At 38.8% G+C, this 112,654-nt stretch carries 96 protein-coding genes, 1 other RNA gene, 2 pseudogenes and 1 other annotated feature; of the genes and pseudogenes, 54 read left to right on the top strand and 45 right to left on the bottom strand.

Annotation, left to right across the window (positions count from 1 at the left end; genetic code table 11):
- The 8 genes from L656_RS0105675 to bcsR all read right to left on the bottom strand — a co-directional run.
- Positions 1–2,246, bottom strand: a 2,246-nt coding sequence (locus tag L656_RS0105675) for a metallophosphoesterase (RefSeq protein WP_024598454.1), incomplete at its 3' end; no start/stop codon positions are given.
- Positions 2,247–2,393: 147 nt separating this feature from the next.
- Complete coding sequence (locus L656_RS0105670) at positions 2,394–3,887, bottom strand: peptide MFS transporter (protein WP_024598453.1); 1,494 nt, start codon at positions 3,885–3,887, stop codon at positions 2,394–2,396.
- A 247-nt stretch (positions 3,888–4,134) separates the two neighbouring features.
- Complete coding sequence (locus L656_RS0105665; protein WP_024596014.1) at positions 4,135–7,953, bottom strand: cellulose synthase subunit BcsC-related outer membrane protein; 3,819 nt, start codon at positions 7,951–7,953, stop codon at positions 4,135–4,137.
- Entirely contained in the window at positions 7,944–9,074 is a 1,131-nt protein-coding gene (gene bcsZ / locus L656_RS0105660) for a cellulose synthase complex periplasmic endoglucanase BcsZ (RefSeq protein ID WP_024596015.1), read from the bottom strand. The genes L656_RS0105665 and bcsZ overlap by 10 nt, the downstream gene beginning before the upstream one ends.
- On the bottom strand, positions 9,074–11,320 hold the full coding sequence (gene bcsB / locus L656_RS0105655; protein WP_024598452.1) for a cellulose biosynthesis cyclic di-GMP-binding regulatory protein BcsB: 2,247 nt from the start codon (positions 11,318–11,320) through the stop codon (positions 9,074–9,076). Before bcsB ends, bcsZ begins: the two co-directional genes overlap by 1 nt.
- Positions 11,313–13,982: a UDP-forming cellulose synthase catalytic subunit gene (gene bcsA / locus L656_RS0105650; protein ID WP_024598451.1), complete on the bottom strand. Its 2,670-nt coding sequence runs from the start codon at positions 13,980–13,982 to the stop codon at positions 11,313–11,315. The genes bcsB and bcsA overlap by 8 nt, the downstream gene beginning before the upstream one ends.
- 1 nt (position 13,983) lies before the next feature.
- Positions 13,984–14,700: a cellulose biosynthesis protein BcsQ gene (gene bcsQ, locus L656_RS0105645; RefSeq protein WP_024596635.1), complete on the bottom strand. Its 717-nt coding sequence runs from the start codon at positions 14,698–14,700 to the stop codon at positions 13,984–13,986.
- Positions 14,701–14,732: 32 nt separating this feature from the next.
- Complete coding sequence (gene bcsR / locus L656_RS0105640; protein WP_002958211.1) at positions 14,733–14,912, bottom strand: BcsR/BcsP family cellulose biosynthesis protein; 180 nt, start codon at positions 14,910–14,912, stop codon at positions 14,733–14,735.
- Positions 14,913–15,026: 114 nt separating this feature from the next.
- Between bcsR and bcsE the strand changes: the two genes are divergently transcribed.
- The 3 genes from bcsE to tyrR all read left to right on the top strand — a co-directional run bounded on the left by bcsE (position 15,027) and on the right by tyrR (position 20,144).
- Positions 15,027–16,649 (top strand): cellulose biosynthesis protein BcsE, encoded by a 1,623-nt coding sequence (gene bcsE / locus L656_RS0105635; RefSeq protein WP_024598450.1) that lies wholly within the window; start codon positions 15,027–15,029, stop codon positions 16,647–16,649.
- A 169-nt stretch (positions 16,650–16,818) separates the two neighbouring features.
- A complete protein-coding gene (bcsG, locus tag L656_RS0105625; RefSeq protein ID WP_024596633.1) occupies positions 16,819–18,399 on the top strand; it encodes a cellulose biosynthesis protein BcsG in 1,581 nt (526 codons plus the stop codon).
- Positions 18,400–18,587: 188 nt separating this feature from the next.
- Positions 18,588–20,144 (top strand): transcriptional regulator TyrR, encoded by a 1,557-nt coding sequence (gene tyrR / locus L656_RS0105620; RefSeq protein WP_002958215.1) that lies wholly within the window; start codon positions 18,588–18,590, stop codon positions 20,142–20,144.
- 28 nt (positions 20,145–20,172) lie between these two features.
- Here the strand turns inward: tyrR and L656_RS0105615 are convergent, their stop codons facing one another.
- The gene (locus L656_RS0105615; protein ID WP_024596632.1) at positions 20,173–20,667 is read right to left on the bottom strand and encodes a hypothetical protein; all 495 of its coding nucleotides are present in this window, start codon (positions 20,665–20,667) and stop codon (positions 20,173–20,175) included.
- Positions 20,668–20,773: 106 nt separating this feature from the next.
- Here L656_RS0105615 and L656_RS0105610 point away from each other — a divergent pair, with 106 nt between their 5' ends.
- Positions 20,774–21,313, top strand: coding sequence for a thioesterase family protein (locus L656_RS0105610; RefSeq protein ID WP_024596631.1), 540 nt, complete (start codon positions 20,774–20,776; stop codon positions 21,311–21,313).
- A gap of 82 nt (positions 21,314–21,395) precedes the next feature.
- Here the strand turns inward: L656_RS0105610 and L656_RS0105605 are convergent, their stop codons facing one another.
- Entirely contained in the window at positions 21,396–22,049 is a 654-nt protein-coding gene (locus tag L656_RS0105605; RefSeq protein WP_024596630.1) for an OmpW/AlkL family protein, read from the bottom strand.
- Between the two features lie 412 nt (positions 22,050–22,461).
- Positions 22,462–24,168: a lysophospholipid acyltransferase family protein gene (locus tag L656_RS0105600; protein WP_024596629.1), complete on the bottom strand. Its 1,707-nt coding sequence runs from the start codon at positions 24,166–24,168 to the stop codon at positions 22,462–22,464.
- Between the two features lie 129 nt (positions 24,169–24,297).
- Here L656_RS0105600 and L656_RS0105595 point away from each other — a divergent pair, with 129 nt between their 5' ends.
- Both L656_RS0105595 and L656_RS1000000123245 read left to right on the top strand, forming a co-directional pair.
- Complete coding sequence (locus L656_RS0105595) at positions 24,298–25,218, top strand: 2-hydroxyacid dehydrogenase (protein ID WP_024596628.1); 921 nt, start codon at positions 24,298–24,300, stop codon at positions 25,216–25,218.
- A 96-nt stretch (positions 25,219–25,314) separates the two neighbouring features.
- Positions 25,315–25,461, top strand: coding sequence for a hypothetical protein (locus L656_RS1000000123245; RefSeq protein WP_002958221.1), 147 nt, complete (start codon positions 25,315–25,317; stop codon positions 25,459–25,461).
- Positions 25,462–25,655: 194 nt separating this feature from the next.
- Here L656_RS1000000123245 and L656_RS0105585 read toward each other — a convergent pair whose 3' ends face one another.
- The gene (locus L656_RS0105585; protein WP_002958222.1) at positions 25,656–25,901 is read right to left on the bottom strand and encodes a hypothetical protein; all 246 of its coding nucleotides are present in this window, start codon (positions 25,899–25,901) and stop codon (positions 25,656–25,658) included.
- A gap of 106 nt (positions 25,902–26,007) precedes the next feature.
- Positions 26,008–26,451, bottom strand: a complete 444-nt coding sequence (locus L656_RS0105580) for a hypothetical protein (protein ID WP_024596627.1) — start codon at positions 26,449–26,451, stop codon at positions 26,008–26,010.
- A 113-nt stretch (positions 26,452–26,564) separates the two neighbouring features.
- Here L656_RS0105580 and L656_RS0105575 point away from each other — a divergent pair, with 113 nt between their 5' ends.
- Positions 26,565–26,948 (top strand): response regulator, encoded by a 384-nt coding sequence (locus L656_RS0105575; RefSeq protein WP_002958224.1) that lies wholly within the window; start codon positions 26,565–26,567, stop codon positions 26,946–26,948.
- A 108-nt stretch (positions 26,949–27,056) separates the two neighbouring features.
- On the opposite strand, the gene rpsT is transcribed toward L656_RS0105575, so the two are convergent.
- Positions 27,057–27,317, bottom strand: a complete 261-nt coding sequence (rpsT, locus tag L656_RS0105570; RefSeq protein ID WP_002958225.1) for a 30S ribosomal protein S20 — start codon at positions 27,315–27,317, stop codon at positions 27,057–27,059.
- A 295-nt stretch (positions 27,318–27,612) separates the two neighbouring features.
- On the opposite strand from rpsT, the gene murJ reads away from it, so the two are divergent.
- The 13 genes from murJ to L656_RS0105505 all read left to right on the top strand — a co-directional run bounded on the left by murJ (position 27,613) and on the right by L656_RS0105505 (position 42,492).
- Positions 27,613–29,151 carry a murein biosynthesis integral membrane protein MurJ gene (gene murJ, locus L656_RS0105565; protein ID WP_033013385.1) on the top strand — a complete coding sequence of 513 codons (1,539 nt, stop codon included), beginning with the start codon at positions 27,613–27,615 and terminating at the stop codon, positions 29,149–29,151.
- Between the two features lie 84 nt (positions 29,152–29,235).
- Positions 29,236–30,186 carry a bifunctional riboflavin kinase/FAD synthetase gene (gene ribF / locus L656_RS0105560; protein ID WP_024596625.1) on the top strand — a complete coding sequence of 317 codons (951 nt, stop codon included), beginning with the start codon at positions 29,236–29,238 and terminating at the stop codon, positions 30,184–30,186.
- 5 nt (positions 30,187–30,191) lie between these two features.
- Positions 30,192–33,020: an isoleucine--tRNA ligase gene (gene ileS / locus L656_RS0105555; protein WP_024598449.1), complete on the top strand. Its 2,829-nt coding sequence runs from the start codon at positions 30,192–30,194 to the stop codon at positions 33,018–33,020.
- A gap of 12 nt (positions 33,021–33,032) precedes the next feature.
- Positions 33,033–33,533 carry a signal peptidase II gene (gene lspA, locus L656_RS0105550; RefSeq protein WP_007376920.1) on the top strand — a complete coding sequence of 167 codons (501 nt, stop codon included), beginning with the start codon at positions 33,033–33,035 and terminating at the stop codon, positions 33,531–33,533.
- On the top strand, positions 33,530–33,970 hold the full coding sequence (gene fkpB, locus L656_RS0105545; protein WP_024598448.1) for an FKBP-type peptidyl-prolyl cis-trans isomerase: 441 nt from the start codon (positions 33,530–33,532) through the stop codon (positions 33,968–33,970). Before lspA ends, fkpB begins: the two co-directional genes overlap by 4 nt.
- The gene (gene ispH / locus L656_RS0105540) at positions 33,970–34,899 is read left to right on the top strand and encodes a 4-hydroxy-3-methylbut-2-enyl diphosphate reductase (RefSeq protein WP_024598447.1); all 930 of its coding nucleotides are present in this window, start codon (positions 33,970–33,972) and stop codon (positions 34,897–34,899) included. The genes fkpB and ispH overlap by 1 nt, the downstream gene beginning before the upstream one ends.
- 39 nt (positions 34,900–34,938) lie before the next feature.
- Complete coding sequence (locus L656_RS0105535; protein WP_024598446.1) at positions 34,939–35,973, top strand: sensor histidine kinase; 1,035 nt, start codon at positions 34,939–34,941, stop codon at positions 35,971–35,973.
- Positions 35,970–36,671, top strand: a complete 702-nt coding sequence (locus tag L656_RS0105530; RefSeq protein WP_024598445.1) for a LytR/AlgR family response regulator transcription factor — start codon at positions 35,970–35,972, stop codon at positions 36,669–36,671. Before L656_RS0105535 ends, L656_RS0105530 begins: the two co-directional genes overlap by 4 nt.
- A gap of 183 nt (positions 36,672–36,854) precedes the next feature.
- On the top strand, positions 36,855–37,415 hold the full coding sequence (pilV, locus tag L656_RS0105525) for a type IV pilus modification protein PilV (protein WP_024598444.1): 561 nt from the start codon (positions 36,855–36,857) through the stop codon (positions 37,413–37,415).
- A 1-nt stretch (position 37,416) separates the two neighbouring features.
- Positions 37,417–38,412, top strand: coding sequence for a PilW family protein (locus L656_RS0105520; protein WP_024598443.1), 996 nt, complete (start codon positions 37,417–37,419; stop codon positions 38,410–38,412).
- Positions 38,400–38,903: a hypothetical protein gene (locus L656_RS0105515; protein WP_024589418.1), complete on the top strand. Its 504-nt coding sequence runs from the start codon at positions 38,400–38,402 to the stop codon at positions 38,901–38,903. Before L656_RS0105520 ends, L656_RS0105515 begins: the two co-directional genes overlap by 13 nt.
- Before the next feature lies 1 nt (position 38,904).
- Entirely contained in the window at positions 38,905–42,066 is a 3,162-nt protein-coding gene (locus L656_RS0105510; protein WP_024598442.1) for a pilus assembly protein, read from the top strand.
- A gap of 9 nt (positions 42,067–42,075) precedes the next feature.
- Complete coding sequence (locus tag L656_RS0105505; protein ID WP_024598441.1) at positions 42,076–42,492, top strand: type IV pilin protein; 417 nt, start codon at positions 42,076–42,078, stop codon at positions 42,490–42,492.
- Positions 42,493–42,498: 6 nt separating this feature from the next.
- Here the strand turns inward: L656_RS0105505 and L656_RS0105500 are convergent, their stop codons facing one another.
- Positions 42,499–43,029: a GspH/FimT family pseudopilin gene (locus L656_RS0105500; RefSeq protein WP_024598440.1), complete on the bottom strand. Its 531-nt coding sequence runs from the start codon at positions 43,027–43,029 to the stop codon at positions 42,499–42,501.
- Positions 43,030–43,108: 79 nt separating this feature from the next.
- Positions 43,109–43,660 (bottom strand): GspH/FimT family pseudopilin, encoded by a 552-nt coding sequence (locus L656_RS0105495; protein WP_024598439.1) that lies wholly within the window; start codon positions 43,658–43,660, stop codon positions 43,109–43,111.
- Between the two features lie 160 nt (positions 43,661–43,820).
- Between L656_RS0105495 and glnB the strand changes: the two genes are divergently transcribed.
- Positions 43,821–44,159 carry a nitrogen regulatory protein P-II gene (glnB, locus tag L656_RS0105490; RefSeq protein WP_008166582.1) on the top strand — a complete coding sequence of 113 codons (339 nt, stop codon included), beginning with the start codon at positions 43,821–43,823 and terminating at the stop codon, positions 44,157–44,159.
- Positions 44,160–44,208: 49 nt separating this feature from the next.
- On the opposite strand, the gene L656_RS0105485 is transcribed toward glnB, so the two are convergent.
- Positions 44,209–44,973 carry an outer membrane protein assembly factor BamD gene (locus L656_RS0105485; RefSeq protein WP_024598438.1) on the bottom strand — a complete coding sequence of 255 codons (765 nt, stop codon included), beginning with the start codon at positions 44,971–44,973 and terminating at the stop codon, positions 44,209–44,211.
- 141 nt (positions 44,974–45,114) lie between these two features.
- On the opposite strand from L656_RS0105485, the gene rluD reads away from it, so the two are divergent.
- The 3 genes from rluD to clpB all read left to right on the top strand — a co-directional run bounded on the left by rluD (position 45,115) and on the right by clpB (position 49,496).
- Positions 45,115–46,092, top strand: a complete 978-nt coding sequence (gene rluD / locus L656_RS0105480; protein WP_002962209.1) for a 23S rRNA pseudouridine(1911/1915/1917) synthase RluD — start codon at positions 45,115–45,117, stop codon at positions 46,090–46,092.
- A complete protein-coding gene (pgeF, locus tag L656_RS0105475) occupies positions 46,092–46,823 on the top strand; it encodes a peptidoglycan editing factor PgeF (protein WP_024598437.1) in 732 nt (243 codons plus the stop codon). Before rluD ends, pgeF begins: the two co-directional genes overlap by 1 nt.
- Before the next feature lie 96 nt (positions 46,824–46,919).
- Complete coding sequence (gene clpB / locus L656_RS0105470) at positions 46,920–49,496, top strand: ATP-dependent chaperone ClpB (protein WP_024598436.1); 2,577 nt, start codon at positions 46,920–46,922, stop codon at positions 49,494–49,496.
- 67 nt (positions 49,497–49,563) lie between these two features.
- Here clpB and L656_RS0105465 read toward each other — a convergent pair whose 3' ends face one another.
- On the bottom strand, positions 49,564–51,111 hold the full coding sequence (locus L656_RS0105465) for a methyl-accepting chemotaxis protein (protein WP_024598435.1): 1,548 nt from the start codon (positions 51,109–51,111) through the stop codon (positions 49,564–49,566).
- A gap of 587 nt (positions 51,112–51,698) precedes the next feature.
- On the opposite strand from L656_RS0105465, the gene gshA reads away from it, so the two are divergent.
- Together gshA and L656_RS0105455 are read left to right on the top strand one after the other, a co-directional pair.
- A complete protein-coding gene (gshA, locus tag L656_RS0105460) occupies positions 51,699–53,276 on the top strand; it encodes a glutamate--cysteine ligase (RefSeq protein WP_024598434.1) in 1,578 nt (525 codons plus the stop codon).
- Positions 53,277–53,421: 145 nt separating this feature from the next.
- Positions 53,422–54,033 carry a transglycosylase SLT domain-containing protein gene (locus L656_RS0105455; RefSeq protein ID WP_010554629.1) on the top strand — a complete coding sequence of 204 codons (612 nt, stop codon included), beginning with the start codon at positions 53,422–53,424 and terminating at the stop codon, positions 54,031–54,033.
- Positions 54,034–54,081: 48 nt separating this feature from the next.
- Here L656_RS0105455 and L656_RS0105450 read toward each other — a convergent pair whose 3' ends face one another.
- Both L656_RS0105450 and L656_RS0105445 read right to left on the bottom strand, forming a co-directional pair.
- Positions 54,082–55,350 (bottom strand): HlyC/CorC family transporter, encoded by a 1,269-nt coding sequence (locus L656_RS0105450; protein WP_024593584.1) that lies wholly within the window; start codon positions 55,348–55,350, stop codon positions 54,082–54,084.
- A gap of 61 nt (positions 55,351–55,411) precedes the next feature.
- Positions 55,412–56,218: a cytochrome C assembly family protein gene (locus L656_RS0105445; RefSeq protein ID WP_024593585.1), complete on the bottom strand. Its 807-nt coding sequence runs from the start codon at positions 56,216–56,218 to the stop codon at positions 55,412–55,414.
- 253 nt (positions 56,219–56,471) lie between these two features.
- On the opposite strand from L656_RS0105445, the pseudogene ffh reads away from it, so the two are divergent.
- The 6 genes and pseudogenes from ffh to tyrA all read left to right on the top strand — a co-directional run bounded on the left by ffh (position 56,472) and on the right by tyrA (position 61,454).
- Positions 56,472–57,855: pseudogene (ffh, locus tag L656_RS01000000121960) on the top strand (signal recognition particle protein).
- 260 nt (positions 57,856–58,115) lie between these two features.
- On the top strand, positions 58,116–58,364 hold the full coding sequence (rpsP, locus tag L656_RS0105435; protein WP_002962192.1) for a 30S ribosomal protein S16: 249 nt from the start codon (positions 58,116–58,118) through the stop codon (positions 58,362–58,364).
- 17 nt (positions 58,365–58,381) lie between these two features.
- Positions 58,382–58,918, top strand: coding sequence for a ribosome maturation factor RimM (gene rimM, locus L656_RS0105430; protein ID WP_010554631.1), 537 nt, complete (start codon positions 58,382–58,384; stop codon positions 58,916–58,918).
- Positions 58,918–59,685, top strand: coding sequence for a tRNA (guanosine(37)-N1)-methyltransferase TrmD (gene trmD / locus L656_RS0105425; protein WP_007581405.1), 768 nt, complete (start codon positions 58,918–58,920; stop codon positions 59,683–59,685). Before rimM ends, trmD begins: the two co-directional genes overlap by 1 nt.
- Positions 59,686–59,718: 33 nt before the next feature.
- Positions 59,719–60,078: a 50S ribosomal protein L19 gene (gene rplS / locus L656_RS0105420; protein ID WP_007581406.1), complete on the top strand. Its 360-nt coding sequence runs from the start codon at positions 59,719–59,721 to the stop codon at positions 60,076–60,078.
- 242 nt (positions 60,079–60,320) lie between these two features.
- Complete coding sequence (gene tyrA / locus L656_RS0105415) at positions 60,321–61,454, top strand: bifunctional chorismate mutase/prephenate dehydrogenase (RefSeq protein ID WP_024598433.1); 1,134 nt, start codon at positions 60,321–60,323, stop codon at positions 61,452–61,454.
- Between the two features lie 127 nt (positions 61,455–61,581).
- Here tyrA and L656_RS0105410 read toward each other — a convergent pair whose 3' ends face one another.
- On the bottom strand, positions 61,582–62,739 hold the full coding sequence (locus tag L656_RS0105410) for a chorismate mutase (RefSeq protein WP_024598432.1): 1,158 nt from the start codon (positions 62,737–62,739) through the stop codon (positions 61,582–61,584).
- Positions 62,740–62,783: 44 nt separating this feature from the next.
- Positions 62,784–62,901 (bottom strand) — a sequence feature (Phe leader region).
- A gap of 192 nt (positions 62,902–63,093) precedes the next feature.
- Between L656_RS0105410 and L656_RS0105405 the strand changes: the two genes are divergently transcribed.
- A complete protein-coding gene (locus L656_RS0105405; protein WP_024598431.1) occupies positions 63,094–66,108 on the top strand; it encodes a bifunctional diguanylate cyclase/phosphodiesterase in 3,015 nt (1,004 codons plus the stop codon).
- Between the two features lie 12 nt (positions 66,109–66,120).
- Here L656_RS0105405 and L656_RS0105400 read toward each other — a convergent pair whose 3' ends face one another.
- Positions 66,121–66,450, bottom strand: coding sequence for a translation initiation factor (locus tag L656_RS0105400; RefSeq protein ID WP_007581414.1), 330 nt, complete (start codon positions 66,448–66,450; stop codon positions 66,121–66,123).
- A gap of 135 nt (positions 66,451–66,585) precedes the next feature.
- Between L656_RS0105400 and L656_RS0105395 the strand changes: the two genes are divergently transcribed.
- The 4 genes from L656_RS0105395 (at position 66,586) to L656_RS0105380 (ending at position 70,527) form a co-directional block, all read left to right on the top strand.
- Positions 66,586–66,891: an STAS domain-containing protein gene (locus tag L656_RS0105395; RefSeq protein ID WP_024598430.1), complete on the top strand. Its 306-nt coding sequence runs from the start codon at positions 66,586–66,588 to the stop codon at positions 66,889–66,891.
- Entirely contained in the window at positions 66,891–68,540 is a 1,650-nt protein-coding gene (locus L656_RS0105390) for a SpoIIE family protein phosphatase (protein ID WP_024598429.1), read from the top strand. Before L656_RS0105395 ends, L656_RS0105390 begins: the two co-directional genes overlap by 1 nt.
- 56 nt (positions 68,541–68,596) lie before the next feature.
- Entirely contained in the window at positions 68,597–69,256 is a 660-nt protein-coding gene (locus L656_RS0105385; RefSeq protein ID WP_024598428.1) for a GAF domain-containing protein, read from the top strand.
- An 80-nt stretch (positions 69,257–69,336) separates the two neighbouring features.
- The gene (locus L656_RS0105380; protein ID WP_024598427.1) at positions 69,337–70,527 is read left to right on the top strand and encodes an amino acid aminotransferase; all 1,191 of its coding nucleotides are present in this window, start codon (positions 69,337–69,339) and stop codon (positions 70,525–70,527) included.
- A gap of 72 nt (positions 70,528–70,599) precedes the next feature.
- Here the strand turns inward: L656_RS0105380 and L656_RS0105375 are convergent, their stop codons facing one another.
- Positions 70,600–71,802, bottom strand: a complete 1,203-nt coding sequence (locus tag L656_RS0105375) for an aromatic amino acid transport family protein (protein ID WP_024598426.1) — start codon at positions 71,800–71,802, stop codon at positions 70,600–70,602.
- Positions 71,803–72,031: 229 nt separating this feature from the next.
- Here L656_RS0105375 and L656_RS0105370 point away from each other — a divergent pair, with 229 nt between their 5' ends.
- Positions 72,032–72,925, top strand: coding sequence for a DMT family transporter (locus L656_RS0105370; protein ID WP_024598425.1), 894 nt, complete (start codon positions 72,032–72,034; stop codon positions 72,923–72,925).
- 68 nt (positions 72,926–72,993) lie between these two features.
- On the opposite strand, the gene L656_RS0105365 is transcribed toward L656_RS0105370, so the two are convergent.
- A complete protein-coding gene (locus L656_RS0105365; protein WP_007581990.1) occupies positions 72,994–73,872 on the bottom strand; it encodes a flagellar protein MotY in 879 nt (292 codons plus the stop codon).
- A 202-nt stretch (positions 73,873–74,074) separates the two neighbouring features.
- On the opposite strand from L656_RS0105365, the gene rnt reads away from it, so the two are divergent.
- On the top strand, positions 74,075–74,779 hold the full coding sequence (gene rnt, locus L656_RS0105360; RefSeq protein ID WP_024598424.1) for a ribonuclease T: 705 nt from the start codon (positions 74,075–74,077) through the stop codon (positions 74,777–74,779).
- Here rnt and L656_RS0105355 read toward each other — a convergent pair.
- Positions 74,763–76,343 (bottom strand): DUF342 domain-containing protein, encoded by a 1,581-nt coding sequence (locus L656_RS0105355; RefSeq protein WP_024598423.1) that lies wholly within the window; start codon positions 76,341–76,343, stop codon positions 74,763–74,765. The genes rnt and L656_RS0105355 overlap by 17 nt on opposite strands.
- Positions 76,344–76,606: 263 nt before the next feature.
- Here L656_RS0105355 and ssrA point away from each other — a divergent pair.
- Positions 76,607–76,963: a transfer-messenger RNA gene (ssrA, locus tag L656_RS1000000122735) on the top strand.
- A 104-nt stretch (positions 76,964–77,067) separates the two neighbouring features.
- Here ssrA and L656_RS0105350 read toward each other — a convergent pair.
- The 3 genes from L656_RS0105350 to L656_RS0105340 form a co-directional block, all read right to left on the bottom strand.
- On the bottom strand, positions 77,068–78,174 hold the full coding sequence (locus L656_RS0105350; RefSeq protein WP_241763419.1) for a hypothetical protein: 1,107 nt from the start codon (positions 78,172–78,174) through the stop codon (positions 77,068–77,070).
- Positions 78,175–78,335: 161 nt separating this feature from the next.
- Complete coding sequence (locus tag L656_RS0105345; protein ID WP_024598421.1) at positions 78,336–78,632, bottom strand: hypothetical protein; 297 nt, start codon at positions 78,630–78,632, stop codon at positions 78,336–78,338.
- A 35-nt stretch (positions 78,633–78,667) separates the two neighbouring features.
- A complete protein-coding gene (locus L656_RS0105340) occupies positions 78,668–79,672 on the bottom strand; it encodes a YHYH protein (RefSeq protein ID WP_024598420.1) in 1,005 nt (334 codons plus the stop codon).
- Between the two features lie 186 nt (positions 79,673–79,858).
- Between L656_RS0105340 and L656_RS0105335 the strand changes: the two genes are divergently transcribed.
- Entirely contained in the window at positions 79,859–80,617 is a 759-nt protein-coding gene (locus L656_RS0105335; protein ID WP_024598419.1) for a sulfite exporter TauE/SafE family protein, read from the top strand.
- A 34-nt stretch (positions 80,618–80,651) separates the two neighbouring features.
- Here L656_RS0105335 and L656_RS0105330 read toward each other — a convergent pair whose 3' ends face one another.
- From L656_RS0105330 to mnmC, 3 genes and pseudogenes are all read right to left on the bottom strand, one after another.
- Positions 80,652–81,287, bottom strand: coding sequence for an NAD(P)-binding oxidoreductase (locus L656_RS0105330; protein WP_024598418.1), 636 nt, complete (start codon positions 81,285–81,287; stop codon positions 80,652–80,654).
- 183 nt (positions 81,288–81,470) lie between these two features.
- On the bottom strand, positions 81,471–81,794 hold the full coding sequence (locus L656_RS0105325; RefSeq protein WP_024598417.1) for a hypothetical protein: 324 nt from the start codon (positions 81,792–81,794) through the stop codon (positions 81,471–81,473).
- A gap of 67 nt (positions 81,795–81,861) precedes the next feature.
- Positions 81,862–83,879 (bottom strand): annotated as a pseudogene (gene mnmC, locus L656_RS01000000121955) (bifunctional tRNA (5-methylaminomethyl-2-thiouridine)(34)-methyltransferase MnmD/FAD-dependent 5-carboxymethylaminomethyl-2-thiouridine(34) oxidoreductase MnmC).
- Between the two features lie 178 nt (positions 83,880–84,057).
- Here mnmC and fabB point away from each other — a divergent pair.
- A complete protein-coding gene (gene fabB, locus L656_RS0105315; RefSeq protein ID WP_004335606.1) occupies positions 84,058–85,269 on the top strand; it encodes a beta-ketoacyl-ACP synthase I in 1,212 nt (403 codons plus the stop codon).
- Between the two features lie 104 nt (positions 85,270–85,373).
- Here fabB and L656_RS0105310 read toward each other — a convergent pair whose 3' ends face one another.
- Positions 85,374–85,739, bottom strand: a complete 366-nt coding sequence (locus L656_RS0105310; RefSeq protein WP_024598416.1) for a hypothetical protein — start codon at positions 85,737–85,739, stop codon at positions 85,374–85,376.
- Between the two features lie 51 nt (positions 85,740–85,790).
- Here L656_RS0105310 and L656_RS0105305 point away from each other — a divergent pair, with 51 nt between their 5' ends.
- Both L656_RS0105305 and ggt read left to right on the top strand, forming a co-directional pair.
- On the top strand, positions 85,791–86,333 hold the full coding sequence (locus L656_RS0105305) for a GNAT family N-acetyltransferase (protein WP_024598415.1): 543 nt from the start codon (positions 85,791–85,793) through the stop codon (positions 86,331–86,333).
- Between the two features lie 92 nt (positions 86,334–86,425).
- Positions 86,426–88,099: a gamma-glutamyltransferase gene (gene ggt / locus L656_RS0105300; protein WP_024598414.1), complete on the top strand. Its 1,674-nt coding sequence runs from the start codon at positions 86,426–86,428 to the stop codon at positions 88,097–88,099.
- Positions 88,100–88,161: 62 nt separating this feature from the next.
- Here ggt and L656_RS0105295 read toward each other — a convergent pair whose 3' ends face one another.
- The 8 genes from L656_RS0105295 to L656_RS0105260 all read right to left on the bottom strand — a co-directional run bounded on the left by L656_RS0105295 (position 88,162) and on the right by L656_RS0105260 (position 96,457).
- The gene (locus L656_RS0105295) at positions 88,162–88,914 is read right to left on the bottom strand and encodes a DUF3379 family protein (protein ID WP_024598413.1); all 753 of its coding nucleotides are present in this window, start codon (positions 88,912–88,914) and stop codon (positions 88,162–88,164) included.
- Positions 88,914–89,471 carry a sigma-70 family RNA polymerase sigma factor gene (locus tag L656_RS0105290; protein WP_032827217.1) on the bottom strand — a complete coding sequence of 186 codons (558 nt, stop codon included), beginning with the start codon at positions 89,469–89,471 and terminating at the stop codon, positions 88,914–88,916. The genes L656_RS0105295 and L656_RS0105290 overlap by 1 nt, the downstream gene beginning before the upstream one ends.
- Positions 89,472–89,532: 61 nt before the next feature.
- A complete protein-coding gene (locus L656_RS0105285; RefSeq protein ID WP_024598412.1) occupies positions 89,533–91,191 on the bottom strand; it encodes a BatD family protein in 1,659 nt (552 codons plus the stop codon).
- The gene (locus tag L656_RS0105280; RefSeq protein WP_024598411.1) at positions 91,185–93,137 is read right to left on the bottom strand and encodes a VWA domain-containing protein; all 1,953 of its coding nucleotides are present in this window, start codon (positions 93,135–93,137) and stop codon (positions 91,185–91,187) included. Before L656_RS0105280 ends, L656_RS0105285 begins: the two co-directional genes overlap by 7 nt.
- Positions 93,137–94,123: a vWA domain-containing protein gene (locus tag L656_RS0105275; protein WP_024598410.1), complete on the bottom strand. Its 987-nt coding sequence runs from the start codon at positions 94,121–94,123 to the stop codon at positions 93,137–93,139. The genes L656_RS0105280 and L656_RS0105275 overlap by 1 nt, the downstream gene beginning before the upstream one ends.
- Complete coding sequence (locus tag L656_RS0105270) at positions 94,116–94,550, bottom strand: DUF4381 domain-containing protein (protein ID WP_024598409.1); 435 nt, start codon at positions 94,548–94,550, stop codon at positions 94,116–94,118. Before L656_RS0105270 ends, L656_RS0105275 begins: the two co-directional genes overlap by 8 nt.
- Before the next feature lie 2 nt (positions 94,551–94,552).
- Positions 94,553–95,497, bottom strand: coding sequence for a DUF58 domain-containing protein (locus tag L656_RS0105265; RefSeq protein WP_024598408.1), 945 nt, complete (start codon positions 95,495–95,497; stop codon positions 94,553–94,555).
- A 3-nt stretch (positions 95,498–95,500) separates the two neighbouring features.
- The gene (locus L656_RS0105260) at positions 95,501–96,457 is read right to left on the bottom strand and encodes an AAA family ATPase (protein WP_024598407.1); all 957 of its coding nucleotides are present in this window, start codon (positions 96,455–96,457) and stop codon (positions 95,501–95,503) included.
- Positions 96,458–96,763: 306 nt separating this feature from the next.
- Here L656_RS0105260 and fadI point away from each other — a divergent pair, with 306 nt between their 5' ends.
- From fadI to L656_RS0105245, 3 genes are all read left to right on the top strand, one after another.
- On the top strand, positions 96,764–98,074 hold the full coding sequence (fadI, locus tag L656_RS0105255) for an acetyl-CoA C-acyltransferase FadI (RefSeq protein WP_004335629.1): 1,311 nt from the start codon (positions 96,764–96,766) through the stop codon (positions 98,072–98,074).
- A complete protein-coding gene (gene fadJ / locus L656_RS0105250) occupies positions 98,074–100,281 on the top strand; it encodes a fatty acid oxidation complex subunit alpha FadJ (protein ID WP_024598406.1) in 2,208 nt (735 codons plus the stop codon). Before fadI ends, fadJ begins: the two co-directional genes overlap by 1 nt.
- A gap of 74 nt (positions 100,282–100,355) precedes the next feature.
- A complete protein-coding gene (locus tag L656_RS0105245) occupies positions 100,356–100,865 on the top strand; it encodes a GNAT family N-acetyltransferase (RefSeq protein ID WP_024598405.1) in 510 nt (169 codons plus the stop codon).
- A gap of 36 nt (positions 100,866–100,901) precedes the next feature.
- Here the strand turns inward: L656_RS0105245 and L656_RS0105240 are convergent, their stop codons facing one another.
- Positions 100,902–101,288, bottom strand: a complete 387-nt coding sequence (locus tag L656_RS0105240; RefSeq protein WP_024598404.1) for an MmcQ/YjbR family DNA-binding protein — start codon at positions 101,286–101,288, stop codon at positions 100,902–100,904.
- Between the two features lie 194 nt (positions 101,289–101,482).
- Here L656_RS0105240 and efpL point away from each other — a divergent pair, with 194 nt between their 5' ends.
- Together efpL and L656_RS1000000123430 are read left to right on the top strand one after the other, a co-directional pair.
- Positions 101,483–102,055 (top strand): elongation factor P-like protein EfpL, encoded by a 573-nt coding sequence (gene efpL, locus L656_RS0105235; protein ID WP_007580599.1) that lies wholly within the window; start codon positions 101,483–101,485, stop codon positions 102,053–102,055.
- 569 nt (positions 102,056–102,624) lie between these two features.
- The gene (locus tag L656_RS1000000123430) at positions 102,625–102,819 is read left to right on the top strand and encodes a hypothetical protein (protein ID WP_024598403.1); all 195 of its coding nucleotides are present in this window, start codon (positions 102,625–102,627) and stop codon (positions 102,817–102,819) included.
- Here L656_RS1000000123430 and L656_RS0105225 read toward each other — a convergent pair.
- Together L656_RS0105225 and L656_RS0105220 are read right to left on the bottom strand one after the other, a co-directional pair.
- Entirely contained in the window at positions 102,816–105,068 is a 2,253-nt protein-coding gene (locus L656_RS0105225) for a sensor domain-containing protein (protein WP_024598402.1), read from the bottom strand. The two genes, L656_RS1000000123430 and L656_RS0105225, sit on opposite strands and share 4 nt — an antisense overlap.
- Positions 105,069–105,122: 54 nt before the next feature.
- A complete protein-coding gene (locus tag L656_RS0105220) occupies positions 105,123–107,846 on the bottom strand; it encodes an insulinase family protein (protein WP_024598401.1) in 2,724 nt (907 codons plus the stop codon).
- A gap of 192 nt (positions 107,847–108,038) precedes the next feature.
- Here L656_RS0105220 and sixA point away from each other — a divergent pair, with 192 nt between their 5' ends.
- Genes sixA through L656_RS0105205 form a run of 3 tightly spaced genes read left to right on the top strand, consistent with a single transcriptional unit; the run spans position 108,039 to position 109,633 of the window.
- Positions 108,039–108,509 carry a phosphohistidine phosphatase SixA gene (gene sixA, locus L656_RS0105215; RefSeq protein ID WP_024598400.1) on the top strand — a complete coding sequence of 157 codons (471 nt, stop codon included), beginning with the start codon at positions 108,039–108,041 and terminating at the stop codon, positions 108,507–108,509.
- Between the two features lie 24 nt (positions 108,510–108,533).
- A complete protein-coding gene (locus L656_RS0105210; protein WP_024598399.1) occupies positions 108,534–108,887 on the top strand; it encodes a RidA family protein in 354 nt (117 codons plus the stop codon).
- A gap of 8 nt (positions 108,888–108,895) precedes the next feature.
- Positions 108,896–109,633: an SDR family oxidoreductase gene (locus L656_RS0105205; RefSeq protein WP_024598398.1), complete on the top strand. Its 738-nt coding sequence runs from the start codon at positions 108,896–108,898 to the stop codon at positions 109,631–109,633.
- A 1-nt stretch (position 109,634) separates the two neighbouring features.
- Here the strand turns inward: L656_RS0105205 and L656_RS0105200 are convergent, their stop codons facing one another.
- Both L656_RS0105200 and smrB read right to left on the bottom strand, forming a co-directional pair.
- Positions 109,635–110,564, bottom strand: a complete 930-nt coding sequence (locus L656_RS0105200) for an AEC family transporter (protein WP_024598397.1) — start codon at positions 110,562–110,564, stop codon at positions 109,635–109,637.
- Positions 110,565–110,591: 27 nt separating this feature from the next.
- Positions 110,592–111,149 (bottom strand): endonuclease SmrB, encoded by a 558-nt coding sequence (gene smrB / locus L656_RS0105195; RefSeq protein ID WP_024598396.1) that lies wholly within the window; start codon positions 111,147–111,149, stop codon positions 110,592–110,594.
- Positions 111,150–111,301: 152 nt separating this feature from the next.
- On the opposite strand from smrB, the gene prmB reads away from it, so the two are divergent.
- Together prmB and L656_RS0105185 are read left to right on the top strand one after the other, a co-directional pair.
- Entirely contained in the window at positions 111,302–112,240 is a 939-nt protein-coding gene (gene prmB / locus L656_RS0105190; RefSeq protein WP_024598395.1) for a 50S ribosomal protein L3 N(5)-glutamine methyltransferase, read from the top strand.
- Between the two features lie 64 nt (positions 112,241–112,304).
- On the top strand, positions 112,305–112,654 hold a 350-nt coding region (locus L656_RS0105185), incomplete at its 3' end, for a chorismate synthase (RefSeq protein WP_029750632.1).

Genomic DNA, 112,654 nt, shown 5'->3' with positions numbered 1-112,654 from the left:
TTGGCTTGCATAATTGCACGGTAAATATCTTTACCTTCTGCGGGCCAGTATAAATCCATAACCAAGGTGTAGTCAGACACCATTCCTTCATTTGCAAAGTCACCATTTGCAGGTGTGTTTAAATCAATAAGTAAGCCTTCTGTTGGAGCGTGGCGAGAAAACGCCATAACACCTGAAGGACCATCACTTAAATCATCAATATTTAATTGAGTAGTGGTGCTATATTGTGTCTCTGCAGTGCCCCAGTTTGTTTCATCTGGATCAAAGTAGCTAAGTACCGAAGGTCCAAAATCAGCTGCTAACGGGTTGTTAGTATCGTCAAAGTTCCATACGGTTACATTTGCTAAGTTGTTGCATGAATAAAGTTCGGTGTCAGTGTCAAGGTGTAGGCACTGACTTGTTCTAGCACGTGCATATTTATCAAGTAGCCACCAAGCTTCAGCTATCGGTTCTACGTTTGAGAATGTAACACTATTAAAAAATAAATCAGGATTCAAAGCTGCTCCTTTAAATAGTGCAACTTCGTAATTATTAGTGGGTTGTATATCCTCAGGTTTAAGTAAAAACCAATCTGGTTGACTTGCAAACATCGTTGTTAAGTCGCTTCCCGATACAGTTACTTTATAAATAGAGTTAAACCCTGGCGTATTTGATGGCTGTCTTTCTACGTAAAAAGCTTTATGGAAGTCTTCTTGAGTAAGTGTGCCGGGTGTCCAGCGCTTTTGTACTAGTTCAGGATTAAGTAATGCTGCGCTAATTGTGCTTGAATGTTTTGCGGCTAAGGCGGTTATTTCGGCTAGCTGCGCATCAGTTGGATAGTTTTCAGAAATAGCGATTTCAGTTTCTGCATCGGGAGCATAACGCCCCATTATCTCATCTATAGCTAGTTTTGTTGCCTCATCGCGTTCATCAATTGTATCGGTTTCAATCGTTTTGTAATCAACAACAGGGGATGATTTATCAGCTAAATTAAAATTAAGCGTTAAGTCCGTAATACCTTTAGCGTAAAAGTCCGGTTGTAAAACAATAGCGCCGTTATCAAGGGTTGTGTAGCTTTCCCCACCGTGTGTATGGCCGCCAAGTACTAAGTCGATACCGGGTACGTTTGTTGCCATATCAGTATCTTGGCCTACACCTAAATGGCTCAACATAATCATGTAATCTACATCATCACTGTATTGGTTTACGATGCTTTGTGCGATTTGTTGCCATTGCCAGCTCATTTTAAACTGTTTAATAAAATCAGGGATCGGATCATCTTGAATAGGTTCATCTAGCTCATTCCATGGCACTGAGGTCATGCCAAACACACCAAGTGTAATACATCCTACTTGAACTTTTGCAAATCCTACGCCTTCAAAATCTTGTAGTTGCTCTGCTTCATAACGAGTATTACTAGCAAGTACGATTGCATTCTCGTCTTGGGAATAACTTAGTAATTTTTCAGGGCCCCAAGCATAATCATGATTTCCAACGACTCGTAGGTCAAACTGCATTGCTTTAATAGCTTCTTCTGTCGCGGTACCTTGTGATAATTGCTCAGCAACGGTGCCTTTTTCATAGTCGTCACCACCGTTTGTAAATAAGGTGTGCGGAGTTTGGCTTGCTACTTGGTTGTAGTAGGCTTTGATCCGGCTGAAATATTGCTCTTCATAGCCAAAGCGAGCATGTAAATCTGCAACGTGAACAAACCTTACCGATTGCTCTGTTGCATTAGCGTCGCAAGTTGGGCCGATATTTGCGAAAGCTTCATTGCGCTGCATTTGTATTGCATATGTGCCCAGTGTTGTTACTTGAGCGCTAACAAACCCATCTAAAACTATTGAATTTGTAACAGTATCCCAATTAGCGCCCGATAGTTTTGCGATAAACAGTTGTCCGCCTAATGCATAGTCATCAGGGATTTTTATTGTAATGGTAATAGGTTTTTCAAGAGTAAGCGTGGAGGGCGTAAGCGCATGTAAATCAGAAATTATATTTTGTTGTATATTCGTCTCATCTAATAATGTTCTCTCGTAGGTAAGCTCTACATCACTAGAAATAGCACTGGAAGGTGCATTAAATATAAAATTGCCTTCGTCTAATGTAGCCTCTAAACCATTAGCGCTTGATAGTGTTAATTTGCTAGGTTCAGGCTCAACAGGATCGTTTGGATTAACCGTCACTTCATCACCGCTACCACAGGCAGTTAGAATAAAGCTAAGAAATATAAATATAATAACACGTGATATCGTTAACGATTGCATCTACGGATGTCCCTGAGTCTATTCAATAACCAATCAGGATATAATATCAGTTAACGGGGGAAGGGCAAAGTTGAATAAAAAATTCCCCCATAGAAGCTATGGAGGAATTGTCTTAGGTTATATTGCTACATTTGAAATAAACAATAATTAAGAGACTTTCTCTTCTAAACCTTGTTTTTCCCATACTTTAGCTTTAAAAGTCATTAGTACTAAAACAACACCAACACCAATGCTAAATAATGCAATTTGTAAGTATAAGTTAGGAATTTCATCAACATTATTCGGATCGAAATTACCAGCAAGTAAACCTGCGATGATGTTACCGATTGAGTAAGTTAATACAAACACACCCATCATTTGGCCAGTGTAACGTTTAGGCGATAGCTTACTTACAGCACTTAATGCTACAGGGCTTAAACAAAGCTCACCCACTGTATGTAAAAAGTACGTAGTAACAAGCCAGTAAGGCGCAACTTTTAAGCCTTCAGCTGCGTAATGAGCCGCCATAAACATAACTAAAAAGCCTGATGCCATGATAATTAAGCCAATTGCACATTTAACGCTGTAGCTAGGTGATACTAAGCTTTTAGATAAGTTAATCCAAAGCGCTGCAAAAAATGGCGATAAAGCAATAATAAACAGTGAGTTTAATGATTGAAACCACGTTGTAGGGATTTCAAAAGTACCAATAAGACGGTCAGTATAGTCGCGAGCAAATAAGTTTAATGATGAACCAGCTTGTTCAAAGCCAGACCAAAAACATGCAGATGCAATACATACTAAAAATAGTGCCCACATTCTTTGTTTTTCTGCATCTGTTAAATTACCTGTAAAGTAAATAACTCCAAAATAAACAAAAAAGATAATAGTAAATACAATGGCTGTGTAACCTGCAACTACAGTTGGATTAATAACAATAGCGCCGGTCATTGCAGCCGTAGTAACTGCAGCAGCTGCAATTACAAATGCAGCAATACCGCCCCATGCACGTGAAGTACCTTTAGAGCCTAATGGATTAGCCGGTAAAGCACTGTGCTTTGGTAAGTTATTAAGTGTGAGTTTGTACTGTACTAAACCAATGGCCATACCTACAGCTGCCGCACCAAATGCCCAGTGCCAGCCTACGTTCTCCATAAAGTAACCACATACGTAGTAACCTATTAAAGAACCCATGTTAATACCCATGTAATAAATAGCGTAACCGCCATCACGACGCTCATCAGCATCGCTATATAATTGGCCTACCATTGCACTGATATTTGGTTTTAGTAAACCAGTACCTGTTGCTACAAATATTAAGCCAACGAAGAAAGAATAATCATGTGGAATAGCCAAAATAATATGGCCAATCATAATAATTATGCCGCCATACCAAACTGCTTTTTGACCACCAAACAATCTATCAGCTAGCCAACCACCTGGTAAGCCTAAAAAGTATACTGCGCCTGTGTACAAACCATAGATTGCAGCAGCTGATGCAACAGTAAAGGCAAGGCCTTCTTCTTGTAAGCTTGCTGTCATGAATAATACGAGCATAGCTCGCATACCGTAATAACTCATTCGTTCCCACATTTCAGTGAAGAACAATGTCGAAAGTCCTTTAGGGTGGCCAAACCAACCACTATCTGGAGCTGAACTCATATTTACTTCCTAACTTTAAGAATTGTTGTAATGGCCTTATAATTTTTTGCTTTAGCTATCTTAGTATTTAGTCATACTAAAATGCTCGACCATCAGTTTATTATTTGTAGCTAAGATAATGATTTGCTATATGGTAGTAACACCAGAAGGTAAGAGACACACCCTTATCCTAGTTACAATTGGGCACAAGTATACATATACCTTAGTGCTAGGGGAAGTATTGCGCGGTGTATCACCTTATGCCAAGTTAGAACTCAGCATAAGGAACAATAGGGGTACCTGGGAACTCAAGCGTTCCATAAACAGGGTTAAAATAGTAACGTATGTAAAGTTGACCAAAGTTTGGTTCGTAAAAGTCAGAGCGATCGATGGCTAAGTAGCCACCAAAGAACCAATTCGGCGTTATTCTATACTCAAAACTACCTTCAAGATTATATGAAACACCAGAACTTGTTTCACCTTCAAATACAGGGTCAACACCTGTTATTGATTCTCTATCATACGCAGCTATTTGCAAATCGCTATCGTTAGGGAAGAAATCAATAGATTGAGTTTTTGTTTGCGAGTACGAAACACCGGTTTTTAATCGATAAACAAAATCATCGCCCCAACGCGCGTCATAAGTGAGTGGCACGGATAGACCTACATAGTTTTGCGGACTGTAATAACCACCATGGCCCCATGTTTCTTCACTTAAATTATACTTGTATGCCCAATGTAATAAGCTAGCGCCTACGATAAATTCACGCTTTTGATTGCTTATTACACGGTAATAAGTACCGCCCATCATACGATAGCGTTGGTTGTCTTTTACATTTTGGCCTTTATAGAGGGTAAAGTCGGCGCTTGACCAAAAACCCCATTTTCCGCCTAAGTCGTGTGATACATTAGCTGTTAGGCCTGTAGAGCGTACGCCCCCCCAAACTTCACCTGTATTTACATCTTTTAAGCCCGCATAAGAAAGCACTGAATTTGTAACTGGGCGCTTTTCAAGTTCTAGGCTGTATCCAAAGTCGCCAAAACTGTCTGCGTAATTTACACCCCACACAAAGTCTTCAATTAAAAAGCCAAGTGGGGTAGTGCCTACATCTACACGCCAGTTTTCGTTTTGCCAACCAATACCTATATCTACACCACTTTCCTCTGGTGTCACTTCATCGACTGAACAAGTGAAAATACATAAAGCACCTTGTCCGTAGCGACTACCAGCGAACTGCTCATCAAAGCGAGTTGTTTGTGCGCTAATAGTAGTCGGGTCTACTTTAATAAAACCTTGGCCTTGCCAAAGTGGAAAGTAAGCTTCAATTGGTACTAAGCCCGCACCAAGTGTTGCTTCACTTTCGGTGCTTGTTTGTCCACTAAAGTTAACACCAATGGCAATGTATGCTTGGTTTTTGTTTTGCTCGTTTATTAGCTCACGTTTAGCACCGTTTACATACCATTGATCGTTTTCATCTATTTTTAAAAGCGCTCCGTAAAGCTCTTTTTCGTTTAAAGTACGATTAGGTGACAGGGTTTGTGCGTACCAAGATTGTGCTTGTTCGGTTTCATTAAACTTACTGGCTACTTGAGCACCTAAATAGCGTAACTCTTGATCGTTTGGTGACTTTTCAATAAGTTGCTTAGCTAAATAAAGTGCATCCCCTGAGTAATTAAACTCATTAAGAGATGACATGATTTGGCGTTGTAAATAACCCTCTTGCGATGTGGTTTGCGCTATCGCTTTTTGCGTAACTTCTTTTGCTTGAAAGTCGTCTCCAAGTTCTATGTATGCATTAGCAATAGCGAGAAGTGCTTGAGGCTCAATTGTTTGACTACTTTGTGCTTTTCGCTGATATAAGATAACGGCTGCTTCATATTGTTCTAGCGCTAAGTTTGCATTAATAAGGGCAGTTGTTGTTGCTGGAATATCTTTATATTTTTGATCAAGCTGATTGAGCTTAGCAATTAAGTCACTGCCTGTATAAAACTGGTTGAGGTAGTTATTTTGTAACTGCACATATTGAGCCGTTTCGTTTTCAGAAGCGCTCTCTGGTAACACGTAATCCTCAAACCAGCGTTCTATTTCAACTTGGTTACCTTGCTCTAGTATCCACTGGCCTTGTAAAAGGTGCCAATAAGGCGACAAAGATGAGTCAGATGAAAGGGCACTTGAAAGCAATTTAAGAGCATGTCGTTTTTCATCAATTTTGTACCAACTATTAGAAAGCTCAGCTTGCATTTCAGGTGTTAGCTTTCTCGCTTCTAAGTTACTTAAATGGTAGATAGCGACAGATTTGTTTTTTAAATCAAGATATTGCTGGCTTTGAGTAAGAGACTCGTTAAGCAACAATTGTTGCTCTAAAGCAATAATGTCGGTATCTCGATTTTTAAAAGGAATATATTTAAGTGTATCTAAAGCACCTTCATAATCATTTATAGAGCGCAAAAATAAAGCATGGCTATATCTAATTTGGGGGTTTAGCGGGAACTGCCACAATACATTATTAAATAAATCACGTGCTTGTTGAGTCAGGCCTTTTTGTTGGTATATAAAAGCTAAATCGTAATATAACCAAGGTTGTTCAGGTGAAAGCTCAATAGCTTGCTTAAGTAGTTCTTCTGCTTTTTCTAGCTCTCCACCATTAGTATACTGGCTTGCTTTATCCCTTAGAGTATTACTGGTAGCTAGTGCATATGAGGGGTAGATTAAATCTCGTTGCTTTGCGTTTAATGAATTATAAAAGTTGCGAATTGATTTTTGGTTTTGATCTAGTTGCGCGATATTTAATAAGCCAAGTAAGGCATTTTCATACAAAGGATTGGTTTTTAGGGCTGCTTGATAGGCGGTAGCTGCTTGTGTGTAATTTCCTTGAGCTACAAATAATAGGCCTTTGTTATAAAGAAAAGCTTCTTGGTCATGATTTAATTGCTCAGCTAGATTTAGTTTTAGTTGTGCTGTTTTAAAATCAGATTGCTCAATAGCATCTTCCATTTCAGACATATACAGCCAAAACTTCGCAACTGTCGCGAGTTCTTTAAGTCTTTCACGCTCATCAAAGTTAGGTGTATATTTTTGCGCGGTAAAAAAATAGTAATATGATTTTTTGTAGTCGCTTTTCGCTAAATACAAATACCCTAAGCTGCGCATAATCTCTTTATCGGTTGGCCGCCCTTTTAAAGCATTTAATAGTAGGGGCTCAGCTTCTTTTAATTTTTTATTATTAAGTAAACGATCGCCTTTAAGCCAAAGCTGATACGCGGGATCGGCAAGTAATGCTTGTCTTACTTTAAAATCTCGTTGGAAATCTTCGTATTGTAACTTACCTTTACTACTAAATGGGTACACAGAGAAGTAACGTTGGTATTGCTCAACTGTATTTTGAGTAAGATCCATACTCTTAAGAGCTGCAAGCCAAATAAACTCAACTTCATTAATAAAAGAAGGGCTAGTACCGTAATTACTTAAAATATCTATAGCTTTATTATTTGCTGGGTTTTTCCTCAGTAAATGGCGAGCATAAGGTATTTCTACTTGAGCGATATTAGAATAGCTTTTTAATAACTTTTCATAGCCTTTTTTAACACTTTCCCATTGGTCGCTGTCTTGTCCGTACCAGCTTAAATGCTCAAGCTCGTAATTAAGTGTAGGGTAGGTGTTTTTAAATATTTTATTGTATATTTCACGGGCTTGTTCATAACGTCCAGCTCGAGAAAGTAGCCTAGCTTCATGAATTAAAGACTTATCTTTACCCTCAATACGAGAGAGTATTTTAAGCTTTTCAACGCACGGAGCCTGTTTGGTAAGCCCGTTATCTATTTTGCTTAATAACTGGTTGGCTTTCACTGATTCGCCATTGGCAAAATCATAACGCGCTACTGCGCACTGCGTTTCTATTCGGGCAGGGGCAATAGCGACTAGCTTTCGTAAGCTATCTTCAACTAGTTTTTTATTTTGCTGTGCTTCACCAATACCTATTTGGCTTAGTAACCAATCAACAGATTGCGTATCAATATCGTTGACTGTGTTAGCGCTTAATCCAGAGCTAAGTGCTAATGTGCAAGCGAGGGCAAACCTTAACGGCATTCAGTGCTCCATACCGGTTGTAGCGTCCCATCTGCTGTAATTGAAAAACGCTTATTTAAAGCACTTGTACCAAACAAGTTAAGCACGCTGTCGTAATAACGAGTCTGGGTAAATGATTTATCAATCATTAGTTTTTGCTGAATCGCCATTACCGTAGAATTATCGTTATTAGTCGCCAGTAAAGGTAATAAAGCTGAATTAAAGCCCAAAGGGCCTCTTTTTTCAGATTTTCCAGATTTAGCAAAGGTATTTAAAGGCACGTAACCACGTTTATTAATTGTTTCAATAAAAGGGTTGAATTGCGCTAATAGCTCTTTTTTATAAGGCGCGTCGTCTGCCATCATGCTTGCCCATAAATATACTCTAATAGCGTTGTAACTGCCCAAGTCAGTTGTTTTTTTATCGTAGTAAAAGCCGTTATTTGCATCAAACATTACCCAGTCAGGGCTAACACCTTGCTTTGCTGTATCTAAAATTAGCTTTGCTGAGCCTTCGTGTAATTGATGCCAAGGCGAGTGTGGGTAGAGCTTTTTAAACTGCTGGTAAATAAATAATGGTGAGTAGCTCGGGTTTAACTTAAAACGTTCATTATCAAATTCAAAACCTGTAGGAGCGGGTAGTAATGATAAACCTAGGCCCGAGATATAAGCGGTTTCTTCACGCATTATTCGCTGTGCAATTACAGCTGCTAATATGCTGTAGCGGCGCTCATCCCAAAGAACAGCAGCTTGCGATAAGCTGTATGCTATCCATAAGTCTGAATCAGACGCAGGGTTTGAATCTAAAATTCCGCCAACATTTTGATTATTAACACCCCATTGCCATGCCGGTAAACGAGTGCTTAAATCACCTTCTGATAAATGTTCTTGCGTCCAATCAAGCACTAAGTCAAACATTGCTTTGTCATTTGCTACAACAGCAAAAAACAACGCATAAGATTGGCCTTCAGAGGTTGTGACTTTTTTCTCACTCCCCAAGTCAATAACGCGGCCATCTTGGCTTATAAAGTTACTTTTAAACGTTTGCCATGCATCCCATGGTTGGCATTGCTCTATTTGTGCACTGGCATTAAAGGTAAATAATGCAATCACGGTAAAAAATACATTAATGAGTGACTTCATTACTTATCTCCTTCAGCTAAGCGCTTGTATGTTAATGCTTGCAGTAATCGCCATATAATAAATGAGATCAGCAGTAGTGTTAAAATAGACAACAGTGCCAGTACAAATGGGTGATCCGATAAATGGAACCAAATTAGGGTATGCACAGGAATGTGACCAACAAAATATTGCTCATCAGTTTTAATTGTTTTAATGCCTTGAGAGTTTATGACCGCAGCACTGCCTTTAATTTGCGCAAGCGCTTGTGAACTCATTAACGCATCATCTAGTAGAGTAAAGGCTTTTTGTGATGTTGCACTGAGCGATACTATTGATCGCTCTGAATCAAACGGTGATTGAAAGCCTGTAATAACGGCCATATCACCACTACTTTTTATACTTACTTGAACTTTATCTGTTGTTTGCTCATCGTAAGCACCATTGTATATAGCTTGTTTAATAGCGCGCTGATTGTTATCAAGCAAGATATTAGTTTGCGCATCTTCATCTAAGTTGTTAGCAATGCTATTAGGTTTTGCGATTACTAAGAGGTCTTTATCATCTAAGTTGGCATCTTCATTTAAGTGAGCAACGCTTATTCTATGAGCGGGGTAACCTGTGATAGCACCAAAGTGGCCTGTTAAATTAAACAATACAGATAGCGCTTTAGGTGATGGAACTTCATCTATCAATACTAAAGTTTGTTGTAAGTCTGCGTATTTAGTAAATGGGAATCCGCTGTTTGCAAATACATTTAAATCAGGCAGAGCTATGTAATGGTCAAACCCACTTACATCAATATTAGAATTTCCATCAATTACACCGTATTCGCCGCCAGGGGGAGCAACGGCACATTCGCCCTTCTTAAGTACTGCAAACCTAAAATCAAAGTTTAGTTCATTGCGATTGGCAAGATTAATACCTTCCAATGAAAAATCTTCAGCGCTTTGCGTTGTGTCTGTATTAGCGATTAAAGGCAGCAAGGTTTTTGCGGTAGTTAACGATGTGTCTTTTTTATCAAGTAAAAAACCACTTATAAACTCTTGGTTTATTAACATGTTTAAACGTGAATTTAAGGTTTCGCTCTCTGGCGTATTACGGTATTGCAAAGTAATAGGAATGCCTTTTTCACGCCAAGTAAATAAATCAGGTGCAAAACGAACATTTAGTTTTATAGGACCATTGTTAAGACCCTCAGCCTGTAACTGAGTTGGATAGTCAATAAGCTCGTCAAAGTGCACGGGACGATCGTTTCTAAGCCATCTTGGCGCATCATAAGCTTTACGCAGTGGGAGTTTGTTAATTGCTTCGATACTTGCACTTCGGCCAGTCATAATCTTATGACCAAACACAAGACCAGTAACCGCTGTTTTTAAGTCTTTTTCGTCACGCCCCAAAATTAGCAGCATTTTATTGTATCTGTGAATAGGGCTTGAAATTAGCTCGACGGTTGGCTTTTCAACATCTGGATAATCTTTTAAAAAATCAGGTTTTGAGTCATTAGTAATAAACACCACACTGTGCTGCTCTGGTGCTTTATTTAAAACTACTGGAAAGTTAGCGCCACGCCAGTCTGCTTGTGCGCCAAACCAACTAGATAAAGTGGCTGCCGCTTCTATAGCTTGTGTATTAGGTGTGCTTGCAAATACAAAAGGTAAGTTTAATTTGTTGTAATCTTTAGCATCAAAAAATGGTTCTGGTAAATATTCAAGGCGGCTATCAATTGCTAACTGTTTTTGATCAAGCGTTATGTGGCTTGATTTGTTTATTTCAGTCCAAATTGAGCGGCTAAAGTAATCTTGGCATCGTAAATCATAGTAACCAACTAGTTCAAAGCGAATTTGGTTGTAGTCTTGAATGTATTTAGCATTTAGGTCAAGGCTATGACTTACCGTATTTTTTACAACACTTAGCTGTTCATTAATAGGTAATACTGTTACTAAGTTATCGTTAAAATAAACTTTTAAGTGCGATACATTAGCCAGTAATGAAGGTGAGTTAGTGTACGAAAAGTTAAGCTTTAAATTAGTGCTTAATTTATCAATTCTATTTGTAAAATCGACACGAGAATTATTATTGACGCCGTCGAGTTTATAGTCATTGAATCCTAATTTTTCAAAGCTAAGGCGTAAACTAGAAACCTGGGCACTCTCAGGGTAGCCATTTACAAACAGGGTTTTGTCGTGCATAGGCTCGATAGCGAGCACTTTATATGCGCTACTAATAAGTAACAATGTTAGAAATGTATTAAGTAACTTTTTAATCATAATTATTATGCACTATCGGTTTTTTTGGAGTAAATGAATTTATGTAAATGACAATATTAGTCATTAACTTAATAACTGGTTGTAACGCTCTTGGAGCATGAAATAATAAATTACTAAAGCCCCGTAAACTGGTTTTTTGTACTTCTTTGAAGCTATACGATGGACGGTCATGTCTAAAGTTATTTTGCCAATCTAGCCAAGCATCTGCTCTTGAGAAGGTACATTGTATAAAAGCTCTCTGTTTTTCGAGAGATAAGTCTTTAAGTGTAAGGCCAATTTGTTTTTTGCGGGTATTACATACATAAGTTGTAAACGAAAACTGCTTATTACCGCGACTCATTAATAATTCAATTTTATCGTTAACACGACATAAATGCGCGTGATCTGTCTCTATGCCCACGCCGTTATCTGAATAATCCGTTATTTTTACTTTCAAAGTATGACCATTTGCTAAACGAACGCCGGCAGGAAAGTTTGCCTTTATACGATGCGAGTGCCTCACTTGACGAGCTTCAGCAGCAACGGCAACCGCAGCACCTAAAATTATAATATTATAAAAAGCCCAACCCATACTTATTATAAGTACGCCAATCTGGCTTGGGTCACCTAAAAATAGACGTAATACACCCACTAATATACCAAGTAAATTAATAAGTAAGAGAATTAAATACGGTTTAGAAATACCCCAGTCGTAATGCTCTTCATCATTTAAACCGCCTTTTTCGGTTACATTAAACTTACCTTTATTGGGATTAAATAAAGCAACGGTGGTTGGTTTTAATATGTACCAAGCAAGTACTGACTCATACACTTCACCCCAAAAGGAGTAACGGTATTTACCTTGAATACGTGAGTTAGTCGCTTTGATTTGAATTAATGTCGGCACTACATAAATAAAAATAGCTAAAAATGGGGCATAAATTATGTATGCATTAAAATATATTAGCGCTAAAGGGGCTGTTAAAAATACAATACGAGGAATACCCGATAAAAAGTGCAGCATTGCGTTTATGTAGCATAATCGTTGAGGAATGCTTAAACCCTTACCCATTAATGGATTATCAAGTCTAAATATCTGCGCCATACCACGCGCCCACCGAATGCGTTGACCTATATGCGCTGACAGGCTATCGGTTGCAAGACCTGCTGCCTGTGGAATATTTATATAAGCAGTTTTATAACCAGCGCGCTGCATACGAAGTGCTGTGTGAGCATCCTCCGTAACTGTTTCAAACGCAAAACCGCCAATATCATCAAGCGCAGCTCGTTTTAATACGGCGCAAGAGCCACAAAAGAAGGTTGCATCCCACATGTCGTTTCCGTCTTGAATAAGCCCATAAAACAACATGTTTTCGTTAGGAATTTGACTATGGTTGTTAAGGTTACGCTCAAACGGATCTGCAGAGAAAAAGTGATGCGGTGTTTGTACCAAGCATACTTTACTGTCTTTTAAAAACTGCCCCATCGTCATTTGTAAGAACGAGCGAGCAGGAACGTGGTCACAATCAAAAATTGCGATATATTCGCCATCGGTATAACGCATAGCGCTATTCATATTGCCGGCTTTAGCATGATTGTTATCCGAACGAGCTAAATAGCCTACTCCAATTTCCTCTGCAAATTCCTTAAACTCTGGGCGCTTACCATCATCTAATATATAAACATTTAGTTTATCTGCAGGCCAATCGATGCTTAGAGCAGCCAGAGTAGTGGGTCTTACAACGCTTAACGGCTCATTATAAGTTGGAATATATACATCTACTGTTGGCCATAAGTCAGTGTTTTTTGGTAAAGGAACCGGTTTTCGCTCAAGCGGGTTAATTGTTTGGAAAAAACCTAAAATCAGTACAAGCCAGGCATACGTTTCAGCAAGTAATAAGCCACCACCTAGTGCAAGTGCAAGTGGATCATCCCAATTTAAAGTCTCAGTGTAACGCCACCACAAGTAACGAGAAGACGTAGTTACTGACAGAGTAATCATGACAATGGTTGCCATTTGGCCTTTTACTCGTTTAAGCGCATACGCAACTAGTAAAATAAAGCTTATAAAAACGGCTTGAGCTTCCAAGCTAAAAGGAATTGTAATAAATATTGCTAATAAAAATAGAATAAACGCGAGAATGACGTATTTGACTAGTTTATTTTGCCATACACGCGCATCCGCCATGGTTTTAAACGCACTTTTTTTAGGGCCTTTTTTGTTTTTTGATAGTAGGCGCTTTAATAATCTACCTAGCTTTAAATCAAACCAACGTAATTGCCTTAAAAGGTAGCTAACGCCGTCATAAAAATAATTAACAGCATCTTCTTTTACAGAACTAGATTTAAGCTGGTTTTTAAAAAACACTAAAAAAACACTTTGTATAATAAAGCGTAATATATTTGAGTAAATGTAGGCTCGGTAAGGCAACCTTAAATGAGGGTAGTAGTCATAAAGGGTATATTCAAAGCTGATTTTGTGCTTTTTAATATTTATAAACAGTGAGCTTAAAAGCGTAATAAAAGGCATTATAAAAGCTTCAATAACATTTACTTTATGTTGATTAAAGTAGCTATGAAACTTAAATAAAATGTACCGGACTAACTTATCAGTAAATAAAATGCTCAGCAGCAAGTATAAAGTGCTGTGAATAGGACGCTGATAAAATAATGTAATGCTCATTTTATAAGGTCGCTTTACTAACTAGCCAACCAGCTAGTGTTTCAAAGTCATCGTTTGCGACACTATATGGCGCGCAATTAAGCGCTACATTTCTGTATGCGGTTGACTCTTTAATAACTTCGTCACTGTTGATAAAAAACGGAGCCATAAGAGGGAGAGTAGATTGCCAAAGAGAAAACAAGTCAAATTCTAGCGTAGATGCAGAATTATAGCGGTTAACTAAAAAGTAATGCTTCCAATCAGTATCTGAATTTTTGAGTGTTTGTAGGCGTCTATAAATTAAGCTGTGACAAATAGCGTCGCAATTAACCAGTTCAATTACAATATCGTTTTTTTCTAACGGATAGTGGGGAAGGTTAATATGTGCAGGGCAGTCAAAAATTACCCACGCTTCTTGGCTATAATTTAGGTTTTTGCATCTATTTACCATTTTAGTGGTGTTATCGATGCTAGTATCAGTGCTGTCACCATATGGTAAAAATATAATGCCATCGTCATCTTGATGAAAATGCACAAGTGCATCTTCAAAGCTCGCTTCATTACTCCAGCCTTTGGTATACTTCCATGGCAAGCCAAAATGTAAACCTAGGTCACTTTTTGCATCTAGATCGATTGCAATAACGTCAACATCAGACTTTTTTAGCACGCACGCTAAATTTGCAACCACAGAGGTAGTGCCTAAACCGCCTTTGATACCTTTAACGAAAACTCTTTGCAACGGAAGTTTTACCTATCTTTAATTGAACTAACTTATGTGTTTAGTTCGTTGTTTATTTCTTTAAGTAATGCGTACTTATTAATTGTATTATTATTTTGCTGTTTGTTTACAATTTCTATGTAGTCATCACTCTTTCCACCAAAACGTAGTGCAAGGTTTTCTATGTCACTTGATGTTAACGTTTGTGAGTTTTTAGGCGTCAAGTTATTCATTCTTCCCTTTACAGTTACTTTAATTATTTTGATTAAAAGTGGACAATATTTGGCTATTATATATAGAATAACGGTTAAAACTAGTAAAAAAGTATTTTTTATAGGGCGTTTTAAGTGCATAACTTTAACATAACGGGATTAGAGCCTGCTGCAAAAGAGTTAAAATCGGCTTCAAGTTATGCTGTTTTAGCCCCTTTAGACAATTTTGTAATCGAATTGGCGTTACATTCAATTAACCAAAGCTTGGTTAATGATATATATATAGTTTCCCAAGAGGTTGAATCATTTTTTGATTCTTCTTTTTCTGCATCGTTAAATTATGCTTATAAGCATAATAGAGTACACCCTTTTTCGTTGGCCTCAGAAACACAGAATCATTCTATAGAGAAAATTAATTCAGGTATTATAAAAGAAATAAGTGCTTATAAACGCCTAAACAAAGCGCTTATTTTTGTTCATTTTCATACAGCACAGTTAAGCAGTACTGACGAGAAAAGCTTAGAGCTGATGATGAGGCGGTACAACGATTTTGTTCGTAGTACGGGAGCTACATTATTATTTTTAATTTCGGGACCTGATATTGCAAATTATCGCTTTTTATTTAGACGATTAAACAATGTATTTGATGGGCTGGTATTTGTTGATAACGACTCTGCGGTTCGAGTACTTGAATATGATTATTGGCGTCACAGTAGGGGGGTTATTGCTGGTGAACATTACCAATTATTATTAAGTGGTAATCAGTTTGTTGTTCAAACTGGAACGGCAAGCGAAAGTAAAACACTTAAACAGTCAGAGTTTGCCGATGAAGACGATGTTTGGCTTGTGCCAAGTGCTGTGCCCGAAGGTACTAAGTTACCGATGCATTATAAAAGCGTAAAAGATAATAATGATTTATTTAATAAAGGCCCAAAAGTAGAAGCAGCCACCTTAATTTTTGCAGTAACGCGTTACACCGATTTGGCGCTATTGGGTAAGCAGTGTTTTGAACTTAGAAAAAACTGCGGACGATGGTTAAAGCTTGTTATTCAAAATGTTGATGGTGTTATTCGCCATCAAGATGAGTGCTTATTTTTAACCTTGGGTGTAAATCTAATTTTGTATAGCTTTTCAGAGCCTTCGCGTTTGCTTTCACAAGTGCAATCTATTCAAGGTTTTAAGTTTTCAAGGCCTTTACCTTCCTCAGTTGAGGATGTTTTGAAATACACTGAAAATACCTTTTCGAAAGGATATTTACCTTTCATCGAGTTTACGAAACAAGTAGAAATTCATAGTGACTCAGCCGTTAATTTAGGTGTTAGTGGTGTGCTAGTGAAACTTGAGCTACTACCAAGAATTGACCCTATTCATCCTTTGCATTTATTTCATATTAAGCGCGAAGGTGATGTATTTAGCATTGCAGATAATACAGTTTATTTATATTTGCATGCTTGTAGAGAAAATGACGCTGATAATGCAATTAAGCATTTGTTTAAATTAAAAACGAGTGATTTTTTTGTACAGCAAAATATAATTTCTGACCACTTTTACATTCAACAAGAATGTAAACAGTTAAGGCGATTTTATAAAGGTAAGAGTGTTGTAGATTTCTCGCAAAAACTTGCTGAGAATGATAGCTATAAATTTGCACCTGATATAGCAAACAGCGTTACTGAAAATATTAACACCCCAGAATTTTCTAGTAAAAGCCGCCCAGATGCTAAGCCTTTTATAATGAAACTAAGAGATAACTTATGAGTATGAATCAGCTTTTAATTACCGTGTTTCTTGCAATGGTGCTTGGCGCGGTGCTTTGTATGCTAGGCAAATACATTTTATCTCAAATAACAAAATATTATTATAAGCTTACTTTTAAACATGAAGTACTAGAGCCTTATACACCAAATACAGTAAAAAAGGATAAGCAGTGAAATTATCAGGTTTAGGGGTTTGGAACCTTTATTTTTTAGTTAAGTTTGCTCTGTTTTATTACGGTGCAATTGATTTTAACGTACTAACTAATGCCGCTTTTGCTTCATTGCTTGCGATTAAATTTAAACAGCCATTAATAGAGAAGGCAAAACATATAGTAGGTGCTGTGTTTGCAGTGGTATTACTTTATCAAGACTCATGGTTGCCACCAATAAACAGGTTGACTAAACAAGCAGGTAACGTTCAAGATTTTAGTTTTGGTTACTTTATCGAGCTATTAACCCGAGTTATTAGCGTTGATATGTTGTTGGCTTTGTTCGTAATTAGTGTGTGTTTTTGGTATACATCGCAATGGATACGCTTTACCACTGTGACTATTGTTGGGCTGTTAATTGTAGGGTGGCAAGGAGATAACTCTCAATCACAATTCGTTAATAATGTGGCAAACCCTGAACCGGTTACTCAAAATCAGAGTAATCCTCAAACGCAAGTGATCACTCAGGCAGCGCAATCTCCTGATCAAAAATTAGCTGATTTTTACCAACAACAAAGCTTACTAATGAGCCACTTTCCAAACCAAGTGAATGGTGAGCTGTTTGATTTAATTATTTTGAACATATGCTCAATGGCTGTTGCTGATTTAAATGCTATTGGTGTAAGTGTTACTGATATGTATAAAGACTTTGATGTGGTGTTTTCAGACTTTAACTCGGCTACGTCATACAGTGGACCCGCTGCGGTAAGACTGCTGCGCGCTAGTTGTGGGCAAACGAGTCAAACAGCATTATTTAAAGAGGCACCTGAACAATGTCACTTGTTTAAAAACCTAGAGAAACTAGGTTATCAAAACAATGTTGTGATGAATCACGACGGACATTTTGATGAGTTTAAAGGTTTAATAAATAAGTACGGTGGCCTAGATAGTACGCCATTTAATATAGATTCAATGCCAGTGGCGCTACGAGGCTTTGATAATAGTCCTATTTACTCAGATGAAGCTGTGCTGGATGGTTGGTTAGAGCAAGCTGAAGATTGTAAGCCGTGTGCGATGTACTACAACACCACAAGTTTACATGATGGTAATCAGCTAGAGAATCAACCAAGGGTTAATAGTAAAGAGACATACCCAATCAGACATAAAAACTTGTTTGCTGATATTAACCAATTTGTAAAAAAATTAGAAAAACGCGGTCGCAACGTTATGTTAATGATAGTGCCTGAACACGGCGCTAATTTAAAAGGTGACAAAGTACAGTTTGCAGGTTTACGTGAAATCCCAAGCCCAGCAATTGTGTCGGTACCTGTAGCAATTAAATTTATAGGCCCAGACGTACAAAACTATTCGCAAATTGTGGTTGATGATTCAACAAGTTACTTTGCGCTTTCAGAGCTGGTAAGTAAGGCGCTGCAAACTGATGTATTTGGTGGGAATAATAGTGTTGCTAATTTGCTTGAAAACCTACCCACAGCACCTAAGGTTGCTGAAAACGAAGGCACAATAATGATGTATGTTAACCAAAGACCACTTATACAATTAGATGGTGGTGATTGGTCTGCTTACCCACAAGGTAAGTAGTCACATAATAAGATTTAACAAACAGCACTGGTATAGTTAAATATCAGTGCTGTTTTTCTTCGTTTAATTGCATTTCAACTTATCGCTTTCGCAGTCTGTTTCGTCCAAAAATGTTTACAATAAGCTACCTTCTCAAAGCGACTTAGCGTATTATTCGGCTAATATAGTTTTTCCTTCTTTGAGGATGTATGCGTCTAGATATTCACTGTGCTGATCGAATTGGTATTGCTCAAGAAATCCTTAATATATTAGTTAACTACAGCGTTGATTTAAAAGGAATCGAAGTCGATTCTGTAAATTGTCGTATGTACGTTAGTTTTCCCGAAATAGAATTTGAACAATTTCAAAAAATTATGCCATCGATACGTTTAATCGACGGCGTACATGACGTGCGTACCACTGCATTTTTACCATCTGAGCGTGAACACAACGAATTAAATACTTTGCTACGTGCATTGCCTGATGGCGTTATCTCTATTGATGCTAAAGGTTGGGTACGCTTATGCAACGATGCAGCATGTAAGGACCTACAGTTAATTGAAAAAGAAGTTATTGGTGCAAATATTAATAACTTACTTAAAGGGTTTAACTTTACACGTTGGCTAGAAGGTAAAGAAGTGCTCGGGCAAACCACACGCGTTGAAGTGGCGGGTGAGGATTTTATTGCAGATATTTTACCAATTGCAGTCCCTCAAGGTAGTGAAGGTGATGTGCTTGCGGGTGCGGTTATTAACATTAAATCGCAAAGCCGCTTAGGGCAGCAGGTCAGTGCATTTAGACGCTACGGGCAAGAAAGCTTTGCGACTATTCATAACTTTAGTACGGCAATGCGCCGAGTTGTGCGCGAAGCACGCAAAATGGCGCAACTAGAAGCCCCTATTTTGATTACTGGTGAAACTGGCACAGGTAAAGAGTTATTAGCTCGCGCGTGTCATTACGCATCTAATCGCTCTGTTAAGCCTTTTATTGCGCTGTCGTGTGCTTCACTTCCTGATGATGTTGCTGAGTCTGAATTATTTGGTTATGCCGGGTACGAAGAAAACGCAGCGCCAAAGCGTGGTGTATTAGAGCAAGCTGATGGTGGAACTGTATTTTTAGATGAAGTTGGCGAAATGTCGACTCAACTACAAACTAAGTTACTGCGTTTTTTACAAGATGGTACGTTTAGAAAAGTAGGCGATGAGAACGAAGTTAAAGTAAATGTACGTATTGTTGCCGCTACTCAAAAAGACTTACCTGCAATGGTACAAGAAGGGGTTTTTAGAGAAGACTTATATTACCGTATAAACGTGCTTACTTTAGAAATAGCGCCACTAAGAGATAGAAAAGCAGATGTAGGACCACTTGCAGAGCATTTTATTCAAAAATATGCGCAACAAAATGGTCATGCAATTCCTGTTTTATCACAAGAGTGTTTAAGCTTTTTACAAGAGTATCCCTGGCCTGGAAATGTACGTCAGCTGGAAAATGCAATTTACCGTGCAGTGTCGTTACTAGATGATAGCGAGCTTCGCGTAGAGCATTTGCAGTTACCAACTTTTACTCATGATTTAGGGTATTTAGAGTCTGATTTTGAAGGCTCACTAGATCAAGCTGTTAAACGTTTTGAAGCGACTTTACTTCGCAAACTCTACCCTGCTTACCCAAGCTCACGTCAGTTAGCTAAGCGATTGGGCCTAAGTCACACCGCTGTAGCTAATAAGTTACGTGATTACGGGATTAATCGAAAAACAGTAAAAGTGTAATTGACTTAAAGAAATTAAAATATGGGGACTAATTTTTAGTGCCCATATTTTTTGTTACCCCATCAATTGCAATCGTCTCAATACCTTCTTCGTTAAAGTTCATTACGATACTGGCGTTATTACGAGTGAAAAAATAGCTACGGCCATTTAGCTCAATAACATAGTCACCTTTTACCGGATCGCTAAACTGCTGCTTTTTTAGAGTGACTGTATGTTCGCCAATTTGCCATTCAAACTCCTCAATAAACCCGTTATTAAATTCTTGAACCCATACTTGGCTGTCATCTTTTGAAAGCGTGATGGCGACAGAGTAAGAGCTAGGAATTTGCTCCATATTGTAACTTTTAGATCCAATAGTGAATTTCTCAGCTTTTTGCTGCCATTCAAAACCAAATTTAAATTCTTTAACTACACCGGTAGGGTAAGTTACTGAGCCTTTACCTGGTAACGAGAAATCGGCAAAAGCATTGTAGCTAGGGACTAATAGGGCCAGTGCAGCGATAATTTTTAGTTTTGATTTCATTAGCTATCTTTTTTATTGTAATAATGATTTAAGATTAAAGTAGAATATTCGTCTTCGCAAGGGGCTATGCTACACTCGAATAAATTTAACTGGTAAGACCTTTATTGTGAACTTATATATTCGACTTTTATTATTATTTTTCAAAATTAAACGCAATAAGCAATATCAAAATCTACTTGATACAGTAGATATTGATTACAAAGCTTTGCCGACTGATTGTGATATTAATCTACATTTAACGAACTCACGCTATCTTGCGATGATGGATTTATCTCGCACGTGGATGACGGAGCGTGTTGGCTTACTAAAGCAAATAATGAAGCGTCGTTGGTTTCCGATTGTTAACGCAACTGCTATTACTTATATCCGCGATATTAAACCTATGCAGCGATATACAATAAGTACTAAGTTAGTTGGCTGGGATCATAAATACTTTTATATTGAGCAAAAGTTTCACTCAGAGCGAGGCTTACATGCTATTGCTTATGTACGCGGTGTATTTAAAAGTAAAAAGGGTATTATAAGTATTGAAGAAATGCTTGAAGTTGCTGGTTTTGATGGGCAAACACCTATATTGCCAAGTGAAGTAATGCACTGGAAAGAAATGTTAGAGCAGAAAAAGTTAAGTAACCTGCCAAATCGCTAATACCCTACAAATGAGAAAAAAGGCCTTTCGGCCTTTTAACACACATTGTAATTGGGTAACTATGTACTACTTCATATATGCTTTAAAAGCTGTACCTAACACCAAACATAGCCACAACAGGGTCAAGCTCAACAGTTGATGTAAGCGATTTTGCACCATTAGCATAAACAGTGGCATCGGTATCAATATCCATAATTGATACCATAGCGTGTAAACCCCAGTTTTTATCAATTTTATAGTTAGCACCTACCTGAGCCATAAAGCCAAACGAATCATCTAACTTTACTTCTACATCGTCTGTTCCTAGTGTTGCTTTAAGTGCTTGAGAGGGTTGCTCATCAAAAAATGTAGTGTAGTTTATGCCTACGCCTATAAAAGGTCTTAGCGCATAGCTTGTATCTAAAAAGTGGTATTGTGCAACCAATGACGGTGGAAGTTGTTTTATATCTGCAATTTTGTTGCCTGCTAAGCCGTCTGCGCCATTTACATCGTGTGAAAACGGTGTTGCTGCTATCAGCTCTAACACCCATTGATCGTTAAATGCATAATCTACGGTGATACCTAGTTGAGTATCTGAATCACCTTTAAGGCCTAGCGTAGGTGCTTCATTAATCGCTGAGCTACTGTTATCAGGGTTTACGTTAATAGCGCCAACATTTACGCTAAAGTTAGCGTGTGCAGCTGGAGAGAGTGCTAATAAAGAGGTTAATAATGCGATGCTAATTTGAGTTTTCATGTTGTTCTCCAAGAACTACTGTTTGATTGGCGCTATTATTACCGAGCAATAAATATGAAAACCTGTTCTAGATCAAAGTTTAAAAAGCATTTGAAGCTTATAAAATATTTTATTGATTTAGATTAATTTTAGTGTCGTTATGCTTTTGTAAAGATTGACATATTTATTTAATTAACAGTCACATGAATATATTAAGGCAGGCACTGCCTTGCCATAATCTCGTGTTTAACCAAGGGCCTTAATAAACAAGAAAATATGTTTTTAGCAGGGTTCAAAAAATAATTAAAACAGCCGACACTTAAAAAAGTATTGGAAGACTTAAGTGCGATTGAGTCGGTTTGTATAATGAAATATAAACCGAGTATTTTATAATGCATAAAATACTCGGTGCACTGACTTTACTTATCAATAGTTATTCTAAATAACGTTTAGCTTTGTTTTCTTTCACACTTTTAAGATCGACTAATACCAATCCATCAATACAATTATTAAAATCGGGATCAATGCTAAAGCTTAAAAATTGTACACCGCCAGGGTTGCAAAGCTCAGTATATTGTTTAAATAAAGTAGGGACTTGAGCGCCCATATTAGCTAACACATGTTTTAACTCTACAAAATCTTCTTTAACATCGTTTCCATTAAAAAGAATATTGCATTGAGTTAGCTGTTGCTCAGTTAATTTAAGCTCATTATTAGGCGTAGCTAGTTCTATACTGCTTTTATAATAATGTTGATAGTAATAAACGAGCATGGCTTTGGCTTGCTCAGGTAGAGCGTTGGACACGCTTACAGCCCCAAATAAATATCTATACTGTGGGTAGTTTTTTATAAAAGCACCAATACCGTACCATAAATAGTCGAGACTCTTACGTCCCCAATACTTAGGTTGTACAAAACTTCGACCAAGCTCAATACCTTGGTGCAGATAGGGCGTCATAGCGTCGGTGTAAGAAAATAAACTATCGGTATATAAACCTTCACGTCCATGTTTTTGTATTATCTGTTGTGCGCAGGCTAATCGATAAGCACCTACTAGCTCTAGCTGCATAGGGTCCCACAGTACAAGGTGTTGGTAATCCATATCGTATTTATCTATATCACGACGCTTACCGCTTCCTTCACCTACTGCTCTAAATGCAATTTCTCTGAGGCGTCCCAACTCTCTAAAAATAGGTGAACTACCTACATATTGATATAAATGAATGTGCATGCCATCGTGTGTTTTACCCAGAAGCTGACATTGCTCAATTGCTCTTTTTAGTTCTTTTCTACACTCGGGCACAGCAATAGGTGTTTGTGTTTTTAGCGGCAGTGTTTTTTTAGTTGTAAGCCTATAAAGCTGCTTACGTATGAGGTTTACAATTTCTTTATCTTTAAGGTTTTCTATCAAGTAGGACTCAGGAGGGATAGAAGCACCAATTTCAAACTCTAAAGATTTTTGGCGCTGCTTAAACATTTCGGCCACTAATAGTAAACTTGCCAAAGGTTTATAAATCATTGATGTACCATAAAAAAGCGGACTATTTTTGGCTTTAATAAAAATAGGTAAAATGGGGCAGTTGGCTTTTTTTGCCATACGTAAAAAACCGCTATTCCATTTGCAATCCTTAATACCGGTTGGTCCTAGGCGCGACACTTCCCCTGCAGGAAATATAAGTAAGGCACCTCCACCTTTTAAATGGTTTTGTATATTACTAAGCTCTTGCTTTTTACTCATACCAGATAAGTTATCAACAGGGAGTAAAAGAGAATGCATTGCGCTGACCGACATTAACATGCGGTTTGCGACTACTTTTAAATCCTGCCTTACTGTAGAGAGTACTTTGATAAGTGCTAAAGCATCTAGTGAACCAATAGGGTGGTTAGCAACAATAACAAGTTTACCCTCGTTAGGAATATGTTCTATCTGCTTAGGTTTATAGCGCGTATCAAAATTGAGTTCATCAAGTACTTGCTCAACAAATTCTAATCCTTGTAGGTGAGGGTACGTATTACCAAAGGTGATAAACTCTTGTTCATGCAATAAGTAACCTAAGCCCTTTTTTACTAAACCTTTTACTTTTGGAGAGTTCTCTAGTTGTGGTAAGTTTGCTGCAATTACTTTATCAACACTTATCATATTAACCTCATATTCCGTTTGGTCTATTCGCTATACATGTAAGATTAAAAAAAGGGTGTGACAGTTACTTTGCAGTAGTGTGACTTTTTAAAGTACTAAATTATAAACTGTGAATTGCTAGGAGAATTTATGTCGGTATTGGTGGCTATAACGGGGCGCAACAACGAAAAGCTAATAACGAAGTTACAAGAGCGATTACCAAATACATTGATAGAGCAATGGCCTGATTGCAAAAACGCAAATAATGTGGATTTTGTACTTGCGTGGAATGCTCCTGAGTCTCTGTGGCCGCAGCTGCCTAACTTAAAAGCTGTGTCGTCATTTGGTGCAGGCGTAGACAGTATCGATTTAACATTACTCGACGAAAGTGTCGAAGTAGTACGTATTGTTGACATGCAACTAGCTGAAGATATGGCGGAATATGTACTTACACATGTCTTAGCTCAAAAATTACGCTTAAAAGAGTATTACACTAAACAAACACAGCAAACATGGAAGCCAAAACGAGCTTTTAGTAATAAACATGTTGGTATACTTGGATTTGGCGAATTAGGTAAAGCATGTGCGCAAAAACTTGTAACTAATGGTTTTAAAGTAAGTGCCTGGGCGCAAAGTAATAAAAACACGACTAATGTCGAGGTTTATTATGGCGATGAAGGACTTAGCGATATGCTTTCTGACGTTGACTACCTTGTATGTCTATTACCCCTTACGCAAGCAACTACAGGCATTATTAATCACTCAATGCTCGCTAAGCTACCTTCACATGCTGTTGTTATTAATGTGGCACGTGGCGCTCATGTGGTTGAGCAAGATTTATTAAATGCATTAAATAGCGATAGCTTACGCGCTGCTACCTTGGATGTTTTTGACCAAGAACCTTTAACGCAGAACCACCCTTACTGGGGAAATCCCAAAATAACACTTACACCACATTGTGCAGCGCTATCTGATTTAAATAGCGTTATAGACCAAATAGCCGATAATATTGAACGTTTGAATAAGGGCTTAGCACTCAATAATTCAGTGGATAGAACAAAAGGTTATTAGCTGATAGCTAATTAGTTTAAAAAACAGCTTGTTAACATTTGTAATTTTCATTAGTGTAAAAGATGTTCTCACTAATAAAAATATAAAGAGGGTGTTATGAAATCCAGTCAAAGTGGGGCTAAATTAAGCCTCGTTGTTATTTCAATTATCGTGCTAGGTGTTTCAGCTTGGTTTAATCAGGCTAACGCTGAAGATAGTCCATCTAAAACACAAACCCAAAGTGAATTAACAATAGCAGATTAACCTAGCTTATTAGGTATTTTCGGTTTTCGTCTTTCTTCTCGTTTCTCTCAACAGTACATGCTCAGCACCATTATTGTAGTGGTGCTTTAGTGGCGTTTAATATTGTCCTGATGCAACGTGTTTCTAATATTTTAAAAATTCGCAATAAAAAAGCCCAGCAATGCTGGGCTATTAAATATTCTAAGGAAAAGTTGTTAACTTTGGGTTACATTAAATTGCCCGAATGTATAAACTTTAAACAAGTAAAAAGTGTTGATCAACACTAAACTCATATTTGAAATAACGCTCGACGACATAAGATCTAGGCTAAATGATAAGAACAATAAACCACATGCACTAATGGCGGCAACGCGCAGCAGTGTTATCTGGTTAATAAAGAATGCACCTAAACCTAGTGCAAGTAGTGTAGTATTTAAAAGCCAATCTAGCTCGTTTAGCATGGTCGTTTCAATAGTTCAGTTGTTGAAAAAAGGAGCGCCATTATGTTGATCTTTTGCACACCTTTCAACCAAGTAATTTTAAATTTTCAGATTAGTTTTTTTAATGCTAAAAGTAACTGCCAATTGCCGAAAACAAACCATTGTCAGCAATTACTTGATACTTTTGACAGCTCTGTGGTTTTTGTAAATCACTGCATAAATAAAGGGATTCACGGCTAGAATCATAGTTGGGATGCAAGTTGGAATCAATTAAAGTAGCTCCGTAACCTAAAAGTCCAGGCCAGTAAACACTTTCACTTACCATCCCTAATTTTTTATAGGTGAGCAAGGTTGGTTTTGGAAAAGCTAAAATTATTACAATAACAATGGCCAGAGATATAAATAGCCCCTTTTTTGACTTTGTTTTTTGGCTAGTGCCATTGTTTATGTTTGTTTTTTCCTCTACGGGTATAGAGCGCTGAGTAGGGCGTTGCGGCTTTCTTTTTTGCGCTGTTTTTTTTCTTGTTGGTGCTTTACCTAGCAACGACTGTTTATTTGGGGTTTTAGACATAAAGCAAATCTGGCCTTTTTTCCGTAGGTCTCTATAATTAAATGAGCAAATTTATATACTAAGCTAATTATTATGATAACTTAAAGTTAGCTTATAGCCTACGAGGAATAAAGATGAATACGCAGCTATCAATTTTAATTGTAGATGACGTTAGCACAGTGCGTAGTTTTTTGAGCCAAACGCTCATGCACTTAGGGATAGATAACGTAAAGGAAGCATCTACTGCCTCACAATGTATTAGTGAGTGCCAGGCTGCAAATTATAATATCATTTTTTTAGACATAGAACTGCCGGACGGCGATGGCAAAGATTTGATTGCACAAATCAATGAATTAAGCCCTGAGACAAATGTTGTAATGGTATCTGCACATTCAGGTATTGAAAATGTTAAGGATGCAATTGATAAAGGCGCTAAAGGATTTGTAGTGAAGCCGTTTACACCTAAAAAAATAGCGGCAATGCTTAAGAAGTTTTATCCAGACTTGGAAAATGTATGACACTAATCTGTTTAAATATTTATGTCGACTGTTATTAAAGTACGAGTTTAAATCTTAGATAAAAAAAAACCGGCAAAAGCCGGTTTTTTATATTCTATCAAAAACAAATTATAGAGCTTTAATCTTAGCTGCTATACGGCTCTTATGACGAGCTGCTTTGTTTTTGTGAATTAGACCCTTAGTTGCGTAACGGTCTAGGATAGGTGTAGCAACAGAAAAAGCTTGCTGTGCAGCTTCTTTATCGCCCGCTTCAATAGCAACAATTACTTTTTTGAAGTAAGTGCGCATCATTGAACGACGGCTTGCGTTGTGCTGACGGTTTTTTTCGCTTGTGATAGCGCGTTTTTTTGCAGACTTGATGTTAGCCAAGGTTTGCTCCTAACAATCTTAAAATAAAGCTTAAATTAAAGGCCGTGGAATATGCCTGTTTCTATCATGGATGTCAATTTAAATTTAACAATCCAAGAAAAACTGCACCATATAACGAGCATCAATTTGCCGCTTTAGCAGTTAATATAGACATTGTAACAAAGCACAGACCCCCAGCCTAGTGCTTTAAAGCGATTTATAAAAAAGACTGTGGCATAATCGCCTATCTTGAGGATTTTTGAGTAGGTTTAAGGTGTCAAAAGGTTTATTTCGCTCTGGTATGATTGTTAGTTGTATGACTATGATATCGCGTATTTTAGGGCTCGTTCGAGATGCTGTCGTTGCCAATTTATTAGGCGCAAGTGCAGCGGCTGATGTTTTTTTATTTGCTAACCGTATTCCTAATTTTTTACGCCGTTTATTTGCAGAAGGTGCCTTCGCACAAGCATTCGTACCTGTGCTAAGTGAAATTAAAGAACAGCAAGGAGACGACAAAGTCAGACTTTTTGTTGCACAAGCAGCAGGCACCTTAGGAACCATTTTGCTAATTGTCACTATTATAGGTGTTGTTGCTTCCCCTGTTATTGCAGCATTATTTGGTACCGGTTGGTTTATAGATTGGTGGCAAGGCGGACCTAATGCCGAAAAATTTGAACTTGCAAGTTCACTACTTAAACTTACATTCCCTTATTTATTTTTTGTAAGCTTAGTTGCACTTAGTGGTGCGGTTATGAATGTGTATAACCGTTTCGCTGTTGCTGCATTTACACCAGTTTTGCTTAATGTTTCTATTATTACGTGTGCAATTTTTTTACATGATAAATTTTCAGTAGGTGCTTATGCACTTGCCATAGGTGTATTTGTCGGTGGTGTAGTGCAGCTACTATTTCAACTACCGTTCTTGTATCGCGCTAAAATGTTGGCGCGTCCGCGCTGGGCATGGCAAGACGAAAACGTAAAAAAAGTACGAAAACTTATGCTACCGGCTTTGTTTGGTGTCTCTATTAGTCAAATTAATCTGTTGCTCGATACCATGATTGCGTCATTACTGATGACGGGTTCAATTGCGTGGCTTTATTATTCAGACCGCTTAATTGAATTTCCGCTGGGATTATTTGGTATTGGTATTGCGACGGTTATTTTACCGGCGCTTTCTAAACTACATAGCAGTAAAAAAAGTAGCGACTTTCAGCATACTCTCGATTGGGGAGTTCGTTTTGTTATATTTTTAGGCCTACCAGCAATGGTAGGTTTGATGATCATCAGCCCACTTATTATTACCGTGTTGTTCGACCACGGTGCATTTAAAGAAGACAGTATTGATCATGTCAAAGCTGTAAGCTTAGGCGTAGTCGCATATTCGGTCGGTCTTGTAAGCTTTATGCTAATAAAAGTACTCGCTCCTGGCTTTTATGCTCGTCAAGATACAAAAACACCGGTGCGTATTGGTATTATTACCTTAGTACTTAATATGGTGTTTAACATTATGCTGGCTCCTTTCATTGGTTATTTAGGGTTGGCACTTGCTACTTCGTTATCGGCTAGCTGCAATGCATTTTTATTATACAGACAGCTTAAAAAAGAAAATGTATACCAGTTCTCATCAATGAGTATGCGTTTTACACTTAAATGTGTTGTTGCAAGTATTTTTATGGGAGCTGTCACATGGTTTGTGAGCAGTTACTATTATTGGGCTACATGGGCCTTTACACAGCAAGTAATATTATTAGTAGCGCTAGTGGCTTTGGCAGGTATTAGCTACTTTGCAATGCTATTTGTGATGGGCGTTAGACTAAATACGATAAAAAGTGTAGCAATTACTGAATCAAACTAAAAAAAAGATTATAATCGGCAACTCTGCGGCTTTAATCATTTTTTAGCCGTAATTAATAGCTCGCTAAACAAGGCATTAGGTGGCATGGAGTTAATTAGAGGTATACACAATATTCGCCCACACCATTTTGGTTGTGTGTTAACTATTGGTAATTTTGACGGCGTTCATTTAGGCCACGCAGAAGTATTAAAAGGTTTACTTAGCGATGCTAAAGCGCATAGTTTGCCTAGCACTGTAATGCTGTTTGAACCCCAGCCACAAGAGTTTTTTGCTAAAAACAATGCCCCTGCACGGTTAACGCGCTTACGAGATAAGTTACGTTTATTGAGTGATTTAGGTATTGAGCGAGTTATTTGCATTAGCTTTAATCAGCAATTTGCAAACATGCATGCTGAGCAATTCGTTAATGAGATTTTGATTAAAAAGTTAGGTGTTAAAGCACTTACTGTTGGTGATGATTTTAAGTTTGGAAAGCAACGCCAAGGTAACTTTCACTTACTTGCTAGCATGGGTAAGCAAGCGGGCATGGATGTAAAAAGCACCGCGAGCTTTCGTCAATTAAATGCTAGAGTAAGCAGCACTTTAATACGAGATGCTTTAGCATCCGGTGACTTAGCGAGTGCTAAAATAATGCTTGGTCACGATTATGCTATTTCTGGGCGTGTTATACATGGCTGGAAAAGAGGACGTGAACTCGGTTTTAGAACGGCAAATATAGCCCTAAAACGCCAAGTGTGTCCTGTCAACGGAGTGTTTGCAGTGCAAGCAACGATTGCAGGAAAACAGATTTTTGGAGTTGCAAATGTAGGTAATAAGCCGACATTTAATGGAACTCGTGCATTATTAGAAGTTCACCTTTTTGATTTTGCACAGGATATTTACGGACAATTTATGCATGTGGAGTTAATAGAAAAACTTCGCGATGAGAAAAAATTCGAGACATTAACACAATTAACGGCGCAAATAGCAACTGATGTTGCTGCCGCTAAGCAGTGTTTTGGTTTAAATCAGGTAGCCGATAGAGACGGAATGTAGGATAAATGAGCGACTATAAACATACTTTGAACTTACCGGAAACACCGTTTCCAATGCGTGGCAATTTGGCACAACGTGAACCAAAAATGCTTAAAGCATGGTATGAGGACGACCTTTATGGTCAAATTCGCAGCGCTAAGAAAGGTAAAAAAACCTTTATTTTGCATGACGGCCCTCCGTATGCAAATGGCGATATCCATTTAGGCCACTCAGTTAATAAAATATTAAAAGATATTATTGTTAAGTCTAAAACATTATCTGACTTTGATTCACCATTAGTTCCAGGTTGGGATTGTCATGGTTTACCAATCGAGTTAATGGTTGAGAAAAAAGTAGGCAAGCCGGGTGTAAAAGTTACTGCGAGTGAGTTTCGTGAAAAATGCCGTGCATACGCTAAAAAACAAGTTGAAGGTCAAAAAGTTGATTTTAAACGTTTAGGCGTATTTGCAGATTGGGATAAGCCATATTTAACAATGAACTTTGACTTTGAAGCGAATGCAATTCGTGTGCTTGGTCGAATTATTGAAAAAGGTCATTTGCATAAAGGCGCCAAGCCTGTGCATTGGTGTACAGACTGTGGCTCTGCATTAGCAGAAGCTGAAGTTGAATACCAAGACAAGCAATCACCAGCGATTGATGTACGTTTTACATTTGTTGAGCAAGATGCTGTTGTAAGTGCATTTGATTTGGCTGATGGTCACAAGGGTGAGGGCAGTGTTGGTACTGTTATTTGGACAACAACACCGTGGACGCTTCCAGCAAACCGCGCAGTAGCAGTACATGCTGATTTAGAATATGCATTGGTGCAGGTTGAAGATGAAGGCGTACAACAACGCCTAATTTTAGGCTCTGAGCTTGTTAAAGATGCAATGGACCGTTTTGGTTTTAATCACTTTCACGTACTCGGTTATGTAAAAGGTGCTGCGCTTGAAAACTTAACTGTAGCGCATCCTTTTTATGATTTTAATGTACCAGTGATTGTTGCAGAACACGTAACGACTGACTCAGGTACCGGTGTTGTACATACAGCACCAGGACATGGTCAAGAAGATTTCGTGGCTGGTTTAAATTACAACCTTGAAGTAGCTAACCCTGTTGGCGCTAATGGTGTTTATTTACCAGATACTGAACTTTTTGCAGGTCAGCATGTATTTAAAGCAAATGCGAGCGTAATTGAAGTATTAAAAGAGCACGGTGCATTAATGCATCATCATGCTATAACTCATAGTTACCCACATTGTTGGCGCCATAAAACACCCATTATTTTCCGTGCTACACCACAATGGTTTGTAAGTATGGATCAGGCTAACTTGCGTCAAGATTCTTTAAAAGAAATTAAAAACACGCAGTGGTTGCCAGAGTGGGGCGAAAGCCGTATTTCAAACATGGTTGAAAGCCGCCCAGATTGGTGTATATCTCGCCAACGTACTTGGGGTGTGCCAATTGCATTGTTTGCTGATAAAGATACCGGTGCACTTCATCCAAATACTCAAGAGCTAATTGAGCAAGCGGCACAGCTAGTTGAAAAATCAGGTATTCAGGCATGGTATGATTTAGAACCAGCTACATTACTTGGTGAAGAAGATGCCAAGCAATACATGAAAGTGCAAGATACGCTAGATGTATGGTTTGACTCAGGTGTTTCACACGCATGTGTTGTAGACGCACGTGAAGACTTGGTTGGTCCAGCTGATTTATACCTTGAAGGTTCTGATCAACACCGTGGTTGGTTTATGTCATCAATGATGACATCAGTGGCTATTAATGGTCATGCACCATACCGCCAAGTATTGACCCATGGTTTTACCGTTGATGAAAACGGCCGCAAAATGTCTAAGTCGCTAGGCAATGTTATTTCACCACAAAATGTGATGAATAAACTAGGCGCCGACATTCTTCGTTTGTGGGTTGCTTCTACCGATTACACGGCAGAAATGACTGTGTCGGATGAAATATTTAAACGCTCTGCCGATCGCTACCGCCGTATTCGTAACACGAGCCGTTATTTACTAGCTAACCTAAATGGTTTTGATCCAAAAACAGATCAAGTGGCTATTGATGACATGGTTGAGCTTGATAAGTGGATTGTTGGTCGTGCTGCTCAGTTGCAAGACGAAATTTTAGCCGCATACGATAGCTACCAAATGCTATTAGTAACGCAAAAGCTAATGAACTTCTGTACAGGTGAGCTTGGTTCGTTCTATTTAGACGTAATTAAAGATCGTCAGTACACAGCTAAGAGTGACAGCCATGCACGTCGTTCTTGTCAAACAGCGCTTTATCATATTGCAGAAGCAATGACGCGTTGGATGGCACCTATTATGAGCTTTACCGCACAAGAAATTTGGGAAGCTTTACCGGGTGAGCGTAGTGACTACGTATTTACATCTGTTTGGTACGATGGTTTACAAGCGCCAACAAATAGCCAATTTAGTAACGATGACTGGTTAGAGATTTTAACAGTTCGCGACGAAGTAAACCGCTTATTAGAAGCTGCACGTAAAGAAGAAGTCATTGGTGCAACGCTTCAAGCAACGGTTAATTTATTTACTGGTAAAGAGCTTGCCGCTAAATTAAATGCGCTTGGTGATGAACTGCGTTTTGTATTATTAACATCTGCCGTAAATGTTTCTGAAGTTGATAGTCAGCCAGCTGATACACAAGCTACCGAAATTGAAGGTTTGTTCATTAGTGTTGCTGCAACAGATGCTGCTAAATGTGAGCGTTGTTGGCATTACAGTGAAGATGTAGGTGTTAATCCTGCTCATCCTGAAATTTGTGGTCGTTGTGTAAGTAATGTTGACGGCGAAGGCGAAAAGCGTCAATTCGCTTAGGAGTTATTCTTAGTGAGCAAACTAGCCCAAAAAAGTGGTTTAGTGTGGCTTTGGTTGAGTCTATTACTATTAGTAATAGACTTTGCCAGTAAAACACTTGTTGTAGGGACTATGGCTTATCAAGAGTCGATAAACTTACTCCCTGTTTTTAGTATTACTTATGTGCATAACTATGGTGCTGCTTATAGCTTTTTAAGTGAAGCGGGTGGTTGGCAGCGTTGGTTTTTAAGTGCGATTGCCATTGCTATTAGTGCTTTACTTGTGTGGTGGCTAAAACGCTTACCTGCAACAAACAAAGTACTATGCGGTGCTTATGCACTGGTACTTGCAGGCGCTATTGGTAATTTATACGATCGTATTGCGTATGGTTATGTAATCGACTTTATTCACGTATTTTATAAAGACTCACATTTTCCGGTATTCAATATTGCTGATTGCGCTATTTGTATTGGCGCAGCGTTATTGTTATTTGACGCCTTTACCGGCGAGAGTCCGAAGGAGCATAAAGCATGAGCCAAGCTGTAATTGGTGAAAACTCGAAAGTTATTTTCCATTTTTCTATTAAATTAGAAGATGGCTCTGCCGCTGATTCTACCAAGGTGCACAACAAACCTGCTAAATTAACAATGGGCGATGGCAGCTTAACGGCAAACTTCGAAAAGTGTTTATTAGGTTTAACTGCAGGCGAAAGTAAAACGTTTGAATTAGAACCTGAAGATGCGTTTGGTCAGCCAAATCCAGATAATATTTACTACGTTGACCGCAGTAAATTTGGCCCAGAAACACCAGCCAAAGTAGGTGCAATTATTGCGTTTACTCAACCTGATGGCACTGAGCTTCCAGGTTTAGTTCGCGAAGTGCAAGGTGAGTCGGTAACGATTGATTTTAATCACCCTTTATCTGGTCAGCGTTTAACGTTTGAAGTTGATATTATTGAGGTGGAAGGTTAATGGAAATATTACTAGCTAATCCTCGCGGTTTTTGCGCTGGTGTTGACCGTGCTATTAGTATTGTTGAGCGCGCTCTAGATATTTTTGAAAAGCCAATTTATGTGCGCCATGAAGTAGTACATAACCGCTATGTGGTTGATGGACTAAAAAGTCGTGGTGCGGTATTTGTTGAAGAGCTTGATCAAGTACCTGACGACAGCATTGTTATTTTTAGCGCACATGGCGTATCGCAAGCTGTTCGTTCTGAGGCTAAACGCCGTGATTTAAAAGTATTTGATGCAACGTGTCCGCTTGTAACTAAAGTACATATGGAAGTTACACGTGCGAGTCGTAAAGGTATTGAGTGTATTTTAATTGGACACCATGGCCACCCTGAAGTAGAGGGAACAATGGGACAATATGATAACTCAGCCGGTGGCATTTATCTTGTTGAAACCGTTGATGATGTTGTTGCGCTTAATGTAAAAAATGCTGAAAATCTTTTTTATTGCAGCCAAACAACACTCTCAGTTGATGACACCGCAGATGTTATTGATGCACTACGCAATAAGTTTCCATCAATTGATGGACCGCGTAAAGATGACATTTGTTATGCAACGCAAAATCGTCAAGACGCTGTTCGTGACTTAGCTGATAAAGTTGATGTGCTATTAGTTGTTGGCGCTAAAAATAGCTCTAACTCTAATCGCTTACGTGAACTTGCAGATAAAATGGGCACAGTTGCTTATTTAATTGATGATGCAACTGATGTACAAGAACAATGGGTTTCGGGTTCTAAAGCTGTAGGCGTAACTGCGGGTGCATCTGCGCCAGAAGTACTCGTACAACAAGTTATAAGCCGATTAAAAGAACTTGGTGGTACGCAAGTTGTTGAAAACCCGGGCGAGATAGAGAATATCGTTTTTGCTGTTCCTGTAGAGCTACGTTAATTTAAATATATTAAACATTTAGATTAAAGGAGAGTCGTTATGAGCAAGTCACTTCAAAATGATGGTTTGCTTTTTTCGGCTCTTTTTAATGAGCGAGGCGTACTAGCTTCGCTTATTGTTTCTCAAGTTATTGCTATTGTTTTAGCTTTTGCACCTAATGTAGAAGGAGATATTTGGCTTCGGCTTGGGATCATTAGCTTGTTTATGCATTTAATTGTTTTATTCGGTACCTCTTCTTTATATTTTTGTAGAGCTTTTTTACAAAAACGTACTCAAACTTTTCAGTTAAGTATACTTTTTGCCTCTTTTTTATTATCTACCTGTATTTTTAGTATTTTATTTTCTCATTTTGCTTTTGATATAGATGATACAAATAACCTAATTTATTTCACACTTCGCAATTGTATTATAGTGGCTTTACTGGCTGCTTTATTCGTCCAGTTTCTATTAATTCATTTTGAAAAAGAGCAACAAACTAAAGCACTCTCTCGTGCAGAACTTGATGCCTTACAAGCTAGAATACGTCCTCATTTTTTATATAACAGTTTAAACACTGCTGCAGAGCTTACCCATCATGATGCAGATGCGGCAGAGCAAGCCATTTTAGCTTTAGCCGCCTTATCGCAGGCTGCAATGCACTCGGGAAAAAATGTATCTCTTGAAGATGAAATAACGCTGAGCAAGCAATATATCGCACTTGAAACATGGCGGTTTGGTAATCGCTTAAGAGTTGATTGGCAAATACCCAATACACTGCCGGCATTGAGTATTCCTTGCTTAACCCTGCAGCCATTAATTGAAAATGCAGTATGCCATGGTGTTGAAACAAGTGAGCATGGTGCTGAAATAAAAGTAGAGCTACATATCACTACCGGCTATATAACCATGATTGTTTCTAACCCTATAACAATTTCTAACGCTCAAACTAGGCCTAATAACGGAATGGCGCTTGAAAACATTCGCCAGCGATTAAATATTTATTATAAAAATAAAGCGCAGCTAACAATTACTAATAAAAATGATGTGTTTAGGGTCAAGGTCGTTATCCCTAAGCTAATTGAGGGCAGTGTATGAATGTACTCATTGTTGATGATGAACCTCTTGCGAGATCTCGCTTAATCCGTTTGTTAGCACACGATAAAAGTATAGTTGTACAAGGTGAGGCAAGTAATGGTAATGAAGCCCTAGTACTTGCTAAAAATCAAACGCCAGATTTGATTTTTTTAGATGTTGATATGCCCGGTATGAATGGTTTACAAGTTGCGAATGAGCTCAATAGTTTAACTCTACCGCCCGCTATTGTTTTTATAACTGCCCACCCTGAGCATGCTTTTGATGCACTACAATTAAGCGCTGCAGGTTATTTAGTTAAACCTATTTCAGAGCAATCATTGCAAAAGGTGCTTAAGCAAGTTGGGCGTTTAAATAAAGTACATATTCAAAAACAAAAAAATGTAAAAGTGTCTTATCAATTAGCGGGCACCCTTCGTAGTGTTGATATAAATGATGTTTTGTACTTTAGTGCAGAAGAAAAATATACCAAAATGATATTCTCCGGTGGAGAGGCTTTGCTTGAGCAAAGTCTAAAGCAATTAGAGCTGCAATATCCCACATATGTTTTGCGAATTCATCGCAATACAGTAGTTAATAAACAAAAAGTAGTTGCTTTGCATTCAAAAGGGAGTGGGCATCATGTGATTGAACTGCAAGGGTGCAGCGAGTTATTACCTGTGAGCCGCCGCGAGCTTAAATTAGTTAAAAATACGCTTTAGACTTATTTTGCAATTAAGTTGCCTCTGACTTAAATGCATTTACGTTTAATTACTACTGTTTTGTTGAATGAGTCGATTTAATTAACCGTTTATCAACAAATATAACCGCTTGTCTTAGTCCTCATTGATTCCTAAAATAAATAGCATAAACTTATAATCAGATAATTTTTATTTGGTTTTACTATGCAGTCATCTCAAACAAAAGTGCAAAGAGGCTTCACTCTAATTGAAGTGTTAATTGCATTTATTATTCTTAGTTTTGGCCTGTTAGGCGCAGTTGCCTTGCAAGCAAAAGCAAAGCAAGCAAGCTTTGATTCTATGCAGCGAGCTGCTGCAGTTGCACTTGGTAATGATATTGTGCAGCGTATTCGTGCCAACGATACTCCTCAAATAGCGGGACTATATACACAGACATTTGATAGTGAAACTGCTACTACAACCTCGCAGGCGTGCTTTACAAACACTTGTAGCGCAGCGCAAGTTGCGGCGTTAGATCTTGAGCAGTGGAAAAGAGCTATAAGAGCTCGAGAAAATACGGGAACTTTAGATGGTGCTACCGTATGTATTGCACCTACCGCAGTTGCTGGTTCGGGTGGTAAAGCATTTAATTTAGAAGTAATTGTTTCGTGGCAAGGTCGACAAGAGTTTAATGCAAATGATGCTACTGGCGCTATAAAGTGTGGAACGGCTGACAAAAAGCGCCGCTTAGTTGTATTAACTAGTTACATTTACCTTAGGAGCTAACATGAAGCAAAAAGGTTTTACACTTGTAGAAATGATGATTTCATTATTTATTGGTGGATTAATACTAGGTGGCGTTATGTTCACCTATATAGGTATGAAAGTAACCACTAAAGATACGATGACTATTGGTGAACTTCAAGAATCAGGGCGCCTTGCAATTAACATAATGCAACGTGATATTGAACAAATTGGCTTTTGGGGAACTTATTATGACGATTCGTTCACCGCAATAAACACAGATACACTAGCAAACCCTGGAACAGACTGTTTTGAAGGATTAAATAATGGGAGTTTCCCTGATTTTGCTACAGCTAGTAATTTTAGAACTATTTACGCAAAGGTTGCTGGCGAATCAAAAGAGCTTAACTGTCTAAATAATCCGATTAAAAGCACTGATATTATTCAATTAAAATTTTTACAAGGCAAGAGTTTAACAGTTAGTGCAGTAACTAATGAGACTCAGGCCGATGAAAATTACTTTGTAGCTGAGCAAGAGAAAGCTCAATTTTTCCGTGGAACGGTTAACGCTGCAACTCTTAATGTTAATGCAACTGTTTGGCCTTATAGCCATCATGTTTATTATCTATCAGAACAAACTTATAAAGTTAATAATAAGAATTTAACTGTACCTGCATTAATGAGAAAGCGCCTGGTTGCTGGAAATATCAACACAGAAACTATTATGGAAGGTGTTGAGAATATGCGGTTTGTTTTTGGTCTTGATACTAACAGTGACAATCGTGTAGATACCTACCGAAGTATTCAAGATATGAAGCATACAGATTGGGAAAATCGTAAAGGTATTTTAACTGTTCAGGTATTTTTATTAATACGCGCATTGCAGCCAGATCCAGGAGTTAAAATTAAAAACCAAACTTATACATTAGGTGAAGATGAAGATAAGCGTGTATTAACATTTACCGATAATTTCAGACGTACTGTATTTACTACTACTATTCGATTAAATAATGTTGGATCAAATTTATGGCGTATTTAAAACAATCACAAAAAAAACAGCAAGGTGTAGTTCTAATTACAGCTTTAATAATGGTTATTGCAGTGACCGGTATTGCTGTAACACTTATGAGCAGTAGTAGTATTGATATTAAAATTACCAATGCAGCACAAGAGCGCGAAGTAGCCGAAAATGAACTCATTGGTGAAGTGCAGCGCATGATCTCTGATGAGGCAAATCAAGGCGCTAATAATCAGTTCTTCCTGACTCCAGATGAAGTAACTGCAATCGCGGATGGTGATGACAAAGGTATGGTGATTGCAAATCATGCAGATATGCAAAGCAAAATGACTAACCTGAACAAGGGGGCGCTAGATTTAGAATGTCCTCGACGTTTTAATTTTACAGCAGGTATATCGTGCAATATGTTGCAGGTCGCCACCACAATAGAATATGGATCTAAAAGTAAGCATGAACTAACTATTGTTACAGGTATAGCACAAGAAATGGCCAGCGTAAGCAAGGGGATTTAAGATGAAATTTAAATTAAACAAAGTGTTAGCCTCTTTGCTTGGCTTAACAATAAGTATGTCGGTATTCGCTGAGGATATTGAGCTTTATGTAAATCATGATGTAGAGACAGACGAAAATCCAAGAGTGTTAATGATATTTGATACATCAGGGAGTATGGCTTGGGATGTTGTAGATGGTGGCCAGTGTTATCGCCGTTATCAAAATGGACAGTTTTATACATCTGATTGTTTTAAAAGCCAGACTTATTTCAATTATACACAACAGTGCTATAAATCTGTAAATGGATATGCTCAAGCTGTTTGTGAGGATAGTCGCTTATTAGTGGCAAAAAATGCAGTTAGCCAACTTATTACCGATAATGATGATATTGACTTTGGTTTAATGAGATTTAAAGAAAGCTCAGGTGGTTATGTATTAGCAAGGCTTGGTGCTAACAAAAACACTCTACTCAATGAAGTTGACGATTTACCTGCAAGTGGCGCAACGCCTTTAACTGAAACATTATGGGAGGCATATAGATATATTACTGGTCAAAATCTTGACTTTGGATACGGGGTTAATAACAGAGATAAAGCTGCTGATGCGAGTGGCACTTATAAGTCACCATTTAAAAAAGAAGCAGGAGACCCTCTCAGGTGCGATAACTCAATTAATATTATTTTGATGACAGATGGTGACCCTACTAACGATAGTGGACGAAATAATTATATACAAACGGTCCATAATAACTTATTTAGTGATTCAGCTCCTTTTGTAACTGGTGATTATTCTGATAGTTATTTAGTTGCTTTAGCAAAAATAATACACGGAACAAATAATACAAAAGTAGATTTATACTCCGATACAAGTGATGTATTAGATACTGGCAGAGTGTTCACCATTGGCTTTGGTACAGGAATGAGTGATGGCGGCATTGACTTGCTAGAGAAAGCTGCATCAGTTGGTGGTGGGCAGTACTTAGAAGCTCGAACTTCAGAAGCTTTATCAGAGGCATTAAAAAATACGATTTCGAGAATTAGAGAAGTAAACGATAGCTTTTCTTCGCCGTCAGTAGCTAGTAATAACGTAGATCAAACTCGTAGTCGTGATGCTATTTATTTCGCGATGTTTTACCCTGAAACGGGTGCTCGTTGGCGCGGTAATCTAAAAAAGTTAAAAGTATCTGGAAGTCAAATTGTTGACTCTAAAGGGCTTTCGGCACTTGATGAAAGTGGCTTAATAGATGAAAGTGCAAGAACTTTTTGGTTACCAAGCGATGAGCTCGCAGATGGTAACTTAGTAGCACAAGGCGGTGTTAACCTTCATTTAACAACATTAGATTCAGATAGTCGTAATTTATACACTGATAATCAGGGTTCTATAGTAAATTTCAATACCTCAGTTGTGAGTGATATTCTCAATTTAGTCGATAACAATCCGCTAAGTTTATCGAGCAATGATATCAAGTGGGCTATGGGTATAGACGTTGATGATGAAGATGCTGATGGTTCTAGCGTTGATCAACGTAAAGACATTTTCGGTGATCCTCTGCATTCTAAACCTGTTGCAATCGATTATGGTAATGATGATATTCGAGTTTTAATAGGAACTAATGCTGGCTTTTTACATATGTTTAAGGATTCAGATGATAGCGTAAGTGAAAGTTGGGCATTTATACCGTCTGCTTTATACAACATTATTGAACCTCTACGTGAAAATCAAGCCGATACGAAAGTATATGGTATGGACGGTCCTATTAGTATTTACTTTGATAATAAAAACTTAAATAGTGATGGTTTAAATGACGGTATTATTGATGCGAGTGGCGACGATAAAGTGTGGGCTTTTGCAGGAATGCGTCGCGGTGGTAAAAATTACTATGGACTTGACATAACAAACCCGAATATACCGAAAAAATTATGGGACGCTCCAATCGAAGGTGGTAAAGGTGATTTTAAAGAGCTTGCGCAAACATGGTCAAAGCCACAAATAGCCTACATTAAAGCCTTTGGGGATAAACCCTTATTAGTTTTTGGTGCTGGTTATGACACTAATAAAGACGCCGCTATACGTAGTGAAGATAATATAGGGCGAGGTATCTATATTGTTGAAGCTGAAACCGGTAAAAGGGTGTGGGCATTAACACCCGATATTAATGGCTTTAAAGGTAAACACAGTATTGCGGCTAATATAACGACACTCGACTCAGATTATGATGGATATATAGACCGAATTTATGCGGCAGATACCGGAGGTGATATTTGGCGCGTAGATATGCCTGGTAGTAATACTAGCGAGTTTAGCCACTTTAAATTAGCTGAGCTTGGTAGTAATAAAGCAACTGAGGACCGACGCTTTTTCTATAAACCACTCGTAGCACGTACAATTTATAGCAAAGTAAGCGAGTCAACAGTTAATGGCAGCACCGTTATAACACGCTTAGATACACCGTATGATGCCATAGTTATCGGCAGTGGTAATCGCTCAAAACCAACTGGTACCAATGAAAAAGATCAATTGTTTATGATCAGAGATGAAAATACGGTTAGTAAATCATATAAAACGAATGCTCCAGATACTATTGTACCTGCTGATTTGATGCAAATGAACTCAGATCCATTTGGTAATGCGTTAGATGACGTTGATGATTTTGTTGATTTGGAAGTCGATTTAGCTAAATTTAATGGCTGGNAAAAGTCGCTAGCTGCTGCTACCGTTGTTGGAGGTGTTGCTTATTTTACAAGCTTCACACCTGCATCAGATACATCGACTGAAAATCAATGTTCGCTAAGTGGTGGTGGTGGTTCTTTATACGCTTTTCACTTACATTACGGTACTAAGGTGTATGACGACCTTAAATTTACAACCAGCTATGATGTACCAGATACACCTCAGTTATACTTTGGTGAAAGCCCTTCATGTGTAGATGGTAATGGCGATGGTAAATGTGATGACGACCCAACAGTTGACGTAATACAAGAAAGTCAGTTTTATTTAATTGGGCCTGGTATCAAAGGTGAAAATGCGGAAAATCCAATGAAACCTGTAGAAATAAAAGGTCCTGGTTTAACTGTCGTTGATGGTAAAGTTGTGTTAGTTAATGACGATGCTGTAGGATTTGGCTTTAAAACCCAACAAACATATATCTATAAACGTGAAGAAAATGACGAAGTTAATAATTAAGGAAATTAAATGAAAAAACAACACGGGTTTACCTTAATTGAGCTGATGATAGCCGTTGCTATCGTCGGCATACTCGCTTCAATTGCGCTGCCTAACTATACTGAATATGTAAAGCGGGCTTCGCGCGCTGAAGCGGCTGCAGCATTGTTAGATGCTGCAAATAAGGAGGAGCAGTATTTTGTCGATAATAGGGAATATACAGAGACATTTACTGATTTAGGATTGCAAAGTAAAACCGAAAATGGCCATTTTGAACTATCTATAAGTGTAGTCGATAGCAATACCTTCACTATTACAGCTAAACCTATAGACGGTGCTGTAAAAGGCGATAATGATTGTAAAGAGCTTACAATTACTGACACAGGCCTCAAAGGTGCAAAAGGGTCTAAAGGAGACTCAGATGTTGACTATTGCTGGGGTCGATAGCCAAGATTACTTCTTCTGACACTTATCAGTTGATTTGATGCGAATTCTACCTGTTTGACTTACAGATAAAGCCAATCCTTCGAGATTGGCTTTATTGCTATTGGGGCAATATATAAAAGTTCCATTTTGAAAACCATTTAAAGAGCCATCTGGACGAAATGTAATGGCGTTGCGCGGATACTCTAAAGTATCAGCATCATGAACATCCTCGAAAGTGCTTAAGAGTAACTCATCATCATCTAGAGTCGTTGATTTATCTTTGTCGATAAATAGTGACATTTGACCATCCCACTCGTCCTTTGTACATTGACTGCTTTTTAGTGCGCAAAGCGTGACGTAGGTACCATTTTCAATTGCGTAAAGGCGGCCATAATTTATATTTCGGTGTAGTAGATTCACATGGTTATCTAATCGGTTTTTAGCCAAGAAGTCTGGATAAAACCACATCGATAATTGACTGATTACACTGACAACAGCAATCGAAACCATTAATTCAAGAAGTGTCACTCCCTTGTTTTTTGATATTGATAATCTCATCCTTGAAGACCTGAGTTAATAAATGATTAACTCAGTCTAGTAAATGATACAAATATGACAAGATGAATTTGTATGTTTTTTAATCGCAAGTCTGAGCTGTATCACCAGTATAAAAAGAAGTACCAGATTGAGATACTGTTAAAGCTTTGTTATTTTCATTATCATTATTAGGGCAATAGATAAAGTCTCCAGGATTTGTTGTAATACGACCACTAGTATTAAAACGAAGATTTGTCTCGTCACCACTATAACTAAGGCTATCAGTTGTAGGAATATCCTCTATAACTCTCAGCAAGGCATCGTTAGCTACGTTATAACTTCCATTGTTATCAGCATCAACAAAAACAACAATGATTTTATTCGTGTCCCATTCTTGTTGACATTCAAATTCATCATTGGCTTGTTTAATAGCGCCTTCTTGTGCGGGACATAGAATTACTATTTCATCCGTACTTGCTGCTTGAGAGCGAGCATAAGTAATGCTTCTTTTTAATTCCAACAAAAAATTCTCAGCTCTATTTTCTTCTAGCATATCGCTGCTATTCCAGATAGCAATGGATGCAATGATCCCAACGATAGCAACGGTTACCATGAGTTCTAAAAGAGTGAATCCGTTTTGTTTGTTTTTCATATTAATCTCATTTACTGCTAGTCATTTAAGTATCGCTATTTTTATACAATAAATTATACCATGATCGGTTGTTTTATCACCGTAATTCAATCGCTTTGTTTGCTATGAGCATCATGATTGTCTAAAATCGAGACAACTGGAGCTTTCAAAAGTAATTAATATGAAAAAAATAGAAGCAATTATCAAACCTTTTAAGTTAGATGATGTGCGTGAAGCACTGTCTGACGTGGGTATTACAGGTATGACGGTAAGCGAAGTTAAAGGCTTTGGACGTCAAAAAGGTCATACTGAGCTATACCGTGGCGCAGAATATATGGTGGATTTTTTACCTAAGGTTAAACTTGATATTGTATTGACTGATGAAAATGTAGATCGTGCAATTGAAGTTATTGTAAAAACGGCGCAAACAGGAAAAATCGGTGATGGTAAAATATTTGTCACTGATGTTGAGCGTGTAATACGTATTCGTACTGCTGAGGAAGATGAAGAAGCGATTTAAGCTTGTTTTTCTATGTAGTAAAAAGGCGCTTAGTAAGCGCCTTTTTTATTTATTTAGTTCTTTTATTTAGTCTTCTTGTTTGCTTTGCGTGCTCACTAAGCTCAGTTAAGCCTAATTGATTGTAACTTTTTTCCATCATTTCAAGCGCTGGATCTAAGTAACTGCTTTGTGAGTAATGTTCAACAACAAATTTACCTCTATTAGCAGCAGCTAAATAAGCTTCACGCTCATAATAGTAAGTGGCTACTTTCAATTCATAACGAGCCATACGATTTAGAAGCCATACTAAACGACGCTTAGCTTCAGGTGCGTAATCACTTTTCGGAAAGCGTTTTACTAGTGTTGATAAATCGGTAAATGCAACACGAGTACGGTTAGCATCACGGTCTGCTCTATCTACACCAAAGTATTCTTGGAACGCATTTTTATCAGCTTTAATGTTTACTAAACCACGCATGTAATACATGTAATCTAGGTCTTTATGGTTTGGATTTAAGCGAATAAAGCGGTCAATGGTTGCAAGTGCTTGTTCAGTATTACCTGATTGGTAATGTGCATACACTAAGTCCATTTGTACTTGTTTAGAGAATGGCCCAAACGGGTAGCGAGAGTCTATTGCACTCAAAAGTTCGATTGCACGAGCATATAGGCCAGAATCTAGTGTTTCTTTTGCATCTTCATATAAAGCGTGTGCAGATTTATTCGGTACACGTTGAATGTCTTCTTGGTCTGGAGCAGACGAACAAGCGCCTAAACTAAGTACAGAAACTGAAAAAACAATGGCAAATGCACGTTTCCCTATTTTATTTATCATTTTATTTGTTACCTTCGATGTCTTCGGCTAGGCCAAGTCGGTAAAACCGAGTAAACTATGCGTATTATATTATGCTTTTATTAAAAGCGATTCTAACCCAGTCGAGCAAAGCTTGCACTGGTAAATTGGGTAAAGTTACTAATGTCAGAGCAAATTTCTCTTCAAGCCGACGTTCCAACCGAATTAGGTGGTAAACGTCTAGACCAAGTATTAGCACAATTGTTCCCTGATTATTCACGTTCTCGTATAAAAACGTGGATATTGGATGATAAAATCACCGTAGACGGTGAAATTTTCAACACTCCACGCGAAAAGCTACTAGGTGGTGAAGTTGTAAGTGTTGAAACAACAATTGAAGCACCACGCGAATACGAAGCACAAGATATCAAATTAAACATTGTTTATGAAGACGATGATATTTTGGTAATTAATAAACCAATGGGCCTAGTGGTTCACCCTGGTGCGGGTAACCCTAATGGAACAGTGCTAAACGCATTACTACATTACTACCCTGAAATAATTAACGTGCCACGCGCAGGTATTGTGCATCGTTTAGATAAGGACACGACCGGTTTAATGGTTGTAGCTAAAACGATTCCAGCACAAACGCATTTAGTAACCGCGCTACAAAAGCGTGAAAACTTCACGCGTGAATATGAAGCACTGTGTAATGGCACTATGACCGCAGGTGGTATGGTTGAAAAAGCGATTGGCCGCCATCCGACTCAGCGTACTCATATGGCAGTACATGAACTGGGTAAACCGGCAATTACACATTACCGTGTTGCTGAAAAATTCCGTGCTCATACTCGTTTACGTCTGCGCTTAGAAACAGGTCGTACTCACCAGATTCGTGTGCACATGGCACATTTAAATCACCCGCTAATTGGCGACCAATCTTATGGCGGCCGTCCGCGTCCACCTAAAGGTGCAACACCTGAATTATTTGAGTTACTTCGTAGCTTTAGACGCCAAGCACTACATGCTGTAAAATTGAGTATTGCGCACCCAATCACCGGTGAAATGATGACATGGCAAGCACCTATCCCAGACGATATGGTTGCGATGACACATGCACTACGTGAAGATACTAAAGCTAACCCTGATATCGATAGATAATGCACTTATTGTCAGCGACATGGCAAAACCTTCATAAAGTAGGAACGTTAAGTACTACTTGTGGGGGTGGTATTTCAAAAATCCCATTTAAAAGTTTTAATTTGGGATTCCATGTTGGTGATAATCAAAATCATGTATCAAAAAACCGCTCACTATTAACCAAACACTTACCTAAACCTGCCGTGTGGCTAAATCAAGTTCATAGCTCTAATGTTGTTATTGTTGATGAGCATTTTGATTTTGATGAGTTACACAATGCTGATGCGCTTTATACTCAGTTATTAAATCAGCCTTTGGCTATAATGACTGCCGATTGCTTGCCTATTTTATTAGTGAGTGATGATGAAAAGGAAGTTGCAGCTATACATGGCGGCTGGCGAGGGCTTGAGCAGGGAATTATTAAAAATACTTTAGAATGTTTTAGCTCAAAGTATGAAAACATAAGTGCGTGGCTAGGGCCTGCAATTGGGCCAACTCAATTTGAGGTTGGGGCTGAAGTGCTTGAGTTATTTCAAAAAAGGTCTTCTTCATTTATTCAAGCATTTACACCACAAGCTAATGGCAAATATCTTGCTGATATTTATGGTATTGCGCGTACTTTCCTTACCCAGCAAGGCGTTAAAAATATTACAGGCGGCGACTATTGTACAGTCTCTCAAAGTGACTTATTTTTTTCTTATCGACGGGATGGACAAACCGGACGTATGGCAAGTTTGATCTGGCGCAAGTAATTAGTATCTTTAATCATTATATTTCCCCCTACACCTTGAACAAACACCTAAACATACCCATTAATTAAGCAATTAGATTATTTAATAGGTAACACCATGCGTTTAGATAGATTTACAAGTAAATTTCAATCTGCGCTCTCTGATGCGCAATCGCTAGCCCTTGGCCGCGATCATCAATTTATTGAACCCGTACATTTAATGTATTCACTACTAAAGCAAAGTGGCTCTAGTGTACGTGCATTATTTGCACAAACGGGTGTCAGCGCTGACGAACTCAACACCAAGCTTTCACAAGAAATAGAAAAATTATTTAAGGTCGAAGGTGTCGGTGGTGACGTTCAGCTATCAAATAATATGGCATCACTTATTAACCTATGTGATAAGTACGCGCAAAAACGCAAAGACAAATATATTTCAAGTGAATTATTTGTACTGGCGGCATGCGATGATAAAGGTCCACTTGGCGATATATTTAGGTCGTTAAATATTACCTCGACCAAAATTGAAACTGCAATTAAAGCGATTCGCGGCGGCCAAAAAGTTGATGACCCAAATGCCGAAGAAACACGTCAAGCGCTTGAAAAGTTCACGATTGATCTAACTGAGCGAGCTGAGCAAGGTAAGCTTGACCCCGTTATTGGTCGCGATGACGAAATTCGCCGCACGATTCAGGTATTACAACGCCGTACTAAAAATAACCCTGTATTAATCGGTGAACCGGGTGTTGGTAAAACAGCAATCGCGGAGGGGTTAGCACAGCGTATTATTAACGGTGAAGTACCTGAAGGATTAAAAAACAAACGCGTACTATCACTTGATTTAGGTGCGTTAGTTGCGGGTGCTAAATACCGTGGCGAATTTGAAGAACGTCTAAAATCAGTATTAAACGAATTGGCTAAAGAAGAAGGCCAAGTCATTTTATTTATTGATGAAATACATACTATTGTGGGTGCAGGAAAAAGTGATGGCGCAATGGATGCAGGCAATATGTTAAAGCCAGCATTAGCACGCGGTGAATTACACTGCGTAGGCGCAACCACGCTTGATGAATATCGTAAATACATAGAAAAAGACGCAGCTCTTGAGCGTCGATTTCAAAAGGTACTTATTGAAGAGCCATCGGTTGAAGATACCATCGCGATATTGCGAGGCCTAAAAGAGCGATATGAGCTACACCATTCAGTAGAAATTACTGATCCCGCGATTGTTGCTGCGGCGCAGTTATCTCATCGTTATATTAGCGATCGTCAGTTACCTGATAAAGCGATTGATTTAATAGACGAAGCGGGTTCTTCAATTCGATTACAAATTGATTCAAAACCAGAGTCATTAGATAAACTCGAACGCCGTATTATTCAACTTAAGTTAGAAGATAATGCGCTAGCGAAAGAAAAAGACGAAGCAAGCCAAAAACGTCGAGCTGAAATGCAAGAATTGATCACCGACCTTGACGGCCAATACCGCGAGCTAGACGAGATATGGAATGCTGAAAAAGCATCACTTCAAGGCACGCAAGTAATTAAAGCCGAGCTTGAACAAGCAAGATTAGATTTAGATGTAGCGCGAAGAGCAAGTGATTTACAGCGTATGTCAGAGCTGCAATATGGGCGAATTCCAGAGCTTGAACGAAAACTTGATTTAGCCTCACAAGCCGAAATGCAAGAAATGACTCTGCTTAAAAACCAAGTAGGTGAGGATGAAATTGCTGAAATACTGTCTCGCTGGACAGGTATTCCTGTTGCAAGAATGCTACAAGGTGAGCGTGAAAAGCTGCTGCAAATGGAAGATAAGTTACACAGTAAAGTAATAGGGCAAGATGAGGCGGTTGTTGCTGTTTCTAACGCAATACGCCGCTCGCGTGCCGGGCTTGCAGATCCTAACCGTCCTATTGGTTCTTTCTTATTTTTAGGCCCGACAGGTGTGGGTAAAACAGAGCTGACAAAAGCACTGGCTGGTTTTATGTTTGATACCGAAGATGCCATGGTGCGTATCGACATGTCTGAGTTTATGGAAAAACATTCAGTTGCACGCTTAGTAGGGGCACCTCCAGGTTATGTAGGTTACGAAGAGGGCGGTTATTTAACGGAGGCCGTACGTCGTAAACCTTACTCAGTGATATTGCTTGATGAAATAGAAAAAGCACATCCTGATGTGTTTAATATTTTACTGCAAGTATTAGATGATGGCCGATTAACTGACGGACAAGGTAGAACGGTTGATTTTAAAAATACCGTTATTATTATGACCTCAAACTTAGGCTCAGATATTATCCAAGAGCAAGCGGGTAATAATGACTATACGACTCTTAAAGCTAAAGTAATGGAAGTATTAATTAATGAGTTTAGGCCTGAGTTTATTAACCGTATAGACGAGACGGTCGTGTTCCACCCATTAGCTAACGAGCACATAAAAGAAATAGCTGATATTCAGTTAATGAAATTACGTGAGCGTTTAACAGAGATGGGGTATCTGCTTGAAATAAGTGATGCGGCTCTTGAGCGAATTGCAGCAAGTGGGTTTGATCCTGTGTACGGTGCACGTCCGCTTAAGCGGGCTATCCAACAAACGATAGAAAACCCACTGGCACAAAAGCTACTTAATGGAGACTACATACCTGGTTGCGTGATTGTTATCGACGCAAATGATGAAGGCTTGGTATTTACTAAGCGTTAATTGCAAATAATTAAAGTCAAAAGCCGCTAAAATAGCGGCTTTTTTATGTCGACTATATTGCTAGGTATTAAACTTTAAAGGTTAGTAATAAATCGTTCACTCTACGTGAGCCTTCAACAAGCTCAGCTGCACCTTTTGCCACATTAAAGCTTAAGCTTAAGTTGTTATCGCCAAAATCTTTAATTTGCGAAACATTATTACTAATGTCGTTACTAACCATTTGTTGCTCTTCTGCAGCGGATGATATTTGTATTGCCAAGTGAGATATTTCACTGATTTGGATAAAAATCCCCTCTAATTCAACTTGGGTTTTATCGGTTGTCAAAACACAGTTATCGGCTTGTGCTTTAGTGCTTTGCATTACTTTGGACCAGCTAAATAAAGTGTCTTGTATTTCTTTAATAGAGCTATGGATTTGTGTCGTAGCATTTTGAGTGCGTGACGAAAGAGTCCTTACCTCATCGGCGACTACAGCAAAGCCTCGACCATGCTCTCCCGCTCTAGCTGCTTCAATCGCTGCATTAAGGGCAAGTAAGTTAGTTTGATCGGCAATTCCCTCTATTTCACTCATTACCTTACCAATCTTATCTGCTTCAGAGGCTAAGCTGGTGGCTGTGGTTGCAGCCTTTTCTACTTGAAAAGCTAAATCAGATACCATTTTACTATTATCTGCAATATGGTCTTTTATTTCAGAGCAACTTTGGTGGGTGTTATTCACTTTATCAGCTGTTTGAGCGGTATTCACCGATATTTCACCAATGGTAGAGCTCATTTGAGTCATCGCTGATGCAATTTGTTCTAAACGCTCACCTTGCGAAGAAATGCCTTTTTCAGTAAGCGTAGATTGTTTATCTAGATCAGTCGCAATGCCATTGAAGCTTAATGTAGAGTCTTTCATACGGCCAAGAACCGTGCGCAACTTTGCGCTTAGCATTTGCTCTCTATAATCACTTACGCTATGCGGTGTGTGGCCGCTGTAAATATAGCGAGAGATTGAATCGGCTTTTGCTTTTTGTTCGCGTAATATTTTAGGGGTAACAATCAGTTCGTCATAATTTAGCGCAATAACTAAGGCGCACATCAATAGGCTAATTACAGCTAAAGAGATTGATCCCGTAACAGCAATAAAAATCAGCCAAAGTAATAGGCATATAAAAGTAATGCCTTGTCTTATTGTGGTGTGTTCTCGTAGTTTAAATGATGACTTATTGGTATTTATTTTGTTGTAAAGAGCGTGTGCACGTTGTTTAAGTTGAGAGCTCGCTTTGGTTCTTACTGATTGATAACCAACAAGTCGGCTATGCTCAAAAATGGGTGTTACAAAGGCATCTACCCAATAATAACGGCCATCTTTACAGCGGTTTTTAACCATACCACGCCACGAGTGTTCTTTTTTTAATGTTGCCCACATTTCTTTAAAAGCAGCTTTTGGCATATCAGGGTGACGAACAATATTATGATGCTGACCGATAAGCTCTTGTGCGCTATATCCTGCCACAGAGCAAAACTCTTGATTGACGTATGTTATTACACCTTTGAGGTCGGTAGTAGAAACAAGCTCTCGTGACTCATCAAAGTATACTTCTTCATTTTTTAAGCTTTTATCATTGTGCATTATGTTTATTATCATCCTTTATTGTTGCTGTCATTATATTGGTTACACACTACAAAGCAAAAAATAGCGTCATTCCTTGTATGCTCATAAGGCAAATAATTGCGTTTATTGATCTAGATCAAATTTAAATGTCGGATAGCTAAATTGAGCTCATTTTAAACAAGTTACGGTCTATTATTTTAGGCTTATATTTTGCGTATTTAATTTATACTTAAATACGCATTTAAAGCATTTGTATAATGCCCAGAGCAATGGCAATATTACGACTTAATATAATGATGTTGGTCATATCAAACGCATGTATAGAGTGGGTAAATAATTATTAACTTAGAAAAATTATATTGTTCTTAGCAATTTATACCAGTTGCATTAAATAAGGATCTATTATAGCGCTAAGAAAATAGCACAATAGTAAGGCGAAAATTATGACATATAGTTGTTCTATATGAATAATTTTTAACGCAGTGAGTGCGCTATTTAATGCGATAGAATGATCATATTTTCAATAAAATTGGTATTTATCTTGAGTCTAAGTAATTAGCCCCCATAACCTTATGATTAAGCCACGTGGCCCGAGGAAAGATTTTTTGACAACACATGATTTAGCTAACGCACTTGAAGCGTTATCAGTAAATGAGCACCAACATGCAGTTAAAGGCATTAAACGTGGCATAGAGCGAGAGTCGCTAAGAATACAAGATAATGGCGCTATATCACCTCAAGGTCACCCAAAAGGTGTGGGCAGTGCGTTAACTAACGGCCATATCACAACTGATTTTTCTGAGTCTTTACTTGAATTTATTACTCCAGTTAGTGAATCGTCAACGCAAACGCTTAAGCAATTAAAAGACCTTCAAAAGTTCACTCTAGAAAAAATGGGTGATGAACTGCTTTGGCCTATTAGCATGCCATGTTTTATTGAGCACCAAGACGATATAGTGCTAGCTCAATTTGGTAGTTCAAATACAGGCCAAATGAAAACACTATACCGTGAAGGATTAAAAAATCGTTACGGTAGTATGATGCAAGCAATTGCGGGTGTTCACTTTAATATTTCATTTCCAGATACGCTTTGGCAGTCACTTCATTCGTTACAAAAAAGCAATGCAAACCTTCAAGATTTTATCTCAGAAGGTTATTTAGCGCTGATTCGTAACTTTAAACGCGAACTATGGCTAATAAGTTATATGTTTGGCGCATCGCCAGCATTGTGTAACTCATTTTTGCAAGGGCGAAAAACCGACTTACCATTTAAAAAACTAGGTAAAGGCACGCTTTACTTAGAAGTTGGTACAGCACTGCGTTTAGGTAATTTAGGCTATACAAATAGCGCGCAGTCGTCACTACGCGTAATGTATAACTCGTTAGATGAATATGTAGCGGGCCTTAAAAAAGCAATCAACACACCATCAGAAATTTATGGTGATCTTGATGACTACAAGAGTGAAAACCCTAAGCAGTTAAATAAAAATATTCTGCAGATTGAAAACGAATTTTACTCGCCAATTCGTCCTAAGCGTAATGCAAAAAGTGGTGAAACGCCAACGGATGCATTGCTTCGAGCTGGCATTGAATACGTAGAAATTCGCGCATTAGACGTAAACCCGTTTAGTGAAGTTGGTATTGATATTGAACAAATTCACTTTTTAGATGTGTTTTTAACGTATTGTTTATTAAAAGATTCAGCTCCAATGGATTGGAAAGAACAAGCGCGTAGTACTGAAAATCTCGACACAGTAGTAAACCAAGGTCGAGAAGAAGGGCTAATGCTTAACTTTAATAACACACAGCGTAGCCTTCAGTCGTGGGGCGATGAAATATTTACCCAGCTTACTGATGTCGCTAAATGGATGGATAATGCTTATGGTGTTAACTATTACTCGGATACTATAAAGCGCATGGCAACGTGGATACATAATCCAGAGCTTACTTACTCTGGACGTTACGTGTCACAGTTAAAAGAGTCTGGTTTAGACAACGGGCATTTTGCACTAGCATTGGCTAGTAAATATAAGCAAAGCCACGCAGATACAGGCTACAGCGAGTTTTTAAAACCTTGGCTGGAACAACAAGTAGTAGAGTCTAACGAAGCACAAGCTGCAATTGAGCAGGCAGATACCCAGTCATTTACCGCGTTTTTAGATGCGTATTTTGACGGTAAATAACCTTTATATTTAGCAAAATTTAAGCAAAAAAAACGCAGCCCAAGTTGGCTGCGTAAATATATTCAGGGATGAATTAATGCTGTACTGCTGCATTCATTGAGTCAGACCCGCACTTTTTAAAAAAGTTCTGTGAGATCTTAGAAAAATGAAAAAAAATGCAATTATCCTATCTCTCGCCATTACTTTAGCCGGTTGTGCTACAGCGCCTCCAAAGCAACCTAACGATTTATGTAAAATCTTTGAAGAAAAGCCAGATTGGTATTTCGACGCAAAAGATGCACAAGAAAAATGGGGTTCTCCCAAGCATGTACTCATGAGTATGATGTACCAAGAAAGCTCATTTAAGCATGATGCCGCTCCGCCAATGGAGTACTTCTTATGGATAATTCCTACCGGTCGCGCAAGTGATGCCTATGGTTACTCGCAAGCTAAAACACCAACATGGTCTGATTATATTCGTGAAACAGGCAACAACGGTGCTGATAGAGACGACTTTGACGATGCAATCGACTTTATGGCGTGGTTTGTTTATAAAACGCATAAAGTAAATAAAATATCTAAATGGGATGCTTACGCACAATACCTTAATTATCATGAAGGTTGGGGTGGGTATAAGCGTGGCACGTACAAAAAGAAAAAGTGGCTAATGGGTGTTGCGAACAAAGTTAAGCACAGAGCTAGCCGTTATGGTGCGCAATTAAAACACTGCGAAGAAGAGCTTGATAAAGGTTGGTTTGAACGTCTTATATTTGGCTAGATAGTTATTAATGGATATAAAAAAGGAGCCAATTGGCTCCTTTTTTATTTAGCGAGAACGCTTATTCGGCAGTATCTTCACTTGTTTTATCATGTTTTCTTTTACTTCGAGTACTTCAATAGGATATCCCGCGATACGCAAACTAATATTTGCATCAGGAATATTCTCCAAGTATTCAACAATTAAACCACTCAGAGTTTTAGGTCCATCTAGCGGAAAATCCCAACCCATTTCTTTATTTAAATCGCGTACGTTAGCGCCGCCATCCACAATACATGAGCCATCAGTTTGTGTTTCTACTTCTTCGCTTGGCGTACGAGTTTGCGTCGTTGTAAAATCGCCAACAACTTCTTCTAAAATATCTTCTAGGGTCACTAGGCCTTGGATGTCGCCATACTCATCTACCACTAAGCCTATGCGTTCTTTAGATTGCTGAAACTTTAATAGCTGAGTATTTAGTGATGTTCCTTCTGGGATAAAGTAAATTTCACGTACAGCTCGTAGCAAAGAAGGTTTATCAAATTGCTCTTTTGTAAGTAGACGAAGCGCATCACGTGAGTGAATAAAACCTACTGCATCATCTATGTTATCGCGATACAACAACACGCGAGTATGTTGTGCATGGGTAAGTTGGCGACTAATTAGTTTCCAATCGTCATTAATATCAATGGCCACAATTTCGTTTCGTGGGATCATAATATCTTCAACGGTAACTTGTTCTAAATCTAAAATTGAAGTCAGCATACTTTGATGACGAGCAGGAATAAGTGCACCGGACTCATTGAGTACTGTTTTTAATTCTTCTTTACTCATGCTGTGTTCGTCGATTTGAGCGGCACTAATACCAAATAACCGCAGTATACCGTTTGTCATCCAGTTAATAACCACAACAAAAGGGAAGAGAATTTTTAGTAATCCCTTAAGTATTATTGAACTTGGAAAAGCAACTTTTTCAGGGTAGAGGGCAGCAAGGGTTTTAGGTGTTACTTCTGCAAATATAAGCACAACTAGAGTTAACACACCCGTTGCTATAGCAATACCTAGGTCACCGTAAAGGCGAATACCTATAATGGTTGCAACTTGGGCTGCTGCTATATTGACAAGATTATTACCGATTAAAATTAAACCGATGAGCCTATCTGGACGGCTAAGTAATTTACTGACTCGTTTAGCTGCACGATGATCCTCTTTAGCGAGGTGTCGCAGGCGTATACGATTGATTGACATAATTCCGGTTTCTGAACCAGAAAAATAAGCAGAAAAAAGCACCAAAAAACCTAAAATGATAAATAGGGTACTTGTCGATATGTCGTCCAACGATGGATCCTTTTCTTATAAATCAATGCGTATTAAGCTAGAGTGAGCAAGCAGAGTCAAGTTAAAACTTATTTAGTATCACTTCTTGTATGAAACGGCTGCCAAAATAAGCGAGTGTGAGGACAAATGCAGCGACCATGATTGTAATAACCACCGGTTTACCGCGCCAACCCTTTTTCATATGCCCGATAGCTACAACGGCAAAAATAGCCCACGCAACTAACGATAATATTGTTTTATGAATGAACTCTTTAGCGAACATTCCATCAAGAAATACAAACCCTGAAAGTAATGCAAATGTGAGTAATATAGTGCCTAAATTAAGAAGTTGGTAAAGCTGGCGCTCCACAACCATTAAAGGCGGAAGGTGGCTGTGCACAATTGCTAAATCTTTACGTTTTAAACGTTTATCAATAAAATAAAACTGTACACCATATAAAGTAGCAATAATTAAAATACAGTAGGCTAACAAAGATAAGGAGATGTGCGTTACTAAACCCACCTCAATATTAATACTTTGTAATAAAATATGATGAGGAATAAATAAACTGGCAATGGTTAGTAAGGCACCAAAACCATAAACAACGGGCAACAATAAAGTCGCAGGGAATTTTAGTGAGACAGCCGTCACCGAAACTACAATCACCCAGCAGGTCAAAAGAGCGACGTTTACGATACTTAAATCTTGACCGTCGGCTCTAAAAACAGAGTTAACTAACAGCAGCATATGCGCCACTATAGCAACCGTGCTTAAAATAACGGTTACTTTTTGGCTAGGGCCTTGTTGATGAAACAGGCGTGAAAGCACGTGAGACGTTGCTAACACATAAAATAAACTGGCAATAATAGTTAAACTAATAATCAGCATTGTGCTTGGGCCACTTAATTTGAGACAAAATAATCCTTGTTGTTATATAGCCATTGTATTTTATAGCAAAGCAAATGCATAGACCTTAAAAAAAGAAACTCAACAAGGTGCACTTGAACACTATATTGTAAGGCGCCATATACGGTATACTACTTTTAATTGAAACTTAATAAGTCAATCTAGGTTAATTGAAAAATCAAATTAACCGTAAAATTTAAATGGATTGATATAAACGTCTTATCGGAACCGTTACATGTTTGAGAACCTCCAAGAACGATTAGGTAAAACCTTAAAAAATATCAGTGGCCGTGGCCGTCTGACGGAAGACAACATAAAAGACACACTTCGCGAAGTGCGTATGGCATTTTTAGAAGCCGATGTGGCATTGCCTGTTGTTCGCGAGTTTGTAAAACAAGTTAAAGAACGTGCAGTTGGGGTTGAAGTTACAAAAAGCTTAAGCCCGGGCCAAGTATTTATAAAAATAGTGCGTGAAGAACTAGAAAAAGCAATGGGTGAGGCTAATGAAGAGCTAAGTCTAAATGCGCAACCGCCANCCAGCCGTTGTAATGGTAGCGGGTCTACAAGGTGCGGGTAAAACCACCAGTGTAGCTAAGCTTGCTAAGTTTTTAAAAGAGCGAAAAAAGAAATCAGTACTTGTAGTAAGTGCCGATGTTTATCGTCCAGCGGCTATTAAACAGCTAGAAACGCTTGCAGCAGAAGTTGATGTTGATTTTTTCCCAAGTGATATTTCGCAAAAACCAGTTGATATTGCAACCGCTGCAATTTCACATGCTAAAAAGAAATTTATAGATGTAGTACTTGTTGATACTGCAGGTCGTCTACATGTTGATAGCAACATGATGGATGAAATTAAAGATCTCCATAAAGCAATCAATCCAATTGAAACCTTGTTCGTTGTTGATGCAATGACAGGTCAAGATGCGGCGAATACAGCTAAAGCATTCGACGAAGCATTACCACTTACCGGTGTTATATTAACAAAAACCGATGGTGATGCACGTGGTGGCGCAGCTTTATCGATTCGTCATATCACTGGCAAGCCTATTAAGTTTATGGGTGTGGGTGAGCGCACTGACGCACTTGAACCTTTTCACCCAGACCGCATAGCGTCACGTATTTTAGGCATGGGTGACGTACTTTCATTAATCGAAGAAGTCGAAATGAAAGTCGACAAAGAGCAAGCTGCTCGAGTTGCTGAAAAAGTATTTAAAGGCGCAGGTTTTACCCTTGACGACTTTGCTGATCAATTAAAGCAAATGAAGAATATGGGTGGCATGATGTCAATGCTTGATAAGCTCCCTGGTATGTCTAACTTACCAGATGCTGTTAAAGGTCAAATGGGTGATAAAACATTTATCCAAATGGAAGCTATTATTAGCTCTATGACTAAAAAAGAGCGCGCACGCCCAGAAATCATTAAAGGTTCGCGTAAAAAACGCATCGCAGCAGGCTCAGGTACGCAAGTACAAGAGATCAATAAGTTGCTTAAGCAGTTTACGCAAATGCAAAAAATGATGAAAAAAATGAAAGGTAAAGGCGGCATGACTAAAATGATGCGCGGTATGAAAGGCATGTTACCACCTGGAATGATGGGCGGCGGCGGTCCTAAATTTTAAAAAGTACCATTAAGTTACTTTTTAAAATAATAGCGAATCATATTTAAAGGAGCAAATAGCTCCTTTTTTGTTGAATAAATTATGCATGTAATACACCTTTAACTCTTATTTGTCGTTGAGATCACGGTTTAACCTACTAAACTGCCTTTTTGGTTCACTTCTTACTTGCGTTATTGCCAAAAACTCGTACAATTCCCCAGCTCCCCATTCTGGGGAGTAAATCTTATTAATGAAAACAGTCAATCTTTATAGAGGACGGTATGGTAACTATTCGTTTGCAACGTGGTGGCGCTAAAAAACGCCCTTTCTATCAAATTGTGGTTGCGGATAGCCGTTTCTCGCGTGACGGTCGCTTCATCGAGAAAGTAGGCTTTTTTAACCCAATTGCTTCAGGTCAAGAAGAAAAAATTCGTTTAGATTTACCACGTGTTGAACACTGGGTAGGTCAGGGCGCATCTCTTTCAGATCGCGTAGCTAAGTTAGTAAAAGACGCTCGTAAAGCGGCTTAATAGGCGTAAGTGTAACCATGAGTCAAGAGAACACCTCATCAATAATTGTCGTAGGAAAGCTCGGTGCCCCATATGGTATAAAGGGCTGGCTTAAGGTACATTCATTTACTGATGATCCCGTAGGGATCTTCGATTTCAGCCCGTGGTTGATAGGGCAGCAAGGTAAATGGCAGTCCTTAGAAGTGGTCGACTGGCGTCGCCACAACAAAGGCTTTATCGCTAAATTTGCGCAGGTAAACGACCGAGACGAAGCAATGGCTTATACCCATGCTGAAATCTCAATGGATGCAGCGCATTTACCAGAACTCCCGCAAGGTGAGTTCTATTGGCGAGATCTCATTGGCATGTCTGTTGTAACCGATAAAGGTTATAGCTTAGGCATTGTTGATGACCTGATGGAGACAGGATCAAATGACGTACTGGTTGTTAAAGCAAACAGTAAAGACGCATTTGGTCAAGCTGAGCGTTTGATTCCTTTTTTAACTGATTCAGTTATTAAAGAAGTTAAATACGACGCAAGAGAAATTACCGTAGACTGGGATCCTGGTTTTTAATGACGCAAACTAGTTCATTATGGGTAGGGGTGATAAGCCTTTTTCCAGACATGTTTGACGCTATTACAGACCAAGGTGTTACCGGTCGCGCAGTAAAAAATGGCTTAATTGATTTTAACTGCTGGAATCCGCGAGACTACGCTTTAGATAAGCATAGAACCGTAGATGACCGTCCTTACGGGGGCGGACCTGGTATGTTAATGATGGTTGAGCCATTAAAAAAAGCGATTGCCGAAGCTAAAAAAGCAGCTGGTGATGGTGCTAAAGTAATTTATATGTCCCCGCAAGGGCGCAAACTTGATCAGCAAGGTGCTAGCGAACTCGCTAACTCTAAAAAACTGATTTTGATTGCCGGTCGCTATGAAGGTATAGATGAGAGAATAATAGAATCATATGTTGACGAAGAATGGTCAATTGGTGATTTTATTTTGAGTGGTGGCGAACTACCTGCCATGACATTAATTGACGCAGTAGCGCGATTAGTGCCAGGTGTGTTAGGTCATAACCAGTCAGCGGAACAAGATTCATTTTCGGATGGCTTGTTAGATTGTCCACACTATACACGACCAGAAACATTGGACGACAAACAGGTTCCTGCTGTATTACTCAGTGGCAACCACCAAGAGATAGCAAAATGGCGGCTTATGCAGTCATTAGGCAGAACTTGGTTACGACGTCCTGACTTGTTGCATAACCTAGCTCTGACTGAGGAGCAAGCGGTATTACTCGCGAAATTTCAGCAAGAGTACCAAAAAGCTTGTGGCTAGAAGACAGTTACACCTAGGAAAGTGAGAAACATAATGGCAAAAGTAAACCAAAATATTATTAAAGCGCTTGAAGATGAGCAGCTTAAAACAGACGTACCTGCATTTGGCCCTGGTGATACAGTGGTTGTACAGGTAAAAGTAAAAGAAGGTGCTAAAGAGCGTCTACAGGCCTTTGAAGGTGTTGTAATCGCTAAGCGTAATCGTGGTCTTCACTCAGCATTCACAGTTCGTAAAATCTCGAACGGTGAAGGCGTTGAGCGTGTATTCCAAACGCACAGCCCTCTTATTGATAGCGTAACAGTTAAGCGTCGCGGTGCAGTTCGCCGTGCTAAGCTTTACTATCTACGTGAGCGTTCTGGTAAATCTGCACGTATTAGAGAAAAACTTAACTAATACGCGCTGTTTATCAACGCAAAAAAACGGGTTGCATCCTTCGGGTTGCAACCCGTTTTGGTTTTAGAATATTATTTTCTCAATTCTCAATTCTCAATTCTCAATTCTCAATTCCTCATTAGTAAAATTTCCGCTTTAACCTTTTCTCAGTTAGCTGATCCTGTTAGTATTTATCGTATTGATTAGTTTACTTTTATGTAAATTTATATTTACGTTATTTGGTTTTTTAAGGTGGGACGAACGTGGCTGACATAAGTGATTTAGCACAGCTAAGAGAAGGTATAGATGAATGCGATGCACAACTTGTTGCCTTACTCGCTAAACGTAATGGTATTACGCAAAAAATTGGTGAGATAAAACAACAAACAGGCGCGCCTTTACATGCACCTGTCCGTGAAGCAGAGCTATTAGCGGCAAGACGACAAGAAGCAATAAATCAAAATGTAAGCCCAGATCTCGTTGAAGATATACTAAGACGTATGATGCGAGAAGCCTATCAAAACCAACAAGCGAAACTTGCATGCGCAGCGCCAGAGCTTTCGCCAATTGTAATTGTGGGTGGTCAAGGTGCCATGGGGCAGTTATTTGCACAGCAGTTTATTCGCTCAGGTTACGAAGTTAAAATTTTAGATAAAGATCAGCAAAACGATGCTAAAAGTATTTTAAAAGGTGCCAAGCTGGTAATGATTAGCGTACCTATTAATGCATTAGACGCTGTCGTTGCTAAGTTACCTAAACTAGATGAAGACTGTTTACTTGTAGATATTACATCGGTAAAGCAATCGCCTATTAAAGCATTAAAAGCTGCGCACAGTGGCCCTGTGGTTGGTTTACATCCAATGTTTGGGCCCGATATATCACATTGGGTAAAACAAACAGTTGTTGTATGTGAAGGGCGAGAGCACCAAGCGGCAAAAGGTTTATTACAGCAGTTACAAGTATGGGGTTGCCAGCTTGTTGAGCTTGATGCTAAAAAACATGATGAAGCAATGCAAATTATTCAAGTAATGCGCCATTTAACGACATTTGTGTACGGACAGTTTTTAGCAAAACAAAGTCATACGCTAGAAGAGTTGCGCAGTTGCTCGTCACCTATATATCAATTAGAGTTGATGATGGTCGGGCGTTTGTTTGCACAGTCGCCTGAGCTGTACTCAGATATTATGCTCGCACAATTTGATGATGTAGAGAACCTACTTGCACAGTACCAAGATACCTTTGCAAGTACATTAGCTAAATTAAAAGCGGGAGATAAAGCCGCGCTTATTGATTCTTTTGCTGAAGCTAAAGTTTACTTTTCTGACTCTACAGAACACTTTTTAACGCAAAGTCGAAGCTTATTAAATAAAGCGAATGATTCAAAAGTTTTAGATTAATATTTGTTATACCGTTTGCTTAAGTATGGGGACTTAATTCGTTAAATTACTCAAATACTTATACAGATTGGTACTGGTTAACTAAAAAGGGCCAAGATTGGCCCTTTTTGATTTGTAAAATTGCTTATTAAGTATTAACGCTTACGGCCTGCAATGACTCGCTTTGGTAGCATCCTAAAATACGTACATATTGGGTGTGCTCTTTAAGCTCTTCTAGCGCTTCTTTTACTTGGCTTTCGGCTAAGTTTGCTTCTAGGTCAACATAAAAAACTTCTTCCCACGGATTACCCGGAGTAGGGCGAGATTCAAGTTTTACTAAATTAATCTTGTGCTGTTTAAAAATCATTAGCGCATCGGCTAGTGAGCCAGCTTGCTGTTTTGTCGACATGATCAAACTAGTTTTAGTTGGAATTTGGTTAGATACTTGTAGAGGCTTACGTGCAACAACAATAAAGCGGCTATGGTTTTCGCTTTGATTAGCTAGGTTTGATTTAATAACCTCAAGCCCTACGTTTTTCCCCGCTTGTGCAGAGCCAATTGCTGCACTGTATGGTGTGTTCAGAGCTGATTGTAGCGCGCTTGATGTTGAATCACATGTTTCGTGTTGTAAATCACCTAAGCCTTGTAAAAAACGGCTGCACTGCGCAAATGGTTGCGGGTGTGCAAATATTTTTGTTAGTTGACTAAGTTCAGTCTCAGGGTTTGCGAGCAAGCAGTGCTCTACACTGTGAGTTACCTCACCAACAATTGATACTTGTGCGTGCTGTAATAAGTCAAACACCTCGTTAATACTACCAGAGCTTGTGTTTTCAATGGGTAGTAAACCAAAATCAGCTTGGCCGTTTTCTACTTTACCTGTTATTTCATCAAACGATGTACAGCCAATTTCAACTAATTTACCCGGGCGGCGGCTAAAATATTTATGACATGCTAGTTGGCTATAAGAACCCTGACCACCTAAGTAAGTTACACGGTGTGTTTCACTGAGGGCATCTGGATTCAGATTTTTTTGTAACATTGCTTGTTGGTGTAAAACAGAGTCTTCCAAAATAGTTTGGAAAACATTATTTACGTAGTAAGCATCTAAACCTAGTGATTTACCATAACCAATCAGTTTTTCTAAAAGTGCTAGTTCGCGAGCTTCATCGCGAATTGGTTTGTTGTTAGCAATTTTGTACTCAACCACACCATGGCTAATGCGGCGGCGTTTAGCTAATAACACGAGTAAATCAGAGTCTATTTCATTTATATCGTGTCTTAGGGTATTTAAAACATCATTTGTCATTTTGGTATCCTCATTCCAAAAGTAAGCTGTTATTACACAGCAAAAACAAAAAAGCCTCCCGGTTGGGAGGCTTTACTATTCGATTGATTTTATCTCACAAACAGGGAAGCCTCTCCTATATAAAGAAGCTAAAAAACGAAAAAAAAGTGCGAGAGATAAATATTTTCATGCGGTTAATGTATGGAGAGTTGCTAACAATGTCAATAAAGATCTAAATAAGCTTAGGGTACTATTTATTTCTCTATATTAGTTTTTATAGAAAGTTTACAAATAATTTATAAATATGAAACTGGATCTGGTATATTTCGTTAACTGGTTCAAATAATAACAATTATTAATAATTAAGGTTGACCCGTGGTTTACAGACGCCCTCCATCGCGTTTTGGATTGAATTCTTTAAGTGTAAAACTATCGCTACTCATATCCGCTATTTGCCTAATAGCAGGGGTGTGTGCGGCTGCCTTAATGCTTAAATCTGAAGAGAAACAACTTGTTTTTGAAGAACATGAGATTTTAAAAAGCTCGACAGACTTATTAGTGAAGCAATTTAATGAGCGCATTAAAACAAAAATAAATATTGCGCAGCAAGCTAATAACGTAGTAACACAGCAACTTTTCCAACCCAATTCACCAATTAATTTAAGCAACAAATCACAGTTACAGTTTAATAGCGACGGTACGATTCGAAGTGCCTCGGCTGATGGCTTATCAGCAGCATTTTTACCGCAGCAAAATTACTCTCCTTTTTATAAACGCCTATTTAATGATTCTGAGATGCTGTGGCGTATAATATCTCCTACACTGGTACACGACTTTTTTAACTTTTATCTCATTACAGATGATGATTTTATTCGTGTTTCTCCTCCAAACTGGGCACTGAACGCACCAGCTGGTTTTAGAGCGACGAATGGCTCAACTTATAAATCGATTAAGAGCACGCTTGAAACAGTAAGAGAGCCTGCATGGTCAAAAGTCTACTACGATACAGTATGGCGCAAGTGGGTTATTAGCCTACTAGTACCTGTTTATGTTGATAATGAGTTTTTAGGTGTGACGGGGAGCGATATTTCCCTCAACAAACTTATTTCGTTTTTACCTGTTGGTGATAAAGAAAAACACCTACTTGTGTTTGATAGCAAAGGGCAATTGTTGGCACACCCAGACTTAAATCCGACCTTACTAGCTGACTATGGTAGTGATAATAAAGCACTCGCTACTAACGAATTTGTAAACCCAGCGCTGCAGTCGATTATTGACGATGTTATTGCAGTGAAGTTACCTGAATACGCAAATTCATTTGAAAAAAATGACGAAGCTCATATTATCAATATTCGTAAGATTGATGACTTAGATTGGTACATAGGGGTATATAAAAAGCGTTCATCTACGTTATCTGCATTACAAGATTTAAAACTGAAGTTTTTCGGTCTCTTTATTTTATACGCAATATTAGTTGCCTTATTGCTGCATCAAGCGCTTTATCAACTAGTCCTTCGCCGTTTACATACTTTGGTTTATGCAGTTACAAGTTTTGGCAAAGGTCAATTAACTACAGAATTTCCACCAGAAAACAAAGATGAGATTGGCACGCTTAATGGCTCATTTAGAGACATGACGGTAGAAATTCGCAAACTTATCGATGGCTTAAACCAGAGAATTACAGAAAAAGAAATTGCTGAAAAAGCAGCTAATCGTTTATCTAAAGCGGTCGCATTCTCGGGCACTGGCGTTGTGATCACCGATGAGAATTTTGTAATTGAATACGTAAATCCAAAAATGCTAGAAATGACAGGCTACCCAGAAAGCCATTTCAACAGAGCGCCATTACTGAATATTATTGCCTCAGAGATGTCTATTTTAGTTGAAGATATAGACATAGATTTACGCAGCCGTAATTATTGGCGCGGTGATACATTAATCCAAGGCTTGAATAAAGAGCCAATTTGGGTGTCTTTAAGTGTTTCACCAATTCGTGAAGAGGGCGGTGAAATAATCAGTTATGTAGCATCAGCACAAGACATTTCGTTTGTAAAAGAAAGCCAGCGTAAAATGGAGCAACTTGCTTACTTTGACACCCTTACTGGTCTTGCCAACAGAACGTTCTTTAGAATGCAATTACGCAAATCAATGGCATTAGCTGAACGTGGGCACTATGCGTTTGCATTATTTTACTTTGATTTAGACGAATTTAAACGTATTAACGATACATTAGGCCACGATGCAGGCGATCAATTATTAATTGAAGTGGCAAACAGACTTAAAAAACGTTTACGAGCCGAGGACACCATAGCACGCCTAGGTGGTGATGAATTTGCAGTGTTGCTCAGTGGTATAGAAAGCCAAGCTCACGCGACTGATGTTGCCAATACAATTCAAAAAACGCTAAATGTACCTATTAAACTAGGTAGCAATGAAGTTATTGTGAGCGCGAGTATTGGTATTACAATGGCTCCGTACGATAGCCTAGAAGAGGATCAGTTATTAAAACATGCTGACTTAGCTATGTATGAGGCAAAAGCAAAAGGGCGTAATACATTCCACTTTTATAGCCAGGAATTGAACGCAGCTGCTAATGAGCGTTTATTTATTGAAAATGAGCTACGTATAGGACTAAAAGAAAAACAGTTTGTAGTTTACTACCAACCTCAAGTTGATAGTCGTACTCATCAGGTAGTTGGTTATGAAGCGTTATTAAGATGGTTCCACCCAACTGAAGGCGCAATCCCTCCAGATAAATTTATTCCTATTGCAGAAGCGACAGGCCTTATAGTTGAATTAGGCGAATGGGTGCTTCAAGAGTCTTGTGATTTTGCCGTAAGATTAACAAAGCAAGGCTTAGAAAATAATATATCGATAAACTTATCTGCTCGTCAGTTTAAAGACTCAAGCTTAGTCTCAACACTGAGTAAAATGATAATTAGGACGGGTGTTTCGGCTAAGCGCCTTCATTTAGAGCTTACCGAAAGTATGCTAATGGGAAATGTAGAAGCTGCAATTACACAACTTCACGAGCTTAAAGCTTTAGGTATATCTATTTCTATTGATGATTTTGGTACTGGTTATTCGTCGCTCAGTTACTTAAAACGATTCCCGGTTGATATATTGAAAATTGACCGTTCATTTGTAAAAGATATCCCTGAGGATACAAATGATATGGAAATCACTGCAGCTATTATTGCCATGGCGCAAAAGTTAAAGCTAGACGTGGTTGCCGAAGGAGTTGAGACAATAGAGCAGATGCAGTTTCTACAAAATAATAATTGCTTCATTGTACAAGGCTATTATTTTAGTAAACCCATTGCGGAGCACGAACTACCAAAATTGTATGAAAGGTTAAGTGAGCTCTCAAATAGCGAAGTAAGTAGTTAATAAAATTGCGGGTTAACCACCCGCAATTTTAACTTTAAATTTTAGCGCTTCTAAAATGGCTTTTAGTTTATCGCGGTCATCACCTTGCACTTCAATAATGCCTTCTTTTACTGCGCCGCCTTGGCCCATTTTGCTTTTTATAGTTTTAGCTAACTTTTTTAAATCGTGATCTTTTGGATCAATGCCTACAACTAACATTACGCCTTTGCCTTTACGCCCTTTTGTTTGACGTTCAATGCGAATAAAACCATCTTTAAAAAGCTTAGCTTCTAACTCTTTTTCTGGTTTTGGCTGGTCAATGCGACCCGTACTTGTTGAATATACTAAGTGACTATCACTCATACCTTACCTTTATGGATAAAAATTAATTAAATATTGGCGTAAATGATAGCAAATTTGAAGTTGTGTGTTTTTCTTTTTGCTAAATACTTTTAACAGGTTATATTTAGTTCAAAGGAAATATTATTGGAGTTTAATATGAGTTTAACTAAGAATGAATCAGTCGATGGCACTACATTAACAATACAAATCAAAGGTAAATTTGACTTTAATTTAGTGCAATCTTTTCGCCAAGCTTATGCTCAAATGAGTGAAAAAATTGTAAAGGTTATTATTGATTTAAGAGAGACTGACTACATGGATAGCTCAGCACTTGGCATGTTACTTAACATGAAAAAAACCATTGATAGCCAAGTAAAAACTATCGAAATAAGCAATTGCCAACCACAGCTTAGAAAAATTCTACAAATTTCACGTTTTGATAAAAAGTTTGATATTAGCTAATGATACATGTGTTAATTGTAGATGATCAGGCGCTCAACCGCATTTTACTCAGTAAAATGCTTGAGCAAGAAGGTTATAAAATATCAGTGGCTTATAACGGACTAGATGCGCTTAATGTACTTAAAAGAGAGCCAATAGACGTTGTTTTACTTGATGTTTTAATGCCTGTAATGGATGGTTTTGAAGCAGCTGAAAAAATAAAGCAGCAATATAGTGAAGTTTACTTACCAATTATTTTTATAACCTCCTTAGAAGATCAAGCAAGTTTTGAGCACTGCCTCGAGGTAGGCGGTGATGACTTTATTCATAAACCATTTGAAAAAGTTATTCTGCATGCAAAAATTAAAGCACATATTCGCACCAGAGAGCTGAGTAAAAAAGCTAACCAGCAAAAAAAATTGCTTGAATATCATCATAATCAAATCGAACGTGAACACGAAATAATTGAACATATTTTTAATAACTCATTAGAAAACCAAGGTAAGTTTAAAGAGTATTTAGATTTTAATTTATCACCTGCCTCTATGTTTAACGGCGATATGTTTTTAGTAGCGCAAAGTCCAATAGGTAATTTGTATTGCATGTTGGGTGATTTTACGGGTCACGGCCTTGCAGCAGCTATTGGCGCATTACCAACTTCTCGTGTGTTTTATACTATGGTACAAAAAGGTATGGCGGTTAATGATATTGCCAGCGAGCTAAATACGCTACTGTACAACCTTCTACCTGGGCATATGTTTTGTGCTGCAACCATTATAGAGCTTAGTGCATCAGGTAAAAGTGTTTCTGCATGGATGGGCGGCCTGCCAGATGCGTACCTAATAGATAAATACGGTAATGTAAAACAAACATTAGAATCGCAGCATATGGCGCTGGGGATTTTAGATGAACAAGAGTTTGAATATGAAGTTATTCATTTTGAAACAAATAGTAATACACGGCTAGTATTAGCAACCGACGGTATTATAGAAACAGCAAACAAAGAGGATATATTTTTTGGAGAAGAGCGGTTTTTACAAACCTTAAAAAGTAAATCGATGATTAGTAGTGAAGACATAGTTGCTAACGTTACTAAGTTTGCCGATGGCACTAAACAGCAAGATGATTTAAGCATTGTTTTACTAAACTGTCTGCCTTTAATTCCTGAGGAACAAGAGCGGGAAGCCTTTTCTACTTTAGCCTTTAATTTATCTTTGAGCTTAAACTCAGAGCAAATAAAAAAAACTGATCCAGTGTACGACGTCGTTAATATTTTAAGCAGTGTTGAGGGGTTAAATACTCATCGCTCTAATATATTTTTACTGTTGTCTGAGGCGTATAACAACGCGCTTGATCATGGTGTATTAGGACTTAATTCAGAAATTAAAAAACAAGAAGACGGCTTTTTTCGATATTACGAGTTGAGAGAGGCAGCCCTTGCTAAACTTACAGATGCCATGATTATTATTGATATGCGCTATTGCCCCGACACGCTCAGTTTATATTTTATTATTTGTGATTCAGGCCGAGGGTTTAGTAGTAAGCACGATGAGTTGGCAAAGGCTAATAACGAATTTGGCAGAGGGGTGTCTTTATTAGAAGAAATAGCCGAAAAAGTCACTTATAACGCCAGTGGTAACCAAGTTGAAATGTGCTACAAGTTGAGCTAGCTCTGTAAAAATATCCATGCTATTATTCTCGAAACTTTAGATGTATGGATGGCCAAATGATTTCTTCTTACTTAAAACAAGCACAACTTAGTGCTAATCCAGCTTTGATTTCAACAGAGCTTGAAAAGCTTGATCTACATTTAGCAAACACTGCTTTGCCTGATGTGTGTTGGGAGTATCAAATACCTGAGCTTGGCGAGGGCGGTGCATGTAGTCTATTTGGCTACTTACAAGATGAGCCATTCAAATTAACTGACTATCTTAAAAATGATGAGCAAACACAGTTCAAGCTAGCTAATTTACAAAGTATTGTAAGCTACATTGAGCAGCAAACAGGCGTTGATTGGTATGGTATTTATCAATCAACTAATACCCCTGAAGGTAAGCAACTATTAAAGCTGGCTTATCATGGTGCGCCTAGTCGTCCGTTGTTTCCGTTAACGCAAGCATTTGCGGCTGGCAGTAACAACGTACAGGTTGCGCTATCTCACAAGGGCCGCATTATTAATAACGTTGAAGCGTATTTATCACAAGGTGGTGAATACTACACATGCGATCCTAAAGTTAAATCAGAAACCTGCCTACCTTTATTTAATGCACAAAATGAATGCGTTGGTATTGTAGATGCAGAAGCCTTTAAAAATGATTTTTTTGATGAAAAGACGCTTGCCGTTTTAATTGCATGTTGTATTAAAATTCCTCACTTTCTAGTGTAAATAACGCTAGTCAATATGATGTGCTTTTATGTTAAGCTTAGCTTAACAGCTAACCCCTAAATAACGATAAGAGATAGCCAATGTTCTCAGTATTAAAACCATTACCAACAGATCCTATTCTTGGCCTTATGGCGGCCTATAAACAAGATACAAACCCTAATAAAATTGATTTAGGTGTAGGTGTCTACAAAGATGAGCAAGGCAATACACCGGTTCTTAAAGCGGTAAAAAAAGCTGAAGCGTTTCGTCTTGAAAACGAAATGAGCAAATCTTACATTGGTTTAGCGGGTAATTTAGATTACTGCCAAAAAATGGAGCAGTTACTATTAGGTGAACACCAAGCATTACTAGCTAACCGCGTACGTACTGCACAAGCTCCTGGTGGTACGGGTGCACTTCGTGTTGCAGCTGAATTTATTAAGCGTTGCAATAAAGACGCGACTGTTTGGGTAACTAACCCAACATGGGCTAACCACATTAGCTTGTTTGAAGCTGCAGGCTTAACAGTAAAAGAATACCCATATTACGATTACGAAAATAAAGATTTACTGTTTGATGAAATGATCAACACACTTAAACAAGTGCCTAAAGGTGATGTGGTTTTAGTGCATGCATGTTGTCATAATCCAAGCGGTATGGATTTAAATGAAACACAGTGGAATACGGTTGCCGAACTTGCAAAAGAAGTTGGCTTTACACCACTTGTTGATATTGCATACCAAGGCTTTGGTGCTTCACTTGAAGAAGATGCACGTGGCTTACGTATTTTAGCCGATGCAGTAGAAGAGCTAATTATTTGTTCTTCATGTTCTAAAAACTTTGGCTTATACCGCGAGCGTATTGGTGCATGTTCACTAATTGCAAAAGACAGCGCAACAGCAGATATTTCAAACTCTGTAATGCTAAGCGTTGTACGTAGTATTTACTCAATGCCGCCAGCGCATGGTGCTGACATTGTTAATACTATTTTAAGCAGTACTGAGCTTACACAATTATGGCACTCTGAGCTTGATGAAATGCGTAGCCGCATAAATGGCTTACGTAGCTTAATTAAAGAAAGCTTAGCAACTAAAGATATTGCTCAAGATTTCTCGTTTATCGAGCGCCAAAACGGTATGTTTTCTTTCTTAGGTATTAATAAAGAGCAAATTGCTCGCCTACAAAAAGAATACGGCATTTACATTGTTGGCTCTAGCCGCGTAAATGTTGCAGGTGTTAGTCATTCAAATATTGAATACTTTTCAAATGCTGTAGCTGACGTTTGTAAATAAATGCAGTTAATATAAAAAACCGCACACCTGATGATGTGCGGTTTTTTATTATCTAAATTAAAACAAAAAACTTTAACCAATAGCAGGAATAAGCCCCACCATTTGCATAAACTGTGCAGCAATAATAGTTATGCCACATATAGCTGCTATACCAAGCCCAACATTCCCACTTTTTACTTTATAGCCTGTTTTATTTGATGTTGTACGCTGTTTATAAACCATTGCTACAGGCAAAAATATAGCCAGCACGACAAGTGCTATTGCAGCGTAACCTAAAGCCATAATAAAGCCTTGAGGATAAAACAATGCAAAGCCAAGTGGCGGAATAAACGTAATTAAGGCCGTTTTTATTCGATCCGTTTTATTGTCACCTTTTTTAAATGCATCAGCAAAAAAATCAAATAACCCTAAACTCACCCCTAAAAATGATGTCGCCAGTGCTAAATCAGCAAATAACTTAACGGCCGTTGCCACACTTGGGTTATGCGCAATGCTTGCCACGCTAGATACAAACCCATTAAGCCCTTGGCTGTTGAGTAAATCAGCTTGACTCATAATACCTTGGCTAAGTAGTTGCCAAAAAATATAAATAACTAAAGGTAGGGCGGCTCCAGCAATCATTACTTTGCGCAGTACTTTTATTTCAACACCAACATATTTAACAATTGAAGGAATAGATCCATGAAAGCCAAACGAAGTAAATATAACTGGTATAGCCGAAAGGATTAATCCTTGCTCTACGGGCATCTCTAATAAGTGCTTACCTTGCACATAAGGGGTAAGCATGTAAAACAAGCTAGCTAATACAACAATTTTTATTGTAAATAATACTCTATTTAGTTTATCTACCTTGCTAGTGCCTAGCGTTACTACACTTGCAATAATAACAGCGAGGATCACAGAGCCAAACTGTGGGGCTATATTTACATCAAAGCCTATATTTATACGCGCTTGAAGTTGTGCACCACCACCTGCAATATAAGCAGCGCATAAAGCATAAAATAAAAAAACCATCGAAAAATTCGCAATATATTGTCCGCGTTTTCCAAGCCATAATTTAGCCAATGTATTTAATGTAGCATCGCGTGGTGCATATTGGTGTAGCTCTAACATGAGTAGTGCGGTGTAGGTCATTAGTAACCAGCTAGCAATTATTAATGCAAGTGCAGTACTAAACCCAAGCCCGGCAGATGCAATTGGCAATGCCAACATACCTGCACCAATAGTGGTGCCTGCAACAATTAACATGCTTCCAGTTGTTTTATTTTTAAGCACTTAATTACCTTAATTATTATTAATATACATGCACGATATAACTAGTTGCTCAAATCTCAAATAGTTTTGTAATAAAAGAACGTTATTAAAATGTAACTTACAATTTACAACTGTATTTATTAAGGACTTTAGTGTTTAAAAAGTACTAAAGCACGGCAGTGAGCGTATAATTTGTTTTTTGTTTTTTGTTTTTTGTTTTATTCATTCATATAAAGCGTAGGGATGGCACGTGCCAGTTAAAGTATCGTATTTTTTAATGGTTCTTATATGGTCTACTACACCACTGGGTATAGTGTGGAGTAGTGACACCGTATCGCCAACACTTGCAGTGTTAATGCGGATGCTGGTGGGGCTATTTTTAGGCGGGTTAATTGTTGCTATTACAAATATTAGAGTGCCTTGGAGCAAAAATGCATGCTTACTTTATTTTTATTCGAGTATAGGTATTTTTGGCGGTATGTTGTTGAGCTATATGGCAGCTAAAACAGTCCCTTCGGGTATTATTTCGCTTATGTTTGGCCTTGCTCCTATTTTGTCAGGGTTGCTTGCTCAGCAATTATTAAATGAACCTAAATTTAGCCCGATTAAATTAGTTGCGTTAGCGTGCGCCTTAATTGGCTTATATTTCGTTAGTTATAACCAAGTACAAAACTCGCAAACTCAAGGGCTCGGGTTACTTTATGTGTTTATGGCTGTCTGCTTTTTTAGTTTAAGTGGTGTGATGATCAAGCGCGTGAAAATTGCGATTCATCCTATGGCAACAACATTTGGCGCATTGGTTTTTGTAACCCCACTCTTTTTTATTGCTTGGTGGTTATTAGATGGTGAGTTGCATATACAAAACTGGAGTGCAAAATCATTGTGGGCTATTGGTTATTTAGGAATATTTGGATCTTTAGTAGGGGCTTTGGCGTATTTTCATGTGCTGCAAAACCTAAATGCAAGCACGGTATCACTTACTACACTTATAACTCCTAGCTTTGCGTTAGGCTTGGGAGCTTGGCTAAATAATGAGTCATTAAGCCAAGAACTAATAATTGGTGCGGTTATTATTTTAATTAGTCTAGGTTTTTTCCAATTTGGTGATAAGTTTTTAAGGCGAAAGAAAGTAAACACAAATTAGCTTTACTACATTTTTTCAATTTAGTGATAAGTTTTAAAGCGAAAGAAAGTAAGCGCAAATTAGCTTTACTACATTTTTTCTATTTGAATAATTAAACGACGGTTTTTGTCTCGGCTTAAAATGTTATCGTTATTATCAACAAAGCGTTTTTCGCCCAAACCGGTTGTTTGTACTTTGGCTTCATCAACACCCAAGCTCACCATATAATCTTTTATAGTTTTGGCGCGCTTGCGCGATAAATCTAAGTTATTCCAGCGTCCGCCATAACTATCGGTGTATGAGTCAATACTAATGGACTCTATGCTTGCATCATTTTTTAAATACTCAGCAATCTTATCAAGACGTTGTTGCGAGGATTTAGTTAATTTACTGCTGTTAGATTGATAGTTCATTACAGTAAACGAAATATCTTCAAAGCTGTAAGGGAGTAGCTCATCACGGCATTGTAAAAAAGCCCAGTAAGCTTGTTTAAAATTTACGCTCGATATACCAACGGCAATTTTATCGGCACTGTTTTGCCAGTCTTGATAATAAAAAGTAGGGTAGTAGCCTTTTTCAAGCTCGGTAAGCATTTCCCATGCGGTTTTATTGCCTAGCTCGCCATCAAACTTTTTAAGTAATTTCATATTTGCAATATCGCGAGCGGGCAATCCTGCACGCCATGTAGGTGGCACTGCTTTTAAACCTGCAATTGCGTAGTTATCTGGGCGTACAACCATATCTAAATTAAATGTTAAGTTTTTATTTTTACTTGCAGAAGCTTTAAATATAGCTTCACCGTAATAAGGAACCTCATGATTTAATTGGCATTGTAAGCGCGTTGTTTTAACTACTTCCCAGTTGGAGTTGTCTTGGGTTGCTGTGTATTGGCGCATAGCAGCTTGCGAGTGAGTACTGTAAAGCACTGCACTTATACTAAGGCTAATAAATAACAACTTATACTTCATGGTGCTCTCCAGCTATCCGGGAATGCCAATAATTTGGCAAATTTACGACTGCAATGATTAGTTTGTTCTCTACGTTACTAACTTATAAGTTAAAGCAAGTTATGTGCCTACAATTTTAAAGCAATAAATACTTAAATCCCCTAGCCTAGGGGGCATCAATTTTGACATAATAGTCAGCTTACACGTATAAACAAAGAAGACTATGGCAAATACTGAGCAAACACCTTTCGCAAAACGCTTTCGTGGATTTTTTCCTGTTGTTATTGATGTTGAAACTGCAGGTTTTAACAAAGAAACAGATGCCTTGTTAGAAATAGCAGCCTCTGTTTTAAAAATGGATGACGAAGGACTGCTCAGCATAGATCATACTGTTCATTTTCATGTTCAGCCATTCGAAGGCGCTAATATAGAGCAAGCAGCCATCGACTTTAACGGTATAGACCCGTTTTCACCATTACGTGGCGCAGTACCTGAAGATGAAGTAATTAAAGAAATATGTAAAGTAGTACGCAAAGCGCAAAAGGCTGCTGGGTGCCAACGCTCAGTTATTGTGGCGCATAATGCCGCATTCGATCATGGCTTTTTAAATGCAGCAATAGAGCGTAATAACATTAAGCGTACGCCATTTCACCCGTTTGTAAGCTTTGATACAACATCTTTAGCGGGTTTAGCGTTAGGGCAAACTGTATTAGCAAAAGCATGTAGAGCGGCTGGTATCGAGTTTGATAACAGCCAAGCGCACTCAGCGCTTTACGACACAGAACGTACAGCTGAGCTTTATTGTTTAATAGTAAACCGCTGGCAGCAATTAGGTGGTTGGCCATTAGCGCCGCTAGATGATGGCGACGCTGATGCCGAAGTTGACACTGAAACAAAAAATGACGAAGAAACTAAAACGTCTGAGTAATTTTACCCTCAGTTAGCTTAACTAGGTGGGGCGGGTAAATACGCGAAAATTGTTTAGAATCTTTCGCTATTTTAAGTTCCACACCAGGGTGCATTAATTCATTTACTTTTAAACGACTACTGGCAAGTAATTGCACTATTTTTTGCTTAATAAGTAGTTTTTGACGATGAATATGCGCAGAGCGTATTTTTATATGCTTTTCATTTTCAGTTATTTTATTCATGAATTGCTGGCGCTGAGCAGCACTCGCAATTTTACTCGCTTTTTCACGAGCCTGTTGTAAAGCTGTTACTTTAGTCGCAAGTATTTTTTCAAAATCGGTGATTTGTGTTTGCTTTTGGCGAAGCTCAAACCAGAGTTGCGCTAAAAATACGCGTGTTTTAGTACCGGCTGGNCCGCCAATAATTTTACCTCGCGGGTCATTTGCTTTGCCTACACGTATTAATCGCCTAGCACTTAAATCACAATGCAGAGCTTGGCGTTCAATAAATAAATCTTGTTCGGATTTAATATTGCAGTACTGGGCATAACCAATCGAAATAGTTCGCTGAGATGTTATAGAGCATGTAAATGCTTCCTCGCCTTCACGTTTTCGGCCAATTGCGCCAAGCATAATGGTTACCGCACTTTTACTTTCAACAGTTCCTGATTCTACAAAACCAAGTACCGTAATATCACCGTTGGCTTTTACACGCATGCCGTCTTTAATATCACCAGTAATAATTACGCTACCATCAAAATCAACATGGCCTGTACTTACATCTACGTTATCAAAGCATAAAACGTCATCTACACGCATACCACGGGGTAGGGCAACGGGCACACCTTTGCAGTCGGCAATAAGCATATTAGGATTATTAGGGTCTACTTTTGTACCTTCGAAAGGCTGGAGTTGGTGATCTTTACCAGGTTTTGCACTAATTGAATCGCCAAATACCGTATAGCCTTCTTCTCCAGGGGTAGCTGCAATACGCTGCATTAAGGGAGTGCCAGGTTTTACGGTGATAATAGCGCCAAGGTTTTTCATATCAACCTTACCGCCTTCTTTAGCTTGTGGGCTAAGTACTCGGTCTTGAGCTGTTGAGCATAAACGCACAAATTTAGCATCGCGGCCCTCTTTAGGATTGCGCCCATGTGCAATTATGGCACTGTAAGAGCTTCCTGCCGGTTGCTCAAACTGCTGGCCTAAAAAGGTATCAAGCGCACGAGGACTTATTCCTTTTTTAACACCTGCATCAGCAAGTGCTTTTTGCGCGCCTTCCATAGACAAAAGTGCGCCACCTTTAGCGGTAGTTAATGTTGCTTCTGCGACCATGTTTTTTTCATCAATATTAATGACAATTGAAGCATCTACAGCTTTAGCAACGACAAGCGATACTTCCTGATAATTTTTAGTTGGCGCAAAAAGCTTTCCAATATTGGCAATTACAGCTTCGTACTCACTAAACTCAGATTGTTCGAGCATTTGCGTTAACTGAGTACTCGTAACAGGAAAACCACTATCAATAGGGTGACTTTCTAAAGAGACAAACCCTGTACTTTTATCAAATGAAAAAACCGACATTTATTAATTCCCTACTCTATGCCTGTTATTATTTTTATTTTTTACAACTAAAGGTTTAGAAATAGCAAAAACCTTAACTCCTCATTTGAACACAGGTTAAACACATTGTTAAGTAAATGTTTATATAGGCTTGCATAAACTAAATTTTGCTTACTTAACGCGCGATTGACACATACAACTAAAATAAAGCGTTACTAGGCCTTGAGTATCAGTACTTTACTCAGTTATACTGTTTGTACGCTCTGAATTGAGTTACTAATTCAGGGGCTGATTAGGATTCGACGGAATTCAAGAAGCCCAAGGTGCATGTCGAGGTGCGGTTTGCCTCGTTAAACAGCCGCAACCTAAAGTAATCGCAAACGACGATAACTACTCTCTAGCAGCTTAGGCTGGCTAGCGCTCCTTCCATGTATTCTTGTGGACTGGATTTTGGAGTGTCACCCTAACACCTGATCGCGACGGAAACCCTGGCCGGGGTTGAAGCGCTAAAACTAAGCGGCCTCGCCTTTATTTACCGTGTTTGTCCGGGACTTAAAGGTTAATTAAATGACAATACTAAACATGTAGTACCGACGGTCGAGGCTTTTCGGACGGGGGTTCAAATCCCCCCAGCTCCACCAATAAAGGTTTTTGAACTCGTTATTCGAAAACCATAAGAAACCCGCAAATTTGTTAATCCAAATTTGCGGGTTTTTTTATGAAATTTATAAAGTGAAAATAAAGTTTAAGAAATTCTAATTGCACGTAGCTTCATTTTTATTGCAATTACAAGTAGGCTAAATAATGACAGCATACTTATTAACAACGTTAGATTAAGTATTGGGTTGCTTGGCTCATCGGTACTGACCGGAGAGCTGTTTATAGTTTGCGAGTTTTGATGTTGCCTAATATAGCTTTGGCTGATCCAATCTACCGCGTTTATCCATTGTACTTTGGCGGGGTCAGTATTATTGAGCATCCCTATTGCGTGCTTATCGTTATCTAAGCTTTTTGAAAGTTGTATCAGTTGCTGCCAAAATTCATTTTTAGGGCCTAGGTCGTCTATCTCTTGTAGATGCTGTTGTAATTTGTCACCCCCCATCGTTTTTATATCAGCTTGTCCGGTACTTTGCGCGTAGCTATTTATTAGCGATGAAAAGCGTCTAAAGTACTCATTACTTTTTTGCTGTGTAGGGTTAGCTGTTCGCTCGTTTGTTACTTTTTGTGCTGGTTGATTTAGGCTCTTTTGATCAATCAAATATTGTTTATAATTTTGGTAACTTAAGTTGTTTGTAGTTGTGTTATTTGTAGTTCCGTTATTTAGAATGCCAAAGTTGTTTTTCAGTGCATTAACACTGATCACTACGCCTATTAAGGTAATAATACAAAGTGCGCTATAGCAAAAGTACAATGCGCTTTTTAAAGTGTTACGCAGTAGTTTATATTTATTATAACTTTGCTTAATAGCGGCAGCTGTATTTGGGGCTTTGCCCGTATCTAGGCGTTCACTTTGTACTGAGATACTTTTGCCTTCAGTACATTCACTAATGTGTTTATCTGTATTTTTACTGTGCTCAGTGAGTGCTATTTGATTATTTTGAGATTGAGAGATTACAGTAATTAGTTGAGGTTCTACTTTAGTAATCAAACCTAGCTTTTTAAGTGAGGATTCTGTTTTAACAGCATCAATACTCGATAAGTCTTTTTTTAAAGCGTAAGCTTTTCCATCAAATAACTGAACAACAATATTATGAGGAATATTAAGAAGTTGGCTGAGTTGTTCTTGGGCAGAGGTAAGGTCAGTATTTTGATATAACTGACCATTAAAAACAATTTTAAATGTGGCGCTCACGTTGGTACCTTGCTTGTGTAATTCCATTTTTGGAATTTTATTTTTATTATTTGATACACAAAGTTAATTTAACAGATAAAGGTGATGCTTTCTAATAATTTGTAATTAAAAAAGCCTTAACAAACAGCGTTAAGGCTTTGGCGTGTAGCTGTTATTTTACTTTATAGTTTAGCGAGTGATTTAACTGATTGCTTTTGAGCACTTGCTGGTTGGGTTGCTTTGTCTATTAATGTTTCAAGTGGCTTATTTCGAACGCACATAAGTACTTTGTTCATTGCTTGGCATGTGCCTGTCGCTTTTTTATCATGGCTTGTGTAGCTGCAATCTTCGTTAATGGCTTTTGCTTCACATGCTTCCCAAGGCGCATTTGAACCGTGGCCTGCATGACTTAGCGCTGAACATGAGGTAGCAAATAAAAAGCCAGTGGTTAGTGCTTTTATTACGTTAAATATTTTCATTAGTATCTCAGTTAATTATTTAGCCAGAATGCGACTTATCTTGCGGTAGCACCTTTAAAGCAACCAATAAACATGTTTTCAGATACATCGGCTGCGTGGTAGTGGTAACCGCGTGTATCGTCGGTGTGGCCTCTACATTCGTCTAAATCAGTGGGTTCTAATCCATTTTCGTTTAGCATGCCAAATATACCAAATCCATCGAGTGCATAACCCATCATGGCGGCATGACCGTCTGATTGAATTTGTGTTTGGCTACAACCTGCTTCACCGTGGTAGTGATAACCTGCTACTAAGTTAATATGCCCAGCGCAATCATCAAAAGCGGCAATAGTGTATGCGCCTAAAATAGCATCAACAGGGGCGGGTGCAGCAAGTACAACACCATTGAGAGCAACACCCACATTGGCGTTACCAATACTGCTATTTTGAGTGGTTGCAACAGGCGTTATTGGAATTAAAAATGACTCTGATATACCGCCATCCACATAATCAATAGAGCATTCTACGCAGTGGTTTTGGTATTGTTCTTCTACGTTTGGGCGTGCAGCGCCATCACACGATTCTTGTGTGTCGGTTACATTTACAAGCCCTGTACCTTCGTCGTATAGCTGCCAATGACTATCGTTATATAATGTTGGTAGATTTAAAATAAAGTCGCCGGTTATATCGTAAACCTCACCGGTGCCATCAAACCAAATACCAGCTTCGTCAGCTGTTGACGTGATATTTCGAGGGCAAAATACACCAATCTCGTAATTTGAAGGCGCACCTGCTATATCAATTTTATAGCATGACGCTTCATCGCCGTTACTTAGCGTACATGTTTGAGTGGTAATTGATGAAATGAGCGCATCGCTTTCAAAGTTAAAAGGGTCGACTTCTACAACAAAATCGGTTGAAGTATCTGTTGTAGTTCCCTCATCGGTGGTTGTTTCAGTTACAACTGTACTTTCAGCATCGCTACCGTTACAGGCGGCTAAACTCAGTGTGAGTATACACACTGCAAGTGGTGTTAAAATTGGTGTGTTAAATCTTTTCATCAAAAATATCCGGTAATGAAGTTGAATGTATAATATTTGTTAAATGTGCAAACAAAGTGCAAAAACAACGCAACATAGTACATAGCCTGAGATAGAGGCTGATAAAGTGGCTATAAATGTGTGTAGTACCTTTTTTATTATTTAAATACTGCGACTTAAAAGTATTTAAATAGGCAATGGAGTTTTATGGATTTTTTATTTCCCGACAGCATGTCTTTATTTTTGTTTTTATTGTTAATAATCACCGCTGGCTTTACTTCTTTTGTATCTGCTGCATTTGGTGCTGGTGGCGGGTTAATGCTGCTTGTTGTTATGGCGTCGTTTATGCCAATGGCAGTTGTTGTGCCTGTGCACGGTTTAGTACAGCTTGGCTCTAATGCAAATAGGTTTTTACTCAGCTTTAAGCATATTGATAAAAGCATGTTTGTATATTTTGCGTTAGGCGGCTTAGTAGGGGCGGGGTTATCAAGTTTTGTAATTGATGATATATCGCTTGATGCCATGAAGTTAGTGGTCGCTATTTTTGTTATTTACTTACTGTGGGGTAACACGCCACCTATAAAATTAACCTCTAAGGTGTGGCGTATGGTCGCCGGTGGAATAACTACTTTTATTTCTATGTTTGTCGGGGCAAGTGGCCCATTAGTTGGTAGCTGTTTATATATAAATAATTACGAAAAGTTAAAATTTACGGCAACGTTTTCGAGCATTATGAGTTTGCAGCATTTATTAAAAGCGATAATTTATGGCGCTGTTGGTTTTAGTTTTTGGCAATGGATACCGCTTGTAATCGCTATGGTAATAAGTGGCGCTGTAGGAACTTGGCTCGGAATTAAATTACTTAAAAGTATGTCTGGGGATAAATTTAAGCGTATTTTTAGAGTCGTTTTAACGTTATTAACCCTGCAACTTGGTTGGCAGGGTGTAAAAGTATTACTCCACTAGTAAAAGTGGAGTAATCGTCGTTAAATAATAACGTTTATTTTACAGCTGCTTTGATTGGCTTGTCGCCGTCGAACAACTTAAAAATGCGGTTACTAATAAATGAGTTGGTCGCAATATGTAATAATGCATTAGCTACGTTTTCGCGGCTAATTTTAGCTTCTGAACGATCGCTTGGTTGCTGCGTCGTTACTTGCATTGAAGCGCTATCGTCAGTCAAAGTACCTGGGCGAACAATGGTATAATTTAAACCAATATTTATTAGGTGCTCATCAGCCATGTGCTTAGCAACTAAGTAAGGTTTTAAATCACCTTGAATCGAATCTGGATCGTCTGCACCAATTGAACTGACCATAATAAAGTGGTTAACACCGTGCTCTTTAGCGAATGTAGCTGCTTTTGTTGCAGCCCATAAATCAATGAGTACAGTTTTATCATCGCCTGTACTTCCACCAGAACCAGCAGCAAAAATCACTTGGTCACAGCCTTTCATTGCATCACCAAAATCGCCTTCAAGATCTTGCTCAACAATAGTTAAAAAAGAGCTGTTTAAATCGCTTAACTTATTTTTGTCGCGCACTAATGCCACAACATTTTGCTCATTTTCTAAAAGTAGCTCAGCTGTCATTTTACCTATTTGTCCGCTTGCGCCAATAATTAGGGTCTTACTCATAATTAACTCCTTCCAATAAATAGTAAAAGTAATGTGCTTACAAACAGACCTTGGGGTAGGGGATTATTTTTAAAGGGTAAAAAAGAGTTTAAATGAGCTAATTTCAAAAAATACTTTAATTAAAGTGCGATGCTTAACTGAGTATTAAAATTAGCTGCTCTGGGAGTGTTTTTTTAGACCTTTTTATTCAACCATTATACTCACTTCGGTCACATAACTACGGCGGTATAGACTAATACGAACTTTATGTTCTTGGTAATTATAAAACAAAGTGCGATATGTACTATTGCCATTTATTTTTAAAGGTTCACCTAATTTTTGCTGATAAAAGCGAGTGATATCAGAAATTGAATCGGTTAAATAACCAGTACGTACCATTGGGTATTCGCTTGCTACGTCCATCGTTGTAACAAATTCTTCAGGAAGTGGGATTTCAGTGACGTTTTGGCTAAGTGCATTGAACGATAGAGTGCATAGCAATATTATTAAAAATGCTAAAGTTTTCATTAGAGTCCTTTGAGTAATAAATTCCTTTTATTGGTACTTATTTTACCTCAATAAGCACCTTTGTCATTTAAATTTTATTACGAATTAAATCTCGCACTATAAACCGGGCAGGGTGAATAGCTTGGCTTACACGTTCGCTTAATGGGCGGGGTTCATTATTTAAACAACTTACGAGATGGTCTGCACTTAGCGGTGCGCTACACAATGCGCGTGCACCAAAACCGGTAAAAATATGTAGGCCTTGTTGTGGTTTATTAAGTTTCTCATATTGATAGCGTTTACCTAAACGTAGATTAGCAAAGGCCATTATGTAATCACTTTGCTCGCACCATTGCCCTGCCATTGGCAGGNCAGGTGATCTATAAATGTGCAGCGAACAGCCGCTTTTGCCGAGTTTATATTGCCAAGGGTGGAGGCAAATTCACTTTGCTTATAAAAGCTAAGTAGTTGCTCTTGGTTTAATTGGTTGTCGAGCGCTGTAACTTGGCGGCTTTTAGTGTTTTTTTCAAATGTGGCACCCATACAGTGATGATCTAAATAAGCCGGGGTAAAATACCCTTTATGGCATAGCACTGTTTTAAGTTTGCGTGATTGCTCACTTGCCTCAATATGTGAAACCTGACCGCGCACGCCTACTATAGGTAGCGCTTTTGTTTGCTCAAATGCATCGCTGTGCTCACCTGCACAAATAATTACATCGCTAAACGGGCCTAGCTGCTCATCATTCGTTAATAAAAACCAACCGCTATCAGTTTTTTTAAGCTGCTTTATATCGCAGTTAAATACGCTTTTGAATGGGTTTATGCTATTTGCAGCGCTTAGCATAGCGTTTACTAATTGCGGCGGGTTAACCCAGCCGCCTTGTTCAAAATACACACCTGAATAACCTGTCGTTACGCCGGCTATTTCATCGCCTTGCTCTGCGGTTACGTTTCGCATTAGCTGCGTTGGCCACAGTTGCTTTTGTGCTAAGTTTTCGTGCTTATCAGCTAGAGGTTTTTTCACTGCGTGTTGTAATACGCCGCACCAATCATAATCAAAACTAAAACCACTGCTAAGTAAGTTCTTATATAGGCGTTTGGCGTATAAAAAGCTATGTGCAAACAATTCACTGTGCGGCGAGTTTTTAGCCTGTAGGTGAGGGTAAATAGCGCCTTGCACATTGTGCGATGCCCCCATTGCAGGCTTTTCATCTTGGCAGAATAAGTGGCTGGCTATGCCTCGTTTAGCCAAGCTGTATAAAATACAGCTACTGGCAATACCACCNCCGCCAATGACCGCTACGTTTTTTAAAGTGCTGCTATCTTGATTAAAATAAGCGGGGGGTGATTGAGCGTTATTAACATGTTTAAGTTGGCCAATAAGGATATCTTCTCTTTGATTAAAATATTTGGCTTTTTTAGTGCTAAAGCCAGCCTCTATTAATCCTCGTTGAACAAAGTCAGCGGCAGTAAAAGTCGATAAGGTTGCATTAGCTCTTGATATATCAGCCATGGAGTTAAATAAGCTTCGCTGCCACATATCAGGATTTTTACTTGGCTCAAGCCCATTTAAATACCAAACATCAACGATACCTGTTTGTGGATAGCTCATTGCTTTTATTGATTCAAGCGCATCACCAAAGTATAAATCGAGAACAACACTGCCATTATTAAATTCGAGCCGGTGGCATCCTTCTAAATTAATTGGGTAGTTTACTGTTAGTTGCTCACTAAAATAATTTAAGGCAGGCCAAGCGGTTAATGCTTGTTTTAAGTCAGTTAATGTTAAGGGATACTTTTCAAACGAAATATAGTGTAGGCGTTTTACGCTTTTTTCACATTCATTTTGAACTTGCATCCGCTCAAGGTGGTCTTTAAAGCGTTGCCACGTATTTAAAAAGTTTAAACCGGTGCCAAAATCGGTTTCGGCAATAACAAAATGTGATTGGTCATGATTTTGTAATCGTGCATCTATATTATTTTGCTCATAGTACACATAATGCGATTGAGCTAAGTCATCGTCATTAGAAAAATAAATATCACCGGAGTCATTAGTCAAAGGTGTATCTAAATTATTGATGTGACTATGTGCGTTTTTAATCATAATTTATTAAATTTATAGATATATTTTTAATTATTTTACGGGTTTTCTTTGTAATAGTCTGGCGTTATTTATAAGCTAGCAGTTCAGAGTACAAGTGTACGCTAGAAAGCTGACCACTTAGGTGATTAAATTCGCGTAAAATAAAATGCAATTAAGTATTAAGCTAAGGGAATTACCCATGAGAAGAGCTGTAATTACAGGTATCGGTGTTGTATCAAGCATTGGTAACAACAAAGAAGAAGTATTAGAATCGTTAAAAACGGGCAAAAGCGGTATCGCTTTTAACCAAGAATTTGCCGATTATAAGTTACGTAGTAACGTATCGGGTAAAATTGATATTGACGTTAAAGCACATGTTGACCGCAAAGCAATGCGCTTTATGGGCGATGCTGCTGCATATTCTTATATTTCGATGACTCAAGCAATTGAAGACTCAGGTTTGTCTGACGACCAAGTATCAAATGAGCGCACGGGTATTATTGTTGGTTCTGGTGGTGGTTCGTCGAAATGGCAGGTAGAAGCTGCTGATATTTTACGTGAAAAAGGCGTAAAACGTGTAGGGCCTTATATGGTGCCACGCACTATGGCGAGCACTACATCTGCTTGTTTAGCAACACCTTTTAAAATTAAAGGTGTTAACTATTCAATTAGCTCTGCATGTGCAACATCTGCACATTGTATTGGTAATGCAGTAGAACAAATTCAATTAGGTAAGCAAGATGTTGTTTTTGCTGGTGGCGGTGAAGAACTGCACTGGACATTGGCAATGGAATTTGACGCTATGGGCGCACTTTCTACTAAGTATAATGAAACACCAGAAAAAGCATCTCGTACATACGATGCAAATCGCGATGGTTTTGTTATATCTGGCGGCGGCGGTATTGTTGTAGTTGAAGAACTTGAACATGCACTTGCACGTGGCGCGCATATTTACGCTGAAATTGTTGGCTACGGTGCAACATCAGATGGCTACGACATGGTTGCTCCATCTGGCGAAGGTGCAGCACGTTGTATGCGCCAAGCTATGCAAGATGTAGACAGTATTGATTACTTAAATACGCACGGCACATCAACGCCTGTAGGCGATGTTAAAGAGCTAGGTGCGATTCAAGAAGTGTTTGGTGGTAAGTCACCAATGATCAGCGCAACTAAAGCAATGACGGGTCATGCCCTCGGTGCTGCAGGTGTTCACGAAGCTATCTTCTCATTATTAATGCTAGAGCACAGCTTTGTAGCGCCTTCAATTAATATTGATGAGCTAGATGAGCAAGCGACAGGTTTAGATATTATTACTGAACGTCGTGACGTTGAGTTAAATACTGTAATGTCTAATAGCTTTGGCTTTGGTGGCACAAACGCGACTTTAGTTATGAGTAAGTACAAAGGTTAATTTGAGCTTATAAGCCCTAAATATGTAAACACATATTTAGGGCTAAATAGCTTAAAACAAAAAAGGAAAGCCGAGGCTTTCCTTTTTTATTATCGAAAGTTAAATTAACCTTCGTTATGTTCTTTACGCGCTTGCTCAATTTCGTCAGCAATTTCTTGCGCTTTCTGCTTAGTTTTTTCAGTTAACTCGCCAGCAGTTTCTTTGCTTTTAATCCATGCATCAACCGCAATCTCTTTGCCGTCGTCGTACATGTCTAAGCCCATTGCTTTACTTTGCTCTAATAGCTCGTTTAAAGACTCATCATTTTTAAGATCGTTAGTTGTCTCTTTAACGTCGTTCCATGCATCACCAAGCTTTTCTTGCATTTGTGCGCTTTTATCTTTTGCATCTTCTTTTACTTCGTTGGCATCTTCACAACCAGTTAATGTAATTAAAGTGCCTAATAAAGCTAAACCTGCTAATTTATTCATGTGCTATCTCCTTTAGAGACTGATAATTAATTCGAGGCAGACTATACAACAATGAAAATGAACGCCCCCGTAACAAAACGGTTAAATTTTAAATTAATGAGTGAGCACGATTGGCCTCAATTATTTGAACTCGACCAAGACCCCGCCGTAATGCAGTATTTAACGCGAGGTGTGCCTACCTCTTTAGATCAAATAAAAAATGAGGGAGTGCCTCGTATGCTCGCATATCGAAATGAGCTAAAAGGCTGGGGGCTGTGGAGTATCGCTATAAAGCAAAGCAATACATTTATTGGCTGGGTATTAATAAGACCTATGGATTTCTTTAGTGATGCACCAAATTACAGCGATATTGAAATAGGTTGGCGCTTTAAAAAAGCGAGTTGGGGGCATGGTTATGCAACCGAGGCGGCTTTAGTATTATGTGATGAACTTATTAAGCAAGATGACGTTAAAGCGATAAGCGCAACGGCACTAAAAGATAATACAGCGTCTATAACAATAATGAAAAAGTTAGGCCTGCAATTTATAAAAAATTATACACATTCAGATGAGCAAGGCGACTTACCCGCGGTACTTTATTCAAAAAACGTTTGAAGATGATTAAATATCAACAGCATAAAGATTGACCTGTCCTTAAGTGACGTGCATTAATATGGGCAACAAAAATAATAAATTAAGGATGTTGTATGGGATTGTTTTTTTCACCACGTAAATTAATCGTCAAAAGTGTACTGGTTTTACAGTTCACTACTTTTAGTGTTTTGGCGCAGCCTTTAGCGCAAAGCGCGGTCGCAATGCCTGACTCGTTCAGTGCCGATGCTGCTAAAAGTATATTAGAGCAAGGCGGTAATGCTGTTGATGCGGCTATTACGGCACAATTTGTACTTGCAGTGACGCTTCCTGAAGCCGGAAATATTGGCGGCGGGGGATTTATGCTTATTCAAAAAGATGGCAACGGCGATTTTATAGATTATCGTGAAACAGCGCCTACAGCGGCTCATCGTGATATGTATTTAGATGAGCAAGGTAATGTTATTGCAAACAAATCAATATATGGCATTCACGCAAGCGGTGTACCTGGCAGTGTAGCGGGTATGTGGCTTGCCCATCAAAAGCACGGGACTTTAAAGTGGGAAGCACTAGTTCAGCCTGCTGTAACGTTGGCTGAGCAAGGGTTTGTTGTTCCGCCTAAGTTAGCAAAAGGTGTTAGCCGTTATATTGCCCATCTAAAAGAGAAAAAAATAAATGTAAACTTTGAAAAATATTTTGCTGATGTAAAAGCCAATAAAGTCTTTAAGCAACCAGAGTTAGCGGCTACGCTAAAGCGTATTCGTGATAACGGCCAAGATGGATTTTATAAAGGCGAAACTGCAAATATTATTGCTAAATTTATGCACCAGCATGGTGGTATTATTAATCAAGATGATTTAAAAAATTATACAGCTAAATCACGTACCCCCATTAAAGCAAGTTGGAATGGTTATGAAGTACTTACTTCACCACCGCCGAGTTCAGGTGGTATTGCTATTTTACAGTGGCTCAAAATGTATGAGTTACAAAAACCAGATGCAGGCTTAGCGCATAACTCTACTCAGTATGTGCACTTACTTTCTGAAATAGGTAAACGTGTATTTGCAGATAGAGCAGAGTATTTAGGCGATCCTGACTTTTTTGATGTACCAGTAAACGCGTTAACTAATATTAACTACCTTAAAGAGCGCAGTAATGGCATTTCGTTAACTGCTATCTCTACTACCGAAAATATTAAACCGGGCCTTAAAGAAAGTGAGCAAACTACGCACTTTTCAATCGTTGATAAAATGGGTAACGCTGTAGCAAATACCACCACAATAAACTTAGGGTTTGGTAGCGGTGTAGTTGTTGAAGGTGCGGGATTTATTTTAAATGATGAAATGGACGACTTTAGCGCCAAACCAGGCGTTATGAATGTGTTTGGCGCAATAGGCGGTAAAGCTAATGAAATACAGCCACACAAGCGTATGTTGAGTTCTATGACTCCTACAATACTACTTAAAGACAACACCGTTAAAATGGTGACAGGTTCGCCTGGTGGTACAACCATTATTAGCTCTGTGTACGAATCTATCTTAAATGCGGTAGAGTTTGATATGACTGCAGAGCAGGTTGTAAATAGTCCCCGTTTTCATCATCAACTGTGGCCTAAAAATATAATTAGAACGCACATAGGCTTAGCCGATGGTGTAAAAGCAGAACTTATAAAGATGGGTTACACCATAGATGAGAATCACTTTGGTGATTTACACGTTATTATTAATAAAGAGGGTCAATTAGATGCCGCCTCTGAAGCTACAGGGCGTGGTAAATCAATCGTTTTTTAAATTCGGTGAAGAAAAAATTGATAATAAATAAGCCGCCTAGTAAGTACTAAGCGGCATATATGCTATAACCAGCGTATAGCGCCAGTAACGCGTTCGTTATAAGTATTTAGAGGTGCTCCAACACTTGCCACTAAAATAGTATCTGCTTGTGAGCCTCGGTTAATATGACCTTCGAAGCGCTCATCTTTGAAATTATCATCGCCAAAACCAAATGATTTATTTTCAGAGGGTACTATAAATACCGTCATAGGACCAAAGTCAGACTCAAATATCAAATGCAGTCCTTTTTCGCCTTTAAAATCACAAAACATAGCGTACGTTACATCGCCTGGAAGTTCATCAATGTGACCACCTAAAACAGCTAATTTATCGTTAACGCTTTGTAGGCTAATGGGCTCTTTTTTATCAAGCGCATTAATTTCGTAGTACACATGGGCAAGCGCATGCTCACCTGCTTCGTGTGCAATATTTTGCTCTGTACTAAAAAAGAAGGCACTAATCGCCACTACAAAAGACGCTGCTAACGCAAGGTGTACGCGATCAAACTTAAAACGCGATCGAGCATCAACCACGTTTTTACCTGTAGCTTGTTCTTCTTGGAGTGCTTTTTCTTTTAACGATGTGTTTAAAAGAATGCGGTCTGCAAGGTTTTCAGGTACAGGTATATCTAAAGAATCTTGTAAAAATTTATCAAAATCTTTCATATCGTTAATAAAACTTTGTCGCTCTGGGTTATTGTCAGCAAACTCCATAAGCTCCTTGTCAATGTCGTTTGGCTGCGCAATAGTGCGGCGACGAAACTCAAGTTCATCCATTATTTTGATGCCCCTTTAAGTTGTTCATCATCACGGCTTAAAGCCTCTTTAAGTTGATTTCGGGCACGGTATAAACGAGTCATTACCGTGTTTTTATTTAAATTAAGTATGCCTGCAATCTCTTCACCAGAGCAGCCCATTACAACTTGCAGTAATAATGGCTCTCGGTATTCATCAGATAGCAGTGCAATCTGTCGTTGGATAACCGTTTGCTCCATTTCATCATCTAATGAATGGCTGGTTTCATCAACAAGCGTATCGTTTTCTACGTCGCTGTAATCAAACTGTTTACGTTCAAATCGGCGTGCGTTTTCTCTTCGTAATATAGTAAGCAGCCAGGGTTTAGCTGCCTTTTGATCAAGTAAAGAGTCGAGTGAACGCCATGCGCGTAAAAACGTTTCCTGTACTAAATCATCTGCTATGTGCGGATCACGGCATAACCAATAAGCAAAGCGATAAAGCTCTTTATTGTAAACGTGGACCAAGGCTTCATAACGCTTTTGTTTCTCTGCCATATCGATTAAGACCTGATTGTTTGATTTTTTCTTTCCAAGCATAAGCACTTTTTTAATTAAAAATTATTAGTTATTGCAAAAAAAGACCTGAGTATCGTAGTTATTAATCATAAAGGTCTTTTAATACAGCTTGTTGCGACTTTGATGCCTGAGTTTGATAGTTCTCAAGAATTTTAATAATAGCATTAAGATCCGTGTTTGCGCCTTTATTACTGTAAAGTTGTGCCTGCAATTGGCTAATGAGACCATTAAGCTCGCTGCTATTTACGCGGATGCAAAGCTCATCAATCGCGCCAACATTTTTATGGGTCACCTTTACAGAAAAGTTATTTAATGCGGTGTAAAAGGCTTTCACATCGTGTGTTTTGGCTAATGCTTTAAGCTCATTTAAGCTTGGCTGAGAAGTACCACGGGTATTTAGCTGTAATTTTTCAGTCGTATTTTTAGTAGAACGGCTTATTAAGTAAAAAATTACAGTAGCAATCCATAAAATATACCCTAAAGCGGCAACAACTATTAACCAAAGAGGAGTATCACTTTTAGTTTCAATAGGTTGTGTACCAGTTGCTTCATTCGAAATATTTTCAAGAGTAGGTGAATTATTTGTGCTGGGTTGTGGGTTTGCTATGGCTGTATTAGGCGCGGTAGTACTTGGCGTTACTGTAATAGTACGCTTTGGTAATGTAGCTACGCTAATACGGTTCATTTTAGTATTAAACCAAGGCAGCTTTATTTCAGGTAAAGTGTAAGTACCTGGCTTTTGCGGCAGTAATGCATACGATGCAGTTTGCTGCGATACAACTCGCCCGTCACGTACTGCATTGTTATTTTCTTTTTTATCTGGGTAGCTGCGTATGCCATCAATGGTAGGCATAGAGATTTCAGGTAATTGCTCTTTTGTAACCCCAAGCGCGGTAAGCGTAATAGTACGTGTTATAGGTGTACCTACTTCTACGGTGTTGTCATTAGGTTGCCATTCTTCATCAAGATTAACCAGCTCGCTTGGTAACCATGCGCCCTTGTAATCACCCGGAATTGGTTTTATTTCTATTTGCTGATCGTCGCCAAGAGCTGACACTTCTAACTGACGATAATTTTGTTGTACACGTCCTTGAAAAGCGGGGCCTGCAATAGTATACGCACCACTTTTTTGTGGCTGAATCAAATACTCGCGAGTAATAACAAGGTAGCGTTTACCATCAACAAGCTCATAGCTCTCAGTTTGCTTACCTAATTGGGTTAGTTGAGCATCTTCCATACTTGGTGTGCTTAAGCTGCCATCAAGCAGTTCTTTGGCAAGGTAAAGCTTAATAGTGTAAACACCGGCTTCTTGGACAAATAGTGAATTACTTGAGAGCGACGTTTTTAAAAATATTTCGTTATTTTTATCTGCATCAACTGAGCGTTTTGCCACTTTTAATTTAATAGGCTGTGAGGTTAACCCTGCAACGTTAAATGCAGGAATTGTGTAATTGCCCTCTGCACGGGTCATTAATTTAACTGACCACGTGGTTTGTTTATTAATGCTGCCATTAATAATGTTGGTACGAGAGCTTAAGCTAGTAGGCCCTACAACAAAGTCTTTTAACAGCGATGAGGTGTCTGGTTGCTCGCCTTTAACTGTATCGTCCACCGATATATTAAGCATAAAAAATTCACCCGCTAAAACAGGGTTTTTATCTACGCTGGCTTCTAATTTGGTGGCAGCCCACGAAGGCATCGCACTTAATAGCAATAAACAGCAAAATAATCGCATTACCATGATTTTTCGACTCCTGTAGGGCGACGTTTATATTGTCTTTTTTGGGCTTCTAATTGCATTTTATTCCGTAATAAAATAGCCGGATCGTCCGGGACTTTTCTCAGTAGTTGATTAAGCTGTTGTGCTTTTTCTTTTTCTTCATTAGTGAGCTCACTTGCTTGGGCTTGCATGGCTTGTTGCTGAGCATTTTGTTTTTGCTCATCAGTGGCAGGTTGCTCATTCATTGCTTGTGGCTTACTTTGTTGCTGCTCGTCTTCTTTAGGCTGGTCAGCGTCTTTATTTTTCCCTTGCTCACTTTGTGGCTGAGCTTGCATATCAGGTTCATTTTGCTTTTCTGATTGCTCGCCTGGCTCACCTTGTTGATCTTTTGATTGTTCAGACTCTTTATCTGATTCTTTATCAGATTTTTCATCGCTTTGGTTTTGACTCTCGTTTTCGCCTTTTTCAGAATCGCTTTTATCACCATTTTGTTGCTGATCCTGTTTTGACTCATCAGAATTTTGCCCTTGGTTTTGCTCATCTTTTTTCTGGCTATCTTCTTGGTCTTGAGAGTCATCGCCGTCGCTTTGCTGATCTTGCTGATCTTGCTGGTTTTGTTGCTCTTGTTGATTTAGTAATTGTTCAACTAAAGCTTGGTTATCAGCTGCTTGTGTAAAGTCGTCTTGTAAGGTTTGGGCTTGTTTGTAAGCTTCAATTGCTTCCTCAAGCTTGCCAGCTTTGGCGAGGGCATTACCGTAGTTGTATAAACCGCTAGCCGACTTATCACTACTAAACTCACTAAGTGCAGCATCAAAATTACCTTGCTGGTAAAGCGCAGCGCCTTTTAACTCACTCGATTGAGCCTGTGTTGCTGCATCGTATTCTTTATTATTGTAAGCCTCTAATGCACGCTGATCTGCATTTTGCAAAAGAGTGGGGAGCTCTACGGCATACGCATTTTGCTGCGGTAAAAAGCCAAAAGCTAAAAATGCGCCTAACAAGGCTGCGCGTCTAAATAAATACAAGCCAAATGGCAGTAATAACAAGAGTCCGTATATACCTGCATCTATTCGCCAAAGCGCATGGCTTTGTTTTTCGTCTTTCAATAACTCACTCTGTGCATTTGGAGCAAACGTATTTATGTCGTTATTGCTAGGTTGGTAACTAGCAAATTTACCACCACTGCTCGATGCTAAATTTTTAAGCTGACTGGCATTAAGTGTAGGTACTACAATTTGGCCGTATCTGTCTTTCAAAAAACCACCTTCAGGTAACTTAATTGGAGCGCCTTGAGCGGTGCCTACGCCATATACATTTAATCTATATTGGGTGTTACTGGTAAAGCTACTTACGTCGCTTTGTTCTTGTTGGTCAATACCGTCGGTCACTAAAATAATGTCGCCATCAATATAACCCGCTTGCGTTAATAGCTCTTTGGCCATATCAAGACCGGCTAAAACGTTTGAGCCTTTGTCTGGCATTATTTCAGGGCTTAAGCTTGGAATTAAATTACTAAGTGTTGTGGCGTCATTTGTTAGCGGCGATATTATGTAGGCCGTGCCTGCGTAAGCTACAAGCGCGGTATCACCTTCTTTAAACAGCTCAATCATATCAAGCGCTTTAAAGCGTGATTGCATTAAACGATTTGGTAAAATATCGGTGCTGTACATTGAGTACGACATATCCATAACAATTACACGGGCACTTTTACTTTGAAATACAGGAACTTGTTTTTTCTCAAAGCTAGGCCCTGCACTAAATAAAATGCCAAGGCTGCAAAACAAAGCAACTAACCAAAGTGGCTGGCTGGCTTTAGTGTTTGCTTCGCTCATTATAAATTGTGCCAAATGCGGTGCAATTAGCTGCTCACTAGTCGTTTTTTTATGCTTAATTAAGGCGACAAAAAATAATGCCATAGCAGGTATGAGTAACCATAAAAGAGCAGGGCGAATAAATTCAAAATCCATTAGTTTGGCTCCTTTAATGCACGCATTGTACTAAGCATTACTTTTAAGCTAATAAGTAAAATGGCAATAAGTAACGGGTAGTAAAATAATGAACTTTGTGGGCGAAATGTTTGTTCATCAGCGCTAATAGGTTCAAGTTTATCAAGCTCTGCGTAAATTTGTTGAAGGCCTGCTACATCTTTAGCTCTAAAGTATAACCCGCCAGTTTGCTCGGCAATCTTTTTAAGTAAGCTTTCATCTAAATTACTGCCACTAGAGCCACCCATATTAAAGAGACTAAAGCCGCGCGGATTATCTGAGCCAACACCAATGGTGTACACTTTAATCCCTTCTTCGCGAGCTAGCAGTAGTGCATCTTCTGGATTTAGATTGCCTGCGGTATTTTGTCCGTCGGTTAATAGCACCACAATACGGTTACTTTCACCTTTATTGGCAAAGCGTTTTACCGAAAGACCCAATGCATCACCAATGGCTGTTGCGCGTCCCACTAAACCAATTTGCGCTTCACTGAGCATTTTACTTACTGTTTTAACGTCGCGCGTGAGCGGAGTTTGTAAAAACGCGGTATCGCCAAATAATATCAGCCCAAGCCTGTCACCTTGGCGCTGCTCTATAAAGTCACTAAGTACGGCTTTTACCATGGTAAGGCGGTCAACATATTGGCCGTTGTAAGCCATGTCTTGTTCGGTCATCGAGCCTGATAAGTCAACTGCTAACATTATATCGCGGCCTTCGTTTGGCAATGAGATTGGCTCATCTAACCATGTTGGATTAGCAGCGGCAGTAACAAGTAATAACCAAATTACCCACTCAAAAGGATTTAAACGTCGTGCATGTGGCTCAATGCTTTGGCTGGTTAAATTGTGCTTTGCAAAACTGGGTATACGTAAACGCGTGCTGGCATTACTTGCAGCGGGTTTTAATAGTAAAAGTAATAAAGGCAAAGGTAGTAATAAAAATAACCATGGCCAGCTAAATTCAAACATTTACTGACTCCTTTATTTTAAACTGCTTAATACCTTGGCGAAATTTATTGCACAGTGTTGTATCTTTTTGGCTGGGGTTATACAAGCTTAGTATTTCTTGTTCGCTAAAGCTTAAACCGGTAAGCGTAGTAAGTGTTGTGCACCATTTAGAGGTAGATTGCGCAGCAAGGCGCTTGTCGTAATATTCAATCACTAAACGTTTTAAAATAATATGCAGTTGCTGAGGGCTTTGCTCACTTTGGCTTAATTGTATTGCGTAGCGTTTAGGCTTTTTAAATTTATGTTTTTTGTAAAATATATAAATAGCTGCGCACAGTGCTAAAAACAGCAGTGTAATAATAACCCACCAAGCAGGGGCGAGTGGCCACCAATTAACTTGGCTTGGCGCTATTATATCGTGCAGGCCATCGAGTGGATTGGTTTGCATGGTTATTTTCTCACTAATTGCAGCTCAAGCGGTGTTGCTGCATTGAATGATATTAAATTAAGACCCGATTTAGTTAAGCGATTAAAGCGCGTACTAAATGCTTGCTCAGCATTTTTAGCAAAGCGTTCTCTAAAGTTGTTATCCATTAATGGTAGGGCAAAGTCTTGACCATTTGCATTAACGGTGACAGCTTGCTTAAACGCAGGTAACTGATGCTCAAACGGATCGCTTATGTGGCAACCAATAAGCTCGCAGTGACGGCTTAATATTTCGAGTTGCTTAAAGCTGGCATCATCCAGAGCGTTAAAATCAGACACCAAATACACTAAGCTGCCTGGTTTTGCTAAATGATTAAGGCGCTTTAGGTTATCGCTAAAGTTGTTAGTGGCTGTTTTATCAATATTGTTGAGCGCTTGCTGGTGGTTGTCGCATAAATTATGACAAAGCTTAAGCACGGCTTTTTCGCGGGCGCTGGGCTTTAGCTCCAAATGCGAGTGCTGATTAAACACAATACCGCCAATTCTGTCGCCGCGCTGACACGCCGACCATGCAACAAGGGCGCTTATGTGCGCCGCTTGCACCGACTTTAATAGTAACTTTGAGCCAAACAGCATTGAGTTTGAAAAATCAGTAAATACAAACACAGGGCGCTCTTTTTCTTCTTGAAAGAGCTTTGTGTGAGTCTCGCCGGTACGCGCAGTGACTCGCCAATCAATAGATCGAATATCGTCACCTTGCTGATAATGTCGCACTTCGGCAAATTCCATTCCTCGGCCTTTGTGCGGTGCAAGGTATTGCCCTGTTAAGGTATTTTTTATTTTTACCTTAGGGGCAAGTTCAAGCAATTGCGCTTTGGCTTTGTAATACATCAGCTCTTTGAGTGCTAAATTAACACCGTGGCTATGGCTCTGTTTGAGCCATGCTTGGGATTCTAATTGTTTTTGCATAACTTATGGTACGGCTACAAGTTCAACTATACGGCTTATTACTTGATCTTTAGTAATGCCATCGGCTTGGGCTTCGTAACTTAAAATAATGCGATGACGCAGTACGTTATGCACAACAGCTTGAATGTCGTCAGGTGCTACAAAGTCGCGACCTTGAAGCCATGCATGAGCACGAGCACATTTATCAAGTGCTATTGTTGCACGCGGACTTGCACCAAACTCAATCCAGCTACCTAGTTGCGCATCTAATTTAGCGCCTTCACGGGTGGCAATAATAAGTTGTACTAGGTATTGCTCAAGCGGCTCTGCTAAATAAAGGCCTAGTATTTCTTTTCGCGCTGCGAATAAATCGCTTTGACTAATTTTTTGCAATACCGGCTGTTGCTCGTTAAGTGCTTCGCCGCGCGTTAAACGCAGTATATCAAGCTCATGCTCTGCGCCAGGGTAACCAATACTTAGGTGCAGTAAAAAACGATCCAGCTGTGCTTCTGGTAACGGGTAAGTCCCTTCTTGCTCTAGCGGGTTTTGTGTAGCCATAACTAAAAAAAGCTCGCTAAGCGGATAGGTGTTTTTACCTACGGTAACTTGGCGTTCAGCCATTGCTTCTAATAATGCTGATTGTACTTTGGCTGGTGCGCGGTTAATTTCGTCAGCTAAAATTAGGTTATGAAAAAGAGGGCCTTTTTCAAATACAAACTCACTAGTTTGTTGGCGGTAAATATCGGTACCTGTTACATCAGCAGGTAATAAGTCTGGCGTAAACTGTACACGCTGAAACGAGCCTTCAATGCCTTTTGCAAGTGCATTAACTGCACGTGTTTTTGCAAGACCAGGGGGGCCTTCTACTAATAAATGACCATCAGCTAAAATTGCAATAAGTAGCGCTTGAGTAAGCTCTGGCTGGCCAATAATTTGTGTATCTAAGTACGTTTTTAATTGTGAAAATGCGTTAGCTGCCATAATAAGTGGACTGTCCTCGTCAGCTGGGTTTGTACCTAATAGTGTTAGGTGATAAATACAGACCTATTTATAAGGTTTATAATTGGGTAACTCAAGAGTTAGACTTTATTTTTTAAAATAGTTCGTTATTTTTTAACGATTTTTAGCGTACCACAAAACTTTGTAAATGCGTCTAAAAAAGCCTATTGTGATAGTCGTAATTAAACACTGTTTATATAAATTTGTGTTTTTCTATTGGCTTTAGCACACGGGTTGTTTAGAATCGAGGAAAACAAACAGGTCAGACCTGTCAGCGGGAGAGCATAAATGTCTGAGCAAAACATACTAAAAACACCAAAGGGCGACCGTATTGCCATAGTTAGCGGCTTACGTACACCTTTTGCAAAGCAAGCAACAGCGTTTCACCATGTACCTGCACTTGATATGGGTAAGTTGGTGGTTAACGAAATGCTTGAGAGATTAAATTTCAACAAATCAGAAATTGATCAACTTGTATTTGGTCAAGTAGTACAAATGCCAGAAGCGCCAAATATTGCACGTGAAATTGTATTGGGCACAGGTATGCCAGTATCGGTTGATGCATATTCTGTATCGCGCGCATGTGCTACCAGCTTTCAGGCAATTGCCAATGTAGCTGAGTCTATTATGGCGGGATCTGTAAGCGTAGGTATTGCAGGCGGCGCAGATTCGTCATCAGTACTGCCAATTGGTGTTAGTAAAAAGCTAGCAGGCAGCTTAGTTGATTTAAATAAAGCGCGTACGCTTGGTCAACGCTTAAAAATATTTTCAAAACTACGTTTAAAAGATTTATTACCAGTGCCACCTGCAGTTGCAGAGTACTCAACAGGCCTTTCGATGGGGCAAACTGCTGAGCAAATGGCTAAAACACATAATATTAGCCGTGAAGATCAAGATGCATTAGCGCATCGTTCTCACTCACTTGCAACGCAAGCATGGGCTGATGGAAAGTTAAAAGATGAAGTGATGACGGCGCATTTACCGCCATATAAAAGCTTTATTTCAGAAGATAACAACATTCGTAAAAATTCAACGGTTGAAGGCTATGCAAAGCTTAAACCGGTGTTTGACCGTCAGCACGGTACTGTTACCGCAGCAAATGCAACACCATTAACTGATGGTGCAGCGGCTGTACTTATGATGAGCGAAAGTAAAGCAAAAGCACTTGGCTACGAAATACTAGGTTACGTACGTAGCTTTGCATTTTCGGCAATTGGTGTAGAAAAAGACATGTTAATGGGTCCTGCTCATTCAACGCCTATTGCACTAGATAGAGCGGGTATTACGCTTGCTGATTTAGATTTAATTGAAATGCACGAAGCGTTTGCATCGCAAACACTTGCCAATATGAAAATGTTTGCTTCAGACAAATTTGCACAAGAGCATTTAGGTCGCAGCAAAGCAATTGGCGAAATTAACATGGATAAGTTTAACGTTAACGGCGGCTCTTTAGCATATGGTCACCCATTTGCAGCAACAGGTGCACGCTTAATTACGCAAAGCTTACACGAGCTTAAACGTCGTGGTGGCGGTTTAGCATTAACAACAGCGTGTGCTGCTGGTGGTTTAGGTGCAGCCTTTGTATTGGAGAGCGCGTAATGACAGATTCAGTATTTAATTTAGCGGTAGATGAAAACAAAATCGCCATTGTGACTATTGATGTACCGGGTGAGAAAATGAATACCCTGCGCAGTAGTTTTGCCGACGACTTAAAAGCGTTATTAGAAGACGCTAAATCGCAAAACGTAAAAGGCATGGTATTTATAAGCGGAAAAAGCGATAACTTTATTGCAGGCGCCGATGTAAAAATGCTTGATAGCGTTCAAAAGCGTGAAGATGCTTTAGCGATTAGCGAGCTATGTCATCAAGCGTTTTTTGATATGACAAAACTGCCATACACAACAGTAAGTGCCATTCATGGCGCTGCATTAGGTGGTGGTTTAGAGTTTGCTTTAGCGTGTGATTACCGTATTGGTACCGACAGCGATTTAACAAAAATTGGCTTACCTGAAGTACAACTTGGCTTATTACCAGGTGGTGGCGGTACGCAGCGTTTAACTAAAATTGTAGGCATTCAAAAAGCACTAGAGTGGATGCTAACAGGTAAGCAAATTCGTCCTAAGCAAGCTAAAAAAGCAGGCGTGCTTGATGATTGTGTACCGCACAGTGTACTTTTAAAAGTAGCAAAAGAATTTGCCGCGAAGAAAAAGCCACAAGCAAAAGAGCCAAAGCTCGACAATATTAGTAAATTATTAGAATCTAACCCGTTTGGTCGTAACTTTATCTTTAAAAAAGCTAAAGAAAACGTACTTAAAAAAACGGGCGGGCATTACCCAGCACCACTAGCTATTATTAAAGCAGTGCGAGCTAGTGTAGAGCTTGATGAGCTAAAAGCGTATAAAACAGAAGCTGAGAGCTTTGCAACACTTGTAATGAGTGATGAATCTAAAGCGCTTCGCGGTATTTTCTTTGCAACCACTGAAATGAAAAAAGAGTGGCGCAATGATGACGCACCAGCAATTAGCAAAACCGCTGTTTTAGGTGGTGGACTAATGGGCGCTGGCATTGCGCACGTAAGTGCTGTTAAAGCTAAAGTGCCGGTACGTATTAAAGATGTAGCAGAGCAGGGCATTAGTAATGCAATGAGCTACACCTATAAAATTTTAGATAAACGCCTTAAACGTCGTATTATGTCTAAAGCTGATGTGCAGTTAACAATGAACCGTATTACAGGCACAACTGACTACAGTGGCTTTAAACACATTGATTTAGTAATCGAAGCGGTGTTTGAAGATCTTGCACTTAAGCAAGGTATGGTTGCAGACGTAGAGCAGCAATGCCAAGCAAATACAATTTTTGCAAGTAACACGTCATCATTACCAATATCGCAAATTGCAGCGCAGGCAGCACGTCCTGAAAATGTAATTGGCTTGCACTACTTCTCGCCTGTAGAAAAAATGCCATTAGTGGAAATTATTCCACACGAAGGTACATCTCAAGAGACCATTGCCCGCGTTGTTAACTTTGCACGTAAGCAAGGTAAAACGCCAATTGTTGTAAAGGACATGGCCGGTTTTTATGTGAACCGTATTTTAGCGCCTTACTTAAACGAAGCTGCTAATTTGATGCTTTCGGGTGAGCCAATTGAAAAGATTGATGCAGCCCTTGTTGAGTTTGGCTTTCCGGTAGGACCGCTGGCTCTACTTGATGAAGTAGGTATTGATATTGGCTCTAAAATTGCCCCTATTCTTGAAAAAGAATTAGGTGAGCGTTTTAAAGGCCCTGATGCATTTATGCGTATGATTGATTCAAAACGCCTTGGCCGTAAGTCTGGTCGTGGTTTTTATGAATACGATAAAAAAGGCAAAAAGGTTGATGAGTCAGTTTACGAACTATTGGGTGTTACCCCGGCTCCACGTTTAAACAAGAGCGAAATTGCTAAGCGTTGTGTGTCGCAAATGCTTAACGAAGCAGTACGCTGTTTAGATGATGGCATTATTGCCAGCCCACGTGATGGCGACATTGGTGCAATATTTGGTATTGGTTTCCCACCATTTTTAGGTGGCCCATTTAGCTATATGGATAAATTAGGCGCAAGTAAAATAAGCTCTGATATGTCTACATTGGCTAACAATAACGCTAACTTTGAGCCGTGTGAATCACTGGTAACAATGGCAAGCTCTGGTGCTACTTTTTATAACACAAAGCCTGTTGAGGTTGTAGCTCCTGAAGTACAAAGCACTGAGCCACAAGAGCAAAGTGTAATTGAGCCTGAAATTACTAAAGAGATTGAAACGAAAGAATAAAGTTTCTACCATCTATAAAAAACCGCATTTAAATGCGGTTTTTTTTTAGTTTTTATAAATAAATGAGGAGCTTAATGACATTATTTACACAAAGATTGAGCATGTACCAAATAGAGGAGTCTGATTGGCCTCTTTTTCTAGCGCTTCATCGCGATCCTCAAGTCCTTAAGTATTGTTTTGATATGCCAATGGAGTCACTTGTAAGAAACCGTTTTGAAATACGCTTACCTAAGTGGAATGCTAAATCACGGCATCCACTGTGTTTACTCATTATTAATAATCAAACAAAACAACCTGTGGGTGTTACAGGTTTTGCCTATGACGGAGAAACCGCAGAGCTTGGTTATTTATTATTGCCAGAGTATTTTAATAAAGGCTACGCGACAGAATCCCTAAGAGCTGTGATTGACTGGGCATGGAAAGAATGTGGTATTAGGCAGTTTAAAGCAGTCGTAACGCGTGGCAATATTGGTTCTGAAAGGGTGCTTAGTAAGTGCGGCTTAACCCATATCGATACACTTTTTAAAGTGCATACAATAGGCGAAAAGTTATACGACGATTTAATTTATACGCTTAAGGTGTAGGGTTTTAATGGGCTAGGAGCCTAGCCCAAAATGTGTTTACAAGTGAAGTAAAATAGCTTGTCGGTCTTTTTCTGGCATGTTTTCTACGACTAAATTAAATGAGTTATCAATCATTCTCTCAATTTCACCTTGTGCAATTGTGCCGTCTAAAATTACTGTGTTCCATAAGCGTTTATTCATATGGTAACCTGGGATCACTGCCGGGAAAATATCACGCAATGATATTGCTTCGTCAGGATCGCACTTTAAGTTAAGCCACCAAATAACTTCACCATCATCATTAGTTTCACCGTCATTGCCAATAGCAAGAGTCGCAAACATTTTATGATTCACTTTATATACATCAACCTCTTGCGCAAATGGTTTTGTAACCTGAACAAGTGGTTTTTTAACTAAATACTCATGTACTTTTTTCTGGTCCATGATCCATTCCTTGAAGTCATACTCGGTAAAGCTACAATAGCAGTTTTTTTCACATTTGATTATATGTATTTTAGTATAAATTAAAATTTTATAAGCTAATACAACATGTAGCGTAAAACCAACGTAATTTTAGTTGAACAAAATCCAGTTCGTGGTATGTTTCTGGCAATCAAAAAAATAATAGGAATTCACACATGCCAAAGGCGAGTGATGTTAAAAAAGGTACTGCTATTGACTTCAATGGCCGCGTTTTAGTTGTAAAAGATATTGTGCGCTCTGTGCCGCAAGGACGTGCTGGTGGTAGTTTATACCGTATGCGTTTATACGATGTGGTAACCGGTGGTAAAGTTGACGAAACATTCAAAGACAGTGACATGCTAACGCTGGCTGATTTAACACGCCGTGAAGTAATGCTATCGTACATTGATGGCGACGAGTATGTGTTCATGGATAATGAAGATTACACGCCTTACAACTTAAGCAAAGATGCTATTAGCGAAGAAATTTTATTTGTTAACGAAGAAACGCAAGGCGTACACGTAATTGTTATTGATGGCGCGCCAGTAGGGCTTGATTTACCGTCAAGTGTTGAACTTGTTGTTGAAGAAACAGACCCTTCTATTAAAGGTGCATCTGCGAGTGCTCGTTCAAAACCTGCACGTATGTCTACTGGCTTAAATATTTCTGTGCCAGAGCATATTTCAACAGGTGATCGTATTCGTATTAATACTGTTGAACACAAATTTATGGGTCGTGCTGAAAAGTAACTTGTAATACCAACCTGCATAAATCTTTGATCAATTTAACGAATTAAATTGCACTATAACGTCGTTAAAAGTTTTTTATTTAGAACAACTAGATATAAAAACTTTTGCCTAGGGCGTGTTGACCTTTCGTGGGTTAATTTGCAGCAGTATGTTTGGTTTTTAGGCAAGGCAGAGCCTATGTAGTGTGGTTATTCCCCATGAATAGGCGATAACGCAGCATAAATACCAAACATGCGCTGCCCTTTGGGTTCTTTCTAGGGACGATTAACTCTTTGTTGCTCGGTTCTTACTTAGCCCACTAGGTTACAAACCTCGCGCCGCGATTAAATCGCCCCTAGATTGAACAAATTTCAATCCACAAAAATCAACACGCCCTAGTTCTAGCGTAATTTTCTTAACGTTAAATAGACCCCATATATAAGCAGATTGGTATAAATTATAATTTTAAAAGCCGAATCTGTGTTTTACAGGTTCGGTTTTTTTGTGCGTGGGGGGATTTGTTGCTTTAAATTTAATCACGTTAGCGTTAGAATAAGCGCCGTATTTTTGAGCAACTCTAAGAGGTGACTTTGTTTATATTTTTACTAAGTATTACATTTATAACTTTAATGTATTTAGAAGCCATTAAAAAAGGAATGCCAATTAAGCGATGGCTTATTTTAGGCGGTTTACTTGGGCCTGTGGCCTGGTGCTTGTTTAATCTACATTATCGTCGTGCTTTAGTTAGAAATGTAGGAGTAAATGCATGTATATGGCGCCCTTAATTTATCGACGCTACTTTTTTATTTTTTCTAATTAAGCTTGGAGCTGCTTTAGTTTGTTGCTGCCTTAAAAATTCAGTAAATTCACTTTTTGATAGTGGCTTAGAATAGTAATAACCTTGTACTGTTTCGCAATTAAGCTTTTTAAGTATATCAATTTGATGAGCTTGTTCTACACCTTCAGCAACAACATGCAAATCAAGGTTATGCGCAATAGTGACTATTGAGTCGACCATATTACGCCCACGTTCGTTGGTCATGTCATCTATAAATGCTTTATCTACTTTAAGTGTATTAAGCGGAAATTGCTTTAAATACGCTAATGATGAATAACCAGTACCAAAATCATCCATTGCTAAATGAATACCTCGGGCACTTAACGAACGCATAATTGCAATGGCTTCTTTAGGGTCGTCCATTACTGTACCTTCTGTTATTTCAAGCTCTAAAAAGTAAGAAGGTAATTCGTTTTTTTGCAAAATAACGTCAATACGAGAGGTTAAATCGGGGAGGCTGAATTGCTTTGCTGATAAGTTAACAGCTACTCGACCGCTAAACAAACCGCTATCTAGCCATTCTTTTACGTCTCTGCAGGCTTTGTTTAATACCACTTCACCAATTTCAATTATTTGGCCAGTTTCCTCGGCTATAGGTATAAACACGCCCGGGCTAATAATACCTTTTTTAGGCGTAATAAAGCGCACTAATGCTTCCATTCCGGTTAGCTTACCTGTGCGAATATTCATTTTTGGTTGGTAGTACACTTCAAAATGATCTTCTTTTAAACCAAAGCGCATAAGGTTTTCTATTTGCAGTCGTTTGACGGCTTGGCGGTTCATCGTGTCGTTAAAAAATAGGTAGCTATTACCTTTCTTTTTAGCATGATACATCGCGGTATCTGCATTCTTTAAGAGCAGTTCAGGCGTATTACCGTCTTCTGGAAATAATACAATACCCACACTTGAGGTGATTGCTAGTTCGTGGCCAGCCATTTTAAATGGTGTAGCAATGGCTGCTAAAAACTGTTTTGCCATGCGTGTAATTACATGAATGTCGTTAGTGTCTGACATTACCAGAGCAAACTCATCGCCGCCTAAACGATAAAAGACATCATTCTCGCGGGTTAGTTTATTTAAGCGCATTGCTAGTTTAGCTAATAAGCTGTCACCTAGCTGATGTCCTAACGAGTCATTTATTTTTTTAAAGTTATCTAAATCGAACACAAGCAATGCGTGGTGCGAGTTGAGTTTTACTAGTTTATGTAAATCGGTAAAAAATAAATTTCGGTTAGGGAGACTGGTTGTGCGATCTCGGTTCGATAAATTATGTAACTGTGACTCGGCTTTTTTACGCTCTGTTAAATCGGAATAAACCACTACATAGTTGGTTATTTGATTTTGATCGTTTTTAATTTCATCTATCGATATTTCTATAGGCAATAAAATGCGTTCACTATTACGAAGTTTTACTTCTTGTTGAATATGTTCGCGCTCTTTTACTATTTCAATAATTTTGTTTGTATAGCTTGGCTCGTACCCAGATAGATTAAAATCTTTTCCTAAGTATTGCTCGCGTACGCCACCAAACAAGGTTAAAAAGCTAGGGTTTATATCAACCAGTTTAAAGTTTTTATCGTAAATTGCTAAGGCATCAGTGAGCGACTCAACACATTTAGCAAACAGGTTTAAGCGCTCTTCAGTTGATTTTAGCTGTGATATATCACGAACTGTACCTGTCATTCTTAGAGGTGATAAGTTAGCGTCTTTTTCAATTATTTTTCCGCGATCGAGTACCCAGTGCCAACGTCCAAATGTATCTTTGATCCGGTAAGTAGCTTCAAAAAAAGCAGACTGCTGCGCAAAGTGTACCTTTAATAAGTGCTCAACGTTATTAATATCGTGAGGGTGAATAAGGCCTTTATTTGGCGGAAACCCCATTAAGGTAGTTGAATCCATTAAGTACTTATCGTTAATACGAATAACTTCGCCTGTTTTTATGTTCCAGTCCCAAAGCGTATCGCCACTACCTTCTACAGTACTTTTAAGGCGTTTTTCAGAAAGGCGGAGCTGGCGACGTGATCGTCTAAGTTTGTGGATCACAAATAACAGGTAGGGCAAAGCAAGCGCTATAATGGCGCTTGCTAGTATAAGTATATTGTCGGAGTTGTAATTAAATGATGACTCAAAGGCAAAAAGCTCAAATGAGTAAGCAAGTACTACAAGCATGCTTAGTTTTATTATTATTTTTATCATTTTTTTATTACTTCTAATTTACAAATGATAATTTAAAACAAGCTAAACCTAGTGTCAAAGAGATTGAGAGTAAACGGGCATATTTTGAGATTTATTGACTTTTGCCGAGCTTAAAAGCTCATATCTTGGTCTATTATCATCAAATAGGCTTAGTGCATAAACTTTAAGTTCTTTTAGGGTTAGCGCATTTAAGGCATCTAAAAGTCGCTGCTGCATATGAAATTCATGATCTCTATTGCCTATAGCAAGCCATAACCTTTGTGAGCGCAGGCGCAGGTTTTTATCTTTTTCTGCAATATGAGTACTAAGGCCGTGTTTTTGCTGTTGCCAATCGTTTTCATCAAGTGCATCAATGTTATCAAGGTAGTTTTTAATAAAGCTGTTATGACGATGCAATAAAGTTTTTGCATCAAACTTAGGTGACTGCACATAAAACGCTATTCCTGCACGCGTATTAAATGGTGCATAACCTGCGCCTACTAAGTAGCCTAGCTGCTGTGTAGTTCGTAATTCATTAAAGTAATCTTGATTAATTAAATGATTTAACGCCATCATTTTTACTTTTTCGGCCACGCAATCCGTTTGCGCTTGATAGTAAATAACCATTGCATGGTCGCTACAAGGAAGTTCTAACTCGTAGCGAGTTACTTTTTTAATTTCAAATAGAGGGCGTCTTAAATCTTCAATTATGGCTGCATTTTTTAAGTGTTCTGCGACCTTTTTTTGAAAGCCTATTGCATCACTTTGCTGCCAGTTACCATGTAAAAATGATTCAACATGTAGTGCTTTAAAAAAGTCTGTTCTGAACTCGTTAAATTGCTGAAAACAGATGTTTTTTAATGCCGATGCAAGCTCCCCTGGTTGTGGATTCCAAGGCATTATTTTTGCGCCTAAAATGCTAAATAATTCACTGACCGGTTTGTTTTGATTGCTATTGCGCCAATGCCTTACAAGTTGTTTTTTATATTCAGCAAAGCGTTTTGCACAAATTTCTACATTAAAGAGTGCATCAATTAACTGATCAACTAGTTCTAGTTGGCTCGATGAAAGCCCTGCGGTATGTAGCGTCAACCCACCTTGATGAGACGTTAAATGGTAGCTAAGTCCCGCAAGTTCTGCTGGATAAAATTGCTCGCCCACGCTATCCATAAATAAATCAGTAAATAAGCGGGTGAGTGCCATATGTTTTACGTCTTTTACGGCAAAATCAGAATCCATGGCTAAATAAAAATGGCCTTTAGCAACACGAAATGTGTTGTCTTGTTTAAACCAAAAATCAAAACCAGGCTCTTTTACTAATAGCTCCGGTTTTGTTTGTGGTTTTACAACATCAAATAACACCACTTCTTTTGTTAAATAGGGATTTGCGGTAGGTAGTAGCATTTCGCTCAGCGGTTTGTTTATCTCGCTAAGGGCATCAAGCCAACTAGGTGAAACATGCTCTACTTTATATGGTGTGTTGTACCATGCCGTTTTATGCTCAGGCTCTACATCTGGATGTATAAGTACGATGCGCATATTATGAGGCGTTAACCATTGCATGGCCATTTCATGGGTTGCTTTTTTAAAGCCTTCCATTAAGTAGTCGCCTTGCAGGTAGTTTATTTCATCGTAATGCTGCATATTAATGCTTAAGTTACTGACCCAATCAATTAAGCGTGATTTTTCTTGGTTATCGAATGCTATTTGTAATAGATTTTTTTTATCTTGATATAAGCGCGGCAATTTTTCGGTGTTATCGTTAATTAAGCAAATGTATTCAAACACCATTTCAATAATGTCTTCAAAGTATTCAATGCCTTCATCAGTAAGCGCTAAACTAATATTAAAATCTTTGAAATTGCTGCCATTAATACCGCCGCCAGCAGAAAGCGCGTTTATCCAACCTTGCTCTTTTAAAATAGAATAAAGAGAACCAGCGCCTTCATAGCCAAGTAAATGAGCTATAAAGCTTACTGTTTTATGGCGATAAAAGTCATCAATATTAGGCATAGCAAAACTAATAATAAGCTTTTGCATATGCTTATGCGGCTCAATATGGAGTATTTTTCCTATGTCTTGCTTGCGATAGAGGGGTTCACTGATCTCTGGTTTTTTGAGACTTTTGTTCCCGTTAATCTCGCTAAAGTATGTGTTAGTCCAGTTTTGCAGTGTATCGAGCTCTTCATTAGCGCAAATAACCAAGGTCATCAATTGTGCTTGGTAATAGTCATTAAAAAAATCACGAAGCTCGTCGCTAATACAGCGCTCTCTGTCAGCTAAGGTTTGTAGGTTACCAACAGAAAATTTAGCAAATGGGTGAGCGGGATTTACCGTTTCTTTGTGGGCTTGATAAATACGGCGACCGTCGTCTTTTATTTTTAGTTTAAACTCGGCTTCAATTGCGTTGCGTTCTTTTTCTGTTTCGGCTGAATTTAAAAGAGGGGCAATAAAAAAGCGGCTAAATTGGGTAAGCGCTTGTTCAAATTCTTGATTGTTAATATCAAAAAAGTAACAGGTATGCTCAGTGCCGGTCCATGCGTTTGTGTTACCACCGGCTTGGGAAACAAAGTTATTAAAGCTGCCTGAATCTGGGTATTTGTCTGTGCCTAAAAAAAGCATATGTTCTAAAAAGTGTGCTAGACCTTGCCTATCAAGAGGATCGTCAAAATGCCCGGCGTTAACTGCCATTGATGCCGCCGCTTTCGTAGAATCTTTATCTTGCACTAACAGTACTTTTAGACCATTGTCCAGTGTAAAGGCGCGGTATGCTCTGTTATCATTGCGGCTGATATTCAAATGATGCTCCTGAAACTAAACGTTTACTTGTTAACAACAGATGATGGCTTCAGGAAAGCGAAATATAGCTTGAAAATTTACCTGAGTCTCATGAAAGAACTATTTTAGAAATAAATAGGTTTATGATGTCAATATAGCTGACAAACGGGCACACTGGCTACTGTTTTATATTCTTTAATTGGTTGATTTTTTATGAAAACAATCCTAATAATGCGCCACGGTGAAGCAACACCAATGCAGGCTGATGATGCAGGTAGAAATTTAACCCAATCAGGGCATGATGAAGCTGAAAAAATGGGCCTTTGGCTTAGTAATTCATATCAACCCGATGCGCTGTTAGTTAGCCCTTACATTCGCGCTCAACAAACAGCTGCAGGTGTTTCTAAACATAACGTATTTAAGTTTAGTGAAACCACAGCTGATATTATCCCCGAAGGCAAACCTCAAGTTGCTGCTGATTACATCGAAACACTTATAGCTACTCACCCTCAATGCAATACATGGCTCATAGTAGCGCACATGCCTATTGTAAGTTATTTAGTGGACCAATTAAGCCCAGGCAATATGCCCATTTTTAATACGGGTGCCGTTGCTGTTATTAATTACGATGAGCAAACCCAGCGTAGTAGTTATGTAAGTATAAATGCCCCGGAAAACGTTTAAATATAAATAATTGAGTAAATTAAAATGACGATAGAACGCTTACAAACAGGCGCGCGCATGAGCCGCATAGTAAAACATAACGGCACTGTGTATTTATGTGGGCAAGTATGCGCCGACGCGCAAAAAGGTATTAAAGAACAAACTCAAACCATGCTCGATAAAGTAGAGGCGTTACTTGATGAGGCAGGGAGTTCAAAAGAACATATGCTTAGCGCAACTATTTACGTAAAAAGCATGGAATACTTTGCTGATATGAATGGGGTATGGGATGCATGGGTAACCGAGGGGTATGCGCCTGCACGTGCTTGTGTGGAAGCTAAAATGGCACGTGATGCTCTGCTAGTTGAAATTTCAGTCGTTGCAGCTTTAAAAGAATAATAGCTTTAATGACTCGCTCCCCCGTTGTACTTATCACCGGCTCTAGTCGAGGTATTGGCGCAGCTACCGCATTATATTTTGCAAAGCATGGTTATAATGTTTGCATTAATTATAAAGCAGATTTAGCTAATGCAATGTCGGTTGCAGAAAAAGTAAAGCGATTAGGTCTTGAGGTTGAAGTAATTCAGGGCGACGTATCACTAGAGGCTGACGTTTTAGCTTTATTTATGCATATAGATAAGGTCTTTGGTCGACTTGATGTACTAATAAATAACGCCGGTATTTTAAAGCTACAAATGCCTTTGTTAGATATGAGTGCTGAGCGCATAAACAAAGTTTTGACTACAAACATTACCAGTGCTTTTTTATGTAGTCGTGAGGCACTAAAGCGAATGGAAAATGGCGGCAGTATTGTTAATGTGTCCTCTGCGGCTGCTAAAACGGGCTCTCCTAATGAGTACATTGATTATGCAGCATCTAAAGGTGCAATGGACACATTTACTATTGGCTTAGCAAAAGAAGTAGCAAGTAAAGGTATTCGTGTTAACTCGGTTAGACCTGGGCTCATCTATACTGATATGCATAGGGATGGTGGCGAAAAAGACCGAGTCGATCGGCTTAAAAGTAAATTACCTCTTGGTAGAGGCGGTACACCCGAAGAAGTGGCTGCAGCAATTTATTTTTTAGCTTCAGAGCACGCTTCTTTTACAACGGGTAGTTTTGTTGATGTAGCCGGCGGTTTGTAGGCTAAATTAATAAAGCTAGCCAAAACGTAAAGCTAATAACACTTAAGATGGTAGACAATACCACAGCCCCAGCAAGAGTAGCTTCATGCTGCTTTATTTGACTCGCAATAAGATAAGCATTTACGCCTACAGGGGACGCACTTAAAAGTACCAATACGTTAAGTATTTGCGTGTCTAGTTTGAATACATAAGTACCTACCAATAAAACTAGCGCAGGCAATAAAAATATTTTTAAAATTGATGCTATTAAGGCCGGTTGCCAATTTGCTGCTATTTTATAAAAAGCTAAATTTGCACCAAGTACAAATAACGCACAGGCAATTGCTGGTTTAGCTAATAGCTCTAAACTATTTGCTAAGTCGGTGAACAGTGTTACTCCTAATATGTTTAATATAAGCCCGCACCCGATACTCAGTACTATTGGGTTTAACACCATACTTTTCCCAAAGTGCGACCACGAAAATTTATCGCTACTACCTTTAGCCCCTATTAAAAAAGTAAGTGCAAATAACAATGTGCTATGAAAAGTAATAATCATAAACGCAATGGCTATCATCTCTTTGCCAAGCGATGCAATAACAATAGGAATACCCACTAACACCATATTTGAATAGCTAGAAGCAAGTCCAAATACACCGTGTTGTTGGTAATTTTTTAAATGCTTTTTACTTAAATAAAAGCGGTCAATTAAAATACCGACCCCAAATACACTCAGAACAGGTATGTAAAAGCTCAAAAATGCAAAAAGGCTAATGCTTTGCTGTAAGTTAATTTGCGACATATTTAATAATAAAAAAGCAGGCAAACTAATATAAAAAGTGAACTTACTCAGGCCTGCAATATGCTGCTTTTCGAAAAATTTTAATCGGCAACAGCTATAACCTAGCCCAACTATGAAAATGAGCGGAAAAATAATTGAAAAAATATGCACGTAGTTACATCCTAGTAATAGCTAAAGTTAGCGTCTAAATTCATCACTTTGCGGTAAGTTAATTAGTATAAGTACTGCACCTCTACCACCATATTCGAGAGGAGCTTGATGCATTGCTATTACGTCTGGGTGCTGTACTAAGTATTGAGGCACTTTGTGCTTTAGTACGCCGCCGCCAATACCGTGCACCACACATGCACAATAGTAATGCTGCTTTTTACATTCGTGAATGAGTCCAGCGAGTTCATCTTTAGCAAGTTCTTTATTTAAACCATGTAAATCTAGCGTCAAATCGGGTGCAAAGTCACCACGGCGAAGCTGTTTAGCTAAAAAGCTGTCTTGGCCTGGTTTTACATATTTAACCGTGCCGTGGGTGTCTATATCGGGAATATAAACGTCTGAGAAGAAAAATTCAGATTGAGCCTGCTTTTTTTGCTGGGCAAATTGCTTAGCTTGTGACACCTTAGGCTTTGTATCAAAACGATGAGTATCTTGTTTAAATACCTTGGCGCCTGTGATCGTTTGACGAAATAAGCTTATGTCGTCATTGCTTAGGGACGAATGTGATGGAGTGTCTTTTTTCATAACTATTACCTAAACAAAAAAACGTAAAAACGCAGCGCAAAAGGCGGTACAATACTTAAATGAGGGGCAATTGTAATTTGCCCAGCGCAGATAGGCAATGCAATCGTCTTAAAGACTCAAAACAGTCAGTAAGCTAATACAGGTAAAAATATATGAGCGATTTACAAATAGAAGAAGCAACACTCGAAGAAGCCGTTGCAGAACTGTCAACTTTACATGACTGGTTACGTTGGACTACAAGCCAATTTGCAAGTAGTAGTATATTTTTTGGACACGGTACAGATAACGCATGGGATGAAGCTGTAAGCTTATTACTGCCTGCGCTTAGCTTGCCTGTTGATGCGCCAAAAGAATTAATGCACGCGCGTTTAACAAGCACAGAAAAAAACCGACTTGCGGGTCTTATTGCAGAACGTATTAACGACTGCACACCAGTACCTTACTTAACAAACATTGCATGGTTTGCGGGTATGCCATTTTATGTGGATGAACGTGTACTTATACCTCGCTCACCGTTTGCTGAGCTTATCAGCAATCGCTTTACACCTTGGCTTGAAGAGCCACAATCGGTTAACCGCATATTAGATTTATGTACGGGGTCGGGTTGTATCGCAATTGCACTTGCGCAAGCTTTTGAGGAAGCACAAGTTGATGCGGTAGATATATCGTATGAAGCACTTGAAGTGACAGATATTAACATTAACGATTACATGTTAACTGACCGTGTGTTACCCATTCAGTCTGATGTATTTAGCGGTGTACCAGGTCAAAAATACGACCTAATAGTAGCAAACCNCCCGCCGTATGTTGATGCAGAAGATATGGCTGACTTGCCACGTGAATTTCATCATGAGCCAGAGCTTGGACTTGCATCAGGCCACGATGGTTTAGACGTAACGCGTACTATCTTAAGTGAAGCGAGTGAGCATCTAACTGATAACGGTTTGTTATTTGTAGAAGTTGGCAACTCTATGGTACATATGGATGCACTGTATCCGGGCGCGCCGTTTGAATGGATTGAATTTGAACAAGGCGGCTTAGGTGTATTTGTAATTAGCAAAAAACAGCTAGATGAGTATTTTTCAAAATAAGTAAAAAATGAATAGCCAAGCCTTGTGCTTGGCTATCGGTAGTCATTAGGAATGAGGAAAGTTAATGGCAGGTAATAGCATTGGACAGTTATTTAAAGTGTCCACCTTTGGTGAGAGCCACGGCGTTGCATTAGGCGGCGTTGTTGATGGTACTCCCGCAGGTCTTGAAATCACAGAGGCCGACTTACAAATTGATTTAGATCGCCGAAAACCAGGCCAAAGCCGTTATACAACGCAGCGCCGCGAAAGCGATCAAATAAAAATATTAGCAGGCGTTTTTGAAGGTAAAACCACAGGTACTAGCATTGGTTTATTAATTGAAAACACCGATCAACGCTCGCAAGATTACGGCAAAATTAAAGATGTATTTCGCCCAGGTCATGGCGATTACACGTATTGGCATAAGTACGGCTT

This window comes from Pseudoalteromonas sp. TAE56 (genome assembly GCF_000497955.1).
Taxonomy (GTDB): domain Bacteria; phylum Pseudomonadota; class Gammaproteobacteria; order Enterobacterales; family Alteromonadaceae; genus Pseudoalteromonas.
The sequence above is the reverse complement of the archived record's forward strand: the minus strand, read 5'-3'. Positions and strand labels throughout refer to the sequence as shown.

Bases quoted from the DNA above. Each gene is read 5' to 3' on its own strand.
- L656_RS0105335 (WP_024598419.1), top strand. From the start codon at position 79,859: ATGGATTTTTTATTTCCCGACAGCATGTCTTTATTTTTGTTTTTATTG.
- L656_RS0105365 (WP_007581990.1), bottom strand. From the start codon at position 73,872: ATGAAGTATAAGTTGTTATTTATTAGCCTTAGTATAAGTGCAGTGCTT.
- L656_RS0105295 (WP_024598413.1), bottom strand. From the start codon at position 88,914: ATGGATGAACTTGAGTTTCGTCGCCGCACTATTGCGCAGCCAAACGAC.
- L656_RS0105580 (WP_024596627.1), bottom strand. From the start codon at position 26,451: ATGTCTAAAACCCCAAATAAACAGTCGTTGCTAGGTAAAGCACCAACA.
- L656_RS0105465 (WP_024598435.1), bottom strand. From the start codon at position 51,111: ATGCACAATGATAAAAGCTTAAAAAATGAAGAAGTATACTTTGATGAG.
- sixA (WP_024598400.1), top strand. From the start codon at position 108,039: ATGAAAACAATCCTAATAATGCGCCACGGTGAAGCAACACCAATGCAG.
- L656_RS0105410 (WP_024598432.1), bottom strand. From the start codon at position 62,739: ATGACAAATGATGTTTTAAATACCCTAAGACACGATATAAATGAAATA.
- L656_RS0105500 (WP_024598440.1), bottom strand. From the start codon at position 43,029: ATGAGATTATCAATATCAAAAAACAAGGGAGTGACACTTCTTGAATTA.
- rluD (WP_002962209.1), top strand. From the start codon at position 45,115: ATGTCAGAGCAAATTTCTCTTCAAGCCGACGTTCCAACCGAATTAGGT.
- L656_RS0105390 (WP_024598429.1), top strand. From the start codon at position 66,891: ATGATACATGTGTTAATTGTAGATGATCAGGCGCTCAACCGCATTTTA.
- L656_RS0105505 (WP_024598441.1), top strand. From the start codon at position 42,076: ATGAAAAAACAACACGGGTTTACCTTAATTGAGCTGATGATAGCCGTT.
- fabB (WP_004335606.1), top strand. From the start codon at position 84,058: ATGAGAAGAGCTGTAATTACAGGTATCGGTGTTGTATCAAGCATTGGT.
- bcsZ (WP_024596015.1), bottom strand. From the start codon at position 9,074: ATGAAGTCACTCATTAATGTATTTTTTACCGTGATTGCATTATTTACC.
- L656_RS0105530 (WP_024598445.1), top strand. From the start codon at position 35,970: ATGAATGTACTCATTGTTGATGATGAACCTCTTGCGAGATCTCGCTTA.
- ispH (WP_024598447.1), top strand. From the start codon at position 33,970: ATGGAAATATTACTAGCTAATCCTCGCGGTTTTTGCGCTGGTGTTGAC.
- rpsP (WP_002962192.1), top strand. From the start codon at position 58,116: ATGGTAACTATTCGTTTGCAACGTGGTGGCGCTAAAAAACGCCCTTTC.
- L656_RS0105240 (WP_024598404.1), bottom strand. From the start codon at position 101,288: ATGGACCAGAAAAAAGTACATGAGTATTTAGTTAAAAAACCACTTGTT.
- fkpB (WP_024598448.1), top strand. From the start codon at position 33,530: ATGAGCCAAGCTGTAATTGGTGAAAACTCGAAAGTTATTTTCCATTTT.
- L656_RS0105665 (WP_024596014.1), bottom strand. From the start codon at position 7,953: ATGCCGTTAAGGTTTGCCCTCGCTTGCACATTAGCACTTAGCTCTGGA.
- rplS (WP_007581406.1), top strand. From the start codon at position 59,719: ATGGCAAAAGTAAACCAAAATATTATTAAAGCGCTTGAAGATGAGCAG.
- L656_RS0105445 (WP_024593585.1), bottom strand. From the start codon at position 56,218: ATGCTGATTATTAGTTTAACTATTATTGCCAGTTTATTTTATGTGTTA.
- L656_RS0105575 (WP_002958224.1), top strand. From the start codon at position 26,565: ATGAATACGCAGCTATCAATTTTAATTGTAGATGACGTTAGCACAGTG.
- L656_RS0105225 (WP_024598402.1), bottom strand. From the start codon at position 105,068: ATGATAAAAATAATAATAAAACTAAGCATGCTTGTAGTACTTGCTTAC.
- L656_RS0105245 (WP_024598405.1), top strand. From the start codon at position 100,356: ATGACATTATTTACACAAAGATTGAGCATGTACCAAATAGAGGAGTCT.
- efpL (WP_007580599.1), top strand. From the start codon at position 101,483: ATGCCAAAGGCGAGTGATGTTAAAAAAGGTACTGCTATTGACTTCAAT.
- fadI (WP_004335629.1), top strand. From the start codon at position 96,764: ATGTCTGAGCAAAACATACTAAAAACACCAAAGGGCGACCGTATTGCC.
- bcsA (WP_024598451.1), bottom strand. From the start codon at position 13,982: ATGAGCATTACATTATTTTATCAGCGTCCTATTCACAGCACTTTATAC.
- L656_RS1000000123245 (WP_002958221.1), top strand. From the start codon at position 25,315: ATGAAATCCAGTCAAAGTGGGGCTAAATTAAGCCTCGTTGTTATTTCA.
- L656_RS0105395 (WP_024598430.1), top strand. From the start codon at position 66,586: ATGAGTTTAACTAAGAATGAATCAGTCGATGGCACTACATTAACAATA.
- L656_RS0105600 (WP_024596629.1), bottom strand. From the start codon at position 24,168: ATGATAAGTGTTGATAAAGTAATTGCAGCAAACTTACCACAACTAGAG.
- tyrR (WP_002958215.1), top strand. From the start codon at position 18,588: ATGCGTCTAGATATTCACTGTGCTGATCGAATTGGTATTGCTCAAGAA.
- L656_RS0105455 (WP_010554629.1), top strand. From the start codon at position 53,422: ATGAAAAAAAATGCAATTATCCTATCTCTCGCCATTACTTTAGCCGGT.
- bcsB (WP_024598452.1), bottom strand. From the start codon at position 11,320: ATGATTAAAAAGTTACTTAATACATTTCTAACATTGTTACTTATTAGT.
- L656_RS0105275 (WP_024598410.1), bottom strand. From the start codon at position 94,123: ATGTTTGAATTTAGCTGGCCATGGTTATTTTTATTACTACCTTTGCCT.
- clpB (WP_024598436.1), top strand. From the start codon at position 46,920: ATGCGTTTAGATAGATTTACAAGTAAATTTCAATCTGCGCTCTCTGAT.
- L656_RS0105520 (WP_024598443.1), top strand. From the start codon at position 37,417: ATGAAGCAAAAAGGTTTTACACTTGTAGAAATGATGATTTCATTATTT.
- L656_RS0105305 (WP_024598415.1), top strand. From the start codon at position 85,791: ATGAAAATGAACGCCCCCGTAACAAAACGGTTAAATTTTAAATTAATG.
- L656_RS0105595 (WP_024596628.1), top strand. From the start codon at position 24,298: ATGTCGGTATTGGTGGCTATAACGGGGCGCAACAACGAAAAGCTAATA.
- L656_RS0105380 (WP_024598427.1), top strand. From the start codon at position 69,337: ATGTTCTCAGTATTAAAACCATTACCAACAGATCCTATTCTTGGCCTT.
- L656_RS0105535 (WP_024598446.1), top strand. From the start codon at position 34,939: ATGAGCAAGTCACTTCAAAATGATGGTTTGCTTTTTTCGGCTCTTTTT.
- L656_RS0105400 (WP_007581414.1), bottom strand. From the start codon at position 66,450: ATGAGTGATAGTCACTTAGTATATTCAACAAGTACGGGTCGCATTGAC.
- ileS (WP_024598449.1), top strand. From the start codon at position 30,192: ATGAGCGACTATAAACATACTTTGAACTTACCGGAAACACCGTTTCCA.
- ggt (WP_024598414.1), top strand. From the start codon at position 86,426: ATGGGATTGTTTTTTTCACCACGTAAATTAATCGTCAAAAGTGTACTG.
- L656_RS0105205 (WP_024598398.1), top strand. From the start codon at position 108,896: ATGACTCGCTCCCCCGTTGTACTTATCACCGGCTCTAGTCGAGGTATT.
- L656_RS0105290 (WP_032827217.1), bottom strand. From the start codon at position 89,471: ATGCTTGGAAAGAAAAAATCAAACAATCAGGTCTTAATCGATATGGCA.
- L656_RS0105485 (WP_024598438.1), bottom strand. From the start codon at position 44,973: ATGATAAATAAAATAGGGAAACGTGCATTTGCCATTGTTTTTTCAGTT.
- L656_RS0105285 (WP_024598412.1), bottom strand. From the start codon at position 91,191: ATGGTAATGCGATTATTTTGCTGTTTATTGCTATTAAGTGCGATGCCT.
- L656_RS0105605 (WP_024596630.1), bottom strand. From the start codon at position 22,049: ATGAAAACTCAAATTAGCATCGCATTATTAACCTCTTTATTAGCACTC.
- L656_RS0105260 (WP_024598407.1), bottom strand. From the start codon at position 96,457: ATGGCAGCTAACGCATTTTCACAATTAAAAACGTACTTAGATACACAA.
- L656_RS0105495 (WP_024598439.1), bottom strand. From the start codon at position 43,660: ATGAAAAACAAACAAAACGGATTCACTCTTTTAGAACTCATGGTAACC.
- rnt (WP_024598424.1), top strand. From the start codon at position 74,075: ATGGCAAATACTGAGCAAACACCTTTCGCAAAACGCTTTCGTGGATTT.
- smrB (WP_024598396.1), bottom strand. From the start codon at position 111,149: ATGAAAAAAGACACTCCATCACATTCGTCCCTAAGCAATGACGACATA.
- L656_RS0105615 (WP_024596632.1), bottom strand. From the start codon at position 20,667: ATGAAATCAAAACTAAAAATTATCGCTGCACTGGCCCTATTAGTCCCT.
- L656_RS0105585 (WP_002958222.1), bottom strand. From the start codon at position 25,901: ATGCTAAACGAGCTAGATTGGCTTTTAAATACTACACTACTTGCACTA.
- ribF (WP_024596625.1), top strand. From the start codon at position 29,236: ATGGAGTTAATTAGAGGTATACACAATATTCGCCCACACCATTTTGGT.
- L656_RS0105330 (WP_024598418.1), bottom strand. From the start codon at position 81,287: ATGAGTAAGACCCTAATTATTGGCGCAAGCGGACAAATAGGTAAAATG.
- L656_RS0105385 (WP_024598428.1), top strand. From the start codon at position 68,597: ATGATTTCTTCTTACTTAAAACAAGCACAACTTAGTGCTAATCCAGCT.
- glnB (WP_008166582.1), top strand. From the start codon at position 43,821: ATGAAAAAAATAGAAGCAATTATCAAACCTTTTAAGTTAGATGATGTG.
- murJ (WP_033013385.1), top strand. From the start codon at position 27,613: ATGACTATGATATCGCGTATTTTAGGGCTCGTTCGAGATGCTGTCGTT.
- pilV (WP_024598444.1), top strand. From the start codon at position 36,855: ATGCAGTCATCTCAAACAAAAGTGCAAAGAGGCTTCACTCTAATTGAA.
- L656_RS0105280 (WP_024598411.1), bottom strand. From the start codon at position 93,137: ATGGATTTTGAATTTATTCGCCCTGCTCTTTTATGGTTACTCATACCT.
- bcsR (WP_002958211.1), bottom strand. From the start codon at position 14,912: ATGAATAACTTGACGCCTAAAAACTCACAAACGTTAACATCAAGTGAC.
- L656_RS0105270 (WP_024598409.1), bottom strand. From the start codon at position 94,550: ATGCAAACCAATCCACTCGATGGCCTGCACGATATAATAGCGCCAAGC.
- L656_RS0105670 (WP_024598453.1), bottom strand. From the start codon at position 3,887: ATGAGTTCAGCTCCAGATAGTGGTTGGTTTGGCCACCCTAAAGGACTT.
- L656_RS0105345 (WP_024598421.1), bottom strand. From the start codon at position 78,632: ATGAAAATATTTAACGTAATAAAAGCACTAACCACTGGCTTTTTATTT.
- rimM (WP_010554631.1), top strand. From the start codon at position 58,382: ATGAGTCAAGAGAACACCTCATCAATAATTGTCGTAGGAAAGCTCGGT.
- L656_RS0105310 (WP_024598416.1), bottom strand. From the start codon at position 85,739: ATGAATAAATTAGCAGGTTTAGCTTTATTAGGCACTTTAATTACATTA.
- pgeF (WP_024598437.1), top strand. From the start codon at position 46,092: ATGCACTTATTGTCAGCGACATGGCAAAACCTTCATAAAGTAGGAACG.
- L656_RS0105265 (WP_024598408.1), bottom strand. From the start codon at position 95,497: ATGCAAAAACAATTAGAATCCCAAGCATGGCTCAAACAGAGCCATAGC.
- L656_RS0105515 (WP_024589418.1), top strand. From the start codon at position 38,400: ATGGCGTATTTAAAACAATCACAAAAAAAACAGCAAGGTGTAGTTCTA.
- trmD (WP_007581405.1), top strand. From the start codon at position 58,918: ATGACGCAAACTAGTTCATTATGGGTAGGGGTGATAAGCCTTTTTCCA.
- L656_RS0105340 (WP_024598420.1), bottom strand. From the start codon at position 79,672: ATGAAAAGATTTAACACACCAATTTTAACACCACTTGCAGTGTGTATA.
- L656_RS0105210 (WP_024598399.1), top strand. From the start codon at position 108,534: ATGACGATAGAACGCTTACAAACAGGCGCGCGCATGAGCCGCATAGTA.
- fadJ (WP_024598406.1), top strand. From the start codon at position 98,074: ATGACAGATTCAGTATTTAATTTAGCGGTAGATGAAAACAAAATCGCC.
- L656_RS0105325 (WP_024598417.1), bottom strand. From the start codon at position 81,794: ATGAAAACTTTAGCATTTTTAATAATATTGCTATGCACTCTATCGTTC.